This is a genomic window from Nonomuraea sp. SBT364, assembly GCF_001083785.1.
In the GTDB taxonomy this organism is placed as follows: Bacteria; Actinomycetota; Actinomycetes; order Streptosporangiales; family Streptosporangiaceae; genus Nonomuraea.
The window spans coordinates 1-110,082 of record NZ_LAVL01000005.1 but is presented as its reverse complement, the minus strand read 5'-3'; the positions used below and the strand labels follow the sequence as shown (position 1 = coordinate 110,082).

Here is a 110,082-nt window from a genome sequence, read left to right as displayed (position 1 = left end):
TTTACAGTCGATTCCACAGAAAACGGGAGAGAAAGTCGATGCCCGCTCGCTCGGCATCGCATTCACTGGCAGGAGTAGTCATGCGCAAGAAATCGACGATTCTGGCGATGATCGCCGCCATCGGGCTCATCGGCTTCACCGCGACGCCGGCTCTGGCTATCGACAACGTGCGATGCTCTGACGGCGCCGGATACACGGAAATCCACAACGAGAAGCGCCACTGCTTCGCCAACGCCGGCTACACCGGCCTCTACATCACGAACGTCTACCAGGTGTCGGCGGGCAACAACAACATCACTTTCTGGTACAGGCTCAACTCGAACACGCTCACCTATGCCCAGCTGAACAAGGGCAGCGCGCCCAAGAGATTCAGCCCGCGCGTCACCGTCGAGGCCCTGCAGATCCACTGACGAGGGCACTTCCCGCGAAGCTCGCCGCGCGATCCAAGAATCGTCAGAGTGAAGGAGATATTCATGCGTAAACTGTCGGCACTCATTACGGCCGCGGTCGCCGCCGGGTTCATCGGCGTCACCGCCACGCCGGCCCACGCCATCCTCAACGTGCGTTGCATAGACGGCAACGGATACACGGAAATCCACAACGAGAAGCGCCACTGCTTCGCCTATGCGGGCCGCATGGACGTCTACATCACGAACGTTTACAAAATAGCGTCCGGCAACAACAACATCACCGTCTACGTCAGGCACCCCAGCGGCTCGATCCAGCCGTACGAGATGAACAAGGGGGAGGTCGTGCAGTGGTCCTCGGTCCGCATCACCGTGGAGGACGTGGAAATCCACTGAGGTGATTCCGGCAGCCCCACTCAGCCGCCGCCCTTGCTGAAGTGCTGGTAGTCAGCGTGTGACGCGCTGACCTGCGGTTCTACCTCACATTAGCTGGTAGAGGGCACATCCAGGGCACTCTGCTGGAGCACATGGTCCACGGCCTTGCGGGTGCGGTCCTCGCTGGACGGCATCAGATGCGTGTACGTGCGCAGGGTGAACCCCGGATCGTGGTGCCCGAGGTACTGGCTCAGCGCCTTGATGTTCTCGCCGCCGTCGAGCAGGACGGAGGCGTAGAAGTGGCGGAGGGCATGTATGCCGTGCTCGCGGTGGGACTCTGGCATCTCACCCTTGAGCGGGGCAGAAATGATCCCTGCACGCACCAGGGCCAACCGCCACTGGCCCTGGTTGAAGTACGTACAGTGAATCGCGTTCCCGCTCGGTGAAGAGAAGATCAGCCGATGGACGGGTGGCGTCTGGACCATCCCTCCTCGGACTGATTCTCACTAATGTGGCTACGGAATTGGCCTAATATTCCATGACGCGCGTGGCCAGTCGACATCGCGCCGGCTGGTGCCACGTGGATGGTCAACGGAGGGTCTGCCTGCACTCAGCAGGCCCTCTCGGTGCAGCCCCAACCGACCCTGCGGTCAGTTGGAATGAAGGAGCCGCAATTGAGGCCTGGCCGTGGAGGTCTGTTGACCGCCTCCTTGGAGCGCGGTCGGAATCAGGCCGAACACGTAGCCGTTGAGGTCTTCGGGCGAGAGGCGAAGTTGCGCGGCGAAATCAGCGCTCGTAATCCCCTGTGAGCGGAGAGCCTCGAAGACTTTCGCTAGTAGTTGGCTACTCTCACGAGTCAGTACGGATCCCGGCTCACCCGCTCGATAGCCCATCTGGGTTAGCTGTTTAGCGGTCTGATGGTATCGCCAGTCCGACAGTAGTTTGAGTCTGTGCAATCGGTAGGTGAGCGCCATCGCAGATACTCCCCAACGGCGTTTCGCGCTCAATATTCTCTCGACGGACGCGTCGTATACCTTCTGCGCTAGGAGACCTGCGCGTGGCATCAGAAAGGCTGAGGCAAACTCGTTGGCCTCGTTTTCCGTTTCCTTGCTTCCAGGAATTCGATGTTCGCAGTGCAAGACTAGATGGCCGAGTTCGTGGGCGGCGTCGAAGCGACCGCGCTCCCCACTCTTACGGGTATTGAGAAACACGAATGGTGTGCCGGGGCGAGTTGTCGTGAAGGCGTCCACGTCCAGGCAGTCGGGCGGCAGCGAAAACACCCGAACACCATTGGCTTCCAATAGATGCACCATATTCGGGACTGGGGACTCGCCTAGTCCCCAATAGGCACGAACCCGCTCAGCAGCCTCACCAGGATGAAGGTGCGGCAAAGTTGGAATGTTCAGCGCCGGAAGCTTGAATCGCTCCTCGAGCCACCGGTTGAGGTCAGTAGCCACCATGCCAGCCGACAGAGTGCTTTCCCGTTCAAGCGCGCTCATCTTGGACGGGGCGCGGAAGCTCACAGCGTCGGCTGGCAGCTCCAACGGTGCCGGGAGCGCGAAGAACGGGACGGGAAACTGCAACGCATTAGCGATCAGGAGAAGGGTGTCTGGACTTGGCGTCTTTCTGCCGTTCTCATACGCAGTCAAACTCTGCGAGGAGACTCCCGACTCACGTGCGAGTCCCGCCAAAGTCATCCGTCTGCGCTTGCGTGCCAGTACCAGCCGTTCTGGCGTGAACACCTTCTCTCCTTACGTCTACTCGTGCGGCCGCTCCCGCTGTTGCGCTGCTCGACACCCGATCATGGCTATCGCATCTCCACGAGGACTTCCGGACCCTCGTCACCCGGTCCCGGGTCATCCAGCAGCGCGATGTCCACACCTGGATCGCCGAGTTCGGACAGGTTGAGCGGAAGTCGTTCGTTCCACTCGTTTATGTACTTGCCCTGCATTCCCACCGGAAGCGAAAGCTCAGCCTCGAGGCCCCCGCCGTCCTTCCGCTTGTAGAGCAGACACCAGAGAGGAATCTGGTCGAGTTCTCGGCCATACAGGACCTCATCGCGCGTGATGAGGGGGAACTGGCCGTTCTTCGCCACCAACGCGGCCATTGCCCGCCCTTTGGGGTTCTTGGATCGCACAGGCTTAGCCAGGTTCCCCACTCCACCGTCCCCGCTGAGAGCAGTGATCGCATGAGTGGCAGTCGGGTGGACCACCCGCAGGATGCTGTCCCGCCGCGTGTGCTTCCAGCCCTTGGGTGTCAATTCCTCGGCAAGGTAACGGTTGGTCCTGCTCCAGAACAGAGTCCCCGGCATAGCCGGGGCATCGAAGTCAGTGCAGCTGCTAACATCCACGGCTGCACTGCCCAGCACGCGCCGGAACAGCTCGTTAAACACGTCGAGCTGCGCGAGGCGCTGCAAGACCTCCTGCGGATCCATGATCACCAAAGCACTCCTTCGGCGTTGGGTTTCAAGAATCGTACCTCATTCGAGGTCGTGTTTTTGAAACCTAGATCAGGATGGCACACATGTTCGGATCTGTCATCCTTGCCTCGCCGGCGTTCTGCCCCGTCTGTGGCTAGAGGTGAACGCGCTCGTGACGAGACGGAGATGCCCGGATGCAGGCATGAACAGGACGAGCCCTGCCAGGCCCAACGCTTGGGGGGCAAGTGTGGCGCAGCCATGTGCAGCGCAGACTGTCGCAACCCTGCCGAGCATCAGCGAGCGTCCGCCAGCTGTGCAGTCCACTTGACCTTCCCGCCGACTCGCAACACGCCTCACGCCATGAACTCGTAATGAAGTGACCACCGCGTATGGTGACTTGATCTGCGGGAATGACGCGGCATGTTCGCACCCCCGTTGCAGCGGGGCTGAGGCCGTGACGATCGCTGACTTCGGTACTCATTTCACAGGCTGGGGCGATCGCCGCCAAGGCCCTCCTCCGTCGGGCCTTGGCACTGGACATGACGCTTCTGTTCCGTCCCTGTTCCGTGGGAGCATCGAAATCGGCGAGAAGCGACGAGAGACGTTCGGAAGGGTACTCCCTGCTCAAAACCATGACCGACGTGCTTCCGCAGCGTGCGGGTTCAAGCGTCGGAGATCATGCAAATCTACGAGGGCAGGGCACAACGAGGGCACATGAGGGTGTGAGACGGCCGGAAGTGCTGAGAACTGCTGAGTGGACGAACCGCAGGTCAGGGGCCATCCGGCTACGTCGGCCCAGCTCTCAGCCTCCGCCCTTGCTGAAGTGCTGGTAGTCCTTGGTGCCCGACCAGGAGCCGCCCCACTCCCAGCCGACGTCGGCGAAGGCGCGGACGACCTTGTCGCCGGGGTTGATGACGCCTTTGCCCTTCATGGGGCGTTCGGTGTACTTCTCGGCGTTCTTGTGGGCGGTGTCGCCGCCGGCGGTGACGTACGGGTTCTCGCGCGGGTTGATGTCGATGGCCTCGCCGTACGCGTGGTTGGACCAGCTGCCGGAGCCGGTGGCGCGGCGGCAGTTGAAGGCCGAGGTGTTGTCGGCCTCGATCGAGTCGAAGTCGTCGCCCTTGTAGACGTCGACGAGCTCCATCCGCCGGATCGGCCACCGCCAGTCGTACAGCTTGCGGAAGACCGTGACCACGTCGTCGGTGACCGTCTTCCTGACGACCAGTTCGCCGGTGTGCGGTTTGTCGTCGAAGCCCCAGTAGGACATCGTGATCAGGCGCAGGTCACGGTGGTGGACCGGGCAGCCGGGCCGCCACGAGTGTCGCAGGCGGTCCCGGCTGACGGTGCTGACCTCGGCCTCGAACTCGGGCGGCTCGGTGGCGGCCGGGCTCGGGGCCGGGGTGGCGGTCCGGGCCGGCGTCGTGGGCGCGGCCGGCGGGCTGGGCGCGGAGGACGCGACCGGTGCCTGCCCGCCGCACGCGACGGATGCGAACACCACGAACGTCATGGCGGCAGCACGCTTCATCCAGCCACCATATGCGACGTCGTGCCAGGTCAGGCAGTGCGGTCGACGGTCGGCGAGCCGACGTGCCGTCCCCGGGTCAGCTCGCGCAGCGCGTCGGCCGCGTACACGACCAGGGCGATGAACGAGAGGCCGGCGAGCCCGCCGCCGACCCACAGGTCGTTGACGGTGGCGTCGGTGTAGGCGGCGCCGGAGGGCTGGTAGCCGACCACGAACGGCGCGGCCACCAGCCAGAGGCCGGCCAGGAACAGCAGGACGAGGGCGGAGACGCCCAGTTTGGCCTTCATCGGTTCTCCTCCGCTGCGACCAGGGTGACCGAGCCGTTCTGGCGGTTCGGGCGCCCGGAGTTGTTCAGGTCCTCGCGCAGCGCCTCGACGAGCGGCGCGAGCAGGGTGGCCAGCTCCGCGGACGAGGCCTGCGGGGCCGCCACCGGTGCGGGCTCGGGCTCGGGCTCGGCCTTGCGCTCACGTACGGCAACCAGGCCACGGGAGACGAGGTCCTCGTGGATGGCGGCGGCGAAGGCGAGGGCGCCGGCGAGCCCGATGACGGCCACGCCGAGGCCGGTGAAGAACTCGGCGGTGGTCGGATCGGTCCAGTCGGCGTTCTCCGGCTGGGTGCCCAGGGCGAACGGGGCGATCATCAGCCAGAGGCCGGCCAGGACCGCCAGGGCAGCCGTGACGGCGCCGGTGAACTTGCGAATCATTGGGAGATCCCTCCAGTGACGAGGTCTTTCTGCGGCGGCGCGGCCTGCGCGATCAGCGCGCGGGAGGTGGGGCGCAGCACGTCCTGCGCCACCGATCTGGCGCGTTCGCGCTCGGACCGGTCGTCGGGCGGCGCCATCCGGGCGACCGCGGTGAGCAGGGCGGACGGCCGCGCGTTGGTACGCTCCACCCGCTGGGCGACGAGCTCCAGCAGCAGCCCGGCCAGGACCAGGTCGTCCTTGGCGAGCGGCTTGGCCGCGGGCTCGGGCGGCGCCGTGGAGCCGCGCAGCGGCAGCTCCTTGAGCAGGAGCGTGGCGACGAAGCCGAGCAGCGCGATGGGCACGCCGACGATGAACACGGTCTCCAGGCCGCGCGTGAAGGCCTCCAGGATGATGTGCTTGATCGGCTCGGGCAGGTGCTGGATCTGGTCGGGGCTGCCCAGCGAGACCGTGTCGGCGCTGGGCGGGATGTTCGCGGCGCGCATCATGTCGGCCATCTCGGCGCTGAGCCGGTTGGTGAGGATGGCGCCGAACGCGGCCACGCCCACCGCGCCGCCCAGCGACCGGAAGAACGACACGCCGGACGTGGTCGCGGCCATGTCGCGCAGTTCGGAGCCGTTCTGCGCGGCCAGGATCAGCATCTGCATGGACAGGCCGAGCCCGAGGCCCAGCACGGCCACGTCGAACCCGATGAGCCACTCGCCGGAGTCGACGTGCAGCCGTGACAGCAGGAACAGCCCGATGGCCACGATGAGCAGGCCGGCGACCGGGAAGAGCTTCCACCTGCCGGTCCTGGTCACGATCTTGCCGGAGACCACCCCGGCCACGAACAGCGCGAACACCATCGGCAGCGTCATGAGCCCGGAGGTCGTCGGCGACATGCCCTTGACGATCTGCAGGTACTGCGGCAGGTAGATCATCGCGCCGAACATCGCCATGCCGACGAACAGCGAGGCGAGGCTGGTCAGCACGAACGTGCGGTTGCGGAACAGCCTGGGCGGCAGGATCGGGTTGCCGTGGGTGCGCTCGGCGACCACGGCCAGGGCCAGCATGAGCAGGCTCAGCGCGCCGAGGAAGTAGGTCCAGGGGGAGTTCCACGCGAACTGGTTGCCGCCGAACGTCAGCAGCAGCATCAGCGCGCTCGCGCTGGCCGTGATGGTGGTGGCCCCCCAGATGTCGATCTTGGTGTCGCGCTTGACCGACGGCAGCTTGAGCACCTTCTGGATCACGATGAAGGACACCAGCGCGAACGGCACGACCACGTAGAAGCACCAGCGCCAGCCGAGCCAGTCGGCGTCCACGATGAAGCCGCCGAGCAGCGGCCCGGCCACGGTGGAGATCCCGAAGACGGCGCCCATGTAGCCGGAGTAGCGGCCGCGCTCACGCGGCGAGACGATGTCGCCCAGGATCACCTGCGACAGGGCGGACAGGCCGCCGACGCCCAGTCCCTGCACGGCGCGGGCCGCGATGAGCTGACCCATGTCCTGCGACAGGCCGGCGACGAGCGACGCCGAGACGAACAACCCCAGGGCGGTCTGGAAGAGCAGCTTGCGGCCGAAAAGGTCCGACAGCTTGCCCCACAACGGTGTCGACACCGTCATCGTCAGCATGGTCGCCGACGCCACCCACGAGTACTGGTCCTGCCCGCCGAGTTCCCCCACGATCGTCGGCAGTGCCGTGCCCACCACGGATGTCGAGATCATCGAGGTGAGCATGGCGAGCATGAGCCCCGACATGACCTCGAGAATCTCGCGGTGGGTGTATTGCCGTCCCGCGGGGGTCGCGGTCTGTGTCTGGGCTACCAAGACACCACTTCCCCTCTTAGTCCGCATTGGAGTATACGCCCGTTTACTAGCCGCTCGGCAAGTGGATATATTCCGGAGCATGGAAGATTCCGGTCTGTGACCGCAAGGGGTCCCATAACTCCGTAATAGGGGTCGTTTGGTACGTGGCGGCCGACGTACGCTCCGGTAACTTGACAGCACCCCCATCAAGGAGTGCACATGTTGGGTAAACGCTGTGCGCTGGCAGGAGCCGCCATCCTGGCCGCCTGCCTCGCAACACCCCCCACCCCCGCGCTGGCCGAACCGGCACCCCAAGCGGCGGCACCGGCGGACACCCCGCCCGCCGTCATCGACGCACTCGAGCGTGACCTCGGCCTCACCGAGCAGCAGGTCGTCACCAGGCTCGCCAACGAGCAGCGCGCCGCGGCGGTCGAGACCGCGCTGACCGCCTCGTTAGGCGACTCCTACGGCGGCGCCTGGCTGAACGCCGACGCCTCCAAGCTCATGGTCGCCACCACCGACTCCGCCGCCAAGCCGGCCATCGAGGCCCAGGGCGCCGAGCCGGTCGTCGTGACCCGCACGCTGGCCCAGCTCAACGAGACCAAGGCCAAGCTCGACCAGGCGCCACGCAAGGCACGGACCGGCGCCTCGCTCTGGTACGTCGACGTGACGACCAACAGCGTCGTCGTCCTCGCCGCCCAGCTGGAGGCCGCCGAGGCCCTGGCCGCCGCCGCGGGCGTCGACCGGAGCGCGGTCCAGGTCGCCGTGAGCGCCGAGCGCCCGCAGCCGTACATGGACATCATCGGCGGCTCCCCCTTCTACATCGGCGGCAGCCGGTGCAGCGTCGGCTTCGCCGTCACCCGCGGCAGCACCCCCGGCTTCGTGACCGCCGGGCACTGCGGCAGGGCCGGCGCCCGGACCAGCAACCCGACGGGCACCTTCCAGGGCTCCTCCTTCCCGGGCAACGACTACGCCTGGGTGGCGGCCCCCGGCCACAACCCGACCCCGTACGTCCGCGGCGCCGGCGGCTCGCTGGTCACCGTCCGCGGCTCCACGCAGGCGTCCGTGGGCTCGTCCATCTGCCGCTCCGGCTCCACCACCGGCTGGCGCTGCGGAACCATCCAGCAGCACAACGCCAGCGTCACGTACCCGCAGGGCACGGTCAGCGGCCTGACCCGCACCAGCGCGTGCGCCCAGCCGGGTGACTCCGGCGGCTCGTTCATCTCGGGCAGCCAGGCCCAGGGCGTCACCTCCGGCGGCTCCGGCAACTGCAGCGTCGGCGGGACCACGTACCACCAGCCGGTCAACGAGATCCTCAGCAGGTACGGCCTGACACTTCGGACAGGCTGACCCACGGTCGGAGCCCGGCGGCGCGTCGCCGGGCTCCGATGAGTTTCGGCGGGCAGCCTGGTCTACATGGGTGACAGCGACACCGACCCGCAAGGAGAGACCATGAAGCGGCCCGCACTTGACGGCATGCTCCTGGCCAGCGCAGACCCGCGCAGGCTCGCCACCTGGTACGAATCGGCCCTCGACCCGACGGAGACGGCCGACGTCGACGACTACCGGGTGCTGAAGTACGGGAGCGTCCACCTGATCATCGACACGCGATCGGACATCTCGGACAAGAACCCCGAGCCCGGCAGGATGATCCTCAACTTCGACGTCGAAGACGCGCGCGCCGTGGTGACGCGGATGGAGAGCGCCGGCACGACGTGGGTGGCGGAGCTGGAGGACCGCGACGGCAGCCTGTTCGCCACGGCCCTCGACCCGGACGGCAACTACGTCCAGATCATCCAGCTCAGCGACGAGCACAGGGCGGCGATGTGATGTTCGGCACGACCAAGGCGTTCAGCGGCTTCTCGGTGGACGACCTCGCCAAGGCCAAGGAGTTCTACGGCCAGACCCTCGGCATCGACGTGTCGGAGGAGCACGGCCTGCTCACTCTGCACATCGCGGGCGGCCGGGACATCCTGGTCTACCCGAAGGAGAATCACGTACCGGCCACGTACACGATCCTGAACTTCCCGGTCGACGACATCGAGCAGACCGTGGACGAGCTGGTGCGCCGGGGGGTGCGCTTCGAGCGGTACGAGCACCTGAAGGCCGACGAGCGGGGGATCTTCCGGGGCGGCGGCCCGCTCATCGCCTGGTTCACCGACCCGGCGGGCAACGTCCTGTCCGTGCTGCAGGAGGAGTAGTTCTGTCGGTCGTGGCCGGCACACTCGGGCGGCATGGACGTGAGTTTGCGAGATGTGACCGAGGCCGACCTGGAAACCTTCCACGAGCAGGAGTGCGACCCGGAGGCGGCCCGGCGGGCCCGGTGGCGGCCCCGGGAGCACGATGCCTTCATCACCCACTGGAAGAACAAGGTCCTCGGCGATCCGACGGGCTTCGTCCAGGCGGTCGTCGTCGACGGCGCCCTGGCCGGCAACATCGTCGCCTGGTGGGCGGGTGAGCGCCGGTTCATCGGCTACTGGCTCGGCCGGGAGTTCTGGGGCAAGGGCGTCGGCACCCTGGCGCTGACCCGGTTCCTGGAGCTGGAGCCGACGCGCCCGCTTCATGCCGACCCCCACGAGGGCAACGTCGGGTCCGTCCGGCTGCTGGAGCGTTGCGGCTTCCAGCGGACCGGCACGGACCCCGACGGCCACGTCCTGCTGGTGCTGAGCTGAGGCCCCTATAGTCGGGCCGTATGGGGATCGAAGGGTCGTTCTGGCGGGCCATCGCGGTCTATCGCTTCGCCTCCCTGGGCTACGCCGCGCTGCTGCTCGTGAGCGCCGGCGGCTACCAGCGGCCCGTCGCCGGCTGGCTCGTGCTGGGCGTGATGACCGTCTGGACCGTGGCCACCACCATCGCCTACTCGACCTCGCGGAGCCGTTCCCTGCTGGTGGTCGACGTGCTCGTCACGCTCGGCTGCATGGCGGCCTCGCCGTACGTCCAGGGGGCTGACACCGGGCCGGGGCTGATGCCGGTCACCGCCACCTGGGTCGGCGGGCCGGTGCTCGCCTGGGCCGTCCACGGCGGGCGGCGCGCGGGGGCGGTCGCGGCGATCGTGCTGTCGCTCGCCGACCTGTGGCTGCGCGGCCCGCACGGGTTCAACCTCTCCGTCCCCGTCAACGGCGCCGTGTTGCTCATCCTCGCCGGGACCGTCGTCGGCCACGTGGCCAGGCTCACCAAGGACGCGGAGCAACGGCTGCAACGGGCGGTCGAGCGGGAGGCGGCCGGGCGCGAGCGCGAGCGGATCGCGCGCGGCATCCACGACTCGGTCCTGCAGGTCCTGGCGCTGGTGCAGCGGCGCGGGCTGGAGCTCGGCGGGGAGGCCGCCGAGCTGGGCCGGCTCGCCGGCGAGCAGGAAGCCGCGGTGCGCGAGCTGATCCGCAGCGGTCCCGCCGGAGCGGAGGACGACGCGGGCCTGGTCGACGTGGGCGCCCGGCTACGCCGCTTCACCACGCCGACGGTCACCGTGTCGACGCCCGCCACGCCGCTGCCGCTCCCCGCCGCCCACGCCCGCGAGGTCGAGGCGGCCGTCGGCGCGGCGCTCGACAACGTCCGGTGGCACTGCGGCGACGACGCCAGGGCCTGGGTCTTCGCCGAGAACGACGACGTCTCGATCACCATCACCGTGCGCGACGAGGGCCCCGGCATCCCCGAGGGCCGCCTGGCGGAGGCCGAGGCGGAGGGCAGGCTCGGCATCGCGCAGTCGATCCGGGGCCGGGTCGCCGGCCTCGGCGGCACCGTCGCGTTCACCTCCGTGCCCGGTCAGGGGACCGAGGTCGAGATTAAAGTGGCGAAGTGACCAAAGCTCTGCGGGTGATGGTGGTGGACGACCACCCGATGTGGCGGGACGCGGTCGCCCGCGACCTGGAGAACGCCGCGTACGAGGTGGTGGCGACGGTCGGCGAGGGTCGTCAGGCGCTTCGCGTCGCCGGCGCCATCCGCCCCGACGTGGTCATCCTCGACCTGCACCTGCCCGACCTGCCCGGGGTGGAGGTGGCCAGAGGGCTGGCCGCGACCGAGCACCCGCCCCGCGTCCTGGTGCTGTCGGCCAGCGGCGAACACGAGGACGTGCTGGAGGCGGTCAAGGCCGGAGCCTCCGGCTACCTGGTCAAGTCGGCGAGCCGGGAGGAGTTCCTCGAAGCCGTCCGGCGCACCGCCGAAGGCGAACCGGTCTTCACCCCCGGCCTGGCCGGGCTCGTCCTCGGCGAGTATCGCCGCCTCGCCACCCAGCGGCCCGCCGCCGACGGGCCGAGCCTCACCGACCGCGAGACCGAGGTGCTGCGCCTCGTCGCCAAAGGCCTGTCCTACAAGCAGATCGCCGAACGCCTCGTGCTCAGCCACCGCACCGTGCAGAACCACGTACAGAACACTCTGAACAAGCTCCAGCTTCACAACCGCGTCGAACTCGTCCGCTACGCCATCGAACGCGGACTCGACCAGGCTTAACTGGTCAGAGACTGTCGACCTTGTACGGGTCGTGCTCGGTGAGCAGCTTGTCCAGGCGCGCCTGGTCGACCCGGCTGGACATGTGGGCGATCTCCTGCCGGTCGCGCACGACCTTGGCCAGGCCGAAGGCCGACGTCACCGTGTACAGCACCGCGATCGCCAGGAACGCGCGGACCCACGGGTCGATCGGCAGGAAGATGATGCCGAGCGCCACGCTGCCGAGCGCCACGGCGAACGAGATGACGCACTGCGCGAAGTAGGCGGCGGTCATGGTGGGCTGGACTGGTTTGGTCATGCCTTGAGGATCTGACACCGGCCCGGCGGGCGCATGAGTACGCGTACCTGAGTATTCAGTACCTAGTACCGCCATCCGGACCAGCGGGTCACCTCCACGATGACCACCGGCCCTTCGGGGCGACGCACGGCGTACTGGCCGTACTTGCTCACGAGCGCGTCGAGCGCCTCCTCGCGATCCTCCTCCGCGATCCAGGCGCTCCCGTCGGCGCGCGCCCACCACAGGCGCGTCCAGTCGTCCTCATAGTGGTCGACCAGCAGCGACACGTGCGGGTTGGCACGGATGTTACGCAGACGCCGCAGGTCGGCGCTGCGCTTCGGCTTGTGGTCGACCGCCGTCATCACCCGGTCGCCGACGACGGCGAACGTGACGGGCACGACGTGCGGCACCCCGTCAGGATCGGCGGTGCCGAGCCGGGCGACCCGCGCGGCTCGGAACAGCCGGCGCGCCGTCTCGGAATCCATCAGGGCATGACCGTACGTCCGGGGGCACCTAGGCGGGTGCTCCCCGAGGTTTGGCAGTGCTAAAGCTTGTACAGCTTGTGGAAGGGTGTCGTGATTCGCTCCTGCCGTGATCCGAAGTCGACGACAACAGCGATCTCGTCTTCCACGCCGATGACGACGCCAAGCCCGTACCGATCGTGCGTCACCTGGTCATTCAGGCTTAGCCGCTCGACGGGTGGGGCGGGTGGCGGGGGTTTGAAGGGACTTGTAGGCAGGTGACGGCGGGGCGCGCCGCTAGCTGGCTTCACCCCTCCAGTATGTGCCGCCTTGGCAAACGCTCGCGACGGGGGTGGGGTTACTTGTCAAAGAATCATGCTCGAGGAGACCTGTTGGAGAGGCGATAGACATGTCCGAAAGGGCGGTCCACAAGGACCTGGAGAGGGCACGACGTGCCGGTGAGCCGGTGCGGATCAGCCGCGAAATCGACGACGCCGATCATCTCGACGGCCTGCGCGGGGAACGCTTCCAGCCGCTGCCGGACGTCGACCTCGACTCCACCAAGGGCCTGATCGAGACGTTCCCCCTGCTGGGGGTGCACATCGAGAGAATCGACCCGCACGTCTGCTTGGCGGAGTTGGACGAGGTGGAGCGCCCTTCCACGCCGCGGATGTCGGTCGCGCCGCCGTCGAGCTGCGTGACGATGACAGAAGGCCCGCAGCGCACCGGCGACGGCCCCGCCGACCGAAGCCCGGCCGCGTCGCCTTTGTTCTTCTCCTCTTCCGGCGGCTCGAATGGGCTTCAGCTTGCCTTTTCGCCCTCGTGCCTGCCCACTGCGCGCCTCCTCACTCGGATAACCGCTCACTGTGAGCGTGCGACTACTGAGGGGATTCGTAAGGAGTCTCAGGAGTGGTCGCGAAGCGCCGCTTCCAGGCGGAGGCCGAGGCCGGCCAGGGTTGCCACGAGGCAGGTCACCAGCCATGGCCACGATGGATCGCGGCGGGAGAACACGAGAATCCCCAGCGCGAGAATCGCGCCGCCCGACATGATGACGGTGCCCCACCAGCGCAGGGTGGCGATCGGGTCGAACTCCGGGGCGGGACGGCCGAGGACCGGCTCCTCTGGTTCGGACACAGCGAGAGCATGGCATACGACCTGATCGCGGAGAAAGCCCCGTCCCGTCCGCGGATCCGGTCAGGGAGTGAGGACGAGACGCCCCCGGAGGCCACCTCCGGCGAGGCGTCGGTGGGCGGCGGCGACCTGGTCGAGGGGCATGGTCCCGGCGACGCGCAGGGCCAGGGAGCCCGCTTCGGCCATGGCGGCGAGCTCGGACAGGAGAGCACTGTCAGCGCGGATCCAGTGGTTGAAGACCCGGATGCCGCGCAGCGGATGCGGCGCCCCTCCCGCGACCAGCGCGGCGAAGGCGCCCCCCGACCGGACCGCGTCGAGGGCCGCCGCTCCGACCACGGCAGCGTCCAGCGCCGCGTGCACGCCGCCGGGTACGAGCGACCGGACCGCCTCGCCCAGCCGTGCCGTGCGCGGCACGAACACCTCGGCTCCGAGCCTGCGGACGAGCGGTTCGTCGTCGGCTCCGGCGACCGCGACCACCCGGAGCCCCCGCGCGACGGCCAGTTGGATCGCGAAACCGCCGACGGCACCGGCCGCCCCGGTCACCAGCAGCGTCTGCCCGGCGCCCAGGGCGAGCCCGGAGAGCGCCTGCGCGGCCGTCAGGCCGTTCAGGGGCAGCGTGGCCGCCTGCGCGGGCGAGACGCCCGCAGGCGCGGCTGCGACCGCGTCTGCGTCGAGCACGACGTGTTCGGCCTGAGCGCCGATCGGTACGTCCAACCGGTCGGACAGCCCGATCACCTGATCCCCGCGCCGGATGCCGGTGACCCCGGGGCCCGTCTGTTCGACGGTTCCGGCGACATCCCACCCGATGCCGATCACGTCGCGCGCCGGCAGCAAGCCCGCCTCGGTGAGCGCGCCGGACCGCGTGGCCAGGTCGACCGGGTTGACCGTCGCGGCCTCGACCCGGATGCGAACCTGCCCCTCTGCCGCGACCGGCGACGGCAGGTCCGCGATCTGCAGAACTTCGGGCCCCCCGAAGGCACGTACGACAACTGCGCGCATGAGACTCTCTCCAGACGTTGCGTGACTTGGGTGACGACCGTATGGAGAGCTACTCTCTATCGGGAAGTACGCACTTCAAGGTGCTTAACGTACGGGCGGGTTGCCATCGCAGGCGGCGCGCCCCACCTGGCGCCGCTGGTTCCCCCGTCGAAGGAGCGCCTCAAGTCGTGACGGAGAAGCACGATCTCCCCACCATCGCCTTTCCTTCCCAGGCCGCGTTCGAGAAGTGGCTCGAAGCCGAGCACGACGTGTCGCCGGGGCTCTGGCTGAAGATCGCCAAGAAGGACTCCGGGATTCCCTCCGTCAGCTACTCCGAGGCGCTCGACGTGGCGCTGTGCTTCGGCTGGATCGACGGGCAGAAGGCCAAGTTCGACGCCGAGCACTGGCTGCAGCGGTTCACCCCGCGCAAGCCTAGGAGCAGGTGGTCGCAGGTGAACTGCGGCCGGGTCGAGCAGCTCATCGCCGGCGGGGCGATGCGCCCGGCCGGTCTCGCGCAGATCGAGAAGGCGAAGGCCGACGGCAGGTGGGACGCGGCCTACGCCTCGCCCAGGACCGCGACCGTACCCGACGACCTCCAGGCGGCGCTCGACGCCGATCCGGCCGCGGCGGAGTTCTTCGCGACGCTGGACAAGGCGAACCGCTTCGCGATCCTCTACCGCGTCGGCGACGCCAAGAGGCCCGCGACCCGGGCGGCCCGCATCGAGAAGTTCGTCGCGATGCTGCGGGAGCACAAGAAGATCTACCCTTGAGTCCGTGTGTAGGTACGCGATGGTCGTCCACAAGGTCCACTACGTGTGCGTCGCCTGCCGTCAGAGCCGCAAATCGCCGTGGGACGGTCGAGAGCACCTATGCACCCGATGCCGGACGCCGATGCTCTTCGCCGGCCACGACTTCGCCGCACCGCGTAAGACCAAGGACCGGGAGTGGGCGGCCGTCACCGCCGTCCTGGAGGCCGGCCTGCGCTACGACGGCTTCGCGACCTGCGGCTGCTCCAGAGACCCCAAGTACCGGCCGCGTACGAAGGCGCAGGTACGGGCACGACGCCGGATGGCGGCACGCGGAGGGCTGTCCGAGGCCGAGGCCCTCGCACTCCGCGACCCCGGCGACGCTTACCCGCCACGGTCCGCCGCATTCTCGCCAAAGAGTGGCCTGGCGCCCGTGGGCCGAAACCTTGCCACACTGTCGTGTGTCTGAACAGCCATGGATTCTCGATTGAGCAAGCGCGTGACGACGTGGACGGCCGCTGCGACCATCTTGAGCGCCTCCCTGGCCGCCTCCACGGCGCTGCCCGCCTTCGGAGGCACGTCCACCACCGCCGACAAGACCAAGACGCTCTCTTTCCGGGGCATGAATATCACCGTCCCATCCGAGTGGAAGGTGACCAAGGACAAGCGCTGGGACATTCTTCATGTCGAGACCAAGCCCAACTGCGACCCCGAGAAGACCGGCTGCCCATCCTTCAGGATCGGCGGGCCCAAAATGATCCACGGCTCCAAGGATCCGAACTGGATCGGGGAGGTCTACAAGCCCGGCGACTATCCCTTCCATCCCGAGACCAGACCCTGGCGTCCGGCCACCGGCAGGTGGGCAAGGGGCACAAGGCCCGATACTACGAATGGGCCGGCGAATGCTACGACGAAAAGAAGCGGCGGGTGACCAGGAAGTTCGTCCAGCGGGAGTGGTACCTGCCGAAGGAAAAGATCGTCATCGAGGATGGCTGGGACACCCCCGGCCTCGCGGGCGCCATCAAGCGCGCCACCTGGAACTGACCCCGCGACAATCCCGCCGCGCCTTCCGCGCATTGTTCCGGTGCGCGGAAGGTCGCTCCCACGCGCGTGCCGAACCCGAGATCGACCGCGCCTCGACGTGTCGATGCAGCGCCAGGAATGGGGGACGGCGGTGTGCCTGGCGCCGTGACGTCTCGGGAACGACGAAGGCCCTCGACCCGACGAACGGGCGAGGGCCTTTCACCTGCGGAGGATCGGGGATTTGAACCCCGGATGGTGTTGCCACCAAACCGCATTAGCAGTGCGGCGCCATAGACCTGACTAGGCGAATCCTCCTGGTAGCCACGTGGCTCAGGACAGCGTACCGGCCTTCTGGCGAGGCGGCAAAGTGGTTCGGCCGCGGGTCTGTCCGGCCGGTTGTCCACAGCCTGTGGGTAACCGCCTGTGGACAAAGCCCGCTCCTGGTCGGGAGCGGGCTCAGGGCTGTGGATAACTGTGCTGTGGATACTACTGGGCGGGGTTCGCCTCGCCCTCGATCTCGACCTTGATCTTCTTGCCGACCAGGACGCCGCCGGTCTCCAGGGCCTGGTTCCAGGTGAGGCCGAAGTCCTCGCGGTCGAACTCGGTGTTGATGGAGAAGCCCCAGACGGCCTGGCCCCACGGGTTGGTGCCGGCGCCGCCGTACTCGACGGTGAGCTCGACCTCCTTGGTGACCTCGCGGATCGTCAGGTCGCCGACGACGGTGAACTCGTCGCCCGAGTGGTCGGTGACGCGGGTGCTCCTGAAGGTGATCTCGGGGAACTTGTCCACGGCCAGGAAGTCGTCGCTGCGCAGGTGGCCGTCGCGGTCGCCGACGCCGGTGGAGATGCTCTCGGTCTTGATCGTGAGCTCGGCGGTCGACTCGAGCGGGTTCTCAGCGATCGTGACGGAACCGGAGAAGTCGGAGAAGTTGCCGCGTACCTTGCTGACCATCATGTGCTTGACGACGAAGCCGATGCTGGTGTGGGCGACGTCGAGCGTGTAGGTGCCTGCGGCGGGGACGGTGAGGCCGTCCCAGGTGCGAGTGGTCATGGGGTTCCTCCGGAAGGAGCTTGATGTGCGGACGTTTGCGCCAACAAATGTCTACACGAGGAATATTCCGCACGTCAACTAACGTCCGTTAGGGTATGAGCGTGACCCACATCGACGACCCCAGGCTGACGGCCATGGGCTTGCTGGCGGAGGTGCATGCCGGGCTGACGGCCAGGATGCAGCCGGTGTTCAGTGCGGCCGGACTGTCGGACATCGACTTCGAGACCCTGGTCAGGCTGGGGCGTTCGCCGCGGCAGCAGCTCCGGATGACCGATCTGGCCGCGCAGACCGGCCTGTCCACGAGTGGCGTGACCCGCGTGATCGACCGTTTGGAACGTGACGGCCTGGTCGCCAGGCAGGCGTGCGCCACCGACCGGCGGGCCTCCTACGCCACGCTGACCGATCCGGGCCGCGACAAGCTGGCCGAGGTGCTGCCCCGGCATCTGGAGGACATCGACGAGTGTCTGACCGGGTTGCTGAACGCCGCCGAGCTGGAGACGTTCCTGGCCACGCTCAGGAAGATCAGGCAGGTCGTCCGGCCCTGCGCTACGGCCGGGGCAGACCCAGTTCACTCCTGAGCTTGGCCATGGCCCGCGACACCGTGCTCTTCACCGTGCCCACGCTTATCCCCAGCGTGCTGGCGATCTCCGGCTCGGTCATGTCCTCGTAGTAGCGCAGCACGATCGCCGCCCGCATCCGCTCGGGCAGCCGCTGCAGGGCCAGTTCGAGCCGCTCGTGCACGTCGCCGCAGGCTTCTGCCGGCGTAATGACCTCGGGAAGGTCGTCGGACGGGTACTCTTCCAGCTTGCGACGCCGCCATTGGGAGATGTTGATGTTGACCATCGCCCGCCTCACGTACCCGTCGAGCGCCCCCCGGTCCTGGATGCGGTCCCATGCGAGGTATGTCTTGGTCAGTGCGCTCTGCAGGAGATCCTCCGCGTCCAGCGGGTGTCCGGTGAGCTGCTTGGCGGCACGCAGCAGCGCGGGGCCGCGCGCCACCACGTACTCGCGGAACTCCTCGTCGAATCTCTGCATCCCGGCCAGAATCCCAGCCTGGAGCCGTGTTCAGGCTGAACCGCAATTCAGGATTCGGCCCGCCGTGGATAAAGGTCAGTCAAGGTCGGTGGCAGTTTGTATGACGCCGGATGTCATCTCCTTCCCCAGGGGATGCGTATTTTGCTCCCCTGTGCGCCGTAAGGCGGGAGTCCAGCCGCACTCGTGTGACCCTGGTAGGCGGGACGAGGGAGGGGCGGATGGGCTATCCGAGTGTTGAGCGCCGCCGGGTGCTGGCCGCCGCGGCGCTGGGCCGCGAGGCGGCGGCTCCGGGGCCGGGACCGGAGGGCGGCGATCCCCTGCACGCGGTCACCGGCGAGATCCTCGACGTGAGCCCTCACCTGATCGCCATCGAGACCCCGGACGGCAGGCAGGAGCGGCTGGTCATCGCGCCGTGGGCGACCGCGTGGCACGGCGGTGACGTCGCCCCGGCCGACCTGCCCGTACACGCCACGGTCCTGATGCGCGCGCTGCGCGACGGCAAGGTGGTCGAGCGGATCTGGGCCGACACCGTCCGCCTCACCGGCACGATCGTGTCGGTCGAAGGCCGCAAGGACGTGACCGTGGAGCTCGACTGCGGCCCGCACCGGGGTCACCGGACCATCGTGATCCCTTACCGTGCCACGGGTCGGCTGCGGGTGCGTCATCCCCAGTTCGAGCCGGGTTTCCTGTTCGACGCGATCGGGATCAGGAAGGACGGCGCCACGCTGGCGCTGCTGCCCGCCACGTCGCAGCCCGCCTATCCCGCGCGGGCCGTGCCGCCTCCACCGCCGTCCTACGCCGGCGCCCAGTCGCGCATCTCGGGCACCGTCACCTGGTCCGACGTCTTCGACGCGCAGGAGCGCGGCGCCGCCTACCCGATGGTGGAGCGCTCCGACGCCGGATGTCCCGACGCCGGCGTGTCCTGCGCAGCTCTGCCGTACCTGGCCATCGGCTCGCTGCTCCAGGTTCAGAACGTGTGCGCGAACCGGTCGGCGGTCGTGCCGATCGTCGCGTGCGGCTGCGTGGCCGGGCGCTTCTGCGACCGGTGCGTCGAGTGCGGCACCTCGCCGCGCGGGCGGATCGCCGAGCTCTCCCCGGCCAGCTACGTGGAGCTGGGCGGCGACCTGGTGAACGGGTGTTTCAACGCGCAGATCGGATTGGGGTGACACGCGTGCTGGCTTCACAGGTGCCGGTCCTGATCGTCCTGCTCGTCCTGGGGACGGTGGCCAAGATCTCCGTCGTCCGGTCGGGCCGGGAGCCGGGTGCGCTGGCGAGGCTGGGGCCGGCGGTCCTGATGCCGGGCCGGCTGCAGCGGCCGTCCCTGCTCGTCTGCGCCGCCGGCGAGCTGGTGCTCGCCGTCGGCCTGCTGGTCTCGGCGCACCCGCTGTTCCGGTGGGGAACGGTCGCGTTCTTCGCCCTTTCCACGTACGTCCTGCTGGAACTGCGCAGGCGGCGGCCGGATGCCGGATGCGGCTGCTTCGGCGAGGTGAGCTCGGCGCCGGTCGGACTGCGGTCGATCGGCAGGACCGTCGTGCTGACCGGGATGGCCCTGATGGCGGTGTGGGCCGGGGCGCCGGGGTGGATGGCGTTCGCCCATCCGGCCTGGGGGTTCACGCTGGCCGGTGTGGCCGTGCTGGCGGCGCTGTCGCCGGAGATCGACGAGCTGGTCGACCGGGCCCGGCACCGCGCCCCGTGCGAGCAGCGCCGGGGCCCGCAGGAGGGGGTGTCGCTGGCGAGGCTCAAGTCGAGCGGCCCGTGGCGCGCCCACGAGGCCGACCTGGCCAGTGCGGAGCCCTATGACAGCTGGCGGGAGCTGTGCTGGCGGTTCTTCGCCTTTCAGAACCACGAGCGGGACGACGTGGTCTTCGCGGTCTATCTGGCCGGGCGGCGGCCCGCGGTGCGGGTCGCGGTGGTCAGCGCGGAGTCTCTGCCGGAATATACGACGGTATCGGCCTGACTCTAGACAGCCTTATAGAGCGCTCGATTGAACTCTATTGGGCTGTCTAGCTTCCCCACTAGACAGCCCAATAGAGGGCTAGGGGTGGTGCTCACATCGGTTGGGCACGCAGGAACCTCCCGAAATGCGGCACCGTGAACGCGATCAGGCCGCGTTCGGCGCTGTAGATCAGGCCCTTCTTGATGAGGCTGTCGCGGGCGGGGGAGAGGCTGGACGGCTTGCGGCCGAGCGCCTCGGCCACGTCGGCGGTGGGGACCGGCTCGTCGCCGATCTCGGCCATGGCGTGCATGTAGTCGCGCTCGGCGGGGGTGGCGCGCTCGTAGCGGCTGCCGAAGAAGCCCACGGCCAGCTCCTCCTCCGCCTCCGGGGCCGACACCTTGACGTCGTCGAGAGTGATCGGGCTGCGCAGCGCCAGGTCCCAGGCCACCTTGCCGTAGGCCTGGACGAAGTAGGGGTAGCCGTCGGCCGCCTCGTAGAGGGCGTCGAGCGCCTCCTGGGTGAACTCGACCTCCTCCTCGCGCGCGGGCAGGATCAGCGCCAGGTCGGCGGCCTCCCGGTCGAGCTTGTCGATGCGGGCGTAGCGGAAGAGCCGCTCGCTGTAGCTCTTGCTGGCCGACAGCACGCTCGGCAGGTGCGGCAGCCCGGCGCCGACCACGATGAGCGGCCCGCCCGACTGCGACAGCTCGTGGCAGGCCGCGCAGAGCGCCGAGACGTCGGCGGCCTGCACGTCCTGCATCTCGTCGATGAACAGGGCGATGCCGACGCCCAGGTCGGTGGCCACGCCGGAGGCGTCGACGAACAGCTCGGTCAGGTCGATCTCCAGGTCGCCGGAGTCGGCCCGGCCCCGGCTGGCCGGCACCTCGATGCCGGGCGACCAGTGCGAGGTGCCCTTGGCGGCGGCGGGGTCGCGCATGGCGAACGCCTTGAGCACGCCGAGGAACTCCTCGATGCGCTCCGGCGCGCGGTGGCGGGGGGCCAGCTCGCGGATCGCCATGTGCAGGGCGGCGGCGACGGGACGGCGGATCGACTGGTCGGGCCGAGCCTCGATCTTGCCCGTGCCCCACAGCCGCTGCATCGCCATGGACTTGAAGGTGTTGAGAAGCACGGTCTTGCCGACGCCGCGCAGGCCGGTGACGACCATGCTGCGCTCGGGGCGGCCGCGGGCCACCCGCTCCAGCACGACCTCGAACTGCTGCAGCTCGCGGTCGCGCCCGGCGAGCTCCGGCGGACGCTGTCCGGCTCCGGGGGCGTAGGGGTTGCGCACGGGGTCCACGCTCTCGGACTCTATTGCCGGATATAGCGGCCGTCTTAGATTTGGGAAGAAAGTGCTACGGCGTGTCCGGGCAGGGGCGAGCTCAAGCACGGTCACCGATCACACCCCCTCCCACCAGGCCGAACCCATGTTCGATTCGAGTACCTAAGACTGTAGCGCGGACTCGAACAGGTGCGCGATGATTTCGGGTAAAGAAGTTTGCAACAGCCGAGCCCACCCCGGGCGTCATGGTGGTGTGGAGTTCGAGGATTTCGTCCGGGCCAGAGGGCCGGCCCTCCTCAGATACGGCTACGTGCTCACCGGCAACGCCGATGACGCCGCCGATCTGGTGCAGGAGGCGCTGCTCCGGCTGAGCGACACCTGGCGGCGCGTGCGCAACAAGGACAATCCGGAGTCGTACGTACGCACGATCATGGCCCGCCAGCACGTGAGCTGGTGGCGAAAGGTGCGGCGTGAGCGCCTGACGGGCGAGCTGCCGGAAGGCTCCTACACCGACCGTCACTCCACCGGCGAGCTCTGGAAGGAGCTGGCCACACTGCCACGGCGGCAACGCGCCGTGCTGGTGCTGCGTTACTACGAGGACCTGTCCGACCAGGAAATCGCCACGATTCTCGGCATCTCCCGGGGAACGGTGCGAAGCCAGGCGTTCCGCGCGCTCAACACGCTCCGGGTCAGGCCGGCGATGCTCGAAAGGGGACGGGCGTGAGGACAGAGGACGAGCTGGTCACGGCTCTGCGGGAAGGTGTGAAAGGGGCGCCGGAGTCCGATCTGCTGGCGGGCGTCACCCGGTTGCGGAAGCGGCGCGCCAGGAGACGTGCGCAGTTCCTCGCCGCGGCGGCCGTGGTGGCCGTGGCGGGTACGGGCACGGCGGTCATCAGGGGCGCCGCCGTCGACGGCCCCCCGCAGCCACAGGGGTCGGTCACGGCGTCGGCCGAGGTGTCGGCAACGGTCACGGCCACGGTCACGGCATCGGCGACGACGTCGCCGGAGTCGGTCAGGCGGCAGGACGCGGTGGCCGGGGAGCTGTGGCCGGACGCGGTGTTCACCATGCCGGCGGAGAACTCCGACGGCTGGCGTTACCGCCCCATCACCGCCATCAGCCCCACGGAGGTGCTGCTCAGCGCCGAGTCGTCGTTCGAGAAGGCCGGCAAGTTCGAGGTGTACGACAGCGCGACCGGCACGGCCAGGGTCGTCGCCGAAGTGCCCGAGGACGACCGGCTGAAGAGGTACATCACGCAGAGCGTCACGGTCGACGGCGAGAACCTCGCCTGGTACGCGTACGGCGAGCAGGCCGACGGCACGCAGATCCGCGACATCTGGACCGTCCCGCTGGCCGGCGGAGACCCCAGGCTGGTGACGAGCCGCGTCGGCGAGGACGCCGACCTCGACGCGATCGCCCTCGACGGCGACCACGTCGTCTGGTCGGAGGTCGACGGCGGCGTGTGGCGGCATCCGCTCGGCGGGAGCACGCCCGAGAAGATCCCGGGCAGCGACGGCCTGCACCTGATCAAGTGGCCGTGGGCCTCCGACGTCGCGGACCTGCCGGGTGACATGGAGCGCAGCCAGACCCGGCTGGTGAACCTGGAGGACGGCTCCAACGTCTCCGTGCAGGCTCCGCCGGGCGTGGAGCGCCTGCGCTGCGGCCCGGTCTGGTGCTTCGGCCGGGGATCGGACGGGACGGTCGTCACGAGGGTCGACGGCTCGCAACCGCCCCGGCGGATCCAGGTGAGCAGCGGCGGGCCGGCGCGGTATCCGATCCTCGACCGCTTCCTGCCGGCGAGCATGGCCGTGTACGACCTGGCGACCGGCAAGCTGGCCGCGTTCGGCGGCACCGGGACCTGGTACGGCATGGGCGTCTCGTCCGAGCCGAGCGCGATCTACTACTGGGGAGCCACCAAGGGCGACAAGCCGGACAAGTTCCGGGTGCTGAACTTGGCAGCCGTCCCGCCCGCGCAATAGCGTTCGACCTCATGCGGACCTTCGCGAACGTACAGGAACTCAAGGCGGGCGTCGGCGAGACGTTCGGCCCCACCGAGTGGCGCACCATCACTCAGGAGCAGGTCAACCTCTTCGCCGACGCCACCGACGACCATCAGTGGATCCACGTCGACGTGGAGCGGGCCAAGGAGGGCCCGTTCGGCGGCACGATCGCGCACGGCTACCTGAGCCTGTCGCTGCTGCCGGCGTTCATGTTCGAGCTGGTGCGGGTCGAGGGCATCGCGATGGGCGTCAACTACGGCCTGAACAAGGTGCGCTTCCCCCGCCCGGTGCCGGTCGGGGCGCGGGTGCGGGCCGTGGCCGAGCTGACCGACGTCAAGGGCACCCCGGCGGGCTACCTGTCCAACCTCAAGATGACGATCGAGGTCGAGGGCGAGAAGCGTCCCGCGTGCATCGCGGAGACCCTCAGCCTTTACGTTCCCGCGGAGTAGACGGGCCGCGGGCCCCCGCCCGCGGCCGGTTTCATGGAAATTTCGTTACGGGGGAATTACCCAGGTCAGGGGTGTGTTGGACATTTCTGTACGCGGGTAGACGCATCCGGCTCTCGGGCGTCATGACCCACCGCCACAGGAACCGACCTGTGACCGCTGAATCCGCTTTTACGCGGAACCGGGGACCCATGTGTTCCACCGGGGTGAATCGGCAGACTCTTCGCCGTAGGGCAGCTTCCACGCCCGAACCCGTCAGCTAACCCGGTAAGCGGCATGGAAGCGAGGAGTTACCCTTAATGCGCCCCATCCGCACCCCCAAGATCAACGTGTCCAAGGCCGTCCTCGGCGCCGCGCTCGTCGCGACCGCTTTCGGCGCCCACGTGTCGGCGGACGCCAGCGCCACCACCTCCAACACCCAGCCCCAGGCCGTCCAGCCCATCAAGGCCCAGACCCAGGTCAAGGCCTCGGCTACGCAGGTCCTGGCCGTGGCCAAGGCGCAGGTCGGCACCTCCGAGAACGCCAGCGGCGGCGGCACCAAGTTCCAGCAGTGGTACGCCAACTCGCAGCGCGCCGCCGAGACCGTCCAGCGTGACGGCGGCAGCCGTGAAGACTACCTGAACGCCGCCTGGTGCTCGATGTTCGTCTCCTGGGTCGGCGAGCAGACCGGCGCCCGCCCGCAGGTCGGCTGGGACGCCTACACCGTGACCCACGCCAAGTGGTTCGCCGCCAACGACCGCTGGGGCCAGGAGGCCAAGCCCGGCGCCGTGGTCTTCTTCTCCTGGAGCGGCAGCAAGGACCTCAGCTCCATCGACCACGTCGGCTTCGTGGTCAAGGACAACGGTGACGGCACGATCTCCACGATCGAGGGCAACACCGGCAACGGCAAGGTCGAGGAGCGGGTCCGCCCCACCTCCCAGGTCGCCGGCTACGGCTACCCGTCGTACGCCGCCTGATCCACGTACTCGAGAAGCGCGCGTCCCCAGAGGGGGCGCGCGCTTTTCGTGTTTTCATGCAACAGCTCCGCTTGCTGGATGATCCCTGGATACGTGGACCACACGACGGAATTCGACGAGTTCGTCCGGACCCGGGGCGATGCGCTCCTCCGGTACGGCTACGTGCTGTCCGGTAACGCGGAGGACGCGGCCGACCTCGTCCAGGAGGCTCTGGCCCGGCTCGGGGACGCCTGGCCGCGTGTGCGCAAGAAGGACAGCCCCGAGGGATACGTGCGCACGACCATGGTCAGGCTGCACATCGCCTCGTGGCGGCGCGGGCACCGGGAGGAACTGGTGTCCGTCGTGCCCGAGGAGGGCCGCTTCGACCGCTACGAGGACGCGGACCTGTGGGCGGAGCTCCAGGGGCTGCCGCGCAAGATGCGGGTGGTTCTCGTGCTGCGCTACTACGAGGACCTGCCCGACGCGGAGATCGCGGCGATCCTCGGCGTCTCCCGCGGCACCGTGCGCAGCCAGGCGGCGCGCGCCCTGGACAAGCTCCGGATCAAGCGAATGCTGCAGGAGGCACGATGAGAAGCGAAGAGGACCTGGTCCGGACCCTGCGTGCCGGGGCCGGGCACGTCACGCCGTCCGGCGGGCTGGCTGCCGCCGTCGCCGCCCGCCGCCGGACGCGCCGGCGCCGGCAGTGGGCCGGGACGGCGCTGGCGGCCGCCTCTGTGGTGCTGGTCGCAGGGGGGATGGCGGCCATGTGGCAGGGGACCCCGTCGGTCTCGCTGAGGCCGGCGGTCGCGGTCACCACGATGCCGCCCGCCGAGGAGGTCACGGTGCAGCCCGCCGAGGAGGTCACGGTGCAGCCCGCCGAGGACGTCACGGTGAAGCCGGCGGCCGAGGTGTGGCCGGAGGCGGTGTTCACGATGCCCGCCGCGGCGTCCGACGGCTGGAAATATCGCCCGGTGACCGGGATCTCCCCCACCGAGGTGCTGCTGACCGCCGAGTCCTCCTTCGAGAAGGCGGGCCGCCTGGAGGTCTACGACGCCTCGACCGGCGACGTGCGGGTGGTGGGGAAGATGCCCGCCCCCGAGGGGGTGAAGGGCTACTACGTCCAGGGCGTCGAGGTGGGGGAGGAGCACTTCGCCTGGTACGGCACGACGCCCAACAACAGCGACAAGTGGGCCGACTTCTGGGTCATCCCCCGCGAAGGCGGCACCGCCCGGCGCCTGGGCGAGGTCACCGGCGATCCGGCCGACGTGGAGCGGATCGGCGTCACCGACGACTCCCTGGTCTGGTCCCTGCGCCAGGGCGGCGTGTACCGCATCTCGCTGTCCGGCGGGCAGGCCGAGAAGGTCGAGGGCTCCGACGGCCTCCACCTGACCTCCTGGCCGCACGCCGTCGGCTACGCCCCGGGTGAGCGCGGGCAGAAGAACCAGAACCGCAGGGTCAACCTGGTCACCGGCGAGGTGACCGAGATCCCGGTGCCTCCGGCGACCACGAAGCTGACCTGCGCCGCCGAGTGGTGCTACGGCGCCGCCGCCGGTGACGGCGGGCTTGTCGTGCAGCGCGCCGACGGCTCCGACATCAGGCAGTTCCCCTCGCTGTCCTACTTCGGCGAGCTCCTGGGCGACCGGTTCGCCCCGGTCATGCCGAACAGGGGCGACGCCGATCCGGCGAAGGAATATGTCGCGCCTGTGGCGGTCTACGACCCGGCGACCGGCCTGATCGGGGGCGTGCACCGGATGTCGCCGGACAAGCCCACCGGCTACGGCAGCGGAACCTCTTCCTCGCCCACGACGATCATGTACTGGGGCGAGGGCCCGAAGGTCACCGTGCTGAACCTGGCGGCCGTCACCAGAAGATGATCGCCGCCACCGCGACCGCGGCCAGCAGTCCGAGGTAGGCGAGCACCAGCCGGGTGTCCCGGAGCAGGCACTTGCTCCGGGTCAGCCCGGCCCGCCGCGCCTTCCAGTAGCCCGCGAACCCCAGCCCGGCGAACGCCAGCAACGCCCATGGCCCGAACAACCACGCCAGCAGCGCGATCGTCGCATAGACGCACAACCTCAGCGGATCGTACGGCTCGGCCTTCACGTGATCACCTCCAGCGGAAGCCGTACCCTCGGCTCGGCGGCCACCGCCGACAGCCGCTGGGCCGACAGTTGCGGCCAGGCCTGCACGGCGCAGAACGGCGCGCACTGGTCGCGGTCGGATCGCGTGCCCACGTGCACGCAGCACTGCGTCAGCCGCTCCTCGATCATGGTCGAGAGGTCCATGAACGGCTTGACCGTCACCCGCACCACCCGCTCGCCGAGCATCCGGCGCAGCTTCGCGCGCCTGCCGGGCAGCGCGGACGAGGCCAGCGCCAGCAGGGTGGAGACGCCGAGGTCGCAGTTCTCACAGATGGTGCGCCACACGTCGCCGATCCGCGGATGCGACAGCGACGACTGCTCCGACAGCAGCCCGAGCAGCGACTCCTGGACGGCCAGGCGCAGCTCGCGCGGGATCTCGGAGTCGGCGATGCGGTTGGAGACCAGGCCCAGGTTCTCCTTGAGCCGGTCGTGGCCGATCAGTGCCACCAGAGAGCGCCACTGCCGGGAGTCGTCGCGGATCAGGTAGCCGACCGAGCAGCAGTGCGGGTGCGAGCACGGCAGCGCGGTCAGGTCGCGCCAGGTCACCAGGCCGCCGGTCTGCGGGCCGAGCCGCTTGAGCACCCCGGTGTGGGTGAGGCGGTCCATCGGGTCGATGGCTCCCGACCGGCCGGAGCCGAACTGCGGCTGCAGCGACACGCCGCCCACGTACGGGGTGTCGAGGGCCAGCTTGATGACGTCGCCGAGCTCGCCGTCGTTGACGCCCAGGGCGGCGGTCATCACCAGCGTGGTGAAGATCTCGCGCTCCGACAGTCTTCGTACGGCTTCGGCCTTCAGCCTGCGCAGGTCACCGCCTCGGTGATGCCTGGAGGACTCGGCCGAGGAGCCGTCGTACTGGAGGTAGACCTCGGCCCGCTCGCGGTGCTCGGTGAGCAGGTCGAGCAGGGAGTCGTCGCGGGCGATCAGCACGCCGTTGGTGTTGATCAGGATCCGGGTGATGGGGCGGTCGGCCAGCTCGGCGAGGAGGGTCTTCAGCTCGGGGTGCAGGGTGGGCTCGCCGCCGCTCAGCATGAGGACGTCGAGCTTGCCGTTCTCCCTGGCCAGGCGCTGGTCGACGTTGGCCAGCACGTCGGCGACCGGGACGATGCCGCTCAGGTCGGGGGAACTGCCGGCGAAGCAGGTGGGGCAGCGCAGGTTGCACGCCTCGGCGATGTCCTCCAGGAGGATGCAGGTGTGCTGGGTCTGCATCTCGGGGAGCCCGTGGAGGTACGCGCCGGGCACTGGCGCAAAATTTCCCGAAATATCGGGCATGTGCTGCTTGGTGGGAGCGGTCCATTCCTCCAGGTACGCCAGGATCTCCGGGTCCTCGTCGTACAGCGTCCTCACCAGGCCGTGCTTCCGGCACCCGCGTTCGAGCCACACCCGGCCGTCCCTGGCCGCCAGATAGCCGCTCAGCCGCTCCACCCGGTCAAGGTCACGCTCCTGGCAATGCGGGCAGAACGCGTTGACGTAGCGGAGGATGCGGTCGCCCCGCAGCTCCATCCCTGTGCTCACTGGTGCACCTTCCGGTCAAAGAGGGCATCGTAGTATCCGCGCCGCCAGCCGTACCCGAGCCTGAGCCCCAGCAGCAGGAGGCCGGGCAGGAGGAAACACTGCGGTCCCGTCAGGCCGAGCCACAGGATCTCGTTCGCCCGCGTGAACTCCACGAGGAAGCGGAACGCGGCGTAGCCCGCCAGGTAGAGCGTGAACAGCTCACCCGGCCTGGTCAGCCGCTTGCGCGCCCACACCAGGGCGGTGAACGCGGCGAGCTGGAAGACGATCTCGTAGACGAACGACGGATGCATCGCCTGGCCCGCCAGGCAGCCGGGGCACTCGGGGGTGCTCGCCGGTGCGTGGATGCCCCACGGCAGCGAGGTGGGCCGCCCCGGGGCCTCGGTGAGATGGCAGCCGATGCGCCCGACCGCCATGCCCAGCGCCACCGCGGGCGCGAACAGGTCGCCGGTGCGCTCCCGGTAGCCGATGACCCGCTTGGCCACGAGCACCCCGAGGTAGGCGCCGGTCAGCCCGCCCAGGATGCTGCGGGAGCCGTACAGCCAGAGGCTCTGCAGGTCGAGCGTCTCCAGCCAGCCCGCCAGCCGCATGCCGATGGCGCCGCCGACCAGCGCGCCGGTGACCGCCACCAGCGACTGCTCGTTCAGCGCGCCCCGGCTGCGGGCCTCGCGGACGAACACCACGGAGGCGACCAGGACGCCGAGGCCGACGAAGATCTCGTGCAGCGGCATCTCAGGAGCCGTACAGGGCCGGGTTGAGACCCGTGCACCACCCGGCCGTGATGATCGACCACAACGCCCAGCCGATCATCAGCCCGAGCCCGAGGCCGATCGCCCACGGCTTGCGCACCAGCACCAGGCCGATACCGGCGCCGAGCCCGAGCAGGGCGAGGAACGCCGCGGCGACCGCGATCACGGCACCGGCCTCGTCACCGTCCATGTTGTTGCCGGCGATCATCAGGACGCCGAACACGACGATGGTGTTGACGACGCTGTAGACGGCCGCGCCCGCGAACGCGAGCCCGACCACGATCCCCGCCGAGTTGGACTGCGGCTGCGGCGGAGGCGGCAACTGCCACCGCCCGTGCGGCCCGTGCGGCGGGCCGTGGGGCGGACCGGGCGGTGGGCCCTGGGGTGGGCCCTGGGATGGGCCCTGTGGTTGGCCTGGTGACGGGTGCCGCCATGCGGGGTCGTCGGGGCCCTGCGGTGGCGGTGGTGTGCTCATCGGATCTCCCCCCTGGTCCTGCACAGGTTAGGGGGCGGCGCTTTCACTTGGCTATACGTACCAGCCGGGGTTGATGCCGGTGCACCAACCCGCCGACACGATCGAGGTTACCGCCCAGCCGATCATCAGCCCCATCCCCAGCCCCGGTGACCAGGGCTTGCGCAGGATGATGAGCACCAGCCCGCCCCCGATCGCCGCCAGCGCCAGCACCACGGCCGCCACGACGATCGCCGCCTTCGCCCCTGTTGAGATGGCGAGGACCACCACGAGCACGTTGAGCGTCAGGTAGCCCAGCACCCCGGCCGGCGCCGGCCAGAAGGTCCGCACCCTAGAGGCCCTCCGAGTAGTAGATGGCGGCCTGAACCCGGCTCTTCAGCCCGAGCTTGCTCAGCACCCTGCTGACATGAGTCTTGGTCGTCGCCTCCGCCATGTCGAGCTCTCTGGCGATCTCCGCGTTGGACAGCCCCCGCCCGATGCAGGCGAGCACCTCCCGCTCGCGCGGCGTCAGCCCGGCCGGATCGACCGGCTCCTTCCGCACCGGCGCCTGCTCCCCGAACGCCGTGATCAGCCGCCGCGTGACCGCCGGCGAGATCAGCCCATCCCCCCTGGCCACCAGCCGCACCGCCTCGACCAGCGAATCCGCGTCGGTGTTCTTCAACAGGAAACCGGCGGCCCCCGCCCGCAACGCCCCGAACACGTATTCGTCCACATCGAACGTCGTCAGGATGAGCACATCGGCCACCCCCACCAGCTCCCTGGTGGCCGAGATGCCGTCCATCCGCGGCATCCGCACGTCCATCAACACCACGTCCGGCCGCTCCTCCTTGGCCAGGGCCACGGCTTCCACACCGTCGGCGGCCTCGCCCACGACCTCGATGTCGTCGGCCCCGTCGAGGATCAGCACGATCCCGGCCCGGACCGCCGCATGATCGTCGGCCACCAGCACCCTGATGCTCATCCCACACTCCTGTCGTCCTGTCCCGAGGTCGGCAGCCGCGCCGTGACGCGCCATCCGTCACCCCGCGGTCCCGCCTCGAACGTGCCACCGACGAGCCCGGCCCGCTCGCGCATGCCCACCAGCCCGGCCCCGGCTCCCGGCAGCCGTGGCCTACGCCCGTTGACCCGGTTGTCCACAGTCACCGAAACCTGCCGCGCCTCGTACACGATGTGCACCTCCGCCGGCCGTTCGCCGTGCTTGAGGGCATTGGTCAGCGCCTCCTGGAGGATCCGGAAGGCAGCCAGGTCGACAGGCGGGGGCAATTCGCGGGGCTCACCCTCGATCCGCAACGCGGTCTCCATCCCCGACCCGCGTGCCCGCTCGACCAGGCCCTCCGCGTCGGCCAGCCGGGGCCGCACGGCCTCCGACTCCTCGCCCGCCTGCCGCAGCAGCCCGATCATGGACCGCATCTCGGCCAGCCCCTTCACGCTGTTTTCCCGCATGGATTCCATGATCTTCCGTACGGTGCCCTGATCCAGGTCCTTGCGGGAGAGCACGGCCGTGGACTGGATGGCGATGGCGCTGAAGTGGTTGGCGATCATGTCGTGCAGCTCGCGGGCCATCCGCGTGCGCTCGGCCGTGATGGCCGCCTGCCGGTCGAGCTCGGCCAGCCGCGCCACCTGCTCGGCCCTGGCGCGCTCGGCGGCCGCCCGGTCGCGCTGCTGCCGCAGCACCTGCGCCGTGGTCACCGGCGACACCAGCACCAGCGCCAACTGCACGCTGATCAGCGCCAGCACGCGCCAGTCGCCCGTCAGGAACCCGCCCGCCGCCCCGGACAGCACCGCGATCACCGTCGAGGCGCCCAGCAGCCACCGCGCCGCCCTGGCCGGACCGTAGAGCGCGGCGGCGTACAGATTGTCGGTGTAGACGAGCACCGTGCCCAGCGACGGCCCCACCACGATGTCGAGCAGGATCCCCGTGGTGCCCAGCCCGAGCGAGGCCAGGGGCCGGCGCGTGCGCCCCAGCGTGGCCGCGCACGTCATCGCCAGCGGCACCGCCAGCATCCACTCGGCCGGCTGCCAGACGGGCGGATCGCGGTGGATGTAGGCTCCAGCCGCGATCAGGAGCAGGCCCACCAGGAAGGCCAGCCCCGCCAGCAGCGGCACGCGTTTCATGGCTCCTATCCCACCACCCCCGGCCATCGATTCCCTCCTTCGCGGGGTCGCCTGTGGATACACCCTTCGATGTATCCACAGGCTCGTTTTCAAGGCGGACGAAATCGCCCAAAACGTCCAGCATGCTGGATAGCGTGATTGTCGCCATCCTGATCGCCTGCGAGATCGGCTTCTGGGTCCTCCTCGGGCTCGGGCTCGCCTCCCGCTACCTGTGGAAGCGCCGCCGCCTCAGCACGGCACTCCTGGTCAGCGTTCCCCTCCTGGACGTCGTCCTGCTCACGGCCGCCGTGATCGACATGCGCGGCGGCGCCACGGCCGACATCCGGCACGGCCTCGCGGCGGCGTACCTGGCGTACTCGATCGTCTTCGGCCACCGCACCCTGCGCTGGGCCGACGCCAAGTTCCACCACCGCTTCGCCGGCGGCCCCCCGCCGCCGCAGCCCCCTCCCGGCGGCAAGGCCCGGGTGCGCTACGAGTGGGCGTACTGGCTGTGGATCCTGCTGGCGTACGGGGTCGCGTGGGCGGTCGTCCTGCTCATGACCTGGCTCGTGGGCGACCCGGGGCGTACGGAGGCGCTGACGGCGTTCGTCCTGCAACTGGCGAAGGTGCCGGCGATCGCGCTGATCTGGCCGGTGAGCCACATGCTGTGGCCCAAGAAGGTGGAGAGTGAGGACGCGCGATCGGCGTAACTGGTTCGAGGCATCGCTTCGGACCCGCTATGCTTACTTAAGCAGCGAGCGGCCGTAGCTCAATGGATAGAGCATCTGACTACGGATCAGAAGGTTGGGGTTTCGAGTACCTCCGGCCGCACAGCACAGCCCCTGTCAGCGGAAACGCTGGCGGGGGCCTTTTTCTGCCTCCGATGGGGCGTTCCTTGACCATCTGATTCGGACGATGCGAACAACCGCCCACGTAGGTGGCGTGCCAGGTCCGGGGGCTTCTAACGCGTCGGCGCGAAGGAGGAGGCGATCATCCAGAGGCCGGCGGCCACGATCACGACTGCGAGGGCGACATCCCTGGCCCGCCGGGCAGCCAGGCTTTCCGGCCGCCCGCTGATCACACGTCGCGCCAGGTGCGCTGTCTCGGCCCAGGTGATCCGCACTCCAGGGCGCCGACCGGCCGATGCGACGAGCACGGCCGCGACCAGCAGCGGCCACCGTACCGAATCGGCGAGCGGCATTTCGGAGTCGCCGCCGTACCAGCTGATGTACGTCGCGACGTCGAGCAGCGGGAAGAGGACAAGGGCCGCCGCGCCTGCTGCGCCGGCCCGTCGCCCCCAGCGGAGGGAAGCGGCTGCCGTCAGGGCGACGAGGATGACCGGCAGGCCGTTCTGGTCGGCCTCACCGGACCACTCGTCGAGGTGGCTCCAGGGGGACTCCGGAAGCTGTACGTAGATGACCTCGAGCGCGCGCATGCCGTACGTGATCGTCCAGCGGTGGAACATCGCCCCCCACGCCGCCGCGCCGGCGGCGCCCGCCCACAGGATGATCCCGTACGGTCTCCGAGGCAGGGACGAGCGAGCCGCCAGGCACAGCGCTCCAGCGGTCACCGGGTAGCAGACGATGAGGGGCCAAGGCGGCATGACCGTACGTTCCTGCCCGGTGCATGGGTCGGAGCCCGGCAGGAAGTACGCGGTGACGAGCCCGAACGCGAGCACGGCGCCGACCGTGGCGACGGCGGTGAGCGTCGCCCGGCGTGACCCGCGCAGGAGGAGTCCGGCCACGGCGACCGGCAGCAGGAGAACGCCCCAGAACAGCAGTTCTCCCGGCACGTGCTCCAGCGCGTAAGGGCCTTCCGCGAGGAAGGGGGTGGAGCTGGTTTCCGAACAGAACCAGCCGACGCTCTGCCTGCCGATCCCGAAGGTCGTCAGGATCACCGGGCCGGACGCGGTCAGTACCGCGCCGACGCGCAGCGCCGCCGCCACGGGGGATGGCGTTTCTGCCAGGGATTCCCGCATAACGGCACCTTCTGCCGGAAATGATCAATCCGGGACAGGGTAACGGATGACGATCAGCCTTTCAGTGGATCGCCTAGTCTCCGGTGCTCGCCCGCAGCATCACGGACCTGGCTCCCGGCTCGGCTTCGCCGATCATGTTCCGTTCTCGTACGGAAGTGATCAGGGCTCGGAATGCGTATGGCAGAGTGTCCGGTTTGTGGCGCAAGGCTGTCTCCAGGCGGACGAGGAAGGCGAGGAGTTCGGGGTCCGAAACGGATAGGGCGTGTTCTCTCAGTCGATCCACGTCACGGAAGACCTTGGCGTCGTCCTGCAGAGGTTGAATCGTGACGAGGTTTCTGGCCATGGCCATGATGAGATCGCCGACGGGCAGTGGCCGTCCTGCTTCCTCGATCTGCTTGCCCCATTCGCCCACCCAGCGCAGGTTGCCCCACAGGCGTGCCACCAGCGCCTCCTCAAGCCAGGCTCGCACCTGTTCGCGGACCGCGATCTGCGGGCCGGACAGGGTGCGCGAGGAGATCGTCAACTCGACGATCGCGGTCAGAGCCGTGAGCGCGACGCCGAGGGTGATGGACTTGGCCAGGTCTTCCGTGAAGACCTGGGTGGTGACGGCGGCGGTGCCACCGGCGCTGATGGCTCTCGCCGAACTCTTCCACCGCTGGTGCCGCCGCCGGATCTCGCTGTCGGGAACGTAACGGTGGATCTCGGCGGCCATCTCCCACCGGGCGGCGCCCGGGGTCTCGCCTTCCCGGGCTTCGATGAGCACGCCGTGTGCCTCGTTGAGAACCGCTTCGGCGAACAGCGTACTGCGGTCTTCTTCGTTCACGTGATATTGGGCGAAATCGAGCGCCTTTCGCCCGATTGGGCTTTCACTGGTGTCCTTTATCCACGCCTTCAGGCGGTCGTCGAACGTCAGGCTGAGCCGACCGCGATAATCGGGAAATCGAACGCCCCAGGTTATCTTCTCCCTGACCCAGCGTCCCATGCGCCGGAGCGCGCCGGAACGGTCCTGGTCGATCGGGAGTTCGGTGGCGTCAAGCGCATCGCAGAAGGCGGTGGCCGCTTGCCCTGCCTTCTCGGACAGGATGGCGTCGTCCTCGCCGAGGGCGCGGGAGACGGCTTGCCAGCGCAGGTGCCTCAGCCATTTTCTCCTTTCCAGTACCCTTTTTCCGAATTGATACCAACGCACGCTTTTGCTGGCGTAGCTGGCGACCGGGGGGTGTGCCGACATGCTCGATATATTACCGAGCAGGCCATGGATGGCGACTGCCATGAGCTATTCAGCAAATGTCAGTGATTACTGCTCAATTTCCTGATACGTCCCCACGCCGAAATGGGCGGAACGGAGTTTGCGGCCATGGCCGGCCGTGCTCAGGTGTTGCCCGAGTCTTCCGGGATGGGGGTGTTCTGGTCGAGGGTGTAGTCCAGCAGGGCGGCTTCGCTGATGACCTCGCCGGCGGGCGGGGCGGTGATGACGGGGCGGGACCCCCACCCGGTGTAGCGCGTGTCACTCCGCTTGACCAGCGGGTTCTTGGCCGTCCCGGCGGTGTCGGTGGTGACCAGGCGCTTGGGCAGGCCGTCGCGGCCGGCCCAGAGCTGCCAGGAGACCTTGCCCTTGCTCCTGGCGGTGATGGGCCGCCCGGAGGTCCAGTTGACGAGGGTGCCCTGGGCCGCCTTGCGCAGCGCCGGGTAGCTGATCGTGCCCCTGTAGAGGCGGCCGCCGGGGACGGGCTTGCTCGTGGAGCAGTTGAGCAGCGCCTTCACCAGGGCCGGGTCGTAGACGTCGATGGGTTGCAGGCTGGCGTCCTCGGCGAGGTCGCGGCCCAGGCTTCCCCGGTGGTGCTCGGGGTAGATGATCCAGTTCGTGCCGTCCGGGACCGGGCCGGAGTGGTGGCTGCGGCTGACGTACACGTCGTCGCGTACGCGGATCACCCGGTGGGGCTTGGCCGCGGGGAGGTCGCGCCAGGTGAGGTCGGCGGCCACCGGGCCTGACCGGCCGAGCCGGAGGCGGCCGTTGATCCGGGTCCCGCTCCTGGAGGTCTTCTCGCCGTAGAAGTAGCGGGTGGTCTCGGAGATCCGGACGCCGTGCTCGTCCCGGAGCTGCCGCTTGAGCGCGCCGACCGGATCGGGGGCGGACGCCTGCGCGATGGCGGGGCTCGTGGCGACGGGCGCGGAGGCGATCAGCACGGGCGCGATCAGCATGGTGGCGGCCAGGGTTACCCGTCGTCTCATGGGCGTTCTGTCCTTGCCTGGGCGTTCGGTCTTATGTGCGGACCGAGGCGGTTCCCAAGGATATCGTGCGGCCGGGATTCAGGCCGAGGTGACCGATCGGTGCACGTCTCCTCTTCAGTGGCGAGGCGATGCCGAGCGCGACGATAGCGGGTTCGCCTCGAAGGTTAGGGGTGGGGCCGGGGGTGGGGGCCGGTCATCGTGGAAGTCATGAGGCATGCCGTCGTCATCGGAGCCAGCGTCTCCGGCCTGCTGGCCGCCGCCGCGCTCAGCAGGATCGCCGAGCGCGTCACCGTGCTCGACAGGGACCAGCTGCCCGGGGAGGACGTGCACCGGCGGGGCACGGCGCAGAGCCGGCACGCCCATGGCCTGCTGGCCCGGGGGCTGGAGGTGATGGAGGTCCTGCTTCCCGGTCTCACCGCCGAGCTGATGGATCGCGGGGCGTTCGGCGGGGATCTGCAGGCCGACTGCCGGTGGATCAACGAGGGGCGTCGGCTGGCGCCGGCGCCGGGTGACATGCCGGGGCTGCTGGTCAGCCGGCTGCTGCTGGAGGGGCAGATCCGGCGGCGGGTGAGCGCGCTGCCGGGGGTGGAGGTGGCCGGTGACCGGCAGGTCTTCGACCTCACCCACAGCGGTGAGTGGGTCACGGGAGTACGGCTCGTGTCCGGTGAGACGATCAGCGCCGGGCTGGTGGTCGACGCGTCGGGCCGGGGCTCGCGGACGCCGGCCTGGCTGGAGCGCCTCGGGTTCGCCGCGCCCGAGGAGGAGCGGGTGGAGATCGACCTGACGTACACCACGCGGGTGTTCCGCAGGCGGGCCGATGACCTGGCCGGCGATCCGGTGGTCATCATGGCGGCGACCAGGGCGGTGCCACGTGCGGGGGTGGCGCTGGCCATGGAGGGCGACCGGTGGATCGTCACCATCGGCGGTTACGGCGACGCGCCGCCCGCCGACTACGAGAGCTTCGTCGACTACGCCGGGTCGCTGCCCGCGCCGGACATCCACGAGCTGGTCTCCGGGGCCGAGCCGCTGGACGACGGGTGTCACCATCGCACGCCCGCCAGCGTGCGTCGGCGCTACGAGCGGCTGTCCCGCTTCCCGCGCGGCCTGGCGGTCGTGGGTGACGCGGTGTGCGCGTTCAACCCGATCTACGGCCAGGGCATGAGCGTGGCCGCGGTCGAGGCGCTGCGGCTGGGCGAGTGGGCGCGCCGGGAGCGGCCCGCGCGCGAGCTGTTCCGGTCGATCGCCCGGGTCGTCGACGCGCCGTGGGACATCGTGGTCGGCAACGACCTGCGGCTGCCCGGGGTCCGCGGACGGCGGACCGCGAAGATCAGAATGGTCAACGCCTATCTCGAGCGCTTCCACCGGGCCGCCGAACACGACGCCGAGCTGGGGCGCCGCTTCCTGCGTGTGGCCAATCTCCTGGATCGTCCCACGGCGCTCCTGCGACCGGCGTGCCTGGTCCGCGTGTTGCGCGGCGGGGCGGGCGCGGCCGGCCGGGATGATCGGCGAGTGACGAGGGAACCCCGGTATCCGGCGCGGCACTAATTTGTACCGTTCATTATCTTGTATCGTTCGCCTTTGTGTCGGTAAGTTTGGCGGCCATGACCGCACCCAGGACTCCGACCATCGCCGAGGAACTGCGCGGGGCAGGCCTGCGGGTGACGGCCGCCCGCGTCGCCATGCTCGAGACCGTCCGGGACGGTGACCACCTCGGCGTGGAGGCGATCGCGTCCGGGGTGCGTGATCGTGTGGGGCACATCTCCCTGCAGGCCGTGTACGAGGCGCTGCACGCGCTCACCGCGGCGGGGCTCGTACGCCGGATCGAGCCGGCCGGCAGCGCCGCCCGGTTCGAGGGCCGCGTCGGCGACAACCACCACCACATCGTCTGCCGGTCGTGCGGCGCCGTCGCCGACGTCGACTGCGCGACCGGCCATGCGCCGTGCCTGACCGCGGCTGACGACCACGGCTTCTCGATCGACGAGGCCGAGGTCATCTACTGGGGCCTGTGCCCCCGCTGTTCCAGCTCCTGAGCACCCGCCTGAGCACCGTAAATCCCGGAAGGATTCCATGTCCGAGAACCATGATGCAATCGTCACCGACCCGAAGACGGAGGCCGCGGGAGGCTGCCCGGTCGCGCACGATCGCGCCCCGCACCCGACCCAGGGTGGCGGTAACCGCCAGTGGTGGCCGGAGCGGCTCAACCTGAGGATCCTCGCCAAGAACCCGGTCGTGGCCAACCCGTTCGGCGGCGAGTTCGACTACGCCGAGGAGTTCAAGAGCCTCGACCTCGCGGCCGTGAAGCGGGACATCGCGGAGGTGCTGACGACCTCGCAGGACTGGTGGCCGGCCGACTTCGGCCACTACGGCCCGTTCATCATCCGGATGGCCTGGCACAGCGCGGGCACGTACCGGATCAGCGACGGCCGCGGCGGCGCCGGGGCCGGCCAGCAGCGCTTCGCCCCCCTCAACAGCTGGCCGGACAACGCCAACCTCGACAAGGCCCGCCGCCTGCTGTGGCCGGTCAAGAAGAAGTACGGCCGCAAGCTCTCGTGGGCCGACCTGCTGATCCTGTCCGGCAACGTGGCCCTGGAGTCGATGGGCTTCCAGACGTTCGGCTACGGCGGCGGCCGCGAGGACGTCTGGGAGGCCGACGAGGACGTCTACTGGGGCCCCGAGTCGATCTGGCTCGGCGACCAGCGCTACACCGGCGACCGCGAGCTGGAGAACCCGCTGGCCGCGGTCCAGATGGGCCTCATCTACGTCAACCCCGAAGGCCCCAACGGCAACCCCGACCCGCTCGCCGCTGCCCGCGACATCCGTGAGACGTTCCGCCGGATGGCGATGAACGACGAGGAGACGGCCGCCCTGATCGTGGGCGGTCACACCTTCGGCAAGACCCACGGCGCGGGCCCGTCCGACCACGTCGGCCCCGACCCCGAGGCCGCCTCGATCGAGCAGCAGGGCCTGGGCTGGAGCAACAGCTTCGGCACCGGCAAGGGCGGCGACACGATCACCAGCGGCCTCGAGGGCATCTGGACGAACACGCCGACGACCTGGGACAACAGCTTCCTGGAGATCCTGTACGGGTACGAGTGGGAGCTGTTCGAGAGCCCGGCCGGGGCGCAGCAGTGGCGGCCGAAGGACGGCGCCGGCGAAGGCACCGTGCCCGACGCGCACGACCCGTCGAGGACCCACGCCCCGACGATGCTGACGACCGACCTCTCGCTCCGCTACGACCCGATCTACGAGCAGATCACGCGGCGCTGGCTGGAGCACCCCGAGGAGCTGACCGACGCCTTCGCCCGCGCGTGGTACAAGCTGACCCACCGTGACATGGGCCCCGTCGCGCGCTACCTCGGCCCGGAGGTCCCGTCCGAGACGCTGCTGTGGCAGGACCCGCTGCCCGCGCTGACGCACCAGGTCGTCGACGCCGCGGACGTCGCCTCGCTCAAGGAGCAGGTCCTGGCCTCGGGGCTGTCGGTGTCCGAGCTGGTGTCCACCGCGTGGGCGTCGGCCTCGTCCTTCCGGGGCAGCGACAAGCGCGGCGGCGCCAACGGCGCGCGCATCCGCCTGCAGCCGCAGATCGGGTGGGAGGTCAACGACCCCGACCGGCTGGCGACGGTGCTGGGCACCCTGGAGGGGATCCAGAAGGCGTTCAACGGCGCCCAGAGCGGCGGCAAGCAGATCTCGCTCGCCGACCTGATCGTGCTCGCGGGCTGCGCGGCCGTCGAGCGGGCCGCCAAGGAGGCCGGTTTCGAGGTCGTGGTCCCGTTCACGCCGGGCCGGGTGGACGCCTCGCAGGAGGAGACCGACACGGAGTCGTTCTCGGCGCTGGAGCCGACCGCCGACGGGTTCCGCAACTACCTGGGCAAGGGCAACCGCCTCCCGGCCGAGTACCTGCTGATCGACCGGGCGAACCTGCTGACGCTGAGCGCCCCCGAGATGACGGTCCTGGTCGGCGGCCTGCGCGTGCTCGGCGCGACCTATCAGCGCTCGCCGCTCGGCGTCCTCACCACCACGCCCGGGGTGCTGACCAACGACTTCTTCGTCAACCTGCTCGACCTGGGCACGACGTGGAAGGCGACGTCCGATGACGCGATCACGTTCGAGGGCCGCGACGCCGCCACGGGCGAGGTCAAGTGGACCGGCAGCCGGGCCGACCTGGTCTTCGGGTCCGACTCCGAGCTGCGCGCGGTCGCCGAGGTCTACGCGAGCGACGACGCGAAGGAGAAGTTCGTGGCCGACTTCGTCGCAGCCTGGGACAAGGTGATGAACCTCGACCGGTTCGACCTGGTCTGACGGGTCACGTCCGGGCCGGCTCGCGCCGGGCCGGTCCGGACGTGCCGCTCACCGCCTCTTCGGCTTGAAGTAGTGCGCGACCATGTAGGCGGTGACCTGCCTGCCGATCTTCGCGCCCTGCACGTCGGCGGCGCGCGTGTGGATGCCGCCCCAGATCCGGGCCTCGGTGACCTCGGCCAGCGCGTGCGAGAAGCCGCGGAAGTGCCTGGTCGTCCCCGAGTCGGCGCTGAACCCGCTGAACGGGATGTCGTCCCTGCCGAAGAAGTGCGTCAGCGCCGTCATGCCCGCCCCGCTGAAACACGTGTGCCCGGACGTGAAGTCGGGATGCGGCGGCGTGACGAGCAACGGCGTCCAGGCGGGATCGGCCACGGTCGCCGGGTTGCCGTCGCCGTCGGCCTGCCGGATCGCGGTGACCGGCCGCCAGAAGCTCCACCGCGCCTTCTCGTTGTAGCAGGCGATCGTGGCGTCGGCCTCGGCCATGCCGACCATCGCGAACATCCGCGCCGTCTGCAGCGTGCTCAGCCGCTGCGTCGTCGCGAGCTGCCGCTTGATCTCCCACTCGGCCAGGTGCCGGTCATGCCACCAGATCGCCGCCTGGGTCTGGTCGGCCGTCCGTACCGTGCTGTCCGCCGAGCCGATCGCCTTGACCTCGTCGAAGTCCCGGGCGTACTGCTCGCTGGTCAGCGCCGGCGGGCCTGACGTGCGGAACATGGACCCGCGGGGGAGGAGGAACGGCTTGAGCTCGCCGACCCAGGCCCCGTCGGACCCGAAGGCGGGCGGCGTCGGCCGCCACTGACCCGGTGCGGTCCCGGCCGCCCAGGTCTGGTCCCCGAACGCGCCGTCGTCCCGCCGCGCGGCGACCATCGCGGCGGCCGTCCGGGCGCCGACGGCGACCCCGCGCCGCTTGGCGGCGCCGTCGGGAATCGCGGCCAGCGACTCGCCGTACTGCGCCTCCAGCCTCGCCCGCTGCTCCGGGAACAGCGCGCTCAGCACCCCGAACCCGGCCGTCGCGACGGCCGCCTCCGTCGACTCGCCGCCCTTGGCGCGCGGCGCCACCAGGTACGGCTGATAAGGGGTCCCGGCGATCGCGTTCACCGCGTCGTAGACGGCGCCGTGCACCATGGCGAAGCTGCGCGCCTGCACCTGCGGCTGCTGACGGGCGACGTCCCAGATCGCGGTCTGCGCGTTCCTGTCCCAGACGACGACGGCATTCTCCGGCGTACGGGATTCCGCCGCGTGCGCGGGCGGAGCCCCGGCCGCGACGACGATCGCGACCGCCGGCCAAACGGCCTTGCGTAACGTGGGCATGCAAGCAAAGTACCCCGTCAATGATCTCCTGGACAGGACGCGATTTCGCCACGCGGGTTCGACCGGCGGTGGAGGGTTCGGGGTGGGCAGCCGCCGGTCGGCCGGTGCCAAGTTTCCGGGGCCGGTTCAACGAGATGCTCGAAGTCATGACTCTTGGCGACAACGCGGTTGAAACCGCTCCAGCGTCCTGGCGGGACCTGCTGGGTCCACGACATCTCGGGGCGGCGATCGTGCTGGCCGGCGGGGTGCTCGTCGGCGCGATCAACATCTACCTGGCCTCCAGCCTGCTGCCGACGGCGGTGGCGGACATCGGGGGCGCCGGCTTCTACGCCTGGAACATGACGTTCTACCTCGTCGCCATGGTGATCGCGACGATGCTGGTCAGCCGGGTGCTCTCCCACTGGGGGAACGTCGGCGCGTACCTGCTCGGCTTCGCCGTGTTCCTGGTCGGGTCGCTGGCCTGCGCGGTGAGCCCGGCGATGCCGGTGCTGCTGGCCGGGCGCGGCGTCCAGGGGCTCGGGGCGGGGCTGCTGTCCGGGCTCGGGTTCGCCGTCATCCACTCGGCCCTGCCCCGGCGGCTGTGGACGCGCGGGAACGCGCTGATGTCGGCCATGTACGGCGTCGGCAACTTCGCCGGGCCGGCGCTCGGAGGTTTGTTCGCGCAGCTCGGCTCGTGGCGGCTGGCGTTCGTGGCGATGGCGGTGATCGCTGCGGTGTGCGCCGCGATCGTCCCGCGCGTGCTGCCGCCCGGCGAACGCGGCACGGCGCGGGCGCCGGTCCCCGTCGTGTCGCTGGCGCTGGTCACGGCGGCCACGGCGGCCGTCAGCCTGGCGGGGGTGCTGCCCGGCACCGCGGCGATGGCGGCCGGTGTCGTGGTGGCGCTGCTGCTGGTCGCCGGGTTCGTCGCCTACGAACGGCGCAGCGAGCGGCGGGTGTTCCCGAGGACGACCTACAGGGCGGGGTCGCCGCTGAAGTGGGTGTACCTGACGATCGGGCTGCTGACCTTCGGGGTCGCGGTCGAGTCCTTCGTCCCGCTGTTCGCCCAGCAGTTGGGCGGGCTGCCTCCGCTGGCCGCCGGGCTGTTCGGCGCGGCCGTCTCGCTCGGCTGGTCGCTGACCCAGCTCGGCAGCGCCTCGGCGACCGGGAGGCGCGCGGTGCGGCGTCTGTGCGTCCTCGGGCCGCTGGTGCTGGCGCTCGGCTTCCTCGTCCAGGGGCTGTTGCAGCGGGAGGCGGCGCCCGGCTGGCTGGTGCTCGCCTGGTTGCCGGTGCTGTTCGTCGCGGGCGCCGGCATCGGGCTGGCGTACCCGCATCTGTCGGTGGCGGCGATGTCCAGCACCCGGGACCCGGCGGAGGGCAGCCCGCCGGCCGCCGCTGTCGCCACCGTGACGAGCCTGTCGATCGCGTTCGGCACGGCGGTGGCCGGAGTGCTGGTCAACGCCGGTGCCGGGTCGATGCTGGCCGCGGCACGGTACGTGCTGTTCGGGTTCGCGACCGTCTGCGCCCTCGGCGCCCTCACCGCTCGCGCCGCGAACCGTTCGGGCGGCTCGTCCCGGGCACGGTGACGTGGCGATGCGGGAATGGAAAGCTCGTGGTGTGGTGCGTGAACGAGGTCCGTCAGGGATATATGCCGCCGGTGTGCAGGTGTTCCGGTTCTATCCCGACGGTGTCGTGCTCGACGTGCTGGTGAAGCCCGCGCCGGGGCCCGCCGAGGGGCGGCTCGTCGAGACGTGGCTCCGGCGTGACCCGCTGCTCGGCGGCGTGCACCTGGCACGCTACGAGCTGTCCGGCGGCGTCGTCACGTTCACGGCGCGCGGCCACCTCCGGGACGAGGCGGTCGAGGTGCGGGGGCGGTGGAGCGGGGGCCGGCTCGTGCTCGACGGGTGGGCAGGGGTGGCGTTCCAGCGCATCTGGCCGGATTGACGCGGACCGCCCGGGACGGAGTCGAGATCGCCCGCCCCGGGCGGACGGCTGTCCACGGCTGCTCGTAGCGATAGCGTCTGATGCATGCGGCTTCATGTGGGTTGTGCGATGTGGACGCACACGCCGTGGCAGGGGCGGTTCCTCCCCCATCCGCTTCCGCAGGGGGAGCGGCTGCGGGCGTACGCGACCTGGTGCAACGCGGTGGAGGGCAACACGACCTTCTACGCGACCCCGGCCAGGAGCACGGTGGAGAGCTGGGCGGCGCAGACCGACCCGCGCTTCCGGTTCGTGGTCAAGCTGCCGAAGGCGATCACGCACGAGCGCCGCCTCGCCGGGGCGGACGAGGAGCTGGGGACGTTCCTGCACGCGATGGAGCCGCTCGGCCCCCGCGTCCACGCGCTCTGGGTGCAGGTGCCCGGGTCGTTCGGGCCGGGCGACCTGGGGGCGCTGGCCGCGTTCCTCCGGCGGCTGCCGGGTGCGTACCGGTATGCCGTCGAGGTGCGTCATCAGGCGTTCTTCGCGGACGAGCGGGCGGCCGGGCAGCTGGAGCGGGTGCTGGCGGACGCCGGGGCCGAGTGGGTGCCGTTCGACACCACGACGCTCTTCCGGAGCCCGCCGACCAGCGACGCCGAGCGTGACGCGTGGACCAAGAAGCCTCGGGTCCCGCGCCGCTCGCGGGCCCTGACCGACCGGCCGATCGTCCGTTACCTCGGCCGGGACGCCACGGATCGCACGGTCGAGGGCTGGCAGGGCTGGGTCGCCACGGTGGTCGCGTGGTTGCGTGAGGGGCGCTCGCCGACGGTCTTCGTCCACACGCCCGACAACGCCGACGCCCTGGCGCTGGCCCGCCGCTTCCACGACGAGGTCCGGGCCCGGCTCCCGGAGGTGGAGCCGCTGCCCGAGCCCATGCCCGCCGAGCCGCCGACGCTGTTCTGACCCAACAAACCTGTCCCGGCGGGCTATTCGCGGGCGGCCAGGAGGGTCACCGGCCGCCCCCGGGTAGCCGACCACGAGGTGATCACGCTGGTCGCCCCCGTGGCCAGGAACGCCACGACCACGACCGCCGCCACGAGCCCCCACGGCAGCGCCAGCGTGCCGGACCCGGTGACCGCCGACGTGGTTCCCAGCACCCCGGCGAACGAGGCGCCCGCCGCCAGGCCGCCCAGCAGCAGGGCGACAGCGGTCACCCCGAACGACTCGGTCAGGGCCAGCCGCACGACCTGGCCGCGGGTGAGGCCGGTGGCGCGGGCCTCGGCGAACTCGCGCCGTCTGGCGGCCGCCGCGATCACGCCCGAGTTCACGACGCCGATCAGCGCGTACACCGCGCCCAGCCCCATGATGACCACGAACACGGCGTTGCTGGTGGCCTGCCGGGCGGCGCCGTCGCGGGCCAGCCACGTGTCCACCTCCCAGACGGTCCCCACCTGGCCGAGCGCGGCACGTACCGCCGAGGGGTCGGCCCCCGGCCGCAGTGAGACGAAGGTGTGCGACGGCGCGTCGGCGAGGAGCGCGTCGGCGACCAGGTCGCGGGGGAGCAGCAGTTCGGCGCCGCCGGCGATGGTCGTGGGGACGGCGGCGACGACCGGCACCCGGAACGCGCCTTCGGTGAAGCGCACCTCGATGCGGTCGCCGGCCGACACCTCGTCGGCGCCCGGCCCGGCGGCCGCGGCGCGGCCGCGCAGCGCGGTGAGTGAACCGCTGCCGGGGTGGGCGAGCGTGTACGCGGCGGGGTCGACGACCAGGGCGGGCTCCACGGAGGTGTCCTGGTCCTCGCCGCTGCCGGTGGTGATGGTGACGGGCACCTCGACCTCGGTGGACGCCGCCGCGACGCCGGGCACGTCCGCGACGCGCAGCGGGCCGGTGGCCTCCACGACCAGGTCGGCCGCCGTGTGCTCGCGCTGTTCCGCCTGGGCGGCCGCGGTGAACGAGGTGCCCGCGCCCGCCTGCGCGAGCACCAGCCCGACCAGGACGATCAGGGGCCCGGCCGTGGAGGCGCTGCGCCGTACGCTGTCACGCAGGTTGGCCCTGGCGAGTTCGCCGAGCACGCTGCCGGGCCGTATCGGGAGCAGGAGGGCGGCGGCGGGGACGAGCACGGGCGCCAGCACCGTCAGGGCCAGGACGGCGGGGATGGCGGCGGTCGAGGCCATGGCCTGGCCGCCCACGGGGCCGCCGATCGGCGACAGGATGGTCAGCGTGACCGCGCCCGCGACGAACAGCAGGGCGAGCGCCCACCGGCCCGCCGTCATCACGCGGGTGGCCTCGCCGGTCTCGCGCAGCGCCTCCAGCGGCCGGACGCGGGCGGCGCGCCGGGCGGCCACCAGCACGCCGGCGACCGCCAGGCCGAGGCCCGCCCCGGCGGAGACGGCGAGGATCCAGCCGCGCCACTCCCCGGCGAAGCCGGGCGGCACGAACCCGAGCGTCACGAGCAGCCAGGACTGGAACTCCATCACCGCCAGCCCGGCCGGGACCCCGGTGATCACGCCGATCGCGCCGAGCAGGACCGCCTCGCCGAGCAGCAGCCGGCGGACGTGCCCGGGGCTGCCGCCCACCAGGCGCAGCAGGGCCAGGTCGCGGCGGCGCTGGGCGACGGTGAACGCGAACGTCGAGCTGATGACGAACACCGCCAGCAGCACCGAGAACGCCAGCACCAGGGCGATGACCGCGATCGACGCCTCGGCGTGCATCGCGAACCGCATCCGGTCACCGGCGCCCAGTCCGGCCGGCGGGTCGAGGGTCGCGGCCGAGATCAGGAGCAGCAGCGAGGACTGGACCAGCGCGACGCCGAGGCAGACCGCCAGCGCGGCCCCGACGAACAGCGTCCAGCGCTCCAGGAACCCGGCCCAGCTCATCCGCAGCATGTCAGTGCTCCAGTTCCACGAGACGGTCGGCGACCGTGCGGGCGTCGGGCCCGGTGAGGCGGTCGGCGACGCGGCCGTCGCGCAGGAACACCACGGCGTCCGCGCGGGCCGCGGCGGCCGGGTCGTGCGTGACCATGACGATGGTCTGGCCCTGGTCGGCCATGGAACGCATCAGGTCCAGGACGGTGCGGGCGGCGGTGGAGTCGAGCGCGCCGGTGGGCTCGTCGGCGAAGAGCACGTCGGGCCTGGTGACCATGGCGCGGGCGATGGCGACGCGCTGCTGCTGGCCGCCGGACAGCTCGCGCGGCCGGTGCCGGGCGCGGTCGCCCAGGCCGACGGCGGCCAGCACGCCGAGCACGTCAGCGCGGGGCGGGCGGCGGCCCGCGAGTTTCAGCGGCAGCGCGACGTTCTGCTCGGCGGTGAGCGAGCCGATCAGGTTGAAGCTCTGGAAGACCATGCCGATGCGGGTCCTGCGCAGCGCCGTCAGCTCGGCCTCGCTCGCGCGGGCCAGGTCGACGTCGCCGAGGAGCACCTGCCCGGAGTCCACCTGTTCCAGGCCGGCGGCGCAGTTCAGCAGGGTGGACTTGCCCGAGCCCGAGGGGCCCATCACGGCCGTCCAGGTGCCGGGCGCGAAGGCCAGGTCGACGCCGTCGACGGCGCGCACGGCGGCGGGCCCGGCGCCGTAGGTGCGGCTGACTCCGCGCAACGAGACCGCGGCGGCAGTGGTGGTGGTGAGGGTCATACGACGAACGTACGGATCCGCCGGGACGCGCCCCATGCCGTACGCCGCCGAACCGGGGGTGGGGCCAGCACTACCTCCGGGATTTCGGATGCCCGTTATGTGGGATGTACCGGGGGAGGGCTAGGGAAGCGAGGAGTGCGATGAAGGCTGTCCAGTTCGCCGGCCAGGGGAGCATGCCCGAGGTCGTCACGGTGCCCGATCCCGAGCCCGGACCCGGTGAGGTGCTGCTCAGGGTCAAGGCGTCGGGGATGTGCCACTCGGACATCGCGGTGATCGAGAACCCGCTGCTCGTCGGCGGCAGCCTGCCGCTGATCCTGGGGCACGAGGGCGCGGGGACCGTGGCGGCGCTCGGCCACGGGGTGACGGGCGTCGAGGTGGGGCAGGACATGGTCGTGTACGGGCCGTGGGGGTGCGGGACCTGCCACAACTGCTCCCGGGGCGCCGAGAACTACTGCACCCGCGCCCAGGAGCTCGCCATCAAGCCCCCCGGCCTGGGCGCGCCGGGCGCGATGGCCGAGTACATGATCGTCGACGACGTCCGGCACCTGGTCCCGGTGGACGGGCTGGACCTGGCCGAGGCGGCGCCGCTGACCGACGCGGGGCTCACGCCGTACCACGCGATCAAGCGGAGCCTGGGCAAGCTGCTGCCGGGCAGCACTGCGGTGGTCATCGGGACGGGCGGGCTGGGCCACATGGCGGTCCAGATCCTGCGGGCGACGAGCGCCACGCGGGTGATCGCGCTGGACATCAGCGAGGAGAAGCTGGAGCTGGCCAGGGAGATCGGCGCGCACGAGACGGTGATCTCCGACGAGGCCGCCGCGGGCCGGGTGCGGGAGCTGACCGGCGGGCTGGGGGCCGACCTGGTGCTGGACTTCGTCGGCATCCAGCCCACCGTCACCCTGGCGGGCGCGTGCGCGGGGATGTGCTCGGACGTGACCATCGTCGGGGTGGCCGACGGGCGGCTGCCCGTCGGGTTCGGCAGCAGCCCGTTCGAGATGGCGGTCGCCGCGCCCTACTGGGGCGGCCGGGACGAGCTCATCGAGGTGCTGGCGCTGGCCCGGTCCGGCGCCATCGGCGTGCACGTGGAGGCGCACCCGCTGGACGAGGCGCCGCGCACGTACCAGCGGTTGCACGACAACGAGATCGTCGGGCGGGCCGTCATCGTCCCGTGAGGTCCCGCAGGTCGTGGCTGATCCGCATGGAGCAGAACCTGGGCCCGCACATCGAGCAGAAGTGCGCGTTCTTGGCCGGTTCGGCGGGCAGCGTCTCGTCGTGGAAGGCACGCGCGGTGCCCGGGTCGAGCGACAGGTCGAACTGGTCCTCCCAGCGGAACTCGAACCGGGCGTCCGACAGCGCGTCGTCCCACGCCTGGGCCTGCGGGTGCCCCTTGGCCAGGTCGGCCGCGTGCGCCGCGATCTTGTACGTGATCACGCCGGTCTTGACGTCGTCCCTGTTGGGCAGGCCGAGGTGCTCCTTCGGGGTGACGTAACAGAGCATGGCGGTGCCGAACCAGCCGATCATGGCCGCGCCGATGCCCGAGGTGATGTGGTCGTAGCCGGGGGCGATGTCGGTGACCAGGGGGCCGAGCGTGTAGAAGGGGGCGTCGTCGCAGAGCTCGCGTTGCAGGTCGACGTTCTCCTTGATCTTGTGCATGGGCACGTGGCCGGGGCCCTCGATCATCACCTGGACGTCGTGGTCGCGGGCGATCCTGGTCAGTTCGCCCAGCGTGCGCAGCTCGGCGAACTGCGCCTCGTCGTTGGCGTCGGCGATCGAGCCCGGGCGCAGGCCGTCGCCCAGCGAGAACGACACGTCGTAGGCGGCGAAGATCTCGCACATCTCGGCGAAGCGCTCGTACAGGAAGCTCTCGCGCCGGTGCGCCATGCACCAGGCGGCCATGATCGAGCCGCCCCGGGAGACGATGCCGGTCTTGCGGCCGGCGGTCAGCGGGACGAACGCGCGGCGCACGCCGGCGTGCACGGTCATGTAGTCGACGCCCTGCTCGCACTGCTCGATCAGCGTCTCGCGGAACACCTCCCACGACAGCTCGGCCGCCTGCCCGCCGACCTTCTCCAGCGCCTGGTAGAGGGGCACGGTGCCGACCGGGACGGGGGAGTTGCGGATGATCCGCTCGCGGGTGGCGTGGATGTCGCGGCCGGTGGACAGGTCCATGATCGTGTCGGCGCCCCACCGGGTGGCCCAGGTCATCTTCTCGACCTCCTCCTCGATCGAGGAGGTGACGGCGGAGTTGCCGATGTTCGCGTTGATCTTCACGAGGAAGTTGCGGCCGATGATCATCGGCTCGGTCTCGGGATGGTTGACGTTGGCGGGGATGATGGCCCGGCCCGCGGCCACCTCCTGCCGGACGAACTCCGGCTCGACGCCCTCCCGGACCGCAACGAACTCCATCTCGGGCGTGATCGTGCCGACCCGCGCGCAGCCGACCTGGGTGACGGGCCCGCCGGCGCGGGCCCGGATCCACTCCGCGCGCCTCGGCGCCAGCCCGCGGGCCAGGTCGAGCGTGACCGACGGGTCGGTGTACGGGCCCGAGGTGTCGTAGAGGCGGACGCGTTCGCCGTTGGAGAGTTTGATCTCGCGCATCGGCACCCGGAGATCTCCGGTGTAGACCTTGGAAAAACGCGCGTCGCTCATCGCGCAACTCCCTTCGCCGGCATTACCCGGAGCAGGTTCTGGCGGTCGGCGGCTGGTGTAGCCGTCCTCTCAGCCCGGTCGTACCGGGCTCCCGCGTTGGACCCGGTCAACGTAACCCGGCAAAGAAAGGCGGCGCAAGATCGGCCGAATTAGTGGTGGCCGTTATCCGTCAATCGAGGCCGAGTTCCCGGCGCGCGCGGGCGTAGCGGCGGGCGGGTGTGAGGGAGCCGGCGGACCAGGGCAGGATCTCGGGGACGCGGCGGCCCGCGTTCATGAGCAGGCTCTGGGCGCGCGTGTGGTGCCCGCCGTAGTAGAAGGCGGCGCCGAACAGGTGCATCGCCTCCACGGACCGGGGGTGCGGACGCGGCCTGGCGTGCCAGGTGTTCACCGCGTCGATCAGCTCCTCGGCCACGTACGGGTCGCGGAAGTGCGCCTCGAGCACCTCCTGGGCGTCCCGGCCGGAGGCGGCGATCTCGCTCCAGGCGACCTCGAAGTGGGCCAGCGGCAGCATCGCCGTGACGAGGTCGCCGGGGCTCGCGGTGGCCGCGGCGGTGCGGGCGAAGGCCAGCACCTCCTCGTCCGAGCCGTGCCACTTGCCGCACAGGGCCTGGGTCCGGGTGTAGTGACCGGCGAACAGGCGGGGCGCGCGGGCGGTCACCTCGGCCCAGAGGCGGTCCAGTTCGTCCCGGTCCAGGCCCAGGCCCATGGCGTGCCACTGGAGGGCGTCCCAGGGCACCGGGTCGTCGGGGAGCGCCCCGGCGGCCCGGCGCAGCGGTTCGGCGGCGGTGTCCAGCAGCTCGTGGAAGCGGCCGGTGGCGTCGTCGCGCAGCTCCCAGGCGTGCTGCACCCGGGTCGCGCCCAGCCACAGCAGCGCGTCGGGGTCGTCGCCGGCCAGCCGCTCCAGCGCGTCGAGATGCGCCTCGGCCGCCGTCGCCAGCTCGGTGACGCGCAGGGCGCGCAGTTCGTGGTCGTGGCGGGCCTGCCTGACGAGGTCCAGGCCGTGCTCCAGACGCCCGACCCGGACGCGGCGCAGCGCCGCCTCCAGCGCGGGGTCGTGCCACGCCCTGCCCACCCGCATGCGGGACGTCTTCTCCAGGACGAAGGCGGCGGCGCGGAACACTTTGACCGGGATCACGGCTGATGGATATCGCGAAGTGTCGTGCTCGCGCAATGAGAAATACGCCATGCCCGGCTATTGAGGTTATTAAGCTGCGGTTTTATGGCATGACAATTGCTGTGGGCCTTTTCTGATCTGTGCACTTTTCCGTGGAACGATGCTCCTGATCATGCCGATGATCGGGTATGGACAGTGTTCCGCTCGGCAACAGCCCGCTGTTCGCCAGCACGGATCTCGACGAGGTGCGGGAGCAGGTCGGACGGGTGTTCTGCCCGCACCGGCTGGACGTGACCGGTGACGCCGGGCTGCTGGCGGCGCGGTTCAACTCGGCGCAGCTCGGCTCCGTACGGGTCAGCTATCTGGACTACGGCGCCGAGGTGCGCATCGAGCCGGGCGAGCTGGAGTCGTTCTACCTGGTGCAGATCCCGCTCGCAGGGCGGAGCCTGATCCGGTGCGGCGGCCAGGAGATCGTCTCCACGCCGGGGCTGGCGTCGCTGCCGTCGCCGACCGAGCGGCTCGACATGCGCTGGGGCGCGCACTGCCCGCAGCTGATCGTCAAGTTCGACAGGACCGCCGTGGAGGACGCGGTGGGGCAGTTGCTCGGCGAGCCGCTCGACCAGCCGGTGGTGTTCGACCTCGGCGTGGATCTGACCGGCGGCTGGGGGCAGGGCTGGCGGGCGATGGCCGGGCTGCTGGTGAGCGCCGCCGAGTCCGGCGGCGCGCAGCCGCTGGCGGCCGCCCATCTGGAGAACGCCCTGCTGTTCAGCCTCATCACCACGCAACCGTCCAACTACCTGGCCAGGCTGACCACGCCCCGGCCGGCCGCGGTGCCCAAGGTGGTGCGGCGGGCGATGGCGTTCATGGACGAGCACGCCCATCTGCCGATCACCACCGGCGACGTGGCGCGGGCCGTGGCCGTGAGCGTCCGCTCCCTCCAGGAAGGCTTCCGCGCCCACCTGGGGCTCACCCCGATGGCGCACCTGCGGGACGTGCGGCTGGCCCGGGTGCACGCCGAGCTGCTGGCGGGCGACCCGGCCCGGTGCACGGTGACCACGGTGGCCGCCCGCTGGGGCTTCCTCCACCAGGGCCGTTTCGCCGCCGCCTACCGCGACAGGTACGGCCGCGCCCCCTCGGTGACGCTGCGGCTGAGCTGAACTCCGCGTCCAGCGGACGGGATCCGCGCTCAGCGGATGGCTCGGGCGGGGGCCGGAAAATTACCGTTCTGGCATGCGAAAGATTCTGATCGTCGGCGCCGGGCAGTCGGGACTGCACCTGGCGCTCGGGCTGCTCAAGAACGGTTACGACGTCACCGTGGTGTCCAACCGGACCCCGGACGACATCCGCGATGGCCGGGTCATGTCGGGCCAGGCCATGTTCGGCACCACGCTGGGACACGAGCGCGCGCTCGGCCTGGACCACTGGCCGCACTGCCCGCCCATCGACGGCATCCAGTTCGCCGTGCCGGGCCCGGACGGCGGCAAGGCGATCGGCTGGGCCGCCCGGCTGCACGAGCCCGCCCGCTCCGTCGACCAGCGGGTCAAGATGCCCGCCTGGCTGGCCGAGGTCGAGGAGCTCGGCGGCAGGGTCGAGATCCACGACGTGACCCCCGCCGACCTGGAGACCTACGCCGCCTCGTACGACCTGGTCCTGGTGGCCGCGGGCAAGGGGAAGATCGCCTCGCTGTTCGAGCGGGACGCGTCCAGGTCACCGTACGACGCGCCGCAGCGAGCCCTCGCGGTCACCTACGTCAACGGCCTCGAACCTCGGCCGGAGCACTCCGCGGTCTGCTTCAACCTGATCCCGGGCGTAGGCGAGTACTTCGTCTTCCCCGCGCTCGCCGCCTCCGGCCCGTGCGAGATCATGGTGTTCGAGGGCGTCCCCGGTGGCCCCATGGACTGCTGGGACGACGTGCGCACCCCCGCCGAGCACCTGGCCAGGAGCCGTTCGATCCTGGAGAAGTTCCTGCCCTGGGAGGCGGCCCGGTGCGGCGGCGTCGAGCTGACCGACGCGCGCGGCACCCTGACCGGCCGGTTCGCGCCGACCGTGCGGCGGCCGGTCGCCGTGCTGCCCACCGGCGCCCCGGTGCTCGGCGTCGCCGACGTGGTGGTGCTCAACGACCCCATCACCGGCCAGGGCGCCGGCAACGCCGCCCGGTGCGCCGCCGCCTACCTCGACGCGATCCTGGAGCACGGCGACCGGCCGTTCGACCAGGTCTGGATGGAGCGCACCTTCGACCGCTTCTGGGAGCAGGCGCGGCACGTCACCGACTGGACCAACGCGCTCCTGGGCCCGCCTCCGCCCCACGTGCTGGAGATCCTGGGCGCCGCCGGTTCGCTGCCCGAGGTGGCCTCGCGTTTCGTCAACGGCTTCGACGACCCGTCGGACCTCGCCGGCTGGTTCATGGACCCGGACGGCGCGCGGCGGTATCTGGCCGAGGTGTCGTCATGAGGGCGCTGCGCGACGCGCTCGGCCGCTACGCCACCGGGGTGGCCGTGGTGACGACCGCCCTGCCCGGGGAGCGGGCCGGGATCACGGTGAACTCCTTCGCCTCGGTCTCCCTCGACCCGGCCCTGGTGCTGTGGTGCCTGTCGAGCCGGGCGCCGAGCGCGCCGGCGTTCCTGCGGGCCGGGACGTTCGGGGTGAACGTGCTGGCCGCCGGGCAGGAGGACCTGTCGCGGCGGTTCAGCAGGCCGGCGCCGGACAAGTTCGACGGTGTGGCGACCCGGCTGACGCCCACGGGCCTGCCGGCGCTGGCCGGCGCCCTGGCGTTCTTCGCATGCCGCACGGTGAGCGCGCAGGAGGCGGGCGATCACCTGGTGATGGTGGGGGAGGTCGAGCACTTCGAGTGGCGGGAGGGCGATCCGCTGGTCTTCCACGGGGGCCGCTATCGGGAGCTGTGCGCCATGGACGACGCGCTGGCGCGGATCGGCGCCTGACCGGTCAGACGGCGCAGAGCTCCGGCTCGGCGGGGGCGGGATCGTCGAGGCCATCGTCGAGGCCATGGAGCAGGATCGCGGCCAGCTCGCGACGCTGGACGCTGGTGAGGGTCATGGGGAGCACGATCGGCATCAGCTCGATCGCCCCGGCCGGCAGCTCCCGGACATGGCAGGGCAGGAGGGAGAAGGTGTGAACCACCCGCTCACTATCGCAGGCGGCACCGACAAGATCAGCCGGTTTTACCCGCCTCTGACGACAGCCGCTCGTGGAAGGGGCGACGCCGGAGCGCGTCGACGGCGGCCTGCAGGACGTCCGCGAGCGGCATCGGCAGCTCGGCGTCCAGGACGCGCACCGCGCGCTCGGTGGCGGCCCATTCGGCCTCGATGAGCGGCAGCGCCTGCCGGGTCCGGTCGGTCAGGTGGACGATGCGGCGGCGGGCGTCGGCGCCCTTGGTCAGGGTGACCCAGCCGGCGCGGCGCATCTGCTCGACGGTCTGGCTGGCGGCCGAATGGGTGACGCCGGTGGCGTCGGCGAGGTCGCGGATGGCCATCGGACCGCCGGCCGTCAGGGCGCGCACGATGGGGGAGAAGCGCGGCCGGTATCCCTCCAGGCCCTGGTCGGCGTAGGTGTCGGCGATCGCGGAGTCCATCAGGTCGTGAAGGTGGCGCAACAGCGTGCCGAGGGTGGCGGTCATGGGGCTAATATAACAGCGCTGTTAGATCTTCGGGAGGAGCGCGACCATGTACCCGCGAAGCAAGCCGTACGACCAGGGCATGCTCGCCGTCGGCGACGGCAACCTGGTCCACTGGGAGGTGAGCGGCAACCCGGCCGGCAAGCCCGCCGTCGTGGTGCACGGCGGCCCGGGGTCCGGGGCCGGGCCGGGCTGGCGCAGGTTCTTCGACCCGGAGGCGTACCGGTTGATCCTGTTCGACCAGCGGGGATGCGGGCGAAGCACGCCCGACGCCGCCGACCCGGACACCGACCTGTCCGTCAACACGACGGATCACCTGCTGGCCGACATGGAGCTGCTGCGCGAGCACCTGGGCGTCGACCGGTGGCAGCTCTTCGGCGGCTCCTGGGGCACGACCCTGGGCCTGGCGTACGCCGTGCGGCACCCGGACCGCGTCACCGAGGTGATCATGTCGGGCATCGCCACCACGCGGCGGCACGAGGTGGACTGGATCACCCGGGGCGTCCGGCGCTACTTCCCCGAGGAGTGGGAGCGCTTCCGCGACGGTGTGCCGGAGAAGGACCGCGACGGCGACCTCGCCGACGCCTACGCGCGCCTGCTCGCCGACCCCGACCCGGCCGTGCGCGACCGGGCGGCCCGCGACTGGTGCCGCTGGGAGGACACACACGTACGGGTCAGCGCCGACCACGAGCCCGACCCGCGCTACGAGGACGACAGGTTCCGGATGCGGTTCGCCCGGCTGGTGACCCACTACTGGCGGCACGCCGCCTGGCTGCCGGACGACGAGCTCATCACCGGCGTCGAGCGGCTGGGACACGTCCCCGGCGTCCTGGTGCACGGCCGGGTCGACCTCAGCACGCCCCTCCAGTCGGCGTGGGACCTGTCACGGGCGTGGCCGGGCTGCGAGCTGGTCGTGGTCGAAGGAACCGGCCACTCCAACGGCGGCCTCGGCGAACCCCTGGTGGCCGCCACCGACCGCTTCGCCCGTTAACGCTCGTCGTCCTCGTCGACCAGGCTGTCGAGAGCTCGGGTGACGGCGTCGCCCAGCGGGCGGAAGGCCTGGGTGAGGGCGTCGGCCAGCGGCGCGAAGATGTCGGTGACCTCGCGCAGGAGGTCGTCGCCCTTGTTCTCGGGAGGCGCCCAGCGCATCGCGTCGGCGCTCAGCGTCTCCCACTCGTCGACGACGCCGTCGATGGCGTCGAGCACGTGGTCGGGATCTCTCGGCATGACGTTCTCCAAGAGAGGGAAACTGGTCCTACCACGGTAACCCGCTAGGCGGGGATCGACACCCCGACCCCGCCCCGGGTCTGCCCGCCGTACCTCTCACGCTCGGCGGCCAGGTCCAGCGGCCGGATGCCGGCACGGGCCGCGAGCAGGGCGTCGTCGACGAACGCGGCGGGCACCAGCCAGGAGACCTCGAACTCCAGCCCGTCCGGGTCGCGGGCGTACAGGGCCTTGGTGGTGGCGTGGTCGGAGGCGCCGACGAGGGCGCCGAGCTCGCTCAGCTTCCCGGAGATCCGCTCCAGCTCGTCGAGCGTGTCGACCTCCCACGCCAGGTGGTAGAGGCCGACGGCGGATCGCCCGGCGGGGGACGGACCGGCGGCCGGGCCGATCTGGAACAGGCCCAGGTCGTGGTCGTTGGTCGACCCCGCCGCCTGCAGGAACGCCGCGCCCGGCATGCCCATGACGACCTCGAAGCCGAGCGCCTCGCGGTAGAAGGCGACGCTGCGCTCGACGTCCCTGACGTACAGGACGGCGTGGTTGAGCCGCTGAACCGGCATGACGTCCCCCCTTCTTCATCAAAAATTATATGAGGCGTCAACTAAGCCGACGCGGTCGCCGGAGCGCGAAAACTGTCGGAGGCACCCCGTAGGGTCTACGGCGGTAGCCGAGTGAGGAGACGGGGATGCGTGAGACGGAAGAGGCGCTGTTCAGGGTGGTCCACGCGATCGCGGGGCGGCTGGCCGGCCAGCCCGTGCCCGTGGTGATGGACGCGCTGGCGCGGCAGCTCCCTCCCGCCCCCGGCATCAACCTGGCGGAGATCCGGCGCATCGCCGAGGAGATCAGCGTCGGCCGCGACCCGTCAGGGCTGTGACGGCACCTGTTCCCGCATCCCCCACGGCGAGCCGTACTCCTCCAGCAGGTCAAGGAACGGGCGGGCCGGAAACGCCTCGGGCCCGAGCACGCCGGTGCCCTTCCACGCGCCGCCGGCCAGCAGTTCCAGCGCGACGACCGGGTTGACGGCGGTCTGCCAGACGACGGCCTGCGAGCCGTACTCGCGCATCGACCACTGGTTGTCGACCACGTGATAGAGGTAGACCTCGCGCGGTGACCCGTCGCTGACGCCCTTCACCCAGGTCCCGGCGCAGGTCTTGCCGTGCATCCGCTCGCCCAGCCCGGCCGGGTCGGGCAGCACGGCGGCCACCAGGTCGCGGGGCGAGACGCGGGCCGGGCCGTGGGCGGTCGGCACGGTCACCGGTTCGGTGCGGTCCAGGCCGAGCGCGTGCAGGGTCTTGAGCTTGGCGATGAAGTCCTCGCCGAGCCCGTACTTGAAGGTGACGCGCCCGGCGTCGACCCAGCGGGGCACCAGCAGCACCTCCTCGTGCTCGACGTTCACGCACTCCACCGGGCCGATGCCCTCGGGGAAGTCGAACACCTCGGGCTCGCTGAACGGCTCGGTGGTGTACCAGCCTCGGTCCTGCTCGTAGATGAGCGGCGGGTTGAGGCACTCCTCGATCGTCGTCCAGATGGAGAACGACGGCGCGAACTCGTAGCCGTCCACGGTGAGGTTGGCGCCGTCGCGGATGCCGATCTCCTCGATCTCGTCGAAGAGCTCGTCGGCGGCGTAGCGGGCGAAGACGTCGGCGAGCCCCGGCTCGACGCCCATCCCGACGAGCGCGAGCCGCCCGGCGTCCGTCCACGCGCCGGCGCGGGCGAACTGCTCGTCGCCGAGCTTGACCCCCGCCTTCTCGTACGGCCGCTCCGGGTGCGGCCTCGACATGGACATCGCCATGTCCAGATAGTCGACGCCCGCGGCCAGCGCCGCCTCGAACAGCGGCATCACGAAGCGCGGGTCGGTGGCGTTGAGCAGCACGTCGCAACGGTGCTCACGGATCAGGTCGATGACCGCGGCCTGGTCGGAGGCGTCGGCTCGCACCGCGGTGAAGCGGCGCGGATCCAGCGGCGCGACGGCCGCCGAGGCGCGGGACAGGTCGTAGTCAGCGACCACCATATGGTCGAAGAACGAGCGACGGGTGGCGATCCGGGTGACGGCGGTCCCGACACCGCCGGCGCCCATGAGCAGAACACGCATGACAACTCTCCCCATTCGGTGTCCTCCCAGGAAAGGGCAGTAGGCTCATCAACGTCAATGGCGTTGGCATAAGGATCGACATGGTCAAGCGAGTGGTCCCCGACGCGGCCCGGCAGCGGCGCCGCCCCACCAAGGAAGGTCAGGTCCTCACCCACGACCTCATCGTCGACACGGCCCTGCGCATGCTGCGCGAGCACGGCGCGGCCGGGCTCACCGCCCGCAGGCTCGGCCTGGCCCTGGGCGCGGACGCGAGCACGATCTACCGTTACTTCCGCGGCATGGACGACCTCACGCTGGCCATCGCCGACGAGTTGTTCGCCCATGCCCTGACCGGCTGGCGAGCCTCCGGCGACTGGCGCGACGACCTGCGCAGTCTCGGGCTGAGCATCTACGACGCCTACCTGGCCCATCCGCAGGCGGCGGTCCTCACGGCCAGCCGGGTGGCGGGCCGGCCGCACGAGGTGGCGGTGGACGAGACGATCCTGGCGATCCTCCGCACGGCGGGCTTCCCCGACCCCGACGCGGTCCGGATCTATCACGCCTTCATCGACCAGGCCCTCGCCTTCGCCGTGCTGGACGCGGCCACCCTCGCGCTGCCGCCGGCCACGCGCGCGGCGGACGAACAGGTCTGGCAGGCCACCTACGCCCGCCTGCCCTCCACCACGCACCCCCACATCGCCGCCACGGCCCACCTGCTGGTCGCCAACATGAACGACAGCGCATACCCGGCCGCCCTGGACATGCTCCTGTCGAGCGCCACGGCCCACCTGGCATCGCTCTAGGGGACGCCTCAGGGACGGCTAGGGGGGCAGCCCCGATGCCGGAACACCCCCTCCGGGCGAAGGATGGGGCCATGTCCGCAGTCAAGAAGGCTTATCCGCTCGTCGCATGCGCGGCGATCGTGTTCGCGGTGGCCGGGGTGGTGGCGGGGCAACTCGGCCCCGACCCGCACCTGGACCCGCTGAACGTGACCGTCAGCGAGTACGCCGTGGCCGATCGCGGGGGCGTCACGGAAGTCGCGATGGCGGTCATGGCCCTGGGGTCGCTGGCGTTGCTGGCGGGGCTGCGGGCGGTGGGGGCACCGGTCAGGGGGATGCCGGAGCGGCTGATGCTGGTGTGGTCGGGGGCGCTGTTCGTCGCGGCGGTCATCCCGACCACACCGCTCGGCACGGACCTGACGGTGGCCGCGCAGGTCCACCGGTACGTGTCGGTCGCGGCGTTCGTGGCACTGCCGGCGGCGGGGGCGCTGCTGGTGCCGAGGCTGGCCGCGGACCCGGTGTGGAAGCCGGTGGCCAGGACGGTCGAGTGGCTGACGCTGGCGGGCGGCCTGGGGCTGCTGGCGATCACGTACGTGGCGCTGCCCGGCGAGCGGGTGATGATCGGGCTCGTGGAGCGGGTGCTGCTGGGGGCCGAGGTGGCGCTGCTCGCGGTGCTGGCGGGCTGGCTGTTGCGCGTGGTATGGCTGGGTACCCGTGTTAATTTCCCGACATATCACAGATTTATCGCTAGTCGATCTTAAAACCGTGTCTTTCGGTGCTATTCTCTCCCGCGATCTTCTATCCGGGAGCGGGTGTCATGGCATCGGGCAGATCCATCAGGTTCAAGATCTCGACGCTGCTCGTCATCCCGTTGGTCTCCCTGATCGCGCTGTGGGGCTTCGCCGCGAGCACGACGTCGAGGGAGGCGCTGAACCTCCTCAAGGTCGAGACCTTCTGGACCGGGATCATCAACCATGCCGACTTCCTGGTCGTCCAGCTGCAGAACGAGCGCCTGGCCTCCGCCGAGCTGCTGTCCGGCGCCACCACCGACACCCGGGAACTGGCCGCCGCCCGCGCCAAGTCCGACGAGGTCAGGAAGCGGCTCACGGACAACGCGCTGACCGAGGACACCCAGGAGTCGCTCAACGAGGACATGAAGATCCAGCTCCAGGCGGCGCTCAAGGCCATCGAGGGGCTGTCGGAGATCCGCCGGCAGGTGGACGGCCGTGAACTCACCCCGCACGACCTGGTCACCAGGTACGCGTCGGTCCCCGACGCCATCGACCGCCTCTACGCGGCGTTCACCGTCAGCACCGACGTCGAGCTGTCCCGGCAGGCGCAGGGCCTCATCGCCGCCCAGCAGGTGCGCGAGCTGCTGAGCCGCGAGCACGCGCTCGTCGTCGCGGGCAACGGGGGCGGCGACCCGGCCAAGTGGACCATGGCCGAGGTGCACATGCTGGCCGGCATCGACGGCGCCAGGACGTACCTGTTCCCCAAGGCCCTGGCCAACCTCGACGCCGAGATGCGGGCCCCGCTGGAGCGGGTCGCCGCCTCGCCCCGCTACGCCACGATGGAGCGGGCGCTGCAGACCTACGTCGCCGGGAAGCCGATCGACATGCAGCTCTGGCGCGGCACGGTCGACCCGGTGCTCAAGGACTACACCCAGGCCATCTACACCCTGGGCGACATCCTGCTGGCCCGGATGGAGCCCGCCGGCATGGTCATCATCGTGCGGGCCGCCGTGGCGGGCGCGCTGGGGCTCATCGCGGTCGTCTTCTCCGTGTTCATCTCGATCCGGGTGGGCCGCCGGGTCTCGCGCGAGCTGGCCGAGCTCCGCCACACCGCGCTCGACCTGGCCGAGGTCCGGCTGCCCGAGGTCGTCGCCAAACTGCGCACCGGCGAGCGGGTCGACATCGCCGCCGAGGCGCCGCCGCTCACCGTGGCCGAGGGCGCGACCAGCGAGGTCGCCGACCTGGCCACCGCCTTCGACAGCGTCCAGCACACCGCCGTGGACGCCGCCGTCGAGCAGGCCAGGCTCCGCGAGGGCATCGCCCAGGCCCTGCGCAACCTGGCCCGGCGCAGCCAGTCGCTGGTCCAGCGGCAGCTCAAGCTGCTGGACGAGATGCAGCGCCAGACCGAGGAGCCCGAGGCGCTGGAGCGCCTGTTCAAGCTCGACCACCTGACCACCCGCATGCGCCGCCACGCCGAAGGGCTGGTGCTGCTCTCGGGCGGCACCGCCGGACGCCGGTGGCGCGGCGTCATCCCGGTCGAGGACGTGCTGAGCGGCGCCGCGAGCCAGGTCGAGGAGTACACCCGGGTACGCGTCTACCCGATGCCCGAGAGCGGCGTCACCGGCGCGGCCGTGGCCGACCTGATGCACCTGTTCGCCGAGCTGATCGAGAACGCCGCCACGTTCTCCTCCCCGGGCAACGAGGTGTCCGTCCGCGGCGAGCTGGTCGGCAAGGGGTTCGCCGTCGAGATCGAGGACCGCGGGCTCGGCATGCCCGACGCGGAGCGCGAGGCCGTCAACCGCCGCCTGTCCAGCCCGCCCGACTTCGACCCGGCGCAGACCGAACGACTCGGCTTCGCCGTCGTCGGCATGCTGGCGGCCAGGCACGGCATCAGCGTGACCCTCAAGCCCTCGCCGTACGGGGGCACCACGGCGATCGTGCTGGTGCCGGGCGCCCTGGTGCAGCCGATGCCGTCGCCGCAGCCGATGGAGCCGCTGGAGCCCGTCAGGGTCTCGGTCGTCGGCAACGACACCGGGCCCGGCGAACTGCCCCGCCGCGTCCGTACCGCCGCCAGACGCGGCATCGAGCAGCGCATCGAGCAGCGCATCGAGCAGCGCCAGGAACCGGGGCTGCCCCGCAGGGTGCGGCAGGCCAATCTGCCGCACCAGCTCAGGCAACCGCAGGAACCCGCCGAGCCCGTCGAGGAGCGCTCACCCGAGGAGGCCAGGGCCCTGCTCTCCTCGCTCCAGTCAGGCTGGCAGCGCGGGCGTCAGGACACCGACCAGGATGGGGGAGCGTGATCGTGAGCCGCGAGCACGAGTGGGTTGACGACGAGGCCGGGCCCGTGGTCCGGCCGTACGCGGTGGCGCGGGGGCGCACCAAGGCCACCGCCGCGCTCGACCTGCTGGCGACCGTGGCCCCGACGGGGCAGCCGGCGCCCGCGCAGGCCGACCTCGGCGCGCAGCACCGGCGGCTGCTCGGCTGCGTCGCGGCGCAGTCGAGGCCGGTCGCCGAGGTGGCGTCGGAGCTGAGCCTGCCGGTGCAGGTCGTCCGGGTGCTCCTCGGCGACCTGCTCGGCTACGGCCTGGTGACGGTACGGGCGCCGATCTCCAAGGAGTCCTCCCCGACGGAGAGCCTTCTCAGAGAGGTGATCAACGGCCTGCGGGCGCTCTAGCCCGCCGCGGTCAGCGTCCGCAGCGAGTGCTCGACCAGGGTGATCATGACTTCCTTGGCCGAGGTGCGCCGCCGCACGTCGCACAGCATCACGGGCACGTCGTCGTCGAGGTCCAGCGCGATCCGCACGTCGTCCACGCTGTGCTGGTCGGCGCCGTCGAAGCAGTTGACGGCCACCACGAACGGGGTGCCGCGCTGCTCGAAGTAGTCGACCGACGGGAAGCAGTCGGTCAGCCGCCGGGTGTCGGCGATGACGACGGCGCCCAGCGCACCGTAGGACAGCTCGTCCCACATGAACCAGAACCGCTCCTGCCCCGGCGTGCCGAACAGGTAGACGACCAGCCCCTCGCGGATCGTGATGCGGCCGAAGTCCATCGCCACGGTCGTGGTGGTCTTGGCCTCGACGCCGTCGAGGTCGTCCACCCCCACACCGCGGTCGGAGAGCACCTCCTCCGTGCGCAGCGGTTTGATCTCGCTGATCGAGCCGACCAGCGTGGTCTTGCCCACGCCGAACCCCCCGGCGATGAGGATCTTCAACGCGACGGGGTCCTCAGAGAGCACGGAGTCCATTGATCACTTCCTTGAGAATGCCCTCATTCGGGCGCGACCCAGCCGCTGCGGGGGCCGACACAGAGATGAGGCCGTGGTCACGCAGGTCGCCGAGCATCACCCGGACGACGCCGACAGGCAGGTCGAGCTCGACGGCCACGTCGGCCACCGAGATCGGATTACGCGCGGCACGCAGGATGAGCGCCTGTTCGGGGCCGAGGTCTGCGGGAGGTTCCCCGACGGCGCTCACGGTGGCGATGAGATCGAGATTGTCCCCCGAGGACCTCGTGCGGCCGCGGATGAGGGCGTAGGGCCGGACGACCGGCCCCGCGTCCTCGTCCAGCCACCGCGGGGTCTCGCTCACGGCGTTGCTCGCGGATTGGTGGTGATGTGCTGGCCCACCCGCTTCACCAGCATCGCCATCTCATAGGCGATGTGCCCCACGTCCACGTTGGCGTCGGCCAGCACGGCCAGGCAGGTGCCCTGACCCGCCGCCGTCACGAACAGGAACGCCGACTCCATCTCCACGATGGTCTGGCGCACGTCCCCGCCGCCGAAATGCCGCCCGGTGCCGCGCGCCAGGCTCTGGAAACCGGCCGCCACGGCCGACAGGTGTTCGGCGTCCTCCCGGCTCAAGCCCTTGGAATGGCCGACGGCGAGCCCGTCGGTCGACAGGATGACCGCCTGCCTGACCGCACCCACCCTGGTCGTCAGGTCGTCAAGCAGCCAGTTCAGCTCACCGGTGTTGGTCGTCGGCACACTCATGCCTCCCCCTCCTCATTCACTTCTTCTCGGGCACGTTGGGTTCCCCGCTGGAACGCGGAGAACAGGTCGCGTACCTCGTCGGGAGAGCGTTCGTTCTTCCGCTCAGGCTCCGGCTCGGACTGCTGGAGCCGGGATGACAGGTTGGCCTGCCTGACCCGCCTTGGCAACCCCGCGTGCGTGCCGCCGCTCACCACCGCGAGCGCCTTCTTCCGGGTACGGCTGGGCAGCGCCGGCAGTTCGTCACCGGAGGCGGTCAGTTCCTCCTGGTCGGTGACGAGCGGGCGCGGCACCAGCACGATGGCCGTGGTGCCGCCGAAGGGGGAGCGGCGCAGCAGCACCTTGATGCCGTGCCGCTCCGCCAGCCGGGCCACCACGAACAGGCCGAGCCTGTCGCTGTCGGCCAGGTCGAACTCGGGCGGATCGACCAGCAGCGCGTTGTACGTCGCGTACTCCTCCGCCGGCAGCCCCAGCCCGCGGTCCTCCACCTCGATCGAGTAGCCGTTGCTCACCCGGTCGCCGCGCACCTCGACGGCGGTGTCGGGCGGGGAGTAGATGGTGGCGTTCTCCACCAGTTCGGCCACCAGGTGGGTGAGGTCCGCGGCGGCGGCGCCGTCGATCGCGCCGCCGGGCATGTTCGCGACCGTGACCCTGGTGTAGTCCTCCACCTCGGCGACCGCGGCGCGCACGATGTCGACCACCGGCACCGGCTTGCGCCAGGCCCGGCCGGGGGCGGCCCCGGACAGTATGATCAGGCTCTCGGCGTGCCGGCGCATGCGGGTGGTCAGGTGGTCCAGGCGGAAGAGCTCCTCCAGCCGGTCGGGGTCGTGGGTACGCCGCTGCATGCTGTCGAGCAGCGAGAGCTGGCGGTGCAGCAGCCCCTGCTTGCGCCTGGCCAGGTTGAGGAAGACCTGGCCGACGCCGCGCCGCAGCGCCGCCTGGCCGACGGCGGCGTGCACGGCCGTGCGCTGCACCGAGCCGAACGCCCTGGCCACGTCGGTGATCTCGGCCGAGCCGCTGACCTTGATCGGCTTGGCCTCCTTCTTGACGTTGACCTCCTCGCCGGTGCGCAGCCGCTCGACCAGGTCGGGCAGGCGCCGCTCCGACAGCTCGACGGCCGCCGACCGCAGACCCGCCAGCTCGGCGCCCAGCCGCCGGCCGAAGCGCACCGAGATGATGATCGAGGCGAGCACCGCGATCAGGCCGACGCCGCCGGCCACCCCGATCTCGACCTTGGTGGCGGTCGCCCCGTCGGCCGCCCGCGCGGCCAGCGTCACGGCCGACTCCGCGCCGAGCCGGTCCAGCTCGGCCATCAGCCGGTCGGCCGCCGCCGCCCAGGAAGGGCCGTCGGGGGGCGGCGTGCCGGTGCGGATGATCCGCGCCTCCATGGTGGCGAACGCCTGGAACAGCTCGCTCTTGAAGAGCTTCTCGTACGGCGCGCGCAACTGGACGTCGAGCCCGGCCTGGCCGCGTGCGTGCAGGAACTTGCGCGAGGAGACGTACTCGGTGAAGGCGGACGCCTCCGGCTCGGTGAGCCGGCGGTCGAGGAGCGACGCCTTGATCAGCGCGCGTTCCCTGGAGACGAACTCGCGCGCGTTGCCCATGGTCTGCAGGGAGGAAGCCTGCTGGTAGATCGTCAGGTCGGGGACCGGGGTCAGGTGGTCGTAGAACCGGAACATCGCGTCGAGCACCCGGTTGTACTCGGTCAGCCCGGTCAGCCGCGAGCTGTAGCCGTCGTCGATGCCGTCGCGGATCGGGCCGAGCCGGTGCAGCTCGGCCTCCAGCGTGTCGATCTGCCCGCGCAGCTCGACGCCGACCGCGCCGCCGGCCTCGGTGACGGCCTGCCGGAACTCGCTGAGCGCCTGGTCGGTGAGGGCGCGCTGGGCGCCGAGATCTTCGGTGAGCTTACGTGTGGTAACCGCCACCATCGACCGCTCCCGCTCGGCCTGAAGCTTAAGCCCCAGGTCGGTGGAGGCGATGCCGACCGTCTGGTAGAGGGTGTCGCCGCGGAGGAGGGACTGGCCGTCGCTCACGGTGAGGTTGAGCACGAAACCCCAGAGCGCGCTCAAGGACAGGAGGGGTAGCAGTAACAATAAAAAGATCTTGAACCGAATTGACCGGTTTTGCGAGCCCATGTCCCAACCTCGGAGTCGAGGGCATTTCACACCTTCGTGTAAATACACCTCCGGAAGATCGCACAGGAGACTAGCACCGATTATGCGTCCGGCGCAGGGGGAGGAAGGGGATGATTAACGCGATTACCCGGCAGTGAGTTCCGCGACGGCGCGATGGGCCGAGGAGATGGCCGCATCGGCCCGCGCGGCGGGCACGGAATCGGAGCCGGCGATCGCGATCCGGCCGAACCGGCGCCGCGCGGTCTCGGCCGGCGTCGGCCCGTCCGGGTGGAACGGATGCCACGGCCGGCAGTACTCCGGCGCGTACCCGTGCCCCCACCGGTAGACGGTGATCGCCTCGATGTCCCCGGCCGGATCGAACCCGCCCGCCCCGAGCAGACGGCCGAGCTGGTCGCGCACGCTGTGCTCCAGGGCCGCGTAGGGCGTCCTGATGAGCGCCCGCCGCCCGGCCGCCGCCCCCGCCGCCGGCCCGAGCTCCGACAGGCAGGGCGCCGCCAGCAGGTGGGCCCGCGAGCCGTCCACCTCCGTCGCGGTCCAGTACGCCCCGGTCCAGCGGGCTCGGCCCCGCCACTCCTGCGGGCCGCGCAGCCGTACCACGGCCTCCACCAGCGGCATCTTGACCGCCTGCCGCAACGCCGCCCGCTGGTCCTCCGGCAGGTCGGGCACCAGGTACGGGATGACCATGTGCCAGCAGGCCAGGATCGCCGCCCCGGCTCGCACGGTCCTGACGGCGTGCCCGTCGAAGTAGCCCACGACCACCCCCGGCCCGTCGTTGCGCACCGACACCACCGGACTGGACAGCCGCCACCGCGCCCCCGGCATGCGCTCCGCCATCCGCGCCACCAGCGACCGCACACCCCCCGCCAGCCGGTACGCGGGCCGCTCCCACTCCTGCTTCACCGTCGGGGAGTTGAACCGCGACGGCTTGCCCGGGTCCAGCCCGAGCCCTCCGAACCCCGGGTACGAGCTCCCCCACGCGTCGATCGCCCCGAACGCCTGCGTCCCGTACCCCCACGCCGCGCTGGGCATGGTCCGGCAGAACCGCTCCACGTCCGGATGCGCCCGGCACACCTCCAGCAGGAACGCCGAGTACGTCAGCCCGGCCAGCCGCTCCTCCTTCTCCGCGTGCGACAGCCCGGGGAACCAGTCGGGCGGGTCGGTGTGCAGCCGCACCAGGTCGCGCCTGGCCTGCTCGGCGATCGGCAGCCGGGCGGCCCACGCCGCCACGTCGCCGCCCTGCGGGACCAGCGCGTCGATCCCGAAGCTCTCCCGGTCGCACATCACGCCGTCGTACGACTCCGTACGGGCTGCCGTTCGCGTGGGCACGCCCAGCTCGTCGACGAGCGCGCGGGCCTCGGGCGTCCGGATCGCGGCGCCCGTCCAGCCGCCCGGCCGCAGTTCCTCGCCCCGCGTGTGGCCGCCGAGCTCGTCGTGGTTGTCCAGGACGAGGACCCGCGCGCCGGGGACGCGGCGCAGCCACTCGTAGGCCGCGCTCACCCCGCTGACGCCGCCGCCGACCACCACCAGGTCGTACTCCTCGCCGGTGGGGGTGCCGGGCTCGGCGTGCGCCCAGAACCGGCCGTCGCGCAGCGCGTGCGGCACGCCGAGCGCCTGCGCGGTGTCCCCGCGCACCCCGGCCCCGGACCAGCCGGCCGCCGGCGACCCGTCGGCCGCGAGCGCCCCGTCGGCGGCCAGGGCCGCGTCCGGCGACGCCATGGCCGCGACGCCCGCCGTCATGGCGACGCCGTCGAAGAAGTCGCGGCGCGAGATGGGCAGTCCGGTGAAGTCACTCATCCCGCGATCATCGAAAGTCCCGGGCGAATGTGGCGTCATGCCGCGCAGAAGACCGGCAACATTTTGCACGACCTGGTACCGGAAATTCCCCTTTGCCATCCGGCAAAGGGCTCACTGACCAGGGCTTACGTAACAAAGTCGCTGAATCTCGCGTTGCCCGGAACCGAGCCCCGGGCTTCCTCTAGCGTTTATCCACTGCCGTGCCGATGAATGGAGCATTCATGCTCAGGACCCTTTCCGTAATATGTCTCAGCATGACGGCCATAGCGGGCTGCTCATCCGGTGAGCCCCCCGCCCAGAGTCCCGCCAAGGCCGCCCAGCCGTCCGCGTCCACGGCCCCCCAGGCGGGCAAACTCCGCACCGCCCTGCTCCCGGCCCCCAAGGGCATGCGCGTCGCGTACGGGCCCGAGATCGGCCGCTTCGGCACCCTGACGTCCGTCAAGGAGGGCCTGGCCGCCGTCCGCCAGACCAAACTCGACCGCCCGGAATGCGCCGGCGCCACCCAGCTGGACCCGGCCAAGCCGGAGATCGCCGGCGCCCCGGCCGCCGTCATCGCCTTCTCCTCGCCCCGCGGCTCGATCACCCAGGCCGTCGTCGAGCTCCCGCGCGGCGCCTTCCCGGTCGCCCTGCCCAAGCAGTGCGCCGCCTACCACGCCGACGTCCAGGGCACCAAGGTCACCTACCGCACCCAGAACCTCTCCATGCCCCGCCAGGGCGACGAGTCCCGCGCCTACCTCACCACCGCCAGCGGCGGCGACCGCAACGCCCAGATCGGCTCGATCGTCATCCGCCGGGGCAACGTCGTCATGAGCCTCATGGTCGTCGGCCAGAAGGTCAAGCGCGCCGGCCTCATGGAGCTCGGCCGCCTCGCCGACCACAACCTCTCCCGCCTCGCGGCCTGACCATCGCGGCATACATACCTGGAACATACCGGCCGTCATTAGAGTCCCCTTCCGTTGAGAAAGTGGGCTTCTTATGGGGCTCGTCCAAGGGAAGGCTCTGTCATGCGGGGTATTCGTGCACATGTGGTCGCCGCGGCGGTCGTACCTCTTCTGACCGCCGGAGTGGTCGCGGCCCTCCAGCCGGCGGCGGCAGCGTCGTCGGCGAGGTCTGCCGGCGTCGCATCCAGCAGCGCCGCGAAGTGCATCCTGTGGCCCGGCACGCCGAAGAGAACCAGCCGTGGGACCAGCGTGATCGGCGCGGGCACCGTGTCGAGCGACTGCAAGATGCAGGTCACGCTCAAGCTCCAGCGCAAGCGGTGGTACGGCTGGCAGACCATGGGCAACGACACCTGGCTTCCCAAGAACAGCAGGAGCGCGTCCGTCGAATCGGGCTGCAACGGGACCAGCTACACCTGGCGTGTGCACATGTACTCCGACGAGGCGGGCGGCGCCACTGCGGGAAGCGTGAAAATCAGCTGCTGACCACACCATCCCCGATTCCGCGTTGATGGTCCGCCGGAGGGATCTCTGCCGAATCGGCGGAGAGTCACCTCCGGCGGGGCGTGGCGTCGCGCGGGGTCAAGGTCGCCAGCCCAGCTCGACCGAGCGGCGGCAGCGGTCGGGGGCGTCGCCCGCGCTGACGAACAGGGCGGTCAGCAGGGGCACGCCGTGGGCCAGAGCCTCGGGAGGCAGGGGGCCGGTGGCGACCAGCGAGGCCAGCCCGTGCCCGATCATCCAGGCCTGCGTGGCCAGCTCCAGCGGGTCGACGCCGGCGCGGAAGCGGCCGGCCGCCGACGCCCGTTCGACGCCCCGGACCAAGTAGTGCAGCGTGTCGTCGGCCGCCGCCGGGTTCTCCAGCTCGAACCCGGCGTCGAACATGACCCTGTACAGATCGGGGACTGCCAGGGCGTTGGACAGATAGGCGGCCCCGAGAGCGGCCAGGTCCCGTACCGGATCCTCTGACGGCGTGATCGTGGCGAGGCGGGCGGCCAGGCGGGTGAAGCCTTCCTGCCGCATCGCCGTCCACAGGCCGTCCATGCCGTCGAAGTAGGTGTAGACGGCCATGGTCGACACGCCGGTGCCCGCCACCAGCGAGCGGAGCGTGACCGGCTGCCGGGCGGCGAGCATCTGGGCGGCCCGGTCGATGAGCAGGGACCGGACCGCGGGGTCTTTCATCCTCACCATGTCCCCACAATACATAACACTGCTATGTTATGAGGGACAGTCGAGCAGTGAGGAGCGGACATGAGCGTGACGCTGGTCAACCCCGACGGGTTGCCGAAGCCGGAGGTCTATCGTCAGCTGTCGATCGCGACCGGTTCGAGGCTGGTGTTCCTGGCGGGCCAGGTGGCCCGCGACGCCGAGGGAAGGCCGGTCGGCGAGGGTGACCTGGCCGCCCAGGTCGAGCAGGCATACCTCAACATCGCCACCGCCCTGGCCGCGATCGGCGGGTCGTTCGACGACGTGGCCAAGCTGACCGTCTACGTCGTCGACTGGACCCCCGACAAGATGCCGCTGCTGGGCGAGGGCGTCGGCCGGGCCGCCGCCAGGCTGGGATCGACCCGGTCAAGCCGATCACCCTGCTGGGCGTGGCCGCGCTGGGCGAGCCCGACCTGCTTGTCGAGGTCGAGGCCACCGCCGTCCTCGACTGACCCCGATCAGATGAGCACGTGGTCGTCGGGGCGGCCGACGAAGGAGAACTGGGCGTTGCGGGTCAGCTTGATGTGGTCCGCCTGCCAGGTGTGCATGGACGAGTCCGCGCTGCGCCAGTAGACGAAGTTGAACCGGTCCGCCGAGTAGATCTTGACCCCGTCCTCCTTGAGGCGCCGCACCAGGTGGGTGTCCTCGCCGCGGGTCAGGTCGGGGAACTGGTAGGAGCGGAACATGTCCGCCTTGCCGAGGAAGCTGCCGCCCTGCACCAGGAACGAGTAGCGGTGCTCCAGCCCCGGCAGGCGCAGCATCGTGGTGTTGCTGCCCTCGAAGTAGGAGTAGTGGGCGCCCTTGCCCGTCAGCTCGGCGTCGGTGTAGTCGAAGGACCGCGCCAGGTCCGACAGGTAGTGCTCGCCGTACAGGTTGTCGTCGTCCATCTTGGCGATCAGCTCGCCCTCGGCGGCGTCGATGCCGAGGTTCATGCAGGCGCCGAGCGACAACTCGGGGGCGGCGGGCAGGACGACGACGTCGGTGATGCCGGCCATGCGGGCCTTGTCGGCCACCACGACGGGGTCGATGTCGAGCCCGTGCAGCACCATGATGAGCTGCAGCGGCCGGTGGATCTGCTTGGCCACCGAGGAGATCGCGTGCTCGATCTGCGAGGCCCGGTTGGTCGGCAGCACGACGGAGATCGACCGGGTCCGGGGCGTGACGGGGCGGCCGAGAAGCTGGAGGATCTGGTCCACCCGGTGCGAGAACAGGTGCTTGTCGAACACCTCGCGCATCGCCAGGTGGCCCATCCGGGCGCGCAGCTCGGGGCTGTTGATCAAATGCAGGACCTGGTTGTACGACTCGATCGGCTCGCGGGCGATGGGGACGAGCTCGCCGAACGTCTCCTCGATGGCCCGAGACCACCCGGACACGACGGGGGTGGCGCAGGCCGACAGCTCGAAGACGCGGCGCGCGCACATGGTGGGCGAGTCGAGCACCGAGTTGACGTTGAGGAAGACCTTGTACATGCGGTAGGCCGCGAGCATCTGGTCGTAGGGCAGCTCGCCGACGATGTGCGGGCGGTACTTCTCCGGCCAGCCGTACTTCTCGTCCACCTCGCCGTTGCGGGCGAAGATGTGCAGGCCGAGCTCGCGTACGGGGTCGAGGACGGTCTCCATCTGCTCGCGCCGCTCGGGGTGCTTGTCGCGGAAGTACATGCCGCCGAAGACGACGTCGTGCAGCCGGCCCTGCTTCTGCTGGATCGGGTTGTGCACGCGCGGCTGCGCCGCGAACTGCAGCACGTCAACCCGATCATGTCCCAATATTTCGCGATATTTCGGCACCATGTCGCCGTCGCACGTGAACACGTAGTCGAACAGCTGGGCCGTGTCGATGAAGAAGTCGAAGTTCGGCGGATCTTCCTTGTTCCAGAAGACCGTCGGGATGCCCTCGGCCCGGCACCACGCGACCAGCTCGCGCAACGGCTCCTTGGGCGCGTTGGTCCCGGTCATCTGATAGCGCCAGCGGCCCTGGTTCCCGTGCCAGGCCGACTCGCAGAACAGCAGGTCGGGCCGCCGCTCGGCGAAGATCTCCGGCCAGTCCTTGAGCCCGAACTCGATCTGGTCCCACTCGTAGCGGAACGCCATCCTGGAGAAGTCGTCCAGGATCACGGCCACCTTCAGCTCGGGCCGGTTGACGGGCCCGAGCGGCCACTTGACCGGCGGGATCTCGACCCTGGGCGGCCGGTGGTTGGCGGCCTCGACGGCCTCGGTGACCGGGATGGGCGGCTTGGGGGCCCGCTCCCGGGACCGGACCGCGTCCAGCACCTTGCCGGGGCTCTTGGAGCCGATCGCCTCGCCCAGCTTGAACGTCCGCTTGGCCTGGGTGGCCTCCAGCTTCCAGGCGGCGTAGGCGGCCTTGGCCTCGGCGATCTCCAGCCGCCTGCGCAGCTCCACGACCTCCGCCTCGTAGCGCTCGACGACCTTGCGCTCCTCAGGCAGCCAGTTGACGGGACCGAGCCGCTGGAACGCGGGCTCTTCTGGGGTTTCGGCCATGAGGTATCGCCTATCGCTCTGCGGAGGATTGTCATAGTACGGCGGAGACCGTACGAAATGGGGGCTTTACTCGGAACGGGTCCCCTGGGCGGCGGGTGAGAGGTTGTCCCCCTTGAGCCAGGCGGAGATCACCCGGGCGATGCGCGGACCGGCGGCGCCGTCCCAGAGCGGGGGCAGTTCGCCGGAGGGCGTGACGGCCCCGTCGGCCAGCGCCTTCTCGGCGGCGGCCGGCAGCAGGGCCGGCGTGACCAGGCGGTTGGTGCCGTGCGTGATCGTGACCGGGCGCTCGGTGTTGGGCCGCACGGTCAGGCAGGGCACGCCCAGCATGGTCGTCTCCTCCTGGACGCCGCCGGAGTCGGTGACGACCAGCGCGGCACCCCGTACGAGTGAGAGAAAGTCCACATAGCCCAGCGGGTCGACCACCCTGACCGACGGGCCGTCCACGAGCCCCGCCTCGGCCAGCCGGGTGCGGCCGCGCGGGTGGATCGGGACCACGAGCGGGATCTGCCGGGACACCTCCAGCACGGCCGAGACCAGCTCACGGGCGGCCTCGGGGGTGTCGACGTTGGCCGGGCGGTGCAGCGTCGCCACGGCGTAGCGGTCGGGCAGGCCGAGCCGCGCCACCACCGGAGCCGGGTCCAGCGACGGGAGCGCGGAGAACAGGCTGTCGATCATCGGGTTGCCGACGAGGTGCACCTTGGAGGCCGGCACGCCCTCGGCCGCCAGGTGCGACAGCGCGTCGGGAGAGGTGGCGAACAGCAGGTCGGACAGGGAGTCGGTGACGATCCTGTTGACCTCCTCCGGCATGCCCCGGTCGAACGAGCGCAGCCCCGCCTCGACGTGCGCGGTGCGGATGCCGAGCTTGGCGCAGACGAGGATGGCGGCCAGCGTCGAGTTCACGTCGCCGTAGACGACCACGAGGTCGGGCTGCTGCTCCAGGAACGTCTCCTCCAGGCCGACGAGCAGCGCGGCGGTCTGCCTGGCGTGGCTGCCCGAGCCGACGCCCAGGTTGGCCACCGGGTCGGGCAGGCCCAGGTCGGCGAAGAACACGTCCGACATCAGCGCGTCGTAGTGCTGACCGGTGTGGATGATGCCCTGCCGCACGCCGAGCTCGCCGAGTGCTCGCACCACCGGGGCCGCTTTCACGAAATTGGGCCGAGCGCCCAGAACGTGCAGGACCAGGGGGTTCTCCCTCATTGACCTCGCCTTTCATAGCGGAAGGGAAAAAACGCTGCCTATGGTACGGTCACCGCGTGGCATCCGACGCCAGTCGTCAAGACTCCTCAAAAGTTTCCGCTGGGGTTTCCGCGAAGTCTGCCCGTGCCGGCGTCGGTGGACTTCTGAAGGGCTTCATCCAGCATCCGATCATCGTGACCCGCGTCGTCGTGACGAAGGTTCGAGCCGATCCGGTCAGGGCCGCCCAGGCGGCCGCCGACGCCATGCCGCCGCGCCTGCGACCCGTCGTGGGCAGCGTCGCCTGGCCGGCCGCCCGCAAGGCCAGGCACGTCATGCGCAAGCTCGGCATGCGCATGGTCCGGGCGCCGTGGGACGACGCCAAGCAGCACTGGAACACCGGCCGCGTCAGCGAGGCCGGTGACGTGCTGGAGCCGTTCATCAAGTACCCGTTCGTCAAGCGCCGCTACCAGTACTACCGGGGCGAGCTGGCCGCGATCAGCCCCGACCCGATCCCGCCGGGCCCCAAGGTGGCGATCCTGGAGCGGGTGGCCGGCCGGGTGGTGCACCTGGTCACCAACGCGCTGCCCTACACGCAGGCCGGCTACACGGTCCGCACCCACCGCATCGTCACCGCGCAGAAGGCCGCCGGCCTCGACCCGCACGTGGTCACGAGCTGGGGCTGGCCCATGCTTCAGGGGCACGCCGACGCGTCCCCGTACGAGGAGATCGACGGCATCCCCTACTACCGGCACATGCCGGACGGGCACGGCGAGGTGCCGTTCGAGATGCACGGCCGCATGGTTCGGGGCGCCGACGCCGTCACCAAGCTCGTCACCGAGCTCCGGCCCCAGGTGCTGCACGCGGCCACCGACCACCGCAACGGCTCGGTGGCGCACGCCGTGCGCGACCGCACGGGCACCCCGTTCGTGTACGAGGTGCGCGGGTTCCTGGAGGAGACCTGGGCCTCGCGCGACCCGGTCCGGGTGGGCAGCCAGCGGCACGTGCTCCAGCGTGAGCGCGAGGCGTTCCTGATGAACGAGGCCGACGCGGTGGTCACGCTGGCCGAGACGATGGCGACGGAGATCGTCGAGCGGGGCGTGCCCAGGGAGCGCATCCACCTGGCGCCCAACGCGGTCGACGACGCGCTGCTGACCGCCCACTACGACGGGGCGGCGTTCCGCCGCGAGATGGGCATCGGCGACAAGGAGATCGTCGTCGGCTCCGTGTCCAGCATCGTGGCCTACGAGGGATTCGCGACGCTGCTGCGCGCGGCGGCGCTGCTGCGTGACGAGGGCGCGCCGGTGCGGGTGCTGCTCGTGGGCGACGGCACCGAGCGTGACAACCTGCTGGAGCTCGTCGAGGAGCTCGGCCTGTCGACGGCGATCCTGCCCGGCCGGGTCGGCCCCGACGAGGCGCTGCAGGCCCAGGACGCGATCGACATCTTCGTCTGCCCCCGCGAGGACCTGCGGGTCACCCGCCTCGTCACGCCGCTCAAGCCGGTCGAGGCGATGGCGCTGGGCAAGCCCGTGGTGCTCAGCGACCTGCCGGCGCTGTCCGAGCTCGTCGGCTCCGACGGCGCGGGCCTGCTGGTGCCGCCCGGCGACCCGGCCGAGCTGGCCAAGGCCCTGGCGGGGCTCAGCCAGGACCCGGCCAGGCGCGCGGAGATGGGCGAGGCGGGACGTGCGGAAGTCGCGGCGAAGCGCACGTGGAGCCGCGTCGCCGAGACTTATCAGGCTCTCTACCGATCGCTTGCCGAATGATGACCTACGGATTGGCTGTCTGTTACGACGGGTTCGGTCGCATTAGGCGTGAGCTAGGTGGACTTGAGATAACCTTTGCGACCATGAAGTGTTGTTTCCGGCTCTCCAAGGCACTGCTGTGACAGAAATCGACTTGGCTGTCATCGGTCTGGGCTACGTCGGCATGCCTCTCGCCAAAGAGGCTGTGGCCGCCGGGCTGCGGGTCGTCGGCGTGGACGTCGACCCCCGCAAGATCGACGCGCTCAACGCCGGGCAGTCCTACATCGATGACCTGACCGACGCCGACCTCGAGCACATGCTGGCCAACGGGTTCAGCGCCACGCTCGACGAGTCCGTGCTGGCCAGGAGCAACACGATCGTCATCTGCGTGCCGACGCCGCTGGATGAGGACCACCGCCCCGACCTGTCCGCGGTCGAGGGCGCCACCATGACCGTCGCGCGCAACCTGACCAAGGGCACGCTCGTCGTCCTGGAGTCCACCACCTGGCCGGGCACCACCGACGAGGTGGCCCGCCCGCTCCTGGAGGCTTCCGGCCTCGTCGCCGGCGAGGACTTCCACCTGGCCTTCTCGCCCGAGCGCATCGACCCGGGCAACGCCAAGTACGGCCTGCGCAACACCCCCAAGGTCGTCGGCGGCTACACGATGACCTGCCGCGACCGGGCCACGGCCTTCTACGGCCAGTTCATCGAGCAGGTCGTCCCGGTCAGCGGCACCCGCGAGGCCGAGATGGCCAAGCTGCTGGAGAACACCTACCGGCACGTCAACATCGCCCTCGTCAACGAGATGGCGATCTTCTGCGACGAGCTCGGCATCGACCTGTGGGAGTCGATCGAGGCGGCGGCGACCAAGCCGTTCGGGTTCCACAAGTTCCTGCCCGGACCGGGCGTCGGCGGGCACTGCATCCCCGTCGACCCCTCGTACCTGTCCTACACGGTGCGCAAGCTCGGCTACCCGTTCCGGTTCGTCGAGCTGGCCCAGGAGATCAACGAGCGGATGCCGTCGTACGTGGTCGCCCGCGTGCAGCGTCTGCTCAACAGGCACAAGAAGGCAGTGAACGGCGCCCGGGTGGTCATGCTCGGCGTCACCTACAAGCCGGACATCGCCGACGAGCGAGAGACCCCGGCCCTCCCGGTGGCGCGTGCGCTGCTGGAACTCGGGGCCGAGCTCACGTTCGCCGACCCGTACGTCAAGGAGTGGTCGGTAGACGGCACGCCGGTCCGGCGTGAGGAAGATCTGGCCAAGGCCGTGGCCGATGCCGACGTGACGCTGCTGATGCAGCAGCACGCCGCGTTCGACCTCGGCATGGTCGAGGCAAAGGCCCGGCTCGTGCTCGACACCCGCGGTGTTCTCACCGAGGGTGAACGCGTCGAGCGGCTGTAGCGACGGAGGGCTGCGCGCAGTGCACGTGCTCGTCATGACGGTGGTGCATAACCCCGAGGACGCGAGAATTCTGCATAGGCAGATCCGCGCCCTCGTGGATGCCGGTCATGAGGTCACGTACGCCGCCTCCTACACCGCTCACGGCGTGGTGCCGAGGTCGTGGGTGACCGGTGTCGACCTCCCGAGGGCCGTCCAGCGTAAGCGGTTGTCGGCCACCTGGGCGGCGCGCAGGCTGTTCAAGCGGATGCGCGGCAAGGTCGACCTGGTGCTGATCCACGACCCTGAGCTGCTGTTCGCCGTCTGGGGCGTGCGCAACAGGCCGCCGGTGGTGTGGGACGTGCACGAGGACACCCCGGCCACGCTCTCGCTCAAGCCGTGGCTGCCCGCGCCGCTGCGCCCGCTGGTGCGCTTCATGGCGCGCATGCTGGAGGCCGCCGCCGAGAGCAACCTGCACCTGCTGCTGGCCGAGACGGCCTACGCGGGCCGGTTCAGGAACGCCCACCTCATCGTGCCGAACGAGACGTGGGTGCCCGACTCGGTGACGCCGCCGGGCGACGACCGGGTGGTCTACCTCGGCTGGCTGTCCAGGGCCCGGGGGGTGCTCGAGTCGATCGAGGTGGCCAAGCTGCTGCAGCCGTACCGGGTGGCGGTGGAGCTGATCGGCTACGCGGACCCGCAGAGCCGGCCGCTGCTCAACCAGGCCGTCGCGGACGGCCTGCTGGAGTGGCGCGACTTCATGCCGAACGACGAGGCGCTCAAGCGGCTCGACGGCGCGCTGGCGGGCCTGTCGCTGCTGCACGACGAGCCGAACTACCGCCACTCGATGCCCACGAAGATCGTGGAGTACATGGCGCACGGCATCCCGGTCATCACCACCCCGTCCCCGCGCGCGGTCGAACTCGTGGAGCGATACGAAAGCGGCGTCGTGGTGCCCTGGGAGGATCCGAAGGCCGTGGCCCAGGCGGTGCTGACCTTGAGGGACGACGTACGCGAGCGCCGGGCGCAGGGCGCCCGCGGCTACGCGGCGGCACGCGCGAACCACCACTGGCCCAACTCGGCCAAGCGGTTCGTCTCCCAGCTCGAATCCTGGGCCGGAGTCAAGCAATAACCGTTTATCTCGGGCAGATCATGAGGGCGGTAGGTTCCTGAACGTGCGCTGGCTCTTCGTACTCCTGGGGGCCGTGATCCTGGCCGCGGTGGGGGCCGTGGTCCTGGTTCTGCCCGACGACGAACCCGTCAAGACCGCCACCCGGACCACCGAACCGACCCCGGCCGAGACCGAGCAGACGCCGACGGTCGACGAGTTCACCGACCCGTGTGGAACGTTCGACACCGGCGAGAAGGCCCCGTACGCCGTCACCGGATACTGGGTCACCCCCAGATCCAACCCGTGCACCTGGCGCCGCCAGTTCCAGGAGATCCACCAGGTCGGCGGCGACACGGTCATCAGGATCGGCTACGGCCTGCAGTACCGCCCCATCGACGACGCCGGCTTCGTCAAGACGAAGGACGGCACCCTCGACGCCCGTTACGAGGACTGCGTCGAGGACGGGCTGTCCTGCCACGCCGCCGCCGAGCGCGACCTGAAGGCGGCCAACCCGGACAACCGCATCGGGCGCACGTACGTCTATCGCACCGACGAGTCGTTCGGCCCCGACCTGTTCCGGTGCGCGCCGATGGAGCGCACGATCCGCGGCGGCAAGCACCTCTACTTCCGCGTCCTGGCGCCCATGGACGGCTCCGACGACCCCACGTGCGACTTCACCAGGGCCAGGACGTACGACCTGATCCTGATCGCGGGCGCGCCGAAGGACAGCCTGGCCGAACTGCTCGACCTGGGCGACCGGTTCGGCGTCCGGGTGTTCCCGGCGTTGCCGCTGGCGCCGCGCGACCCGAAATCGCAGATCAGGGCCAACCCGGAGCATCTCGGCACGCTCACCACGCTGACGCGGCGCATCGTGCAGGACTACGGCGTCCGCTTCGCCGAGCGGCGCTCGCTCGGCGGCGTCTACCAGCCGTTCGAGGTGCAGATGAGCGAGACGCTGGCGACGAACCCGACCCTCCAGGTGTACGCGGACCAGCACAAGATCGTCGAGCAGGAACTGCCGGAGAAGCCCATCCTGATCAGCCCCTACCTGGACGCCCGCAAGCGGGTCGCGTTCGGCCAGACGCCGGCCCAGGTGGCCGACGCGTTCAAGGCGCTGACCAGGACCGGCGTCGGCATCATCGCCCCGCAGGACAGCCGAGGCACCGGCAAGGTGGGCCTGTTCTGGCCGGACGAGCGCGACGACGACGTGGACGAACGGCTGCGGCCCATCGTCGGCGAGACGACGTACGACATCGCCTACCACGGCTCGACCCGCGACTACTACCGCGAGATGGCGGCCGCCCGCGAGGAGATGCTGGAGGACGGCTTCAGTGTGCAGCTCTGGGCGAACGTGGAGGCGTTCGAGCCGTCCGGCGACAAGCCGTGCGCCCCCCAGGGCACCCGCGGCAAGACCGACAAGAAGCGCCTCGACCAGGCCGTCACCATGGCCGGCCGCTACGTGCAGAAGATCGTCTCGTACATGTGGAGCGACTACATGACCTGCGGCTCGCCGTCGCTGGAGGACGAGATCAAGAAGGACTGGCGGCGGCCCGTCGCGGTCGACGCCATCAGGCGCGCCCGCGCCCCCCAGGACGGCGTGGAGGTGCGCGGTTACAATCTCAAGGACAGCACCGTCACCATCGAGTGGACGGGCGGCGCCAAGGAGGTCGTCGTCGCCGAGGCCGGCTGGCTGGACCAGGACCCGCTGGAGGAGCTGCCCGAGCACATGGAGACGGCCTGGGTCCCGTTCGACTGGACCCTGGTGCCGGCCGGGGAATGGGTCAGGATCCACGTCAAGACCCCCGTCGGCCAGGAGACCACCGAGCCGCTGCACGTGCGCATCGCGGCCTGACCGGGCCGGGGCCGTGTAACGTGCCTGGCATGGTTCCGAGCATCCCGGTCAGCGTCGACCTGGTCGTGCTCACCGTGCGCCACCACGCGTTGAGCGCGCTCGTGTGGCGCCGCGACAACCCGCCCTTCCTGCGCCGCTGGTCGCTCTCGGGCGGGTTCATCCAGCTCGACGAGGACCTTCCGGCGGCCGCCCACCGCATCCTCGCCGAGCGCGCCGGTCTCCCGGGCGCCCCCGTCCACCTGGAACAGCTCCAGACCTACGGCTACCCCGACCGCGACCCGCGCCAGCGCGTCCTCAGCGTCGCCTACCTCGGCCTCGCCCCCGACCTGCCCGCCTCCGAGAAGGCCCACATGAGCTGGCAGCCGATCGACGCGCTGACCGCCATGGCCTTCGACCACCGCCGCATCATGCTCGACGGCGTCGAGCGTGCCCGGAGCAAGCTCGAATACACCGCCCTCGGCGCCGCCTTCTGCCCCCCGGAGTTCACGGTCGCAGACCTGCGCCGGGTGTACGAGATCGTCTGGGGCCGGCCGCTGGACCCGCGCAACTTCCACCGCAAGGTCACCAAGGCCGAGGGCTTCCTGGTCGAGACCGGCGCCTCCACCACCCGCGACGGCGGCCGCCCGGCCAAGCTCTACCGCCGGGGCCCCGCCGAGCTCCTGCACCCCCCGATGCTCCGCTCGCTCAAGGACTGAAGGCGCCGGCGGGCATCCCCCAGAAGGGCGCCCCGGCCGCTGCCTTAAGGTAAGGCCATGCCTCGTTTCCGCACGATCCTGGACACGATGCCCGCCTACAAGCCGGGCAAGGCCGTCACGACCCCCGACGGCCGGTCGTACAAGCTGTCCTCCAACGAGTCGCCGTACGACCCGCTGCCTTCCGTGGTCGAGGCCATCGCGGAAGGGGCCCGGCAGATCAACCGCTATCCCGACCCGGGCGCGATCAAGCTGACCGAGGCGATCGCGGAGCGGTTCGGGGTGCCGTTCGGCCACATCGCGCTGGGCGCCGGGTCGGTGACCGTGGCGCAGCAGCTGTTCGAGACCGTGGGGGAGCCGGGCGCGGAGGTCGTCTACGCGTGGCGCTCGTTCGAGGCGTACCCGCTGCTGGCCGACCTGTCCGGCGTGACGTCCGTACGGGTGCCGCTGGTGGAGGAGAACCACGACCTGGACGCCATGGCCGAGGCGATCACGCCTGCCACCCGCATGGTGTTCGTGTGCAACCCGAACAACCCGACCGGCACCGCGATCCGTGAGCGGGAGCTGGTCGCGTTCCTGGACCGGGTGCCGCAGGACGTGCTGGTGGTGCTGGACGAGGCGTACCGGGAGTACGTGCGCGACGAGTCGGTGCCCGACGGCCTCACCCTCTACCGCGACCGGCCGAACGTGTGCGTGCTGCGCACGTTCTCCAAGGCGTACGGGCTGGCGGGGCTGCGGGTGGGCTATCTGGTCGGGCACGAGCCGGTGGCCGAGGCGGTGCGCAAGACGATCATCCCGTTCGCCGTCAACCACCTGGCGCAGATCGCCGCGATCGCCTCGCTGAAGGCCGAGGACGAGCTGCTCGAACGGGTCGACACGGTGGTCAAGGAGCGCACCCGGGTGCGCGAGACGCTCATCGCCCAGGGCTGGACGGTCCCGCCCACGGAGGCGAACTTCGTCTGGCTGCGCACCGGCGAGCGCACCATGGAGTTCGCCGCCGCCTGCGCGGTGGAGGGCGTGGCGGTGCGGCCGTTCGCGGGGGAGGGCGCCCGGATCTCGATCGGCGACCCGGAGGCCAACGACGCCTTCCTGGCCGCCGCGGCCTCCTTCGCCGAGTAGATCAGTTCACCCGTTCACCCGTTCACCCGGGCGTGCCAGTTGAGGTAGGCGACGCAGGCGAGGTACGACCCCTGCTGGGGCTCCACCGCGCGGGCGTCGTAGATGGCCCGGGAGTGGGTGAAGACCACCGGGTCCGACTTCGACACGGCCATCCAGCGTGGCGACTGGAGATACTGGCCCGCCGCGGCCAGGGCGCCGGTGCCGTCCACCCGCACGAACGTGGTCGGCACCCCGGCGGGGTCGGTGGTGGCCAGGTTCTTGCTGAAGGTCCTGGCGAACCTGCCCATGTCGGCGGCCCCCCGGAAGCCCAGCCGGTGACGGCGGACGAGGGCGGCGAACTCCACGTCGATCGCGCCGTGGCTGAGGTCCTCGATCTGCTTGGCGCCCCGGCCCGACGGGGTGAACTCCGAGACGCCGTCGGCCGCCGTGAAGCCCTGATAGGTCTTGCCGAACCTGGGCCAGTACGACCAGGTGTAGGCGTCGTCGGCGTCGACCGTGAGCTCGCGGGCGAAGGTGCGGGCCATCCGGCGGGCCCGGTCGGCGTAGAACGGGTCGCGCGTGGCGGCGGCCAGTTCGGCGTAGGTCAGCCCGAGCGCGAGGAACTGGTTGGTGGGCATCTCGGTGCCGTCGTAGCCGAGCGGGGTGCCCTTGACCCAGATGAGGTGGCCGCCCCCGTCGTCGTCCTGCCGCCACTCCCTGTCGTGCACGGCCACGGCGGCCTTGGCCGCGGCGAGATACTCCTTGGCCTTGGCCAGGTAGCGGCGGTTGGCGCGGAGCTCGGGGGTGCTCAGCACGATCCGGGCGAACGACGCGATCGGGTACGTGATCATGCCGGTGTGCACGGCGAAGAGCACGGGCTGGGAGACGAGGGGGTTCGCGCCCTGGGCGGGCGGGGTGGTGCCCGACGGGTCGAGGTCGCGGGCGGTGACCTGGTTGGGTGACGGGTAGGCGGCCAGGACCTTGCTCACCGCGTAGTCGGGGGAGCCGGGGTCCATGGTCAGGTCGGCGAAGGTGGCTACCGCGCCGGTCCTGCTGCTCTTCACCTCCAGGGTGAAGCGGTCCGCGGTGCTGCCGGCCAGCACGGTGGCGGCCGTCAGGTCGGCGTAGGAGAGGGAGCTGCGCACCTCCAGGACCGGCTTGCCGGCGGCGTCCTTCAGCGCGACGAGGCCCACCGTGTAGGGGTGCATGGCCCGCCAGGCGGGCAGCGATTCGCCCCGGTAGTCGGCCACGCCGCGTTCGGAGTCGCGGTTGCCCAGCACGAGGTCGATGTTGGCGACGAGCCGGTCCAGGTAGTGGGTGTCCCGGTAGGCCTCGTACATGCGGATGAATCCGGCGAGCACGTAGGACTGGCCCCAGGCCAGGCCGCCGTGCTCGTTGTTGTCGGTCGACTGCCCGGCGGAACCGCTCGCGTGGAAGGTCCGGTCGAAGTGGTCGAAGGTCTCCCGTGCCGTGTAGTCGTAGCCGGCGGCGGCGTGCGCCGTCCCGGTCTGTACGGTGCTGCCCAGGACGCCCGCTGCGAGCGCGCCGAGACCGAACTGCCTGCGTGTCAACATCGATCCATCACCTCCGGCGGCGTCAGCCCTTGACCGCGCCGCGCATGCCTTCGAGTACGTGTCGTTGCATGATCATGAAAATGACGACGACCGGGATGATCGAGATGATCGTCCCGGCTGCCAGGCTTCGGACGTCTGTGCCGGTGATCCCGGCGAGGTAGGCGATCCCCAGCGCGACCGGATACTTCGCGGAGTCCTTCAGCACGACCAGCGGCCAGATGAAGCTGTTCCAGACCGAGATGAAGCCGAAGATGCCGAGGATCGCCAGGGTGGGACGGGCGGCGGGGAGCATGACGTGCCAGAAGATCCGCAGCTCGTGGCAGCCGTCGGTGCGGGCGGCGTCCACGACCTCGCGCGGCACCCCCGCGAACGTCTGCCGGAGCAGGAAGATCCCGAAGGCCGAGAGCACCCCCGGCAGGATCACCCCCGCGTAGGTGTCGGCCATCCCGAGCTGGGAGACCACGAGGAACCTGGGGATGAGCATGACCTCGCCCGGCAGGAACATCGTGGACAGGATGGCGAAGAAGATGAGGTTCTTGCCGCGGAAGTTCATCCGGGCGAGCGGGTAGGCGCACAGCGCGGACACGAGCATGTACAGCGGGACCGTGACGCCGACGTAGATCACCGAGTTGAGCAGGTAGGCGGGGAACGGGATGGCGGTCCAGGCCTCGATCACCCAGGTCAGGACCGGCGGTCTGGGGATGATGTCGGGCGGGAAGGAGAAGACCGCCTGGCCGGCGGGCTTCAGTCCCGCGGAGAGCAGGATCAGGAAGGGGCCGACGAAGACCAGGCCGATCGCCGACAGCAGGATGTACATCCCGGCGCGCCGCAGCCTCATGGCATGACCGCCCGTCCCCGGGTGAGCCGGTAGTTGAGGATGGCCAGGGCGATCATCAGCACCCAGAGCACCAGCCCCATGGCGCTGGCGTAGCCCATCTCGTAGTGCTCGAACGCCGCCGACCAGATGTAGTAGCCGAGCGTGAGGGTGGCGTCCTGCGGGCCGCCCTTGGTCATCACGTAGATGGACGTGAAGGCCTGCATGGCGTCGAGCATCTCCACCGTCACGGCGACCGCGATGTACGGGACCATCAGCGGCACCGTGATGCGGCGCAGCCGGTGCCAGGCGCCGGCGCCGTCGACCTTGGCGGCCTCGTACAGGTTGGTGGGGATGGTCTGGAGCCCGGCGAGGTAGAGCATCATGTAGAAGCCCATGCTCTTCCAGCCCTCGACCAGGACGAGGGCGGGCAGCGCCCAGAACGGGTCGAGAAGATACTGGATGGGCTTGTCGAGCAGCCCGGCCCCCGTGAGCATCCAGTTGAGCACGCCCTGCTGGTGGAAGACGTACTCCCAGGCGACGCCGACGGCGACCATCGAGGTCACGACCGGCAGGTAGTAGAGCATCCTGAACGTCCTGATGCCGGGCAGCTTCTGGTTGACCAGGACGGCCAGCAGCAGCGGCACGACGACCAGCAGCGGGAACATGCCCACCAGGAACAGCAGCGAGTTGCCCAGGGCGGTCCAGAACCGGCCGTCGCCGAGGATCTTGGTGAAGTTCTCCAGGCCGACGTAGACCGGTGGCGACACCACGTCGTACTCGAGGAACGAGAGCTGGATCGCGGTGAACGCCGGCCAGGCGAAGAACACGCCGAACAGGGCGAGAGCTGGTATCGCGAACAGATAGGGCGTGTACCACCGCTGTCCGGGGATCCGGCCGGCGGCCATCGCATCACATCCTTAGTGCCGTCCCAAGCATCGATAAGGGCTGGCCAGAATTTGAGGAAGCGTATAGTTGGCTGATCGAAACGGTCAATACCTTGCCTCTTGACGCTGCGCCGCCGGGAATGTCATTGTGCCGAAAGCGGGGATATAGGACGGCCATATCTTGCAGGAGGCTCGCGAAGATGACCCGAAGTGGCTTAGCGGCAGGCGCGCTCGCCCTGTCCCTCCTCATCACCGGCTGCGTCGCCGGCACCTCGCCCCAGACGGCCGCCGCACCCGCGGACGACCAGCCCTTCGAGGGCGAGGTCGAGTTCTGGACGATCAACCTGAAGAAGAACTACAGCGACTACATCACCGGCCTGATCGACCAGTACCAGAAGCAACACCCCAAGGTCAGCGTCAAGTGGGTGGACGTCCCCGGCCAGGAGAGCGCCACCAAGCTGCTCGCGGCCGTGGCCAGCGGTGACGTGCCCGACGCGGTCAACGTCAACTCGGTCGAGCTCGGCCGGTTCATCCCATCGCTGGAGCCGCTGGACGCCTACTTCGGCCAGGCCGAACTGGCTGACTTCCAGCCCAACCTGGTCGAGCCGATGCGCCAGGACGGCAAGCTCTACGCCGTCCCCTGGTACAACGGCGGCGTCATGGTGGGCATGTACCGCAAGTCCGTCGTCAGCAAGGCGGGCTTCGACGAGAAGGCCCCGCCCACCTCCTTCGCCGAGGCGCTCGACCTGGCCGACAAGGTCTACGACGAGACCGAGGTCAACGGCACCAACGCCATCCCCGACCACACCGCGCTGCGCTACCACGGCATCTCCCTGCTGTCGGAGGACAAGAAGACGGCGACGTTCAACACCCCCGAGGCCGTCGCCGTGCTGGAGAGGTTCAAGAAGAGCTACGACCGGCACGGCATCGCGCCCGGAGCCATCTCCAAGGACACCCGCAACCTGCCGCAGAACCTGGAGAACGGCCAGGTGGCCTTCAAGCCGATGGGCAACGCCGCCGAACTGCTCAACATCCAGAAGAACGCCCCGGACGTCTACAAGGACATCGTCGTCACCGAGTCGGTCAGGACGAGCACCGGCGGCTATCTGCTCCTCGCCCAGCAGGCGTTCGCCATCCCCAAGGCGTCCCAGCACAAGAAGGCCGCCGCCGAGTTCATCAAGTTCTTCACCAACGGCGTCAACCAGCTCGCCTTCTGCAAGATCGTGCCGATCTACCCCTCCACGGTCTCCTCGACCAAGGATCCCTTCTTCGCCGGCACGTCCGGCGACGACCCGATGGCCGTCGCCCGCCAGGTGATCGTGAAGGGGCTGCCCAAGCTGGAGTACAGCCCGATCGGCACCAACAAGGACGCCGAGCTCGGCGAATATCTGAACGAAGAGGTCCGGGCCTTCCTCCAGGGCTCCAAGAGCGCCAAGGAGGCGCTCGACACCGCCGAGAAGCGATGGAATGAAGCACTTGCCTAGACTCCGCATCGGGATCGTCGGCGCCGGCCTGATGGGCCGCGGCCACGCCGAGGTCTTCGCCGCCCATCCCCAGACCGAGATCACCGCGATCGCCCGCAAGCCCCTCGACCAGGCGCCGGACGCGACGGTCTACCCCGGCTACCAGGAGCTGCTCGACTCCGGGACGGTCGACGCGATCTCCATCACCACGCCCGACCACCTGCACGCCGACGTCATGGTGGCGGCGGCGCGGGCGGGCGTGCACATCCTGGTCGAGAAGCCGTTCACCACCACCGTGGCCGACGCCGACCGGTCCGTCGCCGCGATCCGCGAGGCGGGCGTGGTGGCCATGTGCCTGTTCAACCACCGCTGGGTGCCCGCCTACGTGCAGGCCAAGGACCAGATGCACCTGGTCGGCGAGCCGGTCGTGGGCTACGCGCGCAAGGACGACACGATCTACGTGCCGACCGAGATGATCGACTGGGCCGACCGGACGACCTGCGCCTGGTTCCTGTCCAGCCACGACATCGACCTGATGACCTGGCTGTACGACGACCGGGTCGTCGAGGTGTTCGCCACCGCCCGTCACGGCAAGCTGCGCGGCCGGGGCATCGACACCCCCGACGCCATGCAGATCCAGGCCAGGTTCAGCCGGGGCGCGGTCGCCACCTTCGAGTCGGCCTGGATCTACCCCAGCACCTTCCCGACCATGGTCGACAGCTACGTCACCGTGGTGGGCGAGACGGGCGTCATCCAGCTCGACCGGCAGAAGGAGAACATCCAGCTCGCCACCGAGGACGGCTACTCCTACCCCCGGAACATGCTGCAGCGCGTCGTGCACGGGGTGCCGGCCGGGGCCTACCGCGACGCCATCCACCACTTCGTGGACTGCGCGCTCACCGGCGCCCAGCCGCTGATCACCGTGGAGAGCTCCCGGCACGTGACCGCGGTCCTGGCGGCCGCGCACGAGTCGGCCCGCACGGGACAGCCGGTGAAGCTCTGATGACGTACGTCGAGAAACCGCCGCACGTCGACCGGGAGCGGATGCGGCACATCACCGACAGGGCGCTGCTCGACGAGCTCGGCGCCGGCAGCGTCGAGGAGGCCAGGCCGTGGCGCCGGCGGGCGCCGGTGTGGCCGGACCCGCAGCCGCAGGACGTCGCCGAGGCCGACCGGATGCTCGGAGTCGAGGTGGACTTCCTCGACAAGGGCCACGGACGCTCCCGGCTGTACGGCTTCCACTACCTGCGGTGGATGATGCCGCTGGTCTCCGCCTACGCGCAGACCGGCGATCCGCGCTACGCAGGCGAGTGGGACCGGCTCTTCACCCAGTGGTACGACGGCCGCGACCAGGTCGAAGGCGACTGGCCCGGCCTCGACGTGGTCTGGTACTCCCTCGGGGTGGCCTCGCGCTCGATGCACGTCAGCCGGGCGCTGGCCGTCTTCGCCGCCGAGCCCGCGCTCGGTGACGAGTGCTGGCTGCGGATGATGAAGACCATCCTCGGCGGGGCCCGCTGGGCGGCCGAGGAGCACGACTCGTTCCGGCACGGCAACTGGCAGTTCGCCACCGCCTGCGAGCTGCTGCACCTGGCGCGCGTGTTCGCCGACTTCCCGGAGTCCGGGCAGTGGGCCGAGGTGGCCAGGGCGCGCATCCTGGAGCACCTGGAGCGGGACGTGCGCGAGGACGGCGGACACCACGAGCGCTCGCCCGGCTATCACGGCATGTGCCTGGGCGGCCTCCAGCGGGCCGCGTCCGTCGACCCCGACCTGGCCGGGCACCCGCGCTTCCCGGCCATGCACGACTGGCTCGCCTCGCTGACGACCTCGGGCGGCTGGGTCCCGCACCTCCAGGACAGCGGCATCGTATGGCCCGCCGAGATGCTCCGGACCGGTGAGCGGCTGCTGCGCGAGGCGGTACGGCCCGTCGAGGGCTCACACCTCCTGGAATCCAGCGCGTACGCGATCTTCCGGGCCCGGGACCTGCACACGGTGATCAACTACGGTCCGTACATCGGCCACGAGCTGGAGCCGCACAGCCACCACGCGGCGCTCGACTTCGTGCTCTCCGGCTGGAACGTGCCGCTGGCCTGGGAGGCGGGCGGCCCGCCGTCCTACGACGATCCCGGCTACTACGACTGGTACCAGGCCACCAGGGGGCACAACACCCTGCTGGTGCCCGGCCAGGACTACGTCGAGGACCGGCGGGCCGCCCTCGACCTGTTCCACGCCGGCGAGCACGTGGACGTCTTCGCCGGGCACCACCACGGCTACCCGGCCAGGCACGACCGCCGTATCGTCTTCGTCCGCGGCGAGCCGTCCTACTGGCTGGTCACCGACGAGATCGACGCCGAGGCGATCTGGCAGCTGCACGGCACGTCACCGTGGATCCGGCACGGCGACGGCTACGCGAGCAGCCGCGGCCCCGGACTCCTCGTGGTGCCCGCCGAGGCGCCGGACGAGGTCGTGTTCGGCGCCGGGCCCGCCAGGATCCCCGACCCGGTCACGGCCACCGCCGAGTACGGCCGGATCCACTCGCTGGGCCTGCGCCGCCGCGACGGCCGGTTCACCGTCGCCCTCTTCCCGTTCGAGGACCGGCCGCCCGAGGTACGGGTGAGCCGCTCGGAGATCCGGGTGGGCGGGGTGACCGACACGTTCACCGCCCACGGCTGGGCGCGTGACGGGCTCGCCGAGCGCTGGGGCGGCGATGAGTGAGGGCCGCCCGGTCCTGATCGACGCCGACGTCATGCTCGGCCGCCACCCGCGCCGCGACGTGGGCGGCGGCACCGTGACCGAACTGCTCGCCGCCATGGACCGCGTGGGCGTCGCCGAGGCCGTGGTCGGCAGCATGACGTCCTGGCTGCACGACCCGGAACGGGGCAACCGCGAGCTGCTCGGCCTGCTCGCCGGCCAGCCCCGGCTCAGCCCCTGCTGGGTGATGCTGCCCGACACGTGCGGGGAGAACGGCGGCGCGGCCGCCTTCGCCGCCTCGGCGGTCGAGGCCGGCGTGGTCGCCGTGCGCGCCTTCCCGCGCGATCACGGCTACGACCTGGACGGCCTCGACGCGGCCGCGGTGCTCGACGCCGTCGAGTCCGTACGGCTGCCACTCCTCGTCGACGCCGGCCAGACCACCTGGCCCGCGGTGGAGGCGCTCACCCGCGCCCACCCCGGCCTGCGGATCGTCGTGAGCGGGGTGGGTTACCGGATGCTGCGGCAGATCTCCGGCGTGCTGGAAAGGACCGGCCTGGTGAGCGTCGGGCTGGCCGACCTGTCCTCGCACCGCGGACTGGAGTGGCTGGCCGCCCGGTTCGGCGCGGGCAGGCTCGTCTTCGGCACCGGAGCGCCCTACCGCGACCCGGCCGAGGCGGTCACCCGGCTGCTGTGGTCGGAGCTGGGGGAGCGCGAGGTCGCGGCTGTCGGCGCGGGCAATCTTCGCCGGCTGCTCACGAGAGAGGCCGAAGCGGCATGAACGAGCTGACGACCGCCCTGTGGGAGCGCCGGCCGCAGCAGGCGACCAGGATCGTCGACGCGCACGCCCACGCCGGGCCGTACAGCGTGTTCTTCATCCCGGACCCGGACCCGGCGGGGATGATCGCGGTGATGGACCGGTGCGGTGTCGCGCACGCGATGCTCTCCAGCCATCTGGCGATCCAGCTCGACGCCGCCAAGGGCAACGCCGCCACCGCCGGGATCGTCGACCGGGCGCCGGACCGGTTCACCGGCTACCTGACCGTCAACCCGTGGCAGGACCCGATCGCCGAGCTCGACCGGTGGGGCGGCGACCCGCGCTTCGGCGGCGTCAAGCTCCATCCCGACCTGCACGACTACCCGCTGACCGGCGCCCGCTACGCACCCGTCTGGGAGTACGCGGAACTCACCGGGCGGCCCGTGCTCACCCACACCTACAGCGGCTCGCCGTACAACGACCTGCCGGCCGTCGAGGAGGTCGCGGGCCGATACCCGAGGGCGACGATCCTGGCGGGGCACTCGGGGGTGACGCCGCTGGGCATCGACGAGTCGATCGAGGTGGCCGAGCGGCACGAACGGGTGATCCTGGAGGTGTGCGGCTCGTACAACACCGGCGCGGACATCGCCAGGATGGTCCGCCGGCTCGGCTCGCACCGGGTGGTGTACGGGTCGGACTTCCCGTTCATCGATCTGCGTATGTCGCTGGGGCGGATACTGTTCTCTGACCTCACCGACAATGACAGAGCGGCGGTGCTCGGGGGCACGATCACCGCACTGCTCGGGAGAACAGGGGCATAGACGTGGACCGGCTGCGATCCAAGATCGCGATTGGTGTGGTGGGACCGCACGATCTCGTCGAACAGATCGTGCACATCGGCGCGAGCATGCCATCGGCCGCGTCGTTCAGGCTGGTCGGCGCGCCGCACGCCGGTGAGCACGAGACCCGCGAGAAACTGGCCAAGATAGCGGGCACCATCGACGCGGTCCTGTTCACCGGCCCGCTCCAGCACGACCTGGCCACCCAGTCGGGCGAGCTGCCCGTGCCCGCCACCTTCGTGCCCGTGAGCGGTGCCGGGCTCTACTCCAGCCTGCTGCGCGGCGTGCTGAACCAGGGCATCGACCCGGCCAGGGTGAGCATCGACTCGATCGCCAGGGCCGACGTGGCCGAGGCGTACGAGGAGATCGGCGTGCCCATGGACGGGGTGCACGTCTCCGAATACCACCAGCCCGACTCGGTGCGTGACTTCATCGGCTTCCACGAGCGGCTGCACCGCGAGGGCGTCACCACGGCGGCGCTGACCACCGTCAGGACCGTGGCCCGCAAGCTGGAGGCGGCCAAGGTGCCGGTGCTGCGGATGATGCCCACCCCGCACACGCTGCGCCTGGCCATCAACACCGCGACGCTGCTGGGCACCGGCAGCCGCCTGGAGGAGTCGCAGATCGCCATCGTGCTCGTCGAGCTCGCGGCGGCGGCCCGGCCCACCCACTCCGGGCCGGGCAACTACTGGCAGCAGGAGCTGAAGCTGTCGCTGCACCGGTCGCTGCTCGCCGAGGCCAGGACGATGGGCGCGACCGTGGTGGCGCGCGAGGAGAACAGCTACGTGATCACCGCGACCGTCGGGGCGCTCTCCCAGGCCACCGACGGGTTCCGCGTCGCCCCGTTCGCCGACCGGGTGCGTGCGGACCTCGGCGTGGTCGTCGAGGTGGGCATCGGGCTCGGCAACACCGCCCGCGACGCCGACGCCCATGCCCTGATCGCCGTCGAACGGGCCCGTGGGGCCGACGCCGCGGCCGCCTTCCTGGTCGCCGGCGACGGCACCGCCACCTCGCTGCCCCTCCGCCGGCGTCCCAGGCCCGAGCAGACCGACGGACCCTCGGCCGACACCAAGGCGGCCAAGGTGCTCGACCGCCTCGTCCAGGAGCTGGGCGACAACCCCGAGGCCATGGTCGTCGACGCCGAGATCGTGGCCGACGTGCTGGGCATCGCCCCGCGCAGCGCCCGCCGCGCCCTGCAGAACCTGGTCGCGGAGGGCCTCGCCTGGGCCCTGCCGCCGGTCAAGTCGGCCCAGGCCGGCCGCCCCCGCCAGCCGTACAGACTGGTGTCGCGCTAGCTCACGCGGGGGCGGGGCGGTGGGTGCGGCGGTATTCGCTGGGCGAGCAGCCCACGTGGCGCTTGAACACGCCACGGAACGCCTTGGCGCTCAGATACCCGCACCGGGCGGCCACCGTGTCGATGGGCACGGCCGAGGCACTGAGCAGCATCCGCGCATGGCGTAGCCGCAGCCCCGTCAGATGGCGCAGGAACGTCGTCCCCCGCTCGGCGGCGAACAGGTGGGAGATGTAGAACGGGCTGGCCGAGACCGCCTCCGCGACCGTCGACAACCGCAGGCGCGGATCGGTGTAGTGCGCCGCCATGTAGCTCTCGGCCAGCGACAGGATGTCCCGGGCGGCCGGCGGCATCAGCCTCCGGAGCGTCTCCTCGATCCAGATGTGCAGGTAGGAGCGCTCGTGGATCTCGGTGACCATGGTCAGCTCCTCGATCGGCAGGCGCGCGCACGCGTCCACCCAGTCGGTGGAGCCGCCCGCCAGCCGGCACCGGTTGACCACGTCCACCACGAACAGCAGCTCGCCCATCAGCCAGTTGTGCAGCGTCCTGGGCGCGAGATCGCGCTCCTGCACGCACCGGTCCACCCAGCTCGCCAGCAGTCCCGCCGCGCCGCCCCGGTCGCCCGCCTGGATCCGGCGGGCCAGGTCGGCCTCGATGCGCACCGGCGGCTGCGCGTCCGCCCGCTCCCGCGGCGGCGCGGTGATGACCCGGTCGCCGCCCAGCAGCAGTTTGTAGGCGTTGGCGCGGCGGGCGTCCCGCTCGGCCACGGCTCCGCCGCCGGTTCCGCGCCGGGGCGTGCCCAGGCTGACGGTGGCGGTGAGCTCGGTGGCCCTGACGATGCGGGTGCGGAGTTCCTCGGCCAGCGCGGTGGCCTCGTCCATGAGCAGGTCGGGGTCGTCGCCGGTGAGCGTGACCAGCCACTCGTCCGGGGGCAGCGGCTCGCAGGAGGCGAGCCTGCCCACGGTCACCGCCCGGATCGCGCGGTCGGCCTGGTCGATCTGCCTGCCGGCCCAGGACTGGCCGTGGGCCCGCTTCGAGGCGACGTAGTCGTCGAGATCGACGAGGGCGCCGACCGTGAAGTCCATGCCTCCCAGAGTACGAGCAAGAACTGCCTAAATCTATGGTTTAGGCGGACCGAAATCGACGCGGTTGACCAGGGTGCCCACGCCCTGGACCGTGGCCCGCATGACGTCGCCGTCCCGGAGCGGGGCGATCCCGGCGACGGTGCCGGTGGCGATGAGGTCCCCGGGCAGCAGCGTCATCCCGTCGGACAGATCGGCGATCAGCTCCGGGATGCCGAACACCATCTGCTTGGTGTTCGCCCGCTGCCGGATCTCGCCCCCGACCTCCAGCGTGAGCTCCAGGGCGTGCGGGTCGGGCACCTCGTCCACGGTCGCCAGGTACGGCCCGGCGGGGGCGAACGTGTCGAAGCCCTTGGACTGGTCCCACGGCACGTTGCGGCCGATGTTGACCAGCTGGAGGTCGCGCGCCGTCATGTCGTTGATCACCGTGTAGCCGGCCACGGCCTCACGCCAGCGTTCCGCGGGCAGGTCACGGGTCACCGAGCCGATCACGACGGCCAGCTCGACCTCGTGCTCCAGGTGCTTGGTGCGGGCCGGGGCCGTCACCGGCCGGTTGTGGCCCGTCAGCGCGGACGGCGGCTTGAAGAACAGCACCGGCTCGGGCGGCACCTCCAGCCCGCTCTCCTCGGCGTGCGCGACGTAGTTGAGCGCCAGACAGCAGATCTTGGTACAGGTGGCCACCGGCGCCTCGAACACCACCGACGACTCCCGCAGAGTCGGCCCGCCCGCCAGCTTGTCCACCTCCTCGGTGAGCCCGTCGAGCCCGTAGTGGGCCAGCATCGCCACCGGATCGCCGTCACCTCGCAGCCCGGCCAGGCTGAGCAACTCGCCACCCTCGCGACGGGCCACCACTTCCACTCGCTCGGCGGGGGATCGCCGGATACGCCCGAGAAACACGGCCACTCCTTCCAGGAGGTCGGACCTCAGCTCACCAAATCCGCGACGGGCGTCACAAGGCCCCGTCCTTGCGATGGCGCCCCCGTACTTGCGCTCCTTCTTGTCCGCGGCCCCCGGCCCGGCCTTTGATGGTCTCCATGACCCGGACCCTGCACGTCAGCCGCGACCTCTACACCAGCGGACAGCGCTACCTGGCCGGGGGCGTCTCCAGCGACGCCCGCCGGGTGGCCGGTGTCCCTCTCTACGTGGACCGCGCCCGGGGCGCGCGGCTGTGGGACGTGGACGGCAACGTCTACATCGACTACGTACTCGGCCAGGGGCCCGCGCTGCTCGGGCACTGCCCGCCGGAGATCGTGGAGGCGGTCGCCGCCCAGGCGGCCCGCGGCATGGTCTACTCGGCGCAGCACGCCGCCGAGGTACGGGTGGCCGAGCGGATCTGCGCGATGGTGCCCTCCGCCGAGCGGGTCAGGTTCAACACCGTGGGGTCGGAGGCGGTGCACGGCGCACTCAGGCTGGCCCGGGGCTACACCGGTCGGTCCAAGATCCTCAAGTTCGAGGGCCACTACCACGGCTGGCTCGACCCGGTCCTCTACAGCGTGCATCCGGCCATGGACGCGGCCGGTCCCGCCGACGCGCCCGTGGCCGTACCGGGCACGGCGGGCCAGCAGCCCGGCCACCCGGAAGACCTGATCATCTGCCCGTGGAACGACGTGGAGACCCTGACCGCCCTGATGGAGCGGCACGCGGGACAGATCGCCGCAGTCATCACCGAGCCGGTCCTGTGCAACACCGGGGCGATCACCCCGGACCCCGGCTACCTGGAGGCGGTGCGCGGGCTCTGCGACGAGCACGGCAGCCTGCTGATCTTCGACGAGATCATCACCGGTTTCCGCCTCGCGCCGGGTGGCGCCCAGGAGTATCTGGGGATCACGCCCGACCTGTCGGTGTTCGGCAAGGCCATGGCCGGGGGCATGCAGGTGTCCGCGCTGACCGGCCGGGCGGCCGTCATGGACCACATCTCGACGGGCAAGGTCGCGCACGCGGGGACGTTCAACTCCCAGCCGGTCGGCATCGCGGCGGCCGAGGCGACGCTGCGCATCCTCGACGAGCGGCGCACGGAGGTCTACAGCGGCCTGTACGAGCGCGGCGCGGCCCTGATGGAGGGTCTGCGGTCGGCGGCGGCCAAGGCGGGCGTGCCGATGCTCGTGGACGGCCCCGGGCCGGTGTTCCAGACGTACTTCACCGACGCGCCCGCCGTGCGCGACTACCGGGACTTCGCCGCTACCGACCGGGCCAGGATGGCGCGGCTGCAGGCGGCGCTACTCGAGCGAGGAGTCAACATGGTGCCGCGCGGCCTTTGGTTCCTGTCCACGGAGCACACCGAGGCGGATATCGACGCCACCGTCGACGCCTTCGCCCAGGCTCTCGGGGACCTGTGACCGGTTGCGCTCGGTCGAGATGACCAGCGCGACGCCGATCAGGATGATCACGCCGCCGGCGACGATGCGCGGGGTGATGGGCTCGGACAGCACCAGCGCGCCCAGGATGACGGCGACCGTCGGGTTGACGTACGCGTAGGTCGACACGAGCGAGATGGGCGCGTTGCCCAGCAGCCACGAGAACGCGGTGAACCCGACCAGCGAGCCCATCACGATGAGGTACACGAGCGCGAGCCAGGAGTTGCCGGTGATCGTCGACGGGTCCAGCCGCTCGCCCAGCCCGGTGCCGAGCACCGCCAGGCCGACGCCGCCGGCCAGCATCTCGACGCTGCTGGTCGCGAACGTGTTGGCGGGCATCGCGATGCGGCCGGAGAGGAACGAGCCCACGGCCCACAGCAGGGAGCCGATCAGCACCACCACGATCCCCACGGTGCCGGCCCCCTCCTCGCCGGTCAGCGAGAGCGCCGCCACCCCGCCGAGCCCGACCAGCACGCCCACCAGCGTGAACGGCCGGGGACGGTCGCGCACCACGAACCTGAAGATGACGAGCCACAGCGGCACCGACGCCACGAGCAGCGCGGCGAGCCCGGTGGAGATGTACTGCTCCGCCACGGACAGCAGGCCGTTGCCCAGGGTGAGCAGCAGCACGCCCACCACGCAGGCGCCGGCGAACTCCCGCCGGGTCATCCGGAAGGCCTTCGTGCCGGACGTCGCCAGCACGATCCCGGCGAGGATCGCGGCCGCCGTGAGGAAACGCATGGCGCCACCGAGCATGGGCGGGATCGACTCGACCATGATGCCGATGCCGAGATAGGTGGAGCCCCAGACCACGTAGACGATCGCGAGTGCGCCCCAGACGAGGAGCGAGGACCGCCGGTCAGTGGTGTCACGTGTCATGACTCATGACAATAGCTCTCGTCCCCGACAGCTTTCTCGCGGGTATCAGACGTTGAGACGTGGCGAAATCTTAGCGGTTGTCGGCATTCACGCCACTTCTCCGCCGGGTGCCGGGCTGACACCATCGATCCCGTCGCTGACCTGCGCAGGAACGAGGAAACATGTCCGCCGTGACCGCCGTGCCCGCCGCCGGAACCCCGGCCGCGCTCGCCCACTTCGCCGCCCGCCTGAGCTTCGAGACCGACGTCTCGGACGTGGCCGCCGACCTGGCCGCCGGCGTCCCCGGACTGGTCGTCGTCGACTCGCGCGACGAGAAGAGCTGGAACCAGGGCCACATTCCCGGCGCCGTGCACCTGCCGACCGCCGAGATCGCGGCCCGCGCCGCCGAGCTGATCCCGGCGGGCGCCACGGTCGTGACCTACTGCTGGGGCCCCGGCTGCAACGGCGCCACCAAGGCCGCGCTGGAATTCGCCAAGCTGGGCCACGCCGTCAAGGAGATGATCGGCGGCTTCGAATACTGGGCCCGGGAGGGGCTGGCCGTCGACTCGATCGACGGGCCCGCCGCCCGCCCGGTGGACCCGCTCACATGCGCCTGCTGACGGAGGTTTTTGGTGCCCCCGTCCGAATCCCGTCGATCGGGGGCGTCGCCATTCATACCCGTGTTCCGGCGCGCCCAATCCCTGAATCTCACCCAGAGTGAAGAGGCCCGCCGCCGTCAGAGGGGGAAGGAAGGACGGCGGGCCCGTATACGGAGGACAAGCATCAGCGCGGGCCGAGCTTCTCCACGATGAGCCGGTAGAGCTGGCGCGGACGCCCCGGCTGCGGCGTCCGGTTCGGCGGCAGCGGCCACGCGAGTCCCTCGTCAACCAGCGTGCGCAGCAGCCGCCGAGCCGTGCGCGGCGTCACCCCCAGCATCTTCCCGGCTCCCTCGGCGTCCACCACCGTGTCGCCGCCCTCCAGCTTGGCCGCCAGCCGGGCCAGCACCTCGACGCCCTTCGGCTTGAGCGCCGTGGCTCCGGTGGGCGGCATCCGGGGCGCGGGGATGAGCGCCCTCCCCTCCCGGTCCACCGCGAACCCCTGGGCCTGCTTGCCCGCCTGCGTGCGTGCCAGCGCGGCCCGTGCGTGCGACTCGGCGTCGTGCGTCGTCCGGCCCATGCCCACGCCCACCTCGACCGCCAGCCCCAGCTCGTCGCGGATCCTGGCGGCGAACGGCAGCACCCGGAACCCGTCGGTGGCCGCGGCGATCGAGCCTCTGGTCGCGGTGACCAGATAGCTGTGGTCGTCGATGGGCCACACGGTGGCGTTGATCCGGTTCGCCTCCTGGACGAGCAGCCGGTGCAGCGACAGGCGCAACTCGTCGCGCCAGTAGCGGGGAGCCGCGCGCCGCACCGGCTCGCGCAGCGTCGGCACCTCGACCAGCACCACGGTCAGCTGCGACTCCTCCAGCCGGTGATGCGCGCCCAGCAGCGCGGCCGTGTGCAGCGCGGTGCGCACCGCCGCCGACGTCGGGCGCACCTTGATGACCGGCACGCCCGCCGCCTGCAGCCGCTCGGCCACCGCCGGCAGGCACGTCAGCGCCCCGGTGGTGGCCCCCTGGCGGGACAGCCGTTCGTGGTAGGCGGCGATCGTCCCGGTCGCGCCGGGCTCGTCGCGGCTGTGCACGTCCGTCGCCGGGATGCCGAGGTCGGTGTACGCCTCCTCGACGTCGGCCCGGCTGACCACGTCCACGCTCACCCGTTGCGGGTCGACCCGCGGATCCAGCGCGGCCTTGGCCAGTGCCGCCACCAGCGCGGCTCCGCCCAGCTGGACGTACGTGGCGGGCATCGTCAGCACGCCTGAACGCCTCGCCAGGTCGTACGGAACCGGGCTGGCGAACAGGCACGCGTCGACGCCGGGACCGAGCCGGGTCACCTTGTCGGGCGCCTCCTGCTCGTCACGGTAGGCGGCCGCCACGAGACGGCACGGCAGTGGTGCCGCCGCGTGCCCCATGAGCATGACCCGCTCGACCAGATCATGGGGCCCGACCACGCCAATAGTGAGGTCCGGTGTCATGGCGCCCGGGCGTGACACTCGGGGTGTTTCTTCGGCCCTCTCGACCAATGTTCGTCCCATCCTGCGATCCGATGCAGTGCTCTCTTTTGGAACGATCGCTCGCGGGGGCCGTAATGTCACGCCCGACTTTTCCGGAAAGCCGTTCTGGTTGACCGCCCGTCAAGATGTTTTAGCAGCTCAACGAGGTTTTCCTGACGCTTTTCAGTCTTCGGAAATCTCTCGTGTAATGTCCGCGCCGAGTGCCCGCATTCGCGCCGCGAGATGTGCGTGGCCGCGATCGATCAGGTAACCCGACTCGATGACGGTCTCACCTTTGGCCGCCAGTCCGGCGAGAACCAGGGCAATACCGGAGCGCAGATCGTGAGCGGTTACTCGGGTGCCGACGAGAGGCGTGGCGCCGCGCACGATCGCCCGGCTGCCGTCGACCTCCACGTTGGCGCCCATCTTGTTCAGCTCACCGGCCAGTGCGAAGCGGCCGTCGAAGATCCGCTCGTGGATGTAGCTGGTGCCGTCGGCCAGCGCGGCCACCGTCATCATCGGCGATTGCAGGTCGGTGGCGAAGCCCGGGTAGGTGTCGGTGATGATGTTGATCGGCCGCAGCGGCCGGTCGCAGCGCACGTGCAGCACCGCGCCCTGGCGGGCGAAGTCGACGCCCATCTGCTCCAGCTTGTAGCGGACCACGCCCAGGTCGAGGCCGGTGCCGACGAGGCTCAGCTCGCCCTGCGTGATGGCCGCCGCCATCGCGAACACGCCGGCGTCGAGCCGGTCGGGCATCACCGTGTGCTCGACGGCGTGCAGCTCCTCCACGCCCTCGACGGTGATGAAGCCGGTGCCGCCGCCGCTGATCCGCGCGCCCATCTTGGTGAGCATGTCGATGACGTCGAGCACCTCGGGCTCCAGCGCCGCGTTCTCGATCACGGTGGTGCCCTTGGCCAGGGCGGCAGCCATGATCAGGTTCTCGGTGCCGGTGTGCGACGGGGTGTCGAGGTAGAGCGTGGCGCCGGTCAGGCCGGAGGCCTTGACGTGGATGACGGTCTCGCCCTCGTCCACGACGGCGCCGAGCCGCTTGTAGCCCAGGTAGTGGAAGTCGAGGTTGCGGCTGCCGAGGTTGCAGCCGCCCACGCCCTCCACGATGGCCTCGCCCAGCCGGTGCAGCAGGGCGGGCGTGAACAGCACGGAGCCGCGGAAGCGCCGGGCGATCTCGGCGGGCAGCACCGGCCTGCTCAGCCGGGAGGCGTCGATGACCAGCGTGCGCTCGGACTCGTGCAGCTCGACGTAGGCGCCGACGCACTCAGCGAGCTCGACGGCGCGGCGTACGTCCTCGATGATCGGCACGTTGCGCAGGACGGTGCGGCCCTTGGCGGCCAGCAGAGCCGCACCGATCATCGGCAGCACGGCGTTCTTCGCGCCCTGGATGAAGGCGGTTCCACGCAGTGCGTTGCCACCGCGCACGCGGTAACGGACCATTCGTGCGGCTCCTTGGAAATTATCGGTGAGGCTCGATCGGCCAACAGTAGCCGCTATCGCCCGATGACCCGGCCGAATCATCCGCTAAAGGGAGCCCCCGTAAGGCGTTCGTACGCGTCGAGATAGCGTGCCCGGGTGCGCTCGACCACATGGTCGGGGAGACGCGGTGGCGGGGTTCCGGAGTCTTTGTCCCATCCGGATTCGGGTGAGATAAGCCAATCCCGGACATATTGCTTGTCGAATGACGGCTGGGAACGGCCCGGCTGCCACTCGTCGGCCGGCCAGAAGCGCGAGGAGTCGGGGGTGAGCACCTCGTCCCCCAGCGTCAGCACCCCGTCGGAATCCCGGCCGAGCTCGATCTTGGTGTCAGCGACGATGATGCCGCGCTCGCGGGCGATCTCCGCGCCGCGCCCGTAGACGGCCAGTGTGATCCGGCGCAGCTCCTCGGCCGTCTCGGCGCCGACCTCGGCCACCACCTGGTCGAAGGAGATCGGCTCGTCGTGCTGCCCCATCGGCGCCTTGGTCGACGGCGTGAAGATCGGCTCGGGCAGCCGCGACCCGTCCTGCAGCCCGGCCGGCAGCGCCACCCCCGACACCGTGCCGGTCTGCCGGTACTCGGCCAGCCCGCCGCCGGTCAGATAACCCCGCGCCACGCACTCCACCTGGACCATCTCCAGCGGCCGCACCAGCACGCCGCGCGACTCCGCGCCCGGCGCCACCACGTGGTTGGGCACCACGTCACGCAACTGCTCGAACCACCACAGCGACAGTTGCGTGAGGATCGCCCCCTTGTCGGGGATGTCGGGCTCCAGCACGTGATCGAACGCCGAGATCCGGTCGGAGGCGACCATCAGCAGCAGCCCCTCCTCGGTCTGGTAGAGATCGCGAACCTTGCCGGAGTGCAGATGCTTCATCGGGCGATGTCCGTCCGGTAGTGAGAGCCGCGCAGCTCGATGCGCGAGACCAGTTCGTAGGCGTTGCGCCGGGCGCTCTCCTGGTCGGGGCCGGTGCCCACCACGCTCAGCACCCGGCCGCCGGCCGACACGATCTCGCCGTCGTCGCCGCGCGCCGTGCCCGCGTGGATCACGTACGCGCCGGGCGTCGGCTCCAGACCCTTGATCACGTCACCCTTGACCGGCGACTCCGGATAGTTCTCGGCCGCGACCACCACGGTCACCGCCGAGCCGTCGCGGAACACCGGATCGAGCCCGAGCTCGCCCGTCGCGCACGCCATCAGCAGCCCGCCCAGCGGCGTCTCCAGCCGGTCGAGCAGCACCTGCGTCTCCGGGTCGCCGAACCGCGCGTTGAACTCGATCACCTTCGGCCCCTTCGACGTCAGGGCCAGCCCCACGAACAGCACGCCCTGGAACGGCAGCCCGCGCCGGCCCAGCTCGCCGATCGTCGGGTGCACCACCTCGCGCATCACCTGCTCGGTGAGCCCCTCGGGCGCCCAGGGCAGCGGCGTGTAGGCGCCCATCCCGCCCGTGTTGGGCCCCTCGTCGCCGTCGTAGGCCCGCTTGAAGTCCTGCGCCGGCTGGAGCGGCACGGCCGTGCTGCCGTCGCACAGCGCGAACAGCGACACCTCCGGCCCGTCGAGGAACTCCTCGATCACCACCCGGCCGCACGCCCGCGCGTGCTCCAGCGCCTCGGCCCGGTCGCCGGTGACCACGACGCCCTTGCCGGCCGCCAGCCCGTCGTCCTTCACCACGTACGGGGTGCCGAACTCGTCCAGCGCCGCGGCCGCCTCCTCCGGGGTGACGCACACCCGCGCCCGCGCCGTCGGCACGTCGGCGGCGCGCATGACCTCCTTGGCGAACGCCTTGGACCCCTCGATCATCGCCGCCTCCCGGGACGGCCCGAAGCAGGCGATCCCCGCCTCGCGGACCGCGTCGGCCACCCCGGCCACGAGGGGGGCCTCCGGCCCCACGACGACCAGGTCGACGCCCAGCCGCCCGGCCAGCCCCGCCACTTCCACGGGATCGACCGCGTCGACGGGATGCAGCGTCGCGACCTTCCCGATCCCCGGGTTGCCGGGGGCACAATGAAGCTCGCTGACCTGGGGGTCGAGGCTGAGCGAACGGCACAGGGCGTGTTCACGCCCACCGGATCCAATGACTAGAACGCGCACCCGCCCATTCTCGCAGCCCACCACCCTCGCCAGGCCACCTCCCCGCCCCTGACCACGAACGCCCCGCCGTGCCCCGCGCGGGAAAACTCCGCCCGCTCGGCGCGTAAAAGCCGGTTGACTGGCGTTCCTGTGGTAAGTTAGGGCGGCTTTCTGGCGTCCCAGCGCGATTGGAGGTGGTCCGGGATGAATCCTGGTGATCCCAGCAGTACGTGCTCACCCACGTACTTCCTGAATGCCCCCGACCACTCCAATCCGGCAGCCTGATCGTGCCTCCACGTATGCGTGTTGATTGAGGTGACTTTTCGTCGCGCGTGGAGCGTGCCAGGTCGGGCGGAAAGGGACTGCCATGCGCTCGTCCACGCTTTTCCGTCGCATCAACCGTCACCCCGTGCAGCCGCACGCCCCGCGCCAGCGTTCGCAGCCGGTGCGTGACGCCTGCGTGCCTCCCGTCGACTCCGTCGTCGAGTACGCCGCCTACATCGACGGCAAGAAGGCCCTGGCCACGGGCATAGCCGAGTCCGTCGAGCTGGTCCGCGGCCACAACGACACCGCCGACGGCGGGCCGCGCGCGTTCGTCTGGGTGGGGCTGCACGAGCCCGCCGCGCCCGAGGTCGAGTGGCTGGCCGAGGTGTTCGGCCTGCACCCGCTGGCCGTGGAGGACGCGGTCAAGGCGCACCAGCGCCCCAAGGTCGAGCGTTACGGCGACTCCCTGTTCATGGTCCTCAAGACCATCGCCTACCTGGACCACGACGAGCTGACCGCCACCAGCGAGATCATCGCCACGGGCGAGATCATGGTGTTCCTCGGCGTGGACTTCGTGGTGACGGTGCGCCACGGCGAGCACTGCCCGCTGGCCGAGGTGCGCGAGCGCATCGAGACTGTGCCCGAGCTGCTCGAACGCGGCCCGGCCGGGGTGCTGCACGCGATCTCCGACCACGTGGTCGACCGCTACCTCCAGGTCGCCGACCTGATGCAGCTGGAGCTGGAGGAGGTCGAGGCGACGGTGTTCGCGGACGTGAGCTCCCGCGACATCAACCGGATCTACCAGCTCAAGCGCGAGATGCTGGAGCTCAAGCGGGCGGTCACGCCGCTCCAGGCGCCGCTGGCCGCGCTGCCGCAGCGCCGGGTGATCCCGTCGGAGATGCGGGAGTATTTCCGTGACGTCGGCGACCACCTGTCACGCGTGTGCGAGCAGGTCGACTCGTCCAACGAGCTGTGCAGCTCGATCCTCCAGGCGGCGCTGGCCCGGTCGAACGCGCTCGCCAACGAGGACATGCGCAAGATCTCGTCCTGGGTCGCCATCCTGGCCGTGCCCACGATGATCGCGGGCATCTACGGCATGAACTTCGACTTCATGCCCGAGACCAAGCAGGTCTGGGGCTATCCGGCGGTGCTGGCGGTCATGATCAGCGCGTGTGTGCTGCTGCACCGGGGCTTCCGCCGCAACGGCTGGCTCTGATCAGACGCCGACGGGCTTGAGCGGCTCGACGGGGTCGGGCAGCTCGTGGCCCCGCTCCTCCCACAGCGCGCGCATCCGGTCGGGATAGTCGGTGACGATCCCGGCCGCGCCGAGGTCGAGCATGCGGGCGGCGAGCGCGGGCTCGTTGACGGTCCAGACGGCCACCTCCAGCCCGGCCCGGGAGGCCTGCGCCATCAGCTTCTCGTCGACCATCGCGTGTTCGGGCGAGAGCGTGGTCGCCCCGGCGTCGCGGGCGGCGGCGGGGATGTCGTCGCCGAGCGGGCCGTTCCAGCCGAGGGTGTCGAGCTCGACGAGCGCGAAGCGGCGCGTGTCGGGCGCGAGCTTGGCCGCGTAGCCGATGATGCGCCAGTCGAAGCTGAGGATCGCCGCGTTGCGCAGCCTGTTGTGCCGGTCGAGCTCGTCGACCACCATCTCGGTGTAGAGCTCGGGGTCGGGCGTCAGCGCGGGCCTGGTCGGGTCCGACTTGAGCTCGACGTGCACCCGTACGCTCTCCGCCGCGTAGGCGTTGACCAGCCCGAGCACCGCGCCGAGGGTGGGCATCCGGGTCTCCGGCATCGCGACCTGGGTCAGCGCGAACGGGTCGTCGGGGTGGCGCGGCAGCCGCACCCCCACGTCGAGCGTGCGCAGCTGCGCGAGCGTCAGCGAGTTGATGGGCTTGCCGACGTACGGGAAGGCGGGGTCGCCGGGCGTGACGGGCCGCGTGTCGGCGCTGGTCACGGCCGAGACCGTGAGGTCGTGCGTCAGCACGAGGCGCCGGTCGGCGGTGAGCGCGACGTCGAGCTCCAGCGCGTGCACGCCGAGCTCCATCGTGCGGCTCATGCCGGGCAGGGTGTTTTCGGGCCAGAGACCTCTCGCACCCCGATGACCATGTATCTCAACGCGCACACCGGGGACCCTACCTGGCCCGGCGGGCCATCACGCGCCGCCACGCCGTGCCCATTTTGTACGGTTACGGGCTTTGTCCGTAGGTCCAGGAGTAGACGACCTGGTCCCATTCCGGCGAACCGCCCGCCCCTTCGTACGTGGCCTGCGCGGGCTTGTTGTCCTCGGCGGTGGCCGTCCACAGCCCGTAGCAGCCCCGCTCGCGCGCCAGCCGGCCGAGCGCCAGCACCAGCGCCCTGCCGATGCCCCGGCCGCGGAACTCCTCGTCCACGCCCAGCTCGTACAGGAACATCTCGGTGCCCTTGTCGGGGTGGGTCATCTCGACGCCGGTGACCATCCCCGCCGGGACGTCGTCCACGTAGGCGACGAGCAGGTGGTGCCTCTCGTCCGCCAGGAACCTCTCGGTGGCCTCCCGCTCGGGAGTCGCGTCGAAGAGGCGGCCGGCCGCTTCGACGGCCTCGAAGCGGGTGACGCGACGGATGTCCATAAGGGCGAGAGTAGGCAGCTCACCCCGGAGATCGCACCCGAATTTAACGCGATAAATGCAACAGTCCTGCAATAAGCTGTACAACCATGACGGGGGCTATCAAAACTACCCAAATAGACACGGTCAGGGCGTGGGTGGACGGCTGGGTCATCTCCCGCGACACGCCGCCTCCGGTGACCGAACCCTGGGGATACCGCGTGGACGTGGGCCTGCCCGGCCACCTGGCGCGCCACATCGTGCCCGCCCCGACGCCGGCCCTCATCAGGCATCTGACCGGCACGATCACCGCCCCCGGCACCTGGCTGAAGCTCTGCGCCCCGGCCGAGCTGATCGCGCCCTGGCTGCCCTCGGGCTGGGCCATCGACCCGCCCGAGTACATGATGACCGCCCGCCTGCCCGCCGAGCCCGCTGTGGCCGTCGTGCCGCCCGGCTACACGGCGGCCGTCACGACCCGCGCCGGCGTCACCGTCGCCCGCCTCCTCACGGCGGCGGGCGAGATGGCCGCCAGGGGCCAGCTCGCCGTCACCGGCACCATGGCCGTGGTCGACCGGGTCGAGACCGCCTCCGGCCACCGGCGGCGCGGCCTCGGCAGCGTCGTCATGCGCACGCTGACCGCCGCCGCCCACGAGGTGGGCGCCACCGGCGGCGTGCTGGTGGCGACCCCCGAGGGCCGGGCGCTCTACGAGAGCCTCGGCTGGCGGCTGCACTCGCCGATGACGGCGGCCGTGCTCAGATCAGCGAGCGGATGACCAGCGTCTGGTCGCGGCCCGGGCCGACGCCGATCGCCGAGATCGGGGCGCCGCTCATCTCCTCCAGCGTGCGCACGTACGCCTGGGCGTTGGGCGGCAGGTCCTCGAACGTCTTGGCGCCCGTGATGTCCTCCTGCCAGCCGGGGAACTCCTCGTAGATCGGCTTGGCGTGGTGGAAGTCCGTCTGCGTCATCGGGATCTCGTCGTGCCGCGTGCCGTCGACCTCGTACGCCACGCACACCGGGATGCGCTCCAGGCCCGACAGCACGTCGAGCTTGGTGAGGAAGAAGTCCGTGACGCCGTTGATGCGGGTCGCGTACCGGGCGATGACCGCGTCGAACCAGCCGCAGCGGCGGTTGCGGCCGGTCGTGACGCCGTACTCGCCGCCGGTCTGGCGCAGCCACTCACCCATCTCGTCCTCCAGCTCCGTGGGGAACGGGCCGGAGCCGACGCGGGTCGTGTACGCCTTGAGGATGCCGATCACCCGCGTCAGGCGGGTCGGCGGGATGCCGGAGCCGGCGCAGGCGCCGCCCGAGGTGGGCGAGGACGACGTGACGAACGGGTAGGTGCCGTGGTCGATGTCGAGCAGCGTGCCCTGCCCGCCCTCCAGCAGCACGAACTTGCCCTCGTCCAGCGCCTTGTTCAGCACCAGCGAGGTGTCGGCGATGTGCGGCTTGAGCCGCTCGGCGTAGCCGAGGTACTCCTCCAGGACGGCTTCCGCCTCCAGGCCGCGCCGGTTGTAGAGCTTGGTCAGCACCTGGTTCTTCTCGCCCAGCGCGACCTCGATCTTCTTGGCCAGGATGCCCGGGTCGAGCAGGTCCTGGACCCGGATGCCCACGCGGTAGATCTTGTCACCGTAGGCCGGGCCGATGCCCCGGCCGGTGGTGCCGATCTTGGCCTTGCCGAGGTAGCGCTCCGTGACCTTGTCCAGCGCCTTGTGGTGCGGCATGATCAGGTGCGCGTTGGCGGAGATGAGCAGCCGCTCGGCGGAGATCCCCCGCTCGGCAAGGCCGTCGATCTCGCCCAGCAGCACGCCGGGGTCGATCACGACGCCGTTGCCGATCACCGGGACCACCTCCGGCGACAGGATGCCCGTAGGCAGCAGATGAAGCGCGTATTTCTGGTCACCGATGACCACGGTGTGACCCGCGTTGTTGCCACCCTGGTAACGGACGACGTAGTCGACGTCGCCACCGAGCAGATCGGTGGCCTTGCCCTTGCCCTCATCGCCCCACTGGGCACCCACGAGAACGGCAGCCGGCATTGTTCAGTCTCCCGAGCACAAAACGAAACCCCTGGCGCAAGCGCGACAGGGGCTCTTGCGTAGAGAGACTACCCGAACGTGCCCATTCGTCCCAAGGGCTAGCCCTTGGTCAGCGCGTCGTAACCGGATTCGGTGCTGTCCTTGAGGAACTGCGAGCAGCGCTCGGCCTCGTCCTTCTCACCGATCGACTGCGCGGCCCGCGCCAGCGAATAGAGGCAGCGCAGGAATCCCCGGTTCGGCTCGTGCTCCCACGGGATCGGCCCGTGCCCCTTCCACCCGCTGCGGCGCAGCTGGTCGAGGCCCCGGTGGTAGCCGGTGCGGGCGAACGCGTAGGAGGTGACGGCGTGACCTTGCGCGAAGTATTCCTCCGCGAGCGCGGCCCAGGCCGCCGGATAGGCGGGGAAACGGGCGGCCACGTCCGCGGCCTTGGCGCCGGATTCGAGGGCCTCCCGGGCCTCGGGCAGGTCCGGCAGGTGAGTCGGGGGCGGCCCGGCGAGAAGGTTATCCATAGGACAAGTCATACCCGCCGGGCCGCGTACGTGGCTAGGAGATCTTCGTCCCACTCGACTTGAGGTGCTCGCACGCCTCCACGATCCGGGCCGCCATCCCGGCCTCGGCCGCCTTGCCGTAGGAGCGCGGGTCGTACGCCTTCTTGTTGCCCACGTCGCCGTCGACCTTGAGCACGCCGTCGTAGTTGCGGAACATGTGGTCGGCCACCGGCCGGGTGAAGGCGTACTGCGTGTCGGTGTCGACGTTCATCTTGACGACGCCGTACGAGATCGCCTCGTGGATCTCCTCGAGCAGCGAGCCGGAGCCGCCGTGGAAGACCAGGTCGAACGGCTTGTCCTGGCCGTACTTGGCGCCGACCGCGTCCTGGATCTCCTTCAGCACGCTCGGGCGCAGCTTGACGTGGCCCGGCTTGTAGACGCCGTGCACGTTGCCGAACGTGGCCGCCAGCATGTAGCGGCCCTGCTCGCCGAGCCCGACGGCCTCGGCCGTGGCCAGCGCGTCACCGGGGGTGGTGTAGAGCTTCTCGTTGATCTCACCGACGACGCCGTCCTCCTCGCCGCCGACGACGCCGATCTCCATCTCCATGATGATCCGGGCGCGGGCGCACTTGTCGATGAGCTCCTTGGCGATCTCCAGGTTCTCCTCCAGGGGCACGGCCGAGCCGTCCCACATGTGCGACTGGAACAGCGGGTCGAGGCCCTTGGCCACCCGCTCCAGCGAGATGTCGATCAACGGCCGCATGAAGCCGTCGAGCTTGTCCTTGGGGCAGTGGTCGGTGTGCAGCGCCACCGTGACCGGATACTTGGCCGCCACCACCCTGGCGTACTCGGCCAGCGCGGTCGCGCCCGTCACCATGTCCTTGACCGTCGCGCCGGACAGGAACTCGGCGCCACCGGTGGACACCTGGACGATGCCGTCGCTCTCCGCCTCCGCGAAGCCGCGCAGCGCCGCGTTCAGGGTCTGGGACGAGGTCACGTTGATCGCCGGGTAGGCGAACCCGCCGGCCTTGGCACGGTCGAGCATCTCGGCGTAGACCTCTGGAGTCGCGATAGGCATGAGTCATCTCCCTGAGAAGTAACGGCTTCGCGCAGCCCAGTATCCCGGTCTGTTACCCGCCGTGGTAGAGACAACGCCCGCGCGATCTTCGGCGACATCCGGAACGCGGCGTTACCACCAGGTACTCTCCCCACTGTGGGACGCCACAGGTCGGATCCGATGGGCCTCGCCCGCATGGCACTCGCCGTGCTGGCGGTCATCGCCGTGGTGACACTGCTGGTCATCGGCGCGCGGGCGCTGTTCAGCTCGCTCGACACCGAGGCGCCGCCCGGGCGCGCGCACACCTCCGGCGCGCCGTCGAGCAGCGGCCAGGTGCCGACCGTGCGGATCGAGTGCGTCGCCGACACCTGCCCGATGATCACCGTCCGGGTGCCCGGCGGAGACGTGCTGCAGCACCGCGACATGAGCCGCGGCGAGGAGGTCAGCTTCTACGAGCCGGAGCTCGACGTGGTGCTGACCGACGCCGGCACCGTCCGCGTCACCGAGAACGGCAGCTCCCGCCCTCAGGGCGACGCGGGCGAGAGCGAGGCGTTCACCGTCATCGGCCCCCGCGAGTGACTCACAACCCCAGGTCGGCCAGGGTGAAGGCGGTGCGGTAGTCGAGGCCCTCCTCGGCCATCCGCGCCCCGGCGCCCCGGTCGACGATCGTGGCCACCGCCACCACCTCGGCGCCCGCCTCCCGCAGCGCCTCCACTGCCGTCAGCGGCGACGCGCCCGTCGTCGAGGTGTCTTCCACGGCCAGCACCCGGCGGCCCTTGACCTCGGGGCCCTCGATCCTGCGCTGCATGCCGTGCGCCTTCTGCGCCTTGCGCACCACGAACGCGTCGAGCGAACGCCCCTGGGCCGCCGCGGCGTGCAGCATGGCGGCCGCCACCGGGTCGGCGCCCAGCGTCAGCCCGCCCACGGCGTCGAACTCCAGATCGGCGGTCAGCTCCAGCATCACCCTGCCGACCAGCGGCGCGGCGACCCCGTCGAGCGTGATCCGGCGAAGGTCGAGGTAGAAGTCGGCCTCCTGCCCGGATGAGAGCACCACCCGGCCGTGCACGACGGCCTTCTTCTTGATCTCGGCCAGCAGGCTGTCGCGGTCACTCATGCCCCCAGCTTAGGACCAGCACTCCAGAGGCCGGACGCAGGCAAAGGCCGGTGTTCGGTTTAGCCATGGGGGTGGGTGCGGAATGACTCCCGGGGCAACGGTTCGTAACCGTGAGGTCACTATGAGTGCGGAAATATCCCAGAGCGACGCAGATCTACTCCAAGCCGTCCGATCGGGCGACGCCACTGCCTACGGACGGCTCTACGAGCGGCACGTCGCCGCCGCCCGCGTCCTGGCCCGCCGGCTGGTGCCGGAGGAGGAAGCCGAGGACGTGGTCGCCGAGGCGTTCACCCGGGTCCTCGACGTGGTGGGCCGCGGCGACGGCCCCGAAGCGGCCTTCCGCACCCACCTCCTGACCGTCGTCCGGCGCACCGTCGACCATCGCATGCGCCTGTCCGCCGAGCCGGAGCCGCCGGCCGGCGAGCCCGAGCGGGCCCTCATCGCCCTGGCCTACCTGTCGCTGCCCGAGCGCTGGCGGGCCGCGCTGTGGCACATCGAGGTGGAAGGCGCCCGGCCCGCCGAGGTGGCGCCGCTGCTCGGCCTGTCGGCCAACGGCGCGGCCGCGCTCGCCTACCGCGCCCGTGAGGGCCTGCGCCAGGCATACCTGCAGACCCGCCTGACCGCCTCGCCGCCCCTGGAGTGCCGGCCGACGCTCGGCAGACTCAGCGCGTACGTCAAAGGCGGGCTGACCAGGCGCGAGTGCAAGCCGATCGACGACCACGTGCACGACTGCGACGCCTGCCGTGCCGTCCTGGCCGAGCTGACCGACGTGCGCCGGGCCCTGCGCACCGTCGTCGCGCCCCTCCTGCTCGGGCCGGCCGCCGCCGGCTACGTCGCCGCCATGTCCTCACCCATCAGGCTCCGCCTCCGCCGCACCCTCGCCTGGGTCCGCGGCCTGCCCGGCCGCCAGCACGTCGTGGTGGCCACCGGCGCCCTCACGGTCATGGCCGTCGCCGCCGCCTTCGCCCTCGTCTCCGCCGAGAAGCCCGAGGCCGCCCCGGTCTCCCAGCCTCTGCCCATGGAGCCGTCGCACACCGCCCCGCCGCGTCCGCGCCCCGTCCCGCCCTCCCGCGTCCCCGCCCGCGAACCGGCCGGCCCGCCCGGCAAGACCCCCGCCGCGCCGCGTCTCACGGCCACGATCAGCGCCATGGGCGCCCTCGTACGCGCCCGTCCCGGCATCGTCGCCATGCGCCTGCGCAACACCGGCAAGAAGGGCACCGCCCCGGTCTACGCCGCCATCGACCTCCCCCCGGGTGTCACCCC

General features: G+C 70.5%; 117 protein-coding genes, 2 tRNA genes and 2 riboswitches. Of the genes, 59 read left to right on the top strand and 60 right to left on the bottom strand.

The annotated features are described in order from the left end of the window. Positions 1–80 precede the first annotated feature (80 nt). Together ADY59_RS51055 and ADY59_RS04540 are read left to right on the top strand one after the other, a co-directional pair. Entirely contained in the window at positions 81–410 is a 330-nt protein-coding gene (locus ADY59_RS51055; protein WP_049557963.1) for a beta/gamma crystallin domain-containing protein, read from the top strand. 63 nt (positions 411–473) lie between these two features. Next, on the top strand, positions 474–803 hold the full coding sequence (locus tag ADY59_RS04540) for a beta/gamma crystallin domain-containing protein (protein WP_049557960.1): 330 nt from the start codon (positions 474–476) through the stop codon (positions 801–803). Between the two features lie 89 nt (positions 804–892). Here the strand turns inward: ADY59_RS04540 and ADY59_RS51050 are convergent, their stop codons facing one another. From ADY59_RS51050 to ADY59_RS04510, 7 genes are all read right to left on the bottom strand, one after another. Next, positions 893–1,126 carry a tyrosine-type recombinase/integrase gene (locus ADY59_RS51050; RefSeq protein ID WP_049558122.1) on the bottom strand — a complete coding sequence of 78 codons (234 nt, stop codon included), beginning with the start codon at positions 1,124–1,126 and terminating at the stop codon, positions 893–895. A 306-nt stretch (positions 1,127–1,432) separates the two neighbouring features. After that, the gene (locus ADY59_RS48335) at positions 1,433–2,524 is read right to left on the bottom strand and encodes a helix-turn-helix domain-containing protein (protein WP_082309850.1); all 1,092 of its coding nucleotides are present in this window, start codon (positions 2,522–2,524) and stop codon (positions 1,433–1,435) included. A gap of 65 nt (positions 2,525–2,589) precedes the next feature. Next, on the bottom strand, positions 2,590–3,222 hold the full coding sequence (locus tag ADY59_RS04530; protein ID WP_156325292.1) for a hypothetical protein: 633 nt from the start codon (positions 3,220–3,222) through the stop codon (positions 2,590–2,592). A 781-nt stretch (positions 3,223–4,003) separates the two neighbouring features. After that, on the bottom strand, positions 4,004–4,726 hold the full coding sequence (locus ADY59_RS04525; protein WP_231618540.1) for a M15 family metallopeptidase: 723 nt from the start codon (positions 4,724–4,726) through the stop codon (positions 4,004–4,006). Positions 4,727–4,755: 29 nt separating this feature from the next. Beyond that, the gene (locus ADY59_RS04520; protein WP_049557953.1) at positions 4,756–5,010 is read right to left on the bottom strand and encodes an SPW repeat domain-containing protein; all 255 of its coding nucleotides are present in this window, start codon (positions 5,008–5,010) and stop codon (positions 4,756–4,758) included. Next, the gene (locus tag ADY59_RS04515) at positions 5,007–5,426 is read right to left on the bottom strand and encodes a hypothetical protein (protein ID WP_049557950.1); all 420 of its coding nucleotides are present in this window, start codon (positions 5,424–5,426) and stop codon (positions 5,007–5,009) included. Before ADY59_RS04515 ends, ADY59_RS04520 begins: the two co-directional genes overlap by 4 nt. Next, positions 5,423–7,255, bottom strand: a complete 1,833-nt coding sequence (locus ADY59_RS04510) for an MDR family MFS transporter (RefSeq protein ID WP_156325291.1) — start codon at positions 7,253–7,255, stop codon at positions 5,423–5,425. The genes ADY59_RS04515 and ADY59_RS04510 overlap by 4 nt, the downstream gene beginning before the upstream one ends. Positions 7,256–7,426: 171 nt before the next feature. Between ADY59_RS04510 and ADY59_RS04505 the strand changes: the two genes are divergently transcribed. From ADY59_RS04505 to ADY59_RS04480, 6 genes are all read left to right on the top strand, one after another. Further along, positions 7,427–8,557: a S1 family peptidase gene (locus ADY59_RS04505; protein WP_049557944.1), complete on the top strand. Its 1,131-nt coding sequence runs from the start codon at positions 7,427–7,429 to the stop codon at positions 8,555–8,557. Positions 8,558–8,659: 102 nt separating this feature from the next. Beyond that, complete coding sequence (locus ADY59_RS04500) at positions 8,660–9,037, top strand: VOC family protein (RefSeq protein ID WP_049558119.1); 378 nt, start codon at positions 8,660–8,662, stop codon at positions 9,035–9,037. Beyond that, the gene (locus ADY59_RS04495; protein WP_049557942.1) at positions 9,037–9,408 is read left to right on the top strand and encodes a VOC family protein; all 372 of its coding nucleotides are present in this window, start codon (positions 9,037–9,039) and stop codon (positions 9,406–9,408) included. The genes ADY59_RS04500 and ADY59_RS04495 overlap by 1 nt, the downstream gene beginning before the upstream one ends. Before the next feature lie 33 nt (positions 9,409–9,441). Beyond that, positions 9,442–9,879, top strand: a complete 438-nt coding sequence (locus ADY59_RS04490; RefSeq protein WP_197093430.1) for a GNAT family N-acetyltransferase — start codon at positions 9,442–9,444, stop codon at positions 9,877–9,879. A gap of 20 nt (positions 9,880–9,899) precedes the next feature. Continuing rightward, complete coding sequence (gene macS, locus ADY59_RS04485) at positions 9,900–11,003, top strand: MacS family sensor histidine kinase (protein WP_049557938.1); 1,104 nt, start codon at positions 9,900–9,902, stop codon at positions 11,001–11,003. 17 nt (positions 11,004–11,020) lie between these two features. Next, the gene (locus ADY59_RS04480; protein WP_049558112.1) at positions 11,021–11,650 is read left to right on the top strand and encodes a response regulator; all 630 of its coding nucleotides are present in this window, start codon (positions 11,021–11,023) and stop codon (positions 11,648–11,650) included. A 4-nt stretch (positions 11,651–11,654) separates the two neighbouring features. Here ADY59_RS04480 and ADY59_RS04475 read toward each other — a convergent pair whose 3' ends face one another. The 5 genes from ADY59_RS04475 to ADY59_RS04455 form a co-directional block, all read right to left on the bottom strand. Continuing rightward, a complete protein-coding gene (locus ADY59_RS04475) occupies positions 11,655–11,945 on the bottom strand; it encodes a YiaA/YiaB family inner membrane protein (protein ID WP_049557935.1) in 291 nt (96 codons plus the stop codon). A gap of 62 nt (positions 11,946–12,007) precedes the next feature. Further along, the gene (locus ADY59_RS04470) at positions 12,008–12,409 is read right to left on the bottom strand and encodes a TIGR03668 family PPOX class F420-dependent oxidoreductase (protein ID WP_049557932.1); all 402 of its coding nucleotides are present in this window, start codon (positions 12,407–12,409) and stop codon (positions 12,008–12,010) included. A 349-nt stretch (positions 12,410–12,758) separates the two neighbouring features. Next, positions 12,759–13,007 carry a hypothetical protein gene (locus tag ADY59_RS49610; RefSeq protein WP_156325290.1) on the bottom strand — a complete coding sequence of 83 codons (249 nt, stop codon included), beginning with the start codon at positions 13,005–13,007 and terminating at the stop codon, positions 12,759–12,761. A 281-nt stretch (positions 13,008–13,288) separates the two neighbouring features. Beyond that, the gene (locus tag ADY59_RS49605) at positions 13,289–13,519 is read right to left on the bottom strand and encodes a hypothetical protein (protein ID WP_156325289.1); all 231 of its coding nucleotides are present in this window, start codon (positions 13,517–13,519) and stop codon (positions 13,289–13,291) included. Positions 13,520–13,579: 60 nt separating this feature from the next. Beyond that, the gene (locus tag ADY59_RS04455) at positions 13,580–14,515 is read right to left on the bottom strand and encodes an NADP-dependent oxidoreductase (RefSeq protein ID WP_049557927.1); all 936 of its coding nucleotides are present in this window, start codon (positions 14,513–14,515) and stop codon (positions 13,580–13,582) included. Positions 14,516–14,682: 167 nt separating this feature from the next. On the opposite strand from ADY59_RS04455, the gene ADY59_RS04450 reads away from it, so the two are divergent. From ADY59_RS04450 to ADY59_RS49600, 3 genes are read left to right on the top strand one after another with little or no spacing between them, the layout of a single operon-like run. Beyond that, positions 14,683–15,264 (top strand): YdeI/OmpD-associated family protein, encoded by a 582-nt coding sequence (locus ADY59_RS04450; protein ID WP_049557923.1) that lies wholly within the window; start codon positions 14,683–14,685, stop codon positions 15,262–15,264. Positions 15,265–15,268: 4 nt separating this feature from the next. Further along, positions 15,269–15,709, top strand: coding sequence for a hypothetical protein (locus tag ADY59_RS51045; RefSeq protein ID WP_197093429.1), 441 nt, complete (start codon positions 15,269–15,271; stop codon positions 15,707–15,709). Positions 15,710–15,727: 18 nt separating this feature from the next. After that, a complete protein-coding gene (locus tag ADY59_RS49600; RefSeq protein ID WP_156325288.1) occupies positions 15,728–16,171 on the top strand; it encodes a hypothetical protein in 444 nt (147 codons plus the stop codon). Positions 16,172–16,489: 318 nt separating this feature from the next. On the opposite strand, the gene ADY59_RS04435 is transcribed toward ADY59_RS49600, so the two are convergent. Then, positions 16,490–16,578, bottom strand: a tRNA-Ser gene (locus ADY59_RS04435). Between the two features lie 171 nt (positions 16,579–16,749). Beyond that, positions 16,750–17,313 (bottom strand): YceI family protein, encoded by a 564-nt coding sequence (locus ADY59_RS04430; protein ID WP_049557915.1) that lies wholly within the window; start codon positions 17,311–17,313, stop codon positions 16,750–16,752. Between the two features lie 95 nt (positions 17,314–17,408). On the opposite strand from ADY59_RS04430, the gene ADY59_RS04425 reads away from it, so the two are divergent. Further along, positions 17,409–17,891 (top strand): MarR family winged helix-turn-helix transcriptional regulator, encoded by a 483-nt coding sequence (locus tag ADY59_RS04425; protein WP_049557913.1) that lies wholly within the window; start codon positions 17,409–17,411, stop codon positions 17,889–17,891. On the opposite strand, the gene ADY59_RS04420 is transcribed toward ADY59_RS04425, so the two are convergent. Next, positions 17,860–18,348: a SigE family RNA polymerase sigma factor gene (locus tag ADY59_RS04420; protein WP_049557910.1), complete on the bottom strand. Its 489-nt coding sequence runs from the start codon at positions 18,346–18,348 to the stop codon at positions 17,860–17,862. The two genes, ADY59_RS04425 and ADY59_RS04420, sit on opposite strands and share 32 nt — an antisense overlap. Positions 18,349–18,566: 218 nt before the next feature. Here ADY59_RS04420 and ADY59_RS04415 point away from each other — a divergent pair, with 218 nt between their 5' ends. Together ADY59_RS04415 and ADY59_RS04410 are read left to right on the top strand one after the other, a co-directional pair. Next, on the top strand, positions 18,567–19,514 hold the full coding sequence (locus ADY59_RS04415; RefSeq protein WP_049557907.1) for a hypothetical protein: 948 nt from the start codon (positions 18,567–18,569) through the stop codon (positions 19,512–19,514). Positions 19,515–19,519: 5 nt separating this feature from the next. Further along, positions 19,520–20,305 (top strand): MauE/DoxX family redox-associated membrane protein, encoded by a 786-nt coding sequence (locus ADY59_RS04410; RefSeq protein ID WP_231618539.1) that lies wholly within the window; start codon positions 19,520–19,522, stop codon positions 20,303–20,305. Positions 20,306–20,396: 91 nt separating this feature from the next. On the opposite strand, the gene ADY59_RS04405 is transcribed toward ADY59_RS04410, so the two are convergent. Then, on the bottom strand, positions 20,397–21,578 hold the full coding sequence (locus tag ADY59_RS04405) for an ATP-binding protein (RefSeq protein ID WP_049557903.1): 1,182 nt from the start codon (positions 21,576–21,578) through the stop codon (positions 20,397–20,399). Positions 21,579–21,813: 235 nt separating this feature from the next. Here ADY59_RS04405 and ADY59_RS04400 point away from each other — a divergent pair, with 235 nt between their 5' ends. The 6 genes from ADY59_RS04400 to ADY59_RS04375 all read left to right on the top strand — a co-directional run bounded on the left by ADY59_RS04400 (position 21,814) and on the right by ADY59_RS04375 (position 26,813). Continuing rightward, positions 21,814–22,284, top strand: a complete 471-nt coding sequence (locus ADY59_RS04400) for a SigE family RNA polymerase sigma factor (protein ID WP_231618538.1) — start codon at positions 21,814–21,816, stop codon at positions 22,282–22,284. After that, a complete protein-coding gene (locus ADY59_RS04395; protein WP_049557900.1) occupies positions 22,281–23,537 on the top strand; it encodes a hypothetical protein in 1,257 nt (418 codons plus the stop codon). The genes ADY59_RS04400 and ADY59_RS04395 overlap by 4 nt, the downstream gene beginning before the upstream one ends. A gap of 11 nt (positions 23,538–23,548) precedes the next feature. Then, complete coding sequence (locus tag ADY59_RS04390; protein ID WP_049557897.1) at positions 23,549–24,007, top strand: MaoC family dehydratase; 459 nt, start codon at positions 23,549–23,551, stop codon at positions 24,005–24,007. Between the two features lie 144 nt (positions 24,008–24,151). Then, positions 24,152–24,293: riboswitch (cyclic di-AMP (ydaO/yuaA leader) on the top strand. Positions 24,294–24,303: 10 nt separating this feature from the next. Continuing rightward, positions 24,304–24,960 (top strand): C40 family peptidase, encoded by a 657-nt coding sequence (locus ADY59_RS04385; protein WP_049557895.1) that lies wholly within the window; start codon positions 24,304–24,306, stop codon positions 24,958–24,960. 78 nt (positions 24,961–25,038) lie between these two features. After that, the gene (locus tag ADY59_RS04380) at positions 25,039–25,530 is read left to right on the top strand and encodes a SigE family RNA polymerase sigma factor (RefSeq protein WP_049557893.1); all 492 of its coding nucleotides are present in this window, start codon (positions 25,039–25,041) and stop codon (positions 25,528–25,530) included. Next, a complete protein-coding gene (locus ADY59_RS04375; protein WP_049557891.1) occupies positions 25,527–26,813 on the top strand; it encodes a hypothetical protein in 1,287 nt (428 codons plus the stop codon). The genes ADY59_RS04380 and ADY59_RS04375 overlap by 4 nt, the downstream gene beginning before the upstream one ends. Here ADY59_RS04375 and ADY59_RS04370 read toward each other — a convergent pair. The 7 genes from ADY59_RS04370 to ADY59_RS04340 form a co-directional block, all read right to left on the bottom strand. Then, positions 26,800–27,039 (bottom strand): hypothetical protein, encoded by a 240-nt coding sequence (locus tag ADY59_RS04370; RefSeq protein ID WP_049557889.1) that lies wholly within the window; start codon positions 27,037–27,039, stop codon positions 26,800–26,802. The genes ADY59_RS04375 and ADY59_RS04370 overlap by 14 nt on opposite strands. Further along, positions 27,036–28,589, bottom strand: coding sequence for a radical SAM protein (locus ADY59_RS04365; RefSeq protein ID WP_156325287.1), 1,554 nt, complete (start codon positions 28,587–28,589; stop codon positions 27,036–27,038). Before ADY59_RS04365 ends, ADY59_RS04370 begins: the two co-directional genes overlap by 4 nt. After that, entirely contained in the window at positions 28,586–29,317 is a 732-nt protein-coding gene (locus tag ADY59_RS04360; protein ID WP_049557885.1) for a prolipoprotein diacylglyceryl transferase, read from the bottom strand. Before ADY59_RS04360 ends, ADY59_RS04365 begins: the two co-directional genes overlap by 4 nt. Position 29,318: 1 nt before the next feature. After that, positions 29,319–29,657, bottom strand: a complete 339-nt coding sequence (locus tag ADY59_RS04355) for a hypothetical protein (RefSeq protein WP_156325286.1) — start codon at positions 29,655–29,657, stop codon at positions 29,319–29,321. Positions 29,658–29,861: 204 nt separating this feature from the next. Next, the gene (locus ADY59_RS04350) at positions 29,862–30,137 is read right to left on the bottom strand and encodes a hypothetical protein (protein ID WP_053174419.1); all 276 of its coding nucleotides are present in this window, start codon (positions 30,135–30,137) and stop codon (positions 29,862–29,864) included. Between the two features lies 1 nt (position 30,138). Beyond that, positions 30,139–30,768, bottom strand: a complete 630-nt coding sequence (locus tag ADY59_RS04345) for a response regulator (RefSeq protein ID WP_049557879.1) — start codon at positions 30,766–30,768, stop codon at positions 30,139–30,141. Further along, positions 30,765–31,922: a sensor histidine kinase gene (locus ADY59_RS04340; RefSeq protein ID WP_049557878.1), complete on the bottom strand. Its 1,158-nt coding sequence runs from the start codon at positions 31,920–31,922 to the stop codon at positions 30,765–30,767. The genes ADY59_RS04345 and ADY59_RS04340 overlap by 4 nt, the downstream gene beginning before the upstream one ends. A 134-nt stretch (positions 31,923–32,056) precedes the next feature. On the opposite strand from ADY59_RS04340, the gene ADY59_RS04335 reads away from it, so the two are divergent. Continuing rightward, on the top strand, positions 32,057–32,611 hold the full coding sequence (locus tag ADY59_RS04335) for a hypothetical protein (protein WP_049557876.1): 555 nt from the start codon (positions 32,057–32,059) through the stop codon (positions 32,609–32,611). A gap of 48 nt (positions 32,612–32,659) precedes the next feature. Further along, positions 32,660–32,732: transfer RNA gene (locus ADY59_RS04330), tRNA-Arg, on the top strand. Between the two features lie 130 nt (positions 32,733–32,862). Here ADY59_RS04330 and ADY59_RS04325 read toward each other — a convergent pair. From ADY59_RS04325 to ADY59_RS04315, 3 genes are all read right to left on the bottom strand, one after another. Then, the gene (locus tag ADY59_RS04325; protein ID WP_156325285.1) at positions 32,863–33,879 is read right to left on the bottom strand and encodes a hypothetical protein; all 1,017 of its coding nucleotides are present in this window, start codon (positions 33,877–33,879) and stop codon (positions 32,863–32,865) included. A 73-nt stretch (positions 33,880–33,952) separates the two neighbouring features. Next, positions 33,953–35,149 carry a hypothetical protein gene (locus ADY59_RS04320; RefSeq protein ID WP_049557870.1) on the bottom strand — a complete coding sequence of 399 codons (1,197 nt, stop codon included), beginning with the start codon at positions 35,147–35,149 and terminating at the stop codon, positions 33,953–33,955. A gap of 98 nt (positions 35,150–35,247) precedes the next feature. Continuing rightward, a complete protein-coding gene (locus ADY59_RS04315; protein ID WP_049557867.1) occupies positions 35,248–36,108 on the bottom strand; it encodes a hypothetical protein in 861 nt (286 codons plus the stop codon). Positions 36,109–36,315: 207 nt separating this feature from the next. Here ADY59_RS04315 and ADY59_RS04310 point away from each other — a divergent pair, with 207 nt between their 5' ends. The 3 genes from ADY59_RS04310 to katG are packed head-to-tail and all read left to right on the top strand — an operon-like array spanning position 36,316 to position 40,407. Then, positions 36,316–37,653: an FAD-dependent oxidoreductase gene (locus ADY59_RS04310; RefSeq protein WP_063780555.1), complete on the top strand. Its 1,338-nt coding sequence runs from the start codon at positions 36,316–36,318 to the stop codon at positions 37,651–37,653. A gap of 56 nt (positions 37,654–37,709) precedes the next feature. Then, complete coding sequence (locus tag ADY59_RS04305; RefSeq protein ID WP_049557862.1) at positions 37,710–38,138, top strand: Fur family transcriptional regulator; 429 nt, start codon at positions 37,710–37,712, stop codon at positions 38,136–38,138. 37 nt (positions 38,139–38,175) lie between these two features. Then, on the top strand, positions 38,176–40,407 hold the full coding sequence (gene katG, locus ADY59_RS04300) for a catalase/peroxidase HPI (RefSeq protein ID WP_049557860.1): 2,232 nt from the start codon (positions 38,176–38,178) through the stop codon (positions 40,405–40,407). Between the two features lie 48 nt (positions 40,408–40,455). Here the strand turns inward: katG and ADY59_RS04295 are convergent, their stop codons facing one another. Continuing rightward, the gene (locus ADY59_RS04295; RefSeq protein ID WP_049557857.1) at positions 40,456–41,715 is read right to left on the bottom strand and encodes a vanadium-dependent haloperoxidase; all 1,260 of its coding nucleotides are present in this window, start codon (positions 41,713–41,715) and stop codon (positions 40,456–40,458) included. A 146-nt stretch (positions 41,716–41,861) separates the two neighbouring features. Between ADY59_RS04295 and ADY59_RS04290 the strand changes: the two genes are divergently transcribed. From ADY59_RS04290 to ADY59_RS04280, 3 genes are all read left to right on the top strand, one after another. Then, positions 41,862–43,277 (top strand): MFS transporter, encoded by a 1,416-nt coding sequence (locus ADY59_RS04290; RefSeq protein ID WP_049558097.1) that lies wholly within the window; start codon positions 41,862–41,864, stop codon positions 43,275–43,277. A 73-nt stretch (positions 43,278–43,350) separates the two neighbouring features. After that, the gene (locus tag ADY59_RS04285; RefSeq protein WP_049557855.1) at positions 43,351–43,635 is read left to right on the top strand and encodes a hypothetical protein; all 285 of its coding nucleotides are present in this window, start codon (positions 43,351–43,353) and stop codon (positions 43,633–43,635) included. Between the two features lie 84 nt (positions 43,636–43,719). Next, complete coding sequence (locus tag ADY59_RS04280; RefSeq protein ID WP_049557853.1) at positions 43,720–44,571, top strand: DUF72 domain-containing protein; 852 nt, start codon at positions 43,720–43,722, stop codon at positions 44,569–44,571. A gap of 23 nt (positions 44,572–44,594) precedes the next feature. Here ADY59_RS04280 and ADY59_RS04275 read toward each other — a convergent pair whose 3' ends face one another. Next, a complete protein-coding gene (locus ADY59_RS04275; protein WP_049557852.1) occupies positions 44,595–46,493 on the bottom strand; it encodes an FtsX-like permease family protein in 1,899 nt (632 codons plus the stop codon). 1 nt (position 46,494) lies between these two features. Next, positions 46,495–47,235 (bottom strand): ABC transporter ATP-binding protein, encoded by a 741-nt coding sequence (locus tag ADY59_RS04270; protein ID WP_049557850.1) that lies wholly within the window; start codon positions 47,233–47,235, stop codon positions 46,495–46,497. A 140-nt stretch (positions 47,236–47,375) separates the two neighbouring features. Between ADY59_RS04270 and ADY59_RS04265 the strand changes: the two genes are divergently transcribed. Continuing rightward, complete coding sequence (locus tag ADY59_RS04265) at positions 47,376–48,407, top strand: NAD(P)-dependent alcohol dehydrogenase (RefSeq protein ID WP_049557848.1); 1,032 nt, start codon at positions 47,376–47,378, stop codon at positions 48,405–48,407. On the opposite strand, the gene thiC is transcribed toward ADY59_RS04265, so the two are convergent. Beyond that, positions 48,394–49,884 carry a phosphomethylpyrimidine synthase ThiC gene (gene thiC / locus ADY59_RS04260; RefSeq protein ID WP_082309846.1) on the bottom strand — a complete coding sequence of 497 codons (1,491 nt, stop codon included), beginning with the start codon at positions 49,882–49,884 and terminating at the stop codon, positions 48,394–48,396. The two genes, ADY59_RS04265 and thiC, sit on opposite strands and share 14 nt — an antisense overlap. After that, positions 49,876–49,989, bottom strand: a riboswitch (TPP riboswitch). Its footprint overlaps the gene before it by 9 nt. Before the next feature lie 64 nt (positions 49,990–50,053). Beyond that, positions 50,054–51,019, bottom strand: a complete 966-nt coding sequence (locus ADY59_RS04255) for a hypothetical protein (RefSeq protein WP_049557845.1) — start codon at positions 51,017–51,019, stop codon at positions 50,054–50,056. A gap of 167 nt (positions 51,020–51,186) precedes the next feature. Here ADY59_RS04255 and ADY59_RS04250 point away from each other — a divergent pair, with 167 nt between their 5' ends. The 3 genes from ADY59_RS04250 (at position 51,187) to ADY59_RS51040 (ending at position 53,937) form a co-directional block, all read left to right on the top strand. Continuing rightward, positions 51,187–52,155: an AraC family transcriptional regulator gene (locus ADY59_RS04250; RefSeq protein ID WP_049557843.1), complete on the top strand. Its 969-nt coding sequence runs from the start codon at positions 51,187–51,189 to the stop codon at positions 52,153–52,155. A gap of 73 nt (positions 52,156–52,228) precedes the next feature. Then, positions 52,229–53,449 carry a styrene monooxygenase/indole monooxygenase family protein gene (locus tag ADY59_RS04245; protein WP_049557841.1) on the top strand — a complete coding sequence of 407 codons (1,221 nt, stop codon included), beginning with the start codon at positions 52,229–52,231 and terminating at the stop codon, positions 53,447–53,449. Further along, positions 53,446–53,937, top strand: coding sequence for a flavin reductase family protein (locus ADY59_RS51040; RefSeq protein ID WP_049557840.1), 492 nt, complete (start codon positions 53,446–53,448; stop codon positions 53,935–53,937). The genes ADY59_RS04245 and ADY59_RS51040 overlap by 4 nt, the downstream gene beginning before the upstream one ends. Before the next feature lie 4 nt (positions 53,938–53,941). Here ADY59_RS51040 and ADY59_RS04235 read toward each other — a convergent pair whose 3' ends face one another. After that, positions 53,942–54,136: a hypothetical protein gene (locus ADY59_RS04235; protein WP_049557839.1), complete on the bottom strand. Its 195-nt coding sequence runs from the start codon at positions 54,134–54,136 to the stop codon at positions 53,942–53,944. Positions 54,137–54,167: 31 nt separating this feature from the next. Next, positions 54,168–54,632 (bottom strand): MarR family winged helix-turn-helix transcriptional regulator, encoded by a 465-nt coding sequence (locus ADY59_RS04230; RefSeq protein WP_049557835.1) that lies wholly within the window; start codon positions 54,630–54,632, stop codon positions 54,168–54,170. A 46-nt stretch (positions 54,633–54,678) separates the two neighbouring features. On the opposite strand from ADY59_RS04230, the gene pip reads away from it, so the two are divergent. Beyond that, a complete protein-coding gene (gene pip / locus ADY59_RS04225; RefSeq protein WP_049557833.1) occupies positions 54,679–55,620 on the top strand; it encodes a prolyl aminopeptidase in 942 nt (313 codons plus the stop codon). Here the strand turns inward: pip and ADY59_RS04220 are convergent. Both ADY59_RS04220 and ADY59_RS04215 read right to left on the bottom strand, forming a co-directional pair. After that, a complete protein-coding gene (locus ADY59_RS04220) occupies positions 55,617–55,856 on the bottom strand; it encodes a hypothetical protein (RefSeq protein ID WP_156325284.1) in 240 nt (79 codons plus the stop codon). The two genes, pip and ADY59_RS04220, sit on opposite strands and share 4 nt — an antisense overlap. Positions 55,857–55,900: 44 nt before the next feature. Then, positions 55,901–56,410 (bottom strand): VOC family protein, encoded by a 510-nt coding sequence (locus ADY59_RS04215; RefSeq protein ID WP_049557828.1) that lies wholly within the window; start codon positions 56,408–56,410, stop codon positions 55,901–55,903. A gap of 125 nt (positions 56,411–56,535) precedes the next feature. Here ADY59_RS04215 and ADY59_RS04210 point away from each other — a divergent pair, with 125 nt between their 5' ends. Next, complete coding sequence (locus ADY59_RS04210; RefSeq protein WP_049557825.1) at positions 56,536–56,724, top strand: hypothetical protein; 189 nt, start codon at positions 56,536–56,538, stop codon at positions 56,722–56,724. On the opposite strand, the gene ADY59_RS04205 is transcribed toward ADY59_RS04210, so the two are convergent. Then, entirely contained in the window at positions 56,713–57,942 is a 1,230-nt protein-coding gene (locus ADY59_RS04205; RefSeq protein ID WP_049557822.1) for a saccharopine dehydrogenase family protein, read from the bottom strand. The genes ADY59_RS04210 and ADY59_RS04205 overlap by 12 nt on opposite strands. Before the next feature lie 80 nt (positions 57,943–58,022). Here ADY59_RS04205 and ADY59_RS04200 point away from each other — a divergent pair, with 80 nt between their 5' ends. The 4 genes from ADY59_RS04200 (at position 58,023) to ADY59_RS04185 (ending at position 62,105) form a co-directional block, all read left to right on the top strand. Beyond that, the gene (locus tag ADY59_RS04200; protein WP_049557819.1) at positions 58,023–58,724 is read left to right on the top strand and encodes a TetR/AcrR family transcriptional regulator; all 702 of its coding nucleotides are present in this window, start codon (positions 58,023–58,025) and stop codon (positions 58,722–58,724) included. 71 nt (positions 58,725–58,795) lie between these two features. Then, positions 58,796–59,461: a DUF998 domain-containing protein gene (locus ADY59_RS04195; protein WP_049557817.1), complete on the top strand. Its 666-nt coding sequence runs from the start codon at positions 58,796–58,798 to the stop codon at positions 59,459–59,461. A 56-nt stretch (positions 59,462–59,517) separates the two neighbouring features. Continuing rightward, complete coding sequence (locus ADY59_RS04190) at positions 59,518–61,731, top strand: sensor histidine kinase (RefSeq protein ID WP_049557814.1); 2,214 nt, start codon at positions 59,518–59,520, stop codon at positions 61,729–61,731. Between the two features lie 2 nt (positions 61,732–61,733). Then, positions 61,734–62,105 (top strand): DUF742 domain-containing protein, encoded by a 372-nt coding sequence (locus ADY59_RS04185; protein ID WP_049558091.1) that lies wholly within the window; start codon positions 61,734–61,736, stop codon positions 62,103–62,105. Here ADY59_RS04185 and ADY59_RS04180 read toward each other — a convergent pair. The 5 genes from ADY59_RS04180 to ADY59_RS04160 all read right to left on the bottom strand — a co-directional run bounded on the left by ADY59_RS04180 (position 62,102) and on the right by ADY59_RS04160 (position 67,344). Beyond that, the gene (locus tag ADY59_RS04180) at positions 62,102–62,674 is read right to left on the bottom strand and encodes a GTP-binding protein (protein WP_049557812.1); all 573 of its coding nucleotides are present in this window, start codon (positions 62,672–62,674) and stop codon (positions 62,102–62,104) included. The two genes, ADY59_RS04185 and ADY59_RS04180, sit on opposite strands and share 4 nt — an antisense overlap. Further along, complete coding sequence (locus tag ADY59_RS04175; protein WP_049557810.1) at positions 62,655–63,017, bottom strand: DUF742 domain-containing protein; 363 nt, start codon at positions 63,015–63,017, stop codon at positions 62,655–62,657. The genes ADY59_RS04180 and ADY59_RS04175 overlap by 20 nt, the downstream gene beginning before the upstream one ends. Further along, positions 63,014–63,418 (bottom strand): roadblock/LC7 domain-containing protein, encoded by a 405-nt coding sequence (locus ADY59_RS04170; protein ID WP_049557807.1) that lies wholly within the window; start codon positions 63,416–63,418, stop codon positions 63,014–63,016. Before ADY59_RS04170 ends, ADY59_RS04175 begins: the two co-directional genes overlap by 4 nt. Further along, complete coding sequence (locus tag ADY59_RS04165; RefSeq protein ID WP_197093428.1) at positions 63,415–65,484, bottom strand: sensor histidine kinase; 2,070 nt, start codon at positions 65,482–65,484, stop codon at positions 63,415–63,417. The genes ADY59_RS04170 and ADY59_RS04165 overlap by 4 nt, the downstream gene beginning before the upstream one ends. A gap of 189 nt (positions 65,485–65,673) precedes the next feature. Continuing rightward, positions 65,674–67,344, bottom strand: a complete 1,671-nt coding sequence (locus ADY59_RS04160) for an FAD-dependent oxidoreductase (protein ID WP_049557803.1) — start codon at positions 67,342–67,344, stop codon at positions 65,674–65,676. A 254-nt stretch (positions 67,345–67,598) separates the two neighbouring features. Here ADY59_RS04160 and ADY59_RS04155 point away from each other — a divergent pair, with 254 nt between their 5' ends. Together ADY59_RS04155 and ADY59_RS49595 are read left to right on the top strand one after the other, a co-directional pair. Next, positions 67,599–68,246: a hypothetical protein gene (locus tag ADY59_RS04155; RefSeq protein WP_049557801.1), complete on the top strand. Its 648-nt coding sequence runs from the start codon at positions 67,599–67,601 to the stop codon at positions 68,244–68,246. A 102-nt stretch (positions 68,247–68,348) separates the two neighbouring features. Beyond that, entirely contained in the window at positions 68,349–68,768 is a 420-nt protein-coding gene (locus tag ADY59_RS49595) for a hypothetical protein (RefSeq protein WP_156325283.1), read from the top strand. A 96-nt stretch (positions 68,769–68,864) separates the two neighbouring features. Here ADY59_RS49595 and ADY59_RS04145 read toward each other — a convergent pair whose 3' ends face one another. After that, on the bottom strand, positions 68,865–69,470 hold the full coding sequence (locus ADY59_RS04145) for a TetR/AcrR family transcriptional regulator (protein WP_197093427.1): 606 nt from the start codon (positions 69,468–69,470) through the stop codon (positions 68,865–68,867). Positions 69,471–69,530: 60 nt separating this feature from the next. On the opposite strand from ADY59_RS04145, the gene ADY59_RS48325 reads away from it, so the two are divergent. Next, entirely contained in the window at positions 69,531–70,058 is a 528-nt protein-coding gene (locus ADY59_RS48325) for a RidA family protein (protein WP_442937673.1), read from the top strand. On the opposite strand, the gene ADY59_RS04140 is transcribed toward ADY59_RS48325, so the two are convergent. Both ADY59_RS04140 and wecB read right to left on the bottom strand, forming a co-directional pair. Continuing rightward, positions 69,944–71,980 carry a glycosyltransferase family protein gene (locus ADY59_RS04140; RefSeq protein ID WP_049557794.1) on the bottom strand — a complete coding sequence of 679 codons (2,037 nt, stop codon included), beginning with the start codon at positions 71,978–71,980 and terminating at the stop codon, positions 69,944–69,946. The two genes, ADY59_RS48325 and ADY59_RS04140, sit on opposite strands and share 115 nt — an antisense overlap. 66 nt (positions 71,981–72,046) lie before the next feature. Then, on the bottom strand, positions 72,047–73,177 hold the full coding sequence (gene wecB, locus ADY59_RS04135; RefSeq protein ID WP_049557792.1) for a non-hydrolyzing UDP-N-acetylglucosamine 2-epimerase: 1,131 nt from the start codon (positions 73,175–73,177) through the stop codon (positions 72,047–72,049). Positions 73,178–73,365: 188 nt separating this feature from the next. Here wecB and ADY59_RS04130 point away from each other — a divergent pair, with 188 nt between their 5' ends. The 6 genes from ADY59_RS04130 to hisC all read left to right on the top strand — a co-directional run bounded on the left by ADY59_RS04130 (position 73,366) and on the right by hisC (position 81,047). After that, on the top strand, positions 73,366–74,916 hold the full coding sequence (locus ADY59_RS04130) for a glycosyltransferase family 4 protein (protein ID WP_231618537.1): 1,551 nt from the start codon (positions 73,366–73,368) through the stop codon (positions 74,914–74,916). Positions 74,917–75,049: 133 nt separating this feature from the next. Further along, on the top strand, positions 75,050–76,297 hold the full coding sequence (locus tag ADY59_RS04125; protein ID WP_269433548.1) for a nucleotide sugar dehydrogenase: 1,248 nt from the start codon (positions 75,050–75,052) through the stop codon (positions 76,295–76,297). A gap of 19 nt (positions 76,298–76,316) precedes the next feature. Next, positions 76,317–77,405, top strand: coding sequence for a glycosyltransferase (locus ADY59_RS04120; protein ID WP_082309843.1), 1,089 nt, complete (start codon positions 76,317–76,319; stop codon positions 77,403–77,405). A 43-nt stretch (positions 77,406–77,448) separates the two neighbouring features. Beyond that, entirely contained in the window at positions 77,449–79,236 is a 1,788-nt protein-coding gene (locus ADY59_RS04115) for a DUF4434 domain-containing protein (RefSeq protein WP_049557786.1), read from the top strand. A gap of 29 nt (positions 79,237–79,265) precedes the next feature. Next, complete coding sequence (locus ADY59_RS04110) at positions 79,266–79,931, top strand: NUDIX hydrolase (protein WP_049557783.1); 666 nt, start codon at positions 79,266–79,268, stop codon at positions 79,929–79,931. A gap of 57 nt (positions 79,932–79,988) precedes the next feature. Further along, positions 79,989–81,047, top strand: coding sequence for a histidinol-phosphate transaminase (hisC, locus tag ADY59_RS04105; RefSeq protein WP_049557781.1), 1,059 nt, complete (start codon positions 79,989–79,991; stop codon positions 81,045–81,047). 14 nt (positions 81,048–81,061) lie between these two features. Here hisC and ADY59_RS04100 read toward each other — a convergent pair whose 3' ends face one another. Genes ADY59_RS04100 through ADY59_RS04090 form a run of 3 tightly spaced genes read right to left on the bottom strand, consistent with a single transcriptional unit; the run spans position 81,062 to position 84,322 of the window. After that, positions 81,062–82,600 (bottom strand): hypothetical protein, encoded by a 1,539-nt coding sequence (locus ADY59_RS04100; RefSeq protein WP_049557777.1) that lies wholly within the window; start codon positions 82,598–82,600, stop codon positions 81,062–81,064. 22 nt (positions 82,601–82,622) lie between these two features. After that, entirely contained in the window at positions 82,623–83,438 is an 816-nt protein-coding gene (locus ADY59_RS04095; protein WP_049557774.1) for a carbohydrate ABC transporter permease, read from the bottom strand. After that, positions 83,435–84,322, bottom strand: coding sequence for a carbohydrate ABC transporter permease (locus ADY59_RS04090; protein ID WP_049557772.1), 888 nt, complete (start codon positions 84,320–84,322; stop codon positions 83,435–83,437). The genes ADY59_RS04095 and ADY59_RS04090 overlap by 4 nt, the downstream gene beginning before the upstream one ends. Before the next feature lie 179 nt (positions 84,323–84,501). Between ADY59_RS04090 and ADY59_RS04085 the strand changes: the two genes are divergently transcribed. The 6 genes from ADY59_RS04085 to ADY59_RS04060 are packed head-to-tail and all read left to right on the top strand — an operon-like array spanning position 84,502 to position 91,340. Beyond that, a complete protein-coding gene (locus ADY59_RS04085) occupies positions 84,502–85,785 on the top strand; it encodes an ABC transporter substrate-binding protein (protein ID WP_049557768.1) in 1,284 nt (427 codons plus the stop codon). After that, positions 85,769–86,767 carry a Gfo/Idh/MocA family protein gene (locus tag ADY59_RS04080; protein ID WP_049557767.1) on the top strand — a complete coding sequence of 333 codons (999 nt, stop codon included), beginning with the start codon at positions 85,769–85,771 and terminating at the stop codon, positions 86,765–86,767. The genes ADY59_RS04085 and ADY59_RS04080 overlap by 17 nt, the downstream gene beginning before the upstream one ends. Continuing rightward, positions 86,767–88,476 carry a heparinase II/III family protein gene (locus ADY59_RS04075; protein ID WP_049557765.1) on the top strand — a complete coding sequence of 570 codons (1,710 nt, stop codon included), beginning with the start codon at positions 86,767–86,769 and terminating at the stop codon, positions 88,474–88,476. Before ADY59_RS04080 ends, ADY59_RS04075 begins: the two co-directional genes overlap by 1 nt. Beyond that, positions 88,469–89,230: an amidohydrolase family protein gene (locus ADY59_RS04070; RefSeq protein WP_049557764.1), complete on the top strand. Its 762-nt coding sequence runs from the start codon at positions 88,469–88,471 to the stop codon at positions 89,228–89,230. The genes ADY59_RS04075 and ADY59_RS04070 overlap by 8 nt, the downstream gene beginning before the upstream one ends. After that, positions 89,227–90,027, top strand: coding sequence for an amidohydrolase family protein (locus ADY59_RS04065; RefSeq protein ID WP_049557761.1), 801 nt, complete (start codon positions 89,227–89,229; stop codon positions 90,025–90,027). Before ADY59_RS04070 ends, ADY59_RS04065 begins: the two co-directional genes overlap by 4 nt. A 2-nt stretch (positions 90,028–90,029) precedes the next feature. Next, positions 90,030–91,340: a hypothetical protein gene (locus tag ADY59_RS04060; RefSeq protein ID WP_082309841.1), complete on the top strand. Its 1,311-nt coding sequence runs from the start codon at positions 90,030–90,032 to the stop codon at positions 91,338–91,340. Position 91,341: 1 nt separating this feature from the next. Here ADY59_RS04060 and ADY59_RS04055 read toward each other — a convergent pair whose 3' ends face one another. Together ADY59_RS04055 and ADY59_RS04050 are read right to left on the bottom strand one after the other, a co-directional pair. Beyond that, positions 91,342–92,421, bottom strand: a complete 1,080-nt coding sequence (locus ADY59_RS04055) for a helix-turn-helix transcriptional regulator (protein ID WP_049557760.1) — start codon at positions 92,419–92,421, stop codon at positions 91,342–91,344. 33 nt (positions 92,422–92,454) lie between these two features. Continuing rightward, positions 92,455–93,315: a fumarylacetoacetate hydrolase family protein gene (locus ADY59_RS04050; protein WP_231618536.1), complete on the bottom strand. Its 861-nt coding sequence runs from the start codon at positions 93,313–93,315 to the stop codon at positions 92,455–92,457. A 137-nt stretch (positions 93,316–93,452) separates the two neighbouring features. Here ADY59_RS04050 and ADY59_RS04045 point away from each other — a divergent pair, with 137 nt between their 5' ends. Next, on the top strand, positions 93,453–94,754 hold the full coding sequence (locus ADY59_RS04045) for an aspartate aminotransferase family protein (protein WP_063780554.1): 1,302 nt from the start codon (positions 93,453–93,455) through the stop codon (positions 94,752–94,754). Here ADY59_RS04045 and ADY59_RS48320 read toward each other — a convergent pair. Then, positions 94,635–95,651 (bottom strand): EamA family transporter, encoded by a 1,017-nt coding sequence (locus tag ADY59_RS48320; protein ID WP_082309840.1) that lies wholly within the window; start codon positions 95,649–95,651, stop codon positions 94,635–94,637. The two genes, ADY59_RS04045 and ADY59_RS48320, sit on opposite strands and share 120 nt — an antisense overlap. Positions 95,652–95,812: 161 nt before the next feature. Here ADY59_RS48320 and ADY59_RS04040 point away from each other — a divergent pair, with 161 nt between their 5' ends. After that, positions 95,813–96,250 (top strand): rhodanese-like domain-containing protein, encoded by a 438-nt coding sequence (locus ADY59_RS04040; protein ID WP_049557754.1) that lies wholly within the window; start codon positions 95,813–95,815, stop codon positions 96,248–96,250. Positions 96,251–96,413: 163 nt separating this feature from the next. Here ADY59_RS04040 and ADY59_RS04035 read toward each other — a convergent pair whose 3' ends face one another. The 4 genes from ADY59_RS04035 to purD all read right to left on the bottom strand — a co-directional run bounded on the left by ADY59_RS04035 (position 96,414) and on the right by purD (position 101,298). Further along, on the bottom strand, positions 96,414–97,703 hold the full coding sequence (locus ADY59_RS04035; RefSeq protein WP_082309839.1) for a GTP cyclohydrolase IIa: 1,290 nt from the start codon (positions 97,701–97,703) through the stop codon (positions 96,414–96,416). A 201-nt stretch (positions 97,704–97,904) separates the two neighbouring features. Next, the gene (murA, locus tag ADY59_RS04030; protein WP_049557752.1) at positions 97,905–99,170 is read right to left on the bottom strand and encodes a UDP-N-acetylglucosamine 1-carboxyvinyltransferase; all 1,266 of its coding nucleotides are present in this window, start codon (positions 99,168–99,170) and stop codon (positions 97,905–97,907) included. A 77-nt stretch (positions 99,171–99,247) separates the two neighbouring features. After that, entirely contained in the window at positions 99,248–100,084 is an 837-nt protein-coding gene (locus ADY59_RS04025) for a phosphoribosylaminoimidazolesuccinocarboxamide synthase (RefSeq protein WP_049557748.1), read from the bottom strand. Continuing rightward, a complete protein-coding gene (gene purD, locus ADY59_RS04020; protein WP_049557747.1) occupies positions 100,081–101,298 on the bottom strand; it encodes a phosphoribosylamine--glycine ligase in 1,218 nt (405 codons plus the stop codon). Before purD ends, ADY59_RS04025 begins: the two co-directional genes overlap by 4 nt. A 388-nt stretch (positions 101,299–101,686) precedes the next feature. Between purD and corA the strand changes: the two genes are divergently transcribed. Next, positions 101,687–102,757, top strand: a complete 1,071-nt coding sequence (gene corA, locus ADY59_RS04015; protein ID WP_231618535.1) for a magnesium/cobalt transporter CorA — start codon at positions 101,687–101,689, stop codon at positions 102,755–102,757. Here the strand turns inward: corA and ADY59_RS04010 are convergent, their stop codons facing one another. Both ADY59_RS04010 and ADY59_RS04005 read right to left on the bottom strand, forming a co-directional pair. Further along, on the bottom strand, positions 102,758–103,663 hold the full coding sequence (locus tag ADY59_RS04010; protein WP_049557740.1) for a glycerophosphodiester phosphodiesterase family protein: 906 nt from the start codon (positions 103,661–103,663) through the stop codon (positions 102,758–102,760). A gap of 64 nt (positions 103,664–103,727) precedes the next feature. Next, positions 103,728–104,147, bottom strand: coding sequence for a GNAT family N-acetyltransferase (locus tag ADY59_RS04005; protein ID WP_049557737.1), 420 nt, complete (start codon positions 104,145–104,147; stop codon positions 103,728–103,730). An 86-nt stretch (positions 104,148–104,233) separates the two neighbouring features. On the opposite strand from ADY59_RS04005, the gene ADY59_RS04000 reads away from it, so the two are divergent. After that, entirely contained in the window at positions 104,234–104,896 is a 663-nt protein-coding gene (locus ADY59_RS04000) for a GNAT family N-acetyltransferase (protein ID WP_049557735.1), read from the top strand. On the opposite strand, the gene ADY59_RS03995 is transcribed toward ADY59_RS04000, so the two are convergent. From ADY59_RS03995 to fbaA, 3 genes are all read right to left on the bottom strand, one after another. After that, a complete protein-coding gene (locus tag ADY59_RS03995; protein ID WP_049557733.1) occupies positions 104,877–106,160 on the bottom strand; it encodes an adenylosuccinate synthase in 1,284 nt (427 codons plus the stop codon). The two genes, ADY59_RS04000 and ADY59_RS03995, sit on opposite strands and share 20 nt — an antisense overlap. 98 nt (positions 106,161–106,258) lie before the next feature. Further along, on the bottom strand, positions 106,259–106,669 hold the full coding sequence (locus ADY59_RS03990; RefSeq protein ID WP_156325281.1) for a DUF3151 domain-containing protein: 411 nt from the start codon (positions 106,667–106,669) through the stop codon (positions 106,259–106,261). 34 nt (positions 106,670–106,703) lie between these two features. Next, positions 106,704–107,726 (bottom strand): class II fructose-bisphosphate aldolase, encoded by a 1,023-nt coding sequence (gene fbaA / locus ADY59_RS03985; RefSeq protein ID WP_049557727.1) that lies wholly within the window; start codon positions 107,724–107,726, stop codon positions 106,704–106,706. A gap of 135 nt (positions 107,727–107,861) precedes the next feature. Between fbaA and ADY59_RS03980 the strand changes: the two genes are divergently transcribed. Next, on the top strand, positions 107,862–108,284 hold the full coding sequence (locus ADY59_RS03980; protein WP_156325280.1) for a hypothetical protein: 423 nt from the start codon (positions 107,862–107,864) through the stop codon (positions 108,282–108,284). A gap of 1 nt (position 108,285) precedes the next feature. On the opposite strand, the gene pyrE is transcribed toward ADY59_RS03980, so the two are convergent. Continuing rightward, entirely contained in the window at positions 108,286–108,819 is a 534-nt protein-coding gene (gene pyrE / locus ADY59_RS03975; protein WP_049557724.1) for an orotate phosphoribosyltransferase, read from the bottom strand. A gap of 121 nt (positions 108,820–108,940) precedes the next feature. Between pyrE and ADY59_RS03970 the strand changes: the two genes are divergently transcribed. Beyond that, positions 108,941–110,082: sigma factor (locus tag ADY59_RS03970; protein WP_049557722.1), on the top strand; the 1,142-nt coding region annotated here is incomplete at its 3' end.

Bases quoted from the DNA above. Each gene is read 5' to 3' on its own strand.
- ADY59_RS04190 (WP_049557814.1), top strand. From the start codon at position 59,518: ATGGCATCGGGCAGATCCATCAGGTTCAAGATCTCGACGCTGCTCGTC.
- pyrE (WP_049557724.1), bottom strand. From the start codon at position 108,819: ATGAGTGACCGCGACAGCCTGCTGGCCGAGATCAAGAAGAAGGCCGTC.
- ADY59_RS04490 (WP_197093430.1), top strand. From the start codon at position 9,442: ATGGACGTGAGTTTGCGAGATGTGACCGAGGCCGACCTGGAAACCTTC.
- ADY59_RS04110 (WP_049557783.1), top strand. From the start codon at position 79,266: ATGGTTCCGAGCATCCCGGTCAGCGTCGACCTGGTCGTGCTCACCGTG.
- ADY59_RS04040 (WP_049557754.1), top strand. From the start codon at position 95,813: ATGTCCGCCGTGACCGCCGTGCCCGCCGCCGGAACCCCGGCCGCGCTC.
- ADY59_RS04500 (WP_049558119.1), top strand. From the start codon at position 8,660: ATGAAGCGGCCCGCACTTGACGGCATGCTCCTGGCCAGCGCAGACCCG.
- ADY59_RS04005 (WP_049557737.1), bottom strand. From the start codon at position 104,147: ATGGACATCCGTCGCGTCACCCGCTTCGAGGCCGTCGAAGCGGCCGGC.
- ADY59_RS04390 (WP_049557897.1), top strand. From the start codon at position 23,549: ATGCGGACCTTCGCGAACGTACAGGAACTCAAGGCGGGCGTCGGCGAG.
- ADY59_RS03995 (WP_049557733.1), bottom strand. From the start codon at position 106,160: ATGCCGGCTGCCGTTCTCGTGGGTGCCCAGTGGGGCGATGAGGGCAAG.
- ADY59_RS04360 (WP_049557885.1), bottom strand. From the start codon at position 29,317: ATGCCGCTGCACGAGATCTTCGTCGGCCTCGGCGTCCTGGTCGCCTCC.
- ADY59_RS04520 (WP_049557953.1), bottom strand. From the start codon at position 5,010: ATGAAGGCCAAACTGGGCGTCTCCGCCCTCGTCCTGCTGTTCCTGGCC.
- ADY59_RS03990 (WP_156325281.1), bottom strand. From the start codon at position 106,669: ATGGATAACCTTCTCGCCGGGCCGCCCCCGACTCACCTGCCGGACCTG.
- ADY59_RS04035 (WP_082309839.1), bottom strand. From the start codon at position 97,703: ATGACACCGGACCTCACTATTGGCGTGGTCGGGCCCCATGATCTGGTC.
- ADY59_RS51055 (WP_049557963.1), top strand. From the start codon at position 81: ATGCGCAAGAAATCGACGATTCTGGCGATGATCGCCGCCATCGGGCTC.
- wecB (WP_049557792.1), bottom strand. From the start codon at position 73,177: ATGAGGGAGAACCCCCTGGTCCTGCACGTTCTGGGCGCTCGGCCCAAT.
- ADY59_RS04210 (WP_049557825.1), top strand. From the start codon at position 56,536: ATGCGTGAGACGGAAGAGGCGCTGTTCAGGGTGGTCCACGCGATCGCG.
- ADY59_RS04375 (WP_049557891.1), top strand. From the start codon at position 25,527: ATGAGAAGCGAAGAGGACCTGGTCCGGACCCTGCGTGCCGGGGCCGGG.
- ADY59_RS04310 (WP_063780555.1), top strand. From the start codon at position 36,316: ATGAGGCATGCCGTCGTCATCGGAGCCAGCGTCTCCGGCCTGCTGGCC.
- pip (WP_049557833.1), top strand. From the start codon at position 54,679: ATGTACCCGCGAAGCAAGCCGTACGACCAGGGCATGCTCGCCGTCGGC.
- ADY59_RS04340 (WP_049557878.1), bottom strand. From the start codon at position 31,922: ATGAAACGCGTGCCGCTGCTGGCGGGGCTGGCCTTCCTGGTGGGCCTG.
- ADY59_RS04140 (WP_049557794.1), bottom strand. From the start codon at position 71,980: ATGGCCGAAACCCCAGAAGAGCCCGCGTTCCAGCGGCTCGGTCCCGTC.
- hisC (WP_049557781.1), top strand. From the start codon at position 79,989: ATGCCTCGTTTCCGCACGATCCTGGACACGATGCCCGCCTACAAGCCG.
- ADY59_RS51050 (WP_049558122.1), bottom strand. From the start codon at position 1,126: ATGCCAGAGTCCCACCGCGAGCACGGCATACATGCCCTCCGCCACTTC.
- ADY59_RS04290 (WP_049558097.1), top strand. From the start codon at position 41,862: ATGACTCTTGGCGACAACGCGGTTGAAACCGCTCCAGCGTCCTGGCGG.
- ADY59_RS04155 (WP_049557801.1), top strand. From the start codon at position 67,599: ATGACGGCCATAGCGGGCTGCTCATCCGGTGAGCCCCCCGCCCAGAGT.
- ADY59_RS04145 (WP_197093427.1), bottom strand. From the start codon at position 69,470: ATGGTGAGGATGAAAGACCCCGCGGTCCGGTCCCTGCTCATCGACCGG.
- ADY59_RS04055 (WP_049557760.1), bottom strand. From the start codon at position 92,421: ATGGACTTCACGGTCGGCGCCCTCGTCGATCTCGACGACTACGTCGCC.
- ADY59_RS04080 (WP_049557767.1), top strand. From the start codon at position 85,769: ATGAAGCACTTGCCTAGACTCCGCATCGGGATCGTCGGCGCCGGCCTG.
- ADY59_RS04230 (WP_049557835.1), bottom strand. From the start codon at position 54,632: ATGACCGCCACCCTCGGCACGCTGTTGCGCCACCTTCACGACCTGATG.
- ADY59_RS04415 (WP_049557907.1), top strand. From the start codon at position 18,567: ATGGGCTATCCGAGTGTTGAGCGCCGCCGGGTGCTGGCCGCCGCGGCG.
- ADY59_RS04505 (WP_049557944.1), top strand. From the start codon at position 7,427: ATGTTGGGTAAACGCTGTGCGCTGGCAGGAGCCGCCATCCTGGCCGCC.
- ADY59_RS04325 (WP_156325285.1), bottom strand. From the start codon at position 33,879: ATGCGGGAATCCCTGGCAGAAACGCCATCCCCCGTGGCGGCGGCGCTG.
- ADY59_RS04180 (WP_049557812.1), bottom strand. From the start codon at position 62,674: ATGGACTCCGTGCTCTCTGAGGACCCCGTCGCGTTGAAGATCCTCATC.
- ADY59_RS51040 (WP_049557840.1), top strand. From the start codon at position 53,446: ATGAGGGCGCTGCGCGACGCGCTCGGCCGCTACGCCACCGGGGTGGCC.
- ADY59_RS04315 (WP_049557867.1), bottom strand. From the start codon at position 36,108: ATGAGACGACGGGTAACCCTGGCCGCCACCATGCTGATCGCGCCCGTG.
- ADY59_RS04525 (WP_231618540.1), bottom strand. From the start codon at position 4,726: ATGAAGCGTGCTGCCGCCATGACGTTCGTGGTGTTCGCATCCGTCGCG.
- ADY59_RS04475 (WP_049557935.1), bottom strand. From the start codon at position 11,945: ATGACCAAACCAGTCCAGCCCACCATGACCGCCGCCTACTTCGCGCAG.
- ADY59_RS04000 (WP_049557735.1), top strand. From the start codon at position 104,234: ATGACGGGGGCTATCAAAACTACCCAAATAGACACGGTCAGGGCGTGG.
- ADY59_RS48325 (WP_442937673.1), top strand. From the start codon at position 69,531: ATGAGCGTGACGCTGGTCAACCCCGACGGGTTGCCGAAGCCGGAGGTC.
- ADY59_RS04305 (WP_049557862.1), top strand. From the start codon at position 37,710: ATGACCGCACCCAGGACTCCGACCATCGCCGAGGAACTGCGCGGGGCA.
- ADY59_RS04455 (WP_049557927.1), bottom strand. From the start codon at position 14,515: ATGCGCGCAGTTGTCGTACGTGCCTTCGGGGGGCCCGAAGTTCTGCAG.
- katG (WP_049557860.1), top strand. From the start codon at position 38,176: ATGTCCGAGAACCATGATGCAATCGTCACCGACCCGAAGACGGAGGCC.
- ADY59_RS04540 (WP_049557960.1), top strand. From the start codon at position 474: ATGCGTAAACTGTCGGCACTCATTACGGCCGCGGTCGCCGCCGGGTTC.
- fbaA (WP_049557727.1), bottom strand. From the start codon at position 107,726: ATGCCTATCGCGACTCCAGAGGTCTACGCCGAGATGCTCGACCGTGCC.
- ADY59_RS04085 (WP_049557768.1), top strand. From the start codon at position 84,502: ATGACCCGAAGTGGCTTAGCGGCAGGCGCGCTCGCCCTGTCCCTCCTC.
- ADY59_RS04205 (WP_049557822.1), bottom strand. From the start codon at position 57,942: ATGCGTGTTCTGCTCATGGGCGCCGGCGGTGTCGGGACCGCCGTCACC.
- ADY59_RS04275 (WP_049557852.1), bottom strand. From the start codon at position 46,493: ATGCTGCGGATGAGCTGGGCCGGGTTCCTGGAGCGCTGGACGCTGTTC.
- ADY59_RS04265 (WP_049557848.1), top strand. From the start codon at position 47,376: ATGAAGGCTGTCCAGTTCGCCGGCCAGGGGAGCATGCCCGAGGTCGTC.
- ADY59_RS04480 (WP_049558112.1), top strand. From the start codon at position 11,021: ATGGTGGTGGACGACCACCCGATGTGGCGGGACGCGGTCGCCCGCGAC.
- ADY59_RS04280 (WP_049557853.1), top strand. From the start codon at position 43,720: ATGCGGCTTCATGTGGGTTGTGCGATGTGGACGCACACGCCGTGGCAG.
- ADY59_RS04170 (WP_049557807.1), bottom strand. From the start codon at position 63,418: ATGAGTGTGCCGACGACCAACACCGGTGAGCTGAACTGGCTGCTTGAC.
- ADY59_RS04420 (WP_049557910.1), bottom strand. From the start codon at position 18,348: ATGCAGAGATTCGACGAGGAGTTCCGCGAGTACGTGGTGGCGCGCGGC.
- ADY59_RS04320 (WP_049557870.1), bottom strand. From the start codon at position 35,149: ATGGCAGTCGCCATCCATGGCCTGCTCGGTAATATATCGAGCATGTCG.
- ADY59_RS04045 (WP_063780554.1), top strand. From the start codon at position 93,453: ATGACCCGGACCCTGCACGTCAGCCGCGACCTCTACACCAGCGGACAG.
- ADY59_RS04430 (WP_049557915.1), bottom strand. From the start codon at position 17,313: ATGACCACTCGCACCTGGGACGGCCTCACCGTCCCCGCCGCAGGCACC.
- ADY59_RS04425 (WP_049557913.1), top strand. From the start codon at position 17,409: ATGAGCGTGACCCACATCGACGACCCCAGGCTGACGGCCATGGGCTTG.
- ADY59_RS04385 (WP_049557895.1), top strand. From the start codon at position 24,304: ATGCGCCCCATCCGCACCCCCAAGATCAACGTGTCCAAGGCCGTCCTC.
- ADY59_RS04195 (WP_049557817.1), top strand. From the start codon at position 58,796: ATGTCCGCAGTCAAGAAGGCTTATCCGCTCGTCGCATGCGCGGCGATC.
- ADY59_RS04090 (WP_049557772.1), bottom strand. From the start codon at position 84,322: ATGGCCGCCGGCCGGATCCCCGGACAGCGGTGGTACACGCCCTATCTG.
- ADY59_RS04245 (WP_049557841.1), top strand. From the start codon at position 52,229: ATGCGAAAGATTCTGATCGTCGGCGCCGGGCAGTCGGGACTGCACCTG.
- ADY59_RS04250 (WP_049557843.1), top strand. From the start codon at position 51,187: ATGGACAGTGTTCCGCTCGGCAACAGCCCGCTGTTCGCCAGCACGGAT.
- macS (WP_049557938.1), top strand. From the start codon at position 9,900: ATGGGGATCGAAGGGTCGTTCTGGCGGGCCATCGCGGTCTATCGCTTC.
- murA (WP_049557752.1), bottom strand. From the start codon at position 99,170: ATGGTCCGTTACCGCGTGCGCGGTGGCAACGCACTGCGTGGAACCGCC.
- ADY59_RS04075 (WP_049557765.1), top strand. From the start codon at position 86,767: ATGACGTACGTCGAGAAACCGCCGCACGTCGACCGGGAGCGGATGCGG.
- thiC (WP_082309846.1), bottom strand. From the start codon at position 49,884: ATGAGCGACGCGCGTTTTTCCAAGGTCTACACCGGAGATCTCCGGGTG.
- ADY59_RS04495 (WP_049557942.1), top strand. From the start codon at position 9,037: ATGTTCGGCACGACCAAGGCGTTCAGCGGCTTCTCGGTGGACGACCTC.
- ADY59_RS49595 (WP_156325283.1), top strand. From the start codon at position 68,349: ATGCGGGGTATTCGTGCACATGTGGTCGCCGCGGCGGTCGTACCTCTT.
- ADY59_RS04510 (WP_156325291.1), bottom strand. From the start codon at position 7,255: ATGCGGACTAAGAGGGGAAGTGGTGTCTTGGTAGCCCAGACACAGACC.
- ADY59_RS04270 (WP_049557850.1), bottom strand. From the start codon at position 47,235: ATGACCCTCACCACCACCACTGCCGCCGCGGTCTCGTTGCGCGGAGTC.
- ADY59_RS04295 (WP_049557857.1), bottom strand. From the start codon at position 41,715: ATGCCCACGTTACGCAAGGCCGTTTGGCCGGCGGTCGCGATCGTCGTC.
- ADY59_RS04025 (WP_049557748.1), bottom strand. From the start codon at position 100,084: ATGAAGCATCTGCACTCCGGCAAGGTTCGCGATCTCTACCAGACCGAG.
- ADY59_RS04470 (WP_049557932.1), bottom strand. From the start codon at position 12,409: ATGGATTCCGAGACGGCGCGCCGGCTGTTCCGAGCCGCGCGGGTCGCC.
- ADY59_RS48320 (WP_082309840.1), bottom strand. From the start codon at position 95,651: ATGACACGTGACACCACTGACCGGCGGTCCTCGCTCCTCGTCTGGGGC.
- ADY59_RS04345 (WP_049557879.1), bottom strand. From the start codon at position 30,768: ATGAGCATCAGGGTGCTGGTGGCCGACGATCATGCGGCGGTCCGGGCC.
- ADY59_RS04515 (WP_049557950.1), bottom strand. From the start codon at position 5,426: ATGATTCGCAAGTTCACCGGCGCCGTCACGGCTGCCCTGGCGGTCCTG.
- ADY59_RS04380 (WP_049557893.1), top strand. From the start codon at position 25,039: ATGATCCCTGGATACGTGGACCACACGACGGAATTCGACGAGTTCGTC.
- ADY59_RS04100 (WP_049557777.1), bottom strand. From the start codon at position 82,600: ATGTTGACACGCAGGCAGTTCGGTCTCGGCGCGCTCGCAGCGGGCGTC.
- ADY59_RS04160 (WP_049557803.1), bottom strand. From the start codon at position 67,344: ATGAGTGACTTCACCGGACTGCCCATCTCGCGCCGCGACTTCTTCGAC.
- ADY59_RS04220 (WP_156325284.1), bottom strand. From the start codon at position 55,856: ATGCCGAGAGATCCCGACCACGTGCTCGACGCCATCGACGGCGTCGTC.
- ADY59_RS04065 (WP_049557761.1), top strand. From the start codon at position 89,227: ATGAACGAGCTGACGACCGCCCTGTGGGAGCGCCGGCCGCAGCAGGCG.
- ADY59_RS04215 (WP_049557828.1), bottom strand. From the start codon at position 56,410: ATGCCGGTTCAGCGGCTCAACCACGCCGTCCTGTACGTCAGGGACGTC.
- ADY59_RS04095 (WP_049557774.1), bottom strand. From the start codon at position 83,438: ATGAGGCTGCGGCGCGCCGGGATGTACATCCTGCTGTCGGCGATCGGC.
- ADY59_RS04070 (WP_049557764.1), top strand. From the start codon at position 88,469: ATGAGTGAGGGCCGCCCGGTCCTGATCGACGCCGACGTCATGCTCGGC.
- ADY59_RS04200 (WP_049557819.1), top strand. From the start codon at position 58,023: ATGGTCAAGCGAGTGGTCCCCGACGCGGCCCGGCAGCGGCGCCGCCCC.